We start from the raw sequence: 112615 nt of genomic DNA on the forward strand, positions 1-112615 counted from the left end.
GACAACCCGGCGAACGCCTGGAGCCCGTCGGAGTACGCCACCCGCATCTCCGTGGTGCACCCCTCGCACCGGGCGCACATCCGGATGGCCGAGGGCGTCGACTGGGAGCGGCTGGCCGCCACCCCCGAGCGGGACGTCAACTTCATGAAGATCAGCTACGCCCCGGGGGCCGCCGCCACGCCCGACGGCTCACTGATGATCCACGAGGGCTTCGAGTACGGGTACGTCATCTCCGGGGTGCTCGAGGTGACCATCGGCGACGAGGTCTTCGTGCTGCGCGAGGGCGAGTCGCTGGGCTTCGACTCCGCGATCCCGCACCTGCTGCGGAACGTGGGCACGGTGCCCTTCCACGGCATCTGGTTCGTGCACGGCAACTGCCACTGACCCGGCACCGGCACCGGCACGCACCACCCGTCGTCCCGTGAGCGGCCGGAGCGGCTGACGGGGCGCTCCGGCGAGAAGTCCGGCGCTGCCCCTTGCCAGGTGTTCACCGAGCTTTGTACAGTCACACTCAACAGTGACAGCCGCCACATCGACGTGGCGACGGCCGATTGAGGTGAGCTCGTCCATGGCCGAACGGACCCCGGCCCCGCTCCGCGGGGCGAAGGCGTTCACCGTCTCGAAGGGCCTGCTGACCGTCGGCTCCGCCACCGTCCTGCTCTTCGCGATCAGCGCCCTGCTCGCCCCCTCGAGCGTCTCGGGCACCTCCGTCCGCAGCATGCTGCAGATCGCCGCCGTCCTGGCGGTGGCAGGGCTGGGGCAGATGCTGGTCGTCCAGCAGTCCGGCATCGACCTGTCGGTGGCCGGGGGCATCTCGATGGCGGTCGTGCTGGCCACGCACGTCCCCGACGGCGACGACGGCCGGCTCCCGCTCGCCGTCGCGGTGGCGCTCGCCGTCGCCGTCCTCGCCGGGCTGCTCAACGGCGTGCTCATCGGCGTGCTGTCGCTCAACCCGATCATCGCCACGCTGGGCACCAACGCACTGCTGTACGGGGCCGTGCTCGCCGTCTCCGGTGGCCGGCCACGGATCACCACCGACCTGCTCGCCGGCCTCACCGGCGGGCGGACGGCGGGGGTGCCGCACGCGGTGCTGTTCGCCCTCGCCGCCCTGGCGGTGGTGAGCGTGCTGGTCAAGAAGACGGTGCCCGGCCGGCACTTCGAGGCCGTCGGGGCCAACCCGCGCGCCGCCCGGGCCGTGGGCCTGCGGGTGCGCGGGCACCAGATGTCGGCCTACGTCTGGGCGCAGCTGCTGTACTGCCTGGCCGGCGTGATGCTCGCCGGGATCACCGCCCAGCCCAGCGCCTTCGAGGGCGACAGCTTCCTGCTGATCTCGGTGGCCGTGGTGGTGCTCGGTGGCACGTCGCTGCTGGGTGGCCGCGGGTTCCCGCTGGCGACCGTGATCGCGGCGGTCTTCCTGCAGCAGCTCGTGCAGTTCGTGGTGGCCCTGGGCGTCTCCACCGCCGTCCAGACGATCGTCCAGGCCCTCGCGCTGGCGATCGGCGTCTCGCTCTACACCGTCGACTGGCGGGCGCTGCTCTCCCGGCGCCCGCGCCGTGCCCAGGCCGCAGCCGCGGCCTGACCGCTCGACCCGCGTCACCCGCTCCTCCCTGTCGTCAACGCTGCCGGCGCACGGCCAGATCGCCGTGCCCTCTGGAAGGAACACCGATGAACGTGCGTCACCTGCTCCCCGGGACGGCCCTGGCCGCCGTCGGCCTGCTCACCCTCACCGCCTGCGGCGGCAGCGACGGGGGAGGGGGCGGCGGGGGCGCCGCGGAGGGTGAGGTCACCCGGGTCGAGGGCGCCCCCGAGTGGTGCGGCACCAAGGAGATCTCCTTCGCCCTGCTCGACGGCTTCGGCGGCAACAGCTGGCGCCTGGTCACCACGGAGTCCGGCCGCGACGAGGCGGCCAAGTGCCCGAGCGTGACCAGCTTCGAGTACGCCGACGGCCAGGGCGACACCCAGAAGGCGATCTCGGACATCAAGAGCTTCGCGTCCAAGGGCGTCGACGCCATGGTCGTGTTCCCCGACGCCGGCAAGGCCGTGCTCCCGGCGCTCACCCAGGCCTACAAGGCCGGCGTCGTCACCGTGCCCTACCGGGTCGACCCCGGCGGCAAGGCGGGGGAGAACTACGACGCCTGGATCGGCTACGACTTCGCCGCCGATGCCCGCAACTGGGCGACCTGGATCGAGGCCAACGTCCCCGACGGCGGCAACATCCTGTTCCTGGGCGGGCCGGCCGGCAACAGCCAGAGCACCACCGAGTACGAGACGCTGCGCGCCGAGCTGCCCGAGACCTACCAGTTCGTCGGCGAGGTCCCGTTCACGGCCACCGACTGGGACCCCACGAAGACCCAGACGCTGCTGTCGGCGGCCATCTCCAAGAACCCCGACATCGACGTCATCGTCTCCGACTTCGGGCCGACCCTGGTCAGCTCGCTGGGGCTGTTCCCCGACAGCGGCCGGCCGATCCCAGCGCTGGTCACCACCGACGGCAACGCGCTGAGCTGCTTCTGGGCCGACCAGCAGGCCACCAACCCGTTCCCGATGACCACGGTGACCACCGGCAACGACAACGTCCGGCTGGCCGTGCAGGTCGCGATCGCCAAGGCCACCGGCGGGAAGGTGCCCACCGAGACCAGCTTCGAGGGCCCGGTGTTCGAGGACTCCGTCACCGGCACCCCCAACCCGGTCACCTGCCGACCGGAGCTGCCCGGCGACGTCTACCTGTCGGCCGAGCTGCCCGGGGAGAAGCAGGCGGAGCTCGGCTAGTGACCGAGCCCGACGCGACGACGGGGACGCCGGCCGGCGGCAGCACCGCGGCCGGCCGCCGTCCCCACCGCCACCCCACCGGCAGCACCGCCACCCGAGACCGTGAGGAGGACCAGGTGAGCTCCACCCCGACGATGACGCGCCCGGCGACGCTGGAGATGCAGGGCATCTCCAAGCACTTCGCCGGGGTGACCGCGCTGGCCGACGTGTCCGTGCAGGTGCTCCCCGGGGAGGTGCACGCCGTCCTGGGCGAGAACGGGGCCGGCAAGTCGACGCTGATGAACATCGCCACCGGCGTCCTGCAGCCGGACTCCGGGACGATCAGCGTGGCCGGCGACGACGTCGGCACGCTCACCCCGCGCAGCGCCGCCGCCCACGGCATCGCGATCGTGCACCAGCACCCGGCCGTGCTCCCGGACATGACCGTCCAGGAGAACCTGGAGGTGGCCCTGCCCCGCAGCGCGTTCGGCGCCGGCAGCCCGGCGCGGGCGTGCGCGGAGATCCTGCAGCGGGCCGGGCTGGACGTCGACCCCCGGGACCGGGTCGAGACGCTCACCGTGGCGCAGCGGCACCTGCTGGAGATCGCCAAGGCGTTCGCGGTGTCCCCGCGGCTGCTGATCCTCGACGAGCCGACCGCACCGCTGGGCGGCGAGGTCGTCGAGGCGTTCTTCGACCGGGTCCGCGAGCAGGTCGCCGCCGGGACGTCGGTCGTCTACATCACCCACCGCATGGCCGAGGTGCGCCAGCTCGCCGACCGGGTGACCGTGCTGCGCGACGGCCGGGTGCGCGGCACCGCCGTGGTCGACGAGATCACCGACGACGAGCTGCTGGCGCTGATCCTCGGCCGGCAGCTGGACTCCACGTTCCCGCCCAAGCAGCACGCCGGCGAGGAGCACCGGACCTCGCTGCAGCTCACCGGCCTGGCGGGCCCGGGGTTCACCGACGTCACCGCCTCGGCGCAGCGCGGGCAGATCCTGGGCATCGCCGGGGTGGTCGGCAACGGGCAGACCAACCTGCTGCGCGCCCTGGCCGGGCTGGAGCCCTTCGCCGGCGAGGTGTCCATCGGCGGTCGTCCGCTGTCGTCGGCGGACCTGCTGCACCGCGCCGCCTACATGCCGGCCGACCGGCACGCGGAGGGGCTGATGATGAGCCTCTCGGTGCGGGAGAACGCCGCGCTGTCGGCGCTGGGCGGCCTCACCCGCGGCCCGTTCCTCAGCCGGCGGCGGGAGGCCGCGGCGGTCGGCCGGTCGCTGGGCGAGCTGTCGGTCAAGGCACCCTCCACCGAGGCGCCGGTCTCGGCGCTGTCCGGCGGCAACCAGCAGAAGGTCGTCATCGCCCGCGCCCTGCTGTCCGACCCGGTCGTGCTGCTGGCCGACGAGCCTACCCAGGGCGTCGACGTCGGGGCCCGCGCGGAGATCTACGGCATCCTCCGGGCGGCCTCCTCGCGCGGGGTCCCGGTGGTCATCGCCTCCTCCGACGCCAAGGAGCTCGAGGGGCTGTGCGACGAGGTGCTCGTCATGTCCCGGGGGCACGTCGTGGCCACGCTGCGCGGGGACGACGTCACCGAGGAGCGGATGGTCGGCGCCGCGGTGGGCGCCCGCACCGAGTCGGTGAGCGTCCCCAAGGAGCTGCGGCAGGACCGGGTCAGCGGCCTGCGCCGGCTGCTGCGCAGCGACTACGCGCCCCCCGCGCTGGTCGCGGTCATCATCGCCGTGCTCACCGGGGTCCTGCTGGGCCACGACAGCGGCTACCTGTCCACCTTCAACATCGCCAACCTGCTCACCGCGGCCAGCGCGCTGGCCTTCATCGCCATGGGGCAGAACATCGCCCTGCTGACGGCGGGCATCGACCTGTCGGTGGGCCCGCTGGCCGGGTTCCTGGTGGTGGTGTCGTCGTTCTTCGTCAACGACGGCGAACCGCTGCCCACCGTGCTGCTGGGGATCGGGCTGATGCTCGCCGTCGCCCTGGGCACGGGCCTGGTCAACGGCTCGCTGATCCGGTTCGCCCACTTCACCCCGATCGCGGCCACCCTCACGCTCTACATCGCCTTCGGTGGGCTGGCGCTGCTGCTGCGCCCGGAGCAGGGCGGCTACATCAGCCTGCCGTTCCAGGAACTGGTCAACCGCAGCTTCGGGCCGCTGCCGCTGGTCTTCTGCGTCGCCGTCGTCCTGGCGGTCGCGCTCGAGTACGCGCTGCGCCGCACCCGGTGGGGTTGGAAGCTGCGGGCGGTCGGCTCCGACGAGGGCGCGGCCCGCAGCCTGGGGATCGACGTCGACCGCACGGTCGTCGCCGGCTACATGGCCAGCGGGGCGCTGGTCTTCCTCGGCGCCCTGGTCCTGATGGGCCAGTACGGCGTCGGCGACCCCTCGCAGGGGGCGAGCTTCACCCTGGCCAGCGTCACCGCCGTCGTCCTCGGTGGCACCAGCCTGCTGGGCGGCCGGGGCACCTTCGTCGGCCCGCTGCTGGGCGCTGTCCTGCTGCAGCAGACGCTGAATGCGACGGTGTTCCTCGGCCTGGACTCCGTCTACCAGTACTTCTTCCAGGGCGCGCTGATCCTCGCCGCCGCGGTGCTCTACACGGTGGGCACGCTCCGCCGCCGGCAGCGGGTCGTGACCGCGTGAGCGGCCCCTCCGCCGACGCCGGCCGGCTCGCCGACCGGGTCGTGGTGGTCACCGGGGGCGGGTCGGGCATCGGTGCCGCGATCGCCCGTGCCTGTGCCGCCCACGGGGCCCGGGTCGCGGTTGCCGACCGGGACGCCGACGCCGCGCGGGCCGTGGCCGGGGACGTCGGCGCCGCGGCGCTGCCGGTCGTCGCCGACGTCACCGACCGGGCGTCGGTGGCCCGCGGCCTGGACCTGGTGGTGGAGACGTTCGGCCGGCTCGACGTCGTCTTCAACAACGCCGGGGTCAACACCCCGATGCGCTTCCTCGACGTCACCGAGGAGAACTTCCGCCGGGTGCTGGAGGTCAACGCCCTCGGCGTGCTGATCGGCACCCAGGAGGCGGCCCGCCGGTTCCCGGCCCGGGGCCCCGGCGGGCGGGCGGTCCGCGGCAAGGTGGTCAACACCGCCTCCATCGCCGGGCGGACCGGGTTCCCCGACTTCGCGCCCTACAGCGCCTCGAAGGCCGCGGTCATCTCCCTCACCCAGTCCGCCGCCCGCGCCCTGGCCGCCGACGGCGTCACGGTCAACGCCTTCTCGCCCGGTGTCGTCGCCACCCCGCTGTGGCGACAGCTGGACGCCGACCTGACCGCCATCGGCGCCGCGGACGCCGGCTTCGACTCGATGGCCGGCGACATCCTGCTCGGCCGTCCCGCGGAACCGGCCGACATCGCCCCCACCGCCGTCTACCTGGCCTCGGCCGACTCGGACTACATGACCGGCCAGGTCGTCGCCATCGACGGCGGCATGGTCCTCGTCTGACCCGGCCCGCACCCACCCCGTACCGCCACAGAGAGGCCCCTTCATGACGAGCACCGCCACCTTCGGCACCAACGCCGTGGACTGGGAGGAGCGCATCCGCTTCGACCGGCTGCGCGAGGAGCGCCTCGCCCGGCTCAAGGCCGAGCTGGAGCGCTCGGACCTCGGTGCGCTGCTGGCCTTCGACTTCGCCAACATCCGCTACATGTCCGCCACCCACATCGGCACCTGGGCGATGGACAAGCTCATCCGCTTCGCCCTGGTCACCCGGGAGTCCGACCCGGTGGTGTGGGACTTCGGGTCGGCCGCCAAGCACCACCAGCTCTACAACCCCTGGCTGTCGACCACGACCGCCGAGGCCGACGCCGACCCGCACGCCCCGCACCACGACGCCGTCCGGCCCCGGAAGACCTCCGGTGCCCGGGCCGGGATCTCCACGCTGCGCGGGGCCTTCCACCCCGACGCGGGCATCGCCGAGGAGGTCGCGCGCAAGGTCCGGGACGAGCTGGCCGAGCACGGGCTGCTCGGGGAGCCGCTGGGCGTGGACGTCGTGGAGCTGCCGGTCCTGTTCGCCCTGCAGCAGGCCGGCGTCCAGGTCGTGGACGGCCAGCAGGTGTTCCTCGAGGCCCGCCGGGTCAAGACCCGCGACGAGGTCTCGCTGCTCACCCAGGCCGCCTCGATGGTCGACGCCGCCTACGACAAGCTCTACGAGTTCCTCCGGCCCGGGGTGCGCGAGAACGAGGCCGTGGGCCTGGTCGCCAAGACGCTCTACGACCTGGGCTCGGAGTACGTCGAGGGGGTCAACGCGATCTCCGGCGAGCGCTGCTCGCCGCACCCGCACGTCTACTCCGACCGGCTCATCCGCCCCGGCGACCCGGCGTTCTTCGACATCCTGCACAGCTACAACGGCTACCGGACCTGCTACTACCGCACCTTCGCCGTCGGGTCGGCCAGCCGGGCGCAGGCCGACGCCTACAAGCGGGCCCGGGAGTACATGGACCTGGCCATCGCGCGGGTGAAGCCCGGCGCCACCACCGCCGACGTCGTCGAGGTGTGGCCGACCGCCCAGGAGTTCGGCTTCCCCGACGAGGAGGCCGCGTTCGCGCTGCAGTACGGCCACGGCGTGGGGCTGTCGATCTGGGAGAAGCCGATCTTCTCCCGGCTGGTCTCCCTGGACCACCCCGAGGTGCTGGAGGAGGGCATGGTCTTCGCGCTGGAGACCTACTGGCCCGCCGCCGACGGGGTGGGGGCTGCCCGGATCGAGGAGGAGCTGGTGGTCACCGCCACCGGCTGCGAGGTCATCACCAAGTTCCCGGCCGAGGAGCTGCTGGTCGCCGGGCAGCGCTTCTACGGCCTGGGCGGGCAGCTGCCGCTGCTGCGCAGCCCGCAGTCGCACCTCAACACCCCCGAGGGCCGTGGCGAGGTCACCCCGTGAGGGCCGCGGTCTACCACGGCGCCCACGACGTCCGGATCGAGGAGCGGCCGGTCCCGGAGCCGGGCGCGGGGGAGGTGCTGCTGCGTGTGCTGCGCTCGGGCATGTGCGGCACCGACGCCACCGAGTGGAAGGCCGGGCCGCGCACCTTCCCGGTGGAGCGGGCCCACCCGGTCACCGGCCACTCCGGCCCGCTCGTGCCCGGCCACGAGTTCGTCGGCGAGGTCGTCGGGCACGGACCCGGGACGACGACGCCCGCGGGCGCGCTGGTGGCCAGCGGGGCCGGGGTCTCCTGCGGCAGCTGCGACCGCTGCCGGCAGGGGCGCACCAACCTGTGCCGCAGCTACCGCACGCTGGGCCTGAACACCGCCGGGGGCATGGCCGAGTACGTCGCCGTCCCCGAGTCGGTGCTCGCCCCGCTGCCCCCCGGGCTGTCGCTGGACGCCGCCGGGCTGGCCCAGCCGCTGGCCGTCGGGCTGCACGGTGCCCGCCGGTCCGGCGCCCGCGACGGCGACCGCGTGGTGCTCATCGGGGCCGGGGCGATCGGCAGCTTCCTGCTCACCGGGCTGCGCGCGCTGGCCGACGTCGACCTCACCGTCGTCGACTTCCCCGGCGCCCGGCTGGAGCGGGCGCTGCGGCTGGGCGCGACCCGGGTGGTCGAGGCCGGGCCGGACGTCGTCGACCGCGTGCTCGCCGGGCTGGGCCCGGTCGGCGCCGACGTGGTCGTCGAGGCCAGCGGCGCCCCCGGCCAGCTGGACGCCGCGACCCGGGTGGTGCGGCCCGGCGGCACGGTCCTGCAGGTCGGGCTGCCCGCCGGGCCCCAGCAGCTCGACGTCCACTCCCTCGTCATGCGCGAGGTGTCGATCGTGACCACGCTCGCGCACGTCTGCGCCGAGGACCTCGCCCCCGCGCTGGACCTCCTCGCCACGACCCCGCTCGCCGCCGAGCTGCTCGAGGGGGTGCACCCGCTGGGTGCCCTCGCCGACCAGCTCGAGCGCCTGGCCACCGGCCAGGTGGAGGGCAAGATCCTCATCGACCCCACGCTGGGAGGCTGAACGTGAAGGCAGCTGTCTTCTACGGAGACCACGACATCCGCGTCGAGCAGGTCGCCGACCCGGGCCCGCCCGGCCCCGGGCAGGTCCTGCTGCGCCCGCTGTGGTGCGGCATCTGCGGCACCGACCTGCACGAGTACGCGGTCGGCCCGATCGTGATCCCGGAGCAGCCGCACCGGCTCAACGGGGCGCAGCTGCCCCAGGTCCTCGGCCACGAGTTCAGCGGCGAGGTGCTCGAGGTGGGCGCGGGCGTCACCCACGTCCGGGCCGGCGACCGGGTGTCGGTCATGCCCCTGCTGTTCTGCGGCACCTGCTACTACTGCCGCCGCGGCCTCAACCACCTGTGCGTGTCCATGGCCTGCATCGGCCTGAGCTTCGAGTGGGGCGGCATCGCCGAGCGCGCCGTCGTCCCGGCCAGCCACGTCACCCCGCTGCCCGAGACCATGACCGACCTGCAGGGGGCGCTGGTCGAGCCGACCGCGGTCGCCGCCTACGGCGTCGACGTCGCCGGGGTGCGCCCCGGTGACCTCGTGCTGGTCACCGGGGCCGGCCCGATCGGCGCACTGGCCGCGCTCTACGCGGCCTCGCTCGGCGCCCGGGTGGTCGTGTCCGAGGTCAACCCGGTGCGCGCCGAGCTGGCCCGCAGCCTCGACGTCGGCGAGGTGCTCGACCCGCGTGAGGTCGACGTCGCCGCCTGGGTCCAGGACCAGAGCGAGGGCATCGGCGCCGATGCGGTCATCGAGTGCTCGGGCAACGAGCGGGCGCTGCAGACCGCCGTCGACGCCGTCCGCTCGGCCGGCCGGATCTCCCAGACCGGGCTGCACACGAAGGCCGCCTCGATCGAGCCGATGAAGCTCTCCGAGCACGACATCACCCTCACCGGCACGTGGTGCTACCCGGTCACCGACTGGCCGCGGATCGTCGACCTCATCGGCCGCCGCGGGCTGCCGGTGGAGCAGGTGGTCACCGCCCAGGTCCCGATGGACGACGTCGTGGCGAAGGGCTTCGAGGTGCTGCTGGACCCCGCCGGCGACCAGGTCAAGGTGCTCATCGACGCCGGAGCAGCGGAGTGAGGGCGCTGCAGTACACCGACCGGGGCCGGCCCGAGGTCGTCGAGCTCCCGGTCCCCGAGATCGGCGCGGACGACGTCCTGGTGGCCGCTCGGTCGGTCGGTGTCTGCCACTCCGACATCGACCTGCTCGAGGGCCGGTACATCATCCCGTTCGCCTACCCGCTGATCCCCGGGCACGAGTGGTCCGGGGAGGTGGTGGCCGTGGGCAGCGCGGTCACCGCGTTCGCCCCCGGTGACCGGGTGGTGGGGGAGTGCGTGATCGGTGCCGACCACTTCGGCTTCTCGATCAGCGGGGCCGCGGCGGAGTTCTTCACCGCCAAGGCGTCCTGGCTGCACCGGCTGCCCGACGAGCTGTCCTGGACGATGGGCGCCCTGGTCGAGCCGTTCAGCGTCGCCTACTACGCGCTGGTGCGGGCCGGCGGCGTCGACGCCAGCGACACCGTCGCGGTGCTGGGCGCCGGGCCGATCGGACTGGCGGTGACGGCGGCGGCCAGCGCCATGGGCGCGCGCACGGTGGTCGTGGAGCCCTCCCCGGAGCGCCGGGCGGTCGCCGAGCGGCTGGGCGCGGCGCACACCGTCGAGCCCGCGGGCGCCGAGGCGCTGCTGCGCGAGCTCACCGGCGGGCGGGGTGCCGACCTGGTGGCCGAGGCCAGCGGACGGCCGGCGGTCATGGCCTCGGCCCTGGAGCTGGTCGCCTTCCAGGGCCGGGTCGCCTACATCGGCATCGACGTGGGCCAGGAGGCGCCGGCCAAGCTCGGGCTCATCCAGTCCAAGGAGCTGCGGATCACCGGCACGATCGGCTCCCCGGGCATCTGGCCGGAGACGCTGCGCTTCCTCGCCGGCTCCGGCCTGGACCTCAGCTCGCTGGTCACCCAGCGGTTCCCGGTGGAGGAGGCGCTGGCCGCGCTGGACACCGCGCACCACCCGACGCCGACGACGGTCAAGGCGCACATCGAGTTCACCGCCACGCGCTGACCTCGCACCCGGCAGGAGGGGCGCCGCACCCGGCGCCCCTCCTGCCGTGCGTCCCGGTCAGGGGACGATGCGGGCCGCCCGGTACCGCTCGACGTAGCGGAAGAAGCTGTCCCGGCTGTCCCGGCTCTCGGTGAACCCGGCCTTGCGGGACTTGTTCATGTCGGTGAGCACCTCGATCTCCCGCCCCAGGTCGCTGTCGGTGTGCCACCAGGAGGCGATCCGGCCCAGGTCGGGTTCGACCAGGCCGTGCTCGGCGGCGATCTCGGCCCACACGCCCTCGGTGCCGGCCATGGACTCCGTCAGCGGACGGACCCGACCCGCGTAGCCCTCCCACTCGAGTCCGAAGTGGGCGGCGATCTGCGGCCACAGCCAGCGCCAGCGGAAGACGTCGCCGTTGGCGGTGTTGAAGGCCTGGTCGTGCCCGGCCTCCGAGGTGGCGGCCCAGATGATCTGGTCGGCGAGCAGGTCGGCGTCGGTGACGTCGGTGACGCTGTTCCACTGGGTCTCCGACCCGGGGAAGACGAACGGGCGCCCGGTCCTCGCGCAGATCGCCGCGTAGGCCGACAGCGTCAGCACCATGTTCATCGCGTTGCCGACGGCGAAGCCGAAGACGGTGTGCGAACGGTGCACGCTCCAGGTGAAGCCGGCGCGGGCAGCCGCGGCGAAGAGCTCGTCCTCCTGCGCGTAGTAGAAGTTCGGTGCGTCCAGCCGCGGCTCGTCCTCGTGGAACGGGGTGTCGCCCATCCGGCCCTGCGCATAGGCCTCAAACGGGCCGAGGTAGTGCTTGAGCCCGGTCATCAGCGCCACGTGCCGGACCGAGGCCGCCGGCTCGAGGGCGGCGAGCAGGTCGCGGACGGCCGCGCCGTTGACGGCGATGTTCTCGGCCTCGGTGGCCTGCCGGGTCCACGCGGTGATCGCGACGAGCTCCGGCGCCAGGCCGTCGAGGGCGGCGGCCAGCCCCGCAGGATCGGCGAGGTCGGCCTGCACCGGGTGGATGCCGGGACCGGGGGCGCGGCCGCTGCGGGAGAGCCCGTGGACCTCCCAGCCCGCGGCGACCAGCCGGGCGCCGAGGTTCTGCCCGACGATGCCGGTGGCGCCGACGACCAGGGCCCTGCGGGGGGTGGGGCTGCTCATGTCCTGCTCCTCGTGTCCTCGTGCTGCGGGTGCGGCCGCGCCCACCGGCCCGGGCGCGGTGCGGGCCGGTGCCGGGGTCGGTCCCGGTGACCGTCCGGCGGGGCCGGGACCGACGCCGCACGCGAGGTCCCCGGTGGCGCCGGACGGGCGGCCGCCGTCCTGCGATGCTCGGCGTTGCAGCGGACACTGTCAAGCAGCACTGAACACAGGCGCCCGGGCGTCCGCACGAGGCGACGGTGAGCCGTCCATCACAAAAGTGCACCCAGCTTGTAGACATTGCCCCCGCTCAGGCAGGATCGGGGTGTGGGCCGGGTTGTCTTGACGCGCGATCTCGCCGTCGACCACGCCGGCACCGCCAGCTGCCTCTGTCCCTGACGGCACGCAGCCCCGGACCGCTCCGCGCGGTCGGACGGCGTCCCCGGCACCCGCGCGGGTGCCGGCCCGAGCGACGACGTCCGCCTGACATCCCCAGTGCGAGGACACCCCAGCCCGTGATCGAACTGAACGACGTCCGCAAGGTCTTCCCCGTCCGGGGAGGGGGCCCCGAGGTCGTCGCCCTCGACGGCGTGACCGTCACCGTCGACGCCGGTGACTTCGCCGGTGTCGTCGGCCCCTCCGGCTCGGGCAAGAGCACCCTCATCCGGCTGGTCAACCTCCTGGAGCGGCCCACGTCGGGCTCGGTCACCGTCGACGGCCGGGTGCTCACCGACCTGTCCGCCGAGGAGGTGCGGCGGGCCCGCAGCTCGATCGGCATGGTGTTCCAGCACTTCGAGCTGATGGACTCCCGCACCGCGGCCGGCAACGTCGAGCACCCGCTGGAGCTGGCCGGGGTGGGCCGCGCCGAGCGGCGCCGGCGCTCGGCCGAGCTGCTGGACCTCGTCGGCCTGGCCGACCGCGCGCACGCCCGGCCGGCCCAGCTGTCCGGTGGCCAGAAGCAGCGGGTGGCGATCGCCCGCGCGCTGGCCGCCCGCCCCCGCGTCCTGCTCTGCGACGAGGCGACCTCGGCCCTGGACCAGGCCAGCACCACCGGCGTCCTGGAGCTGCTGCGCCGGGTCCGCGACGAGCTCGGCCTCACCGTCCTGCTGATCACCCACGAGATGGCCGTGGTCAAGGCCGTCTGCGACACCGCCGTGCTGCTGGAGGCCGGCCGGGTCGTCGACTCCGGCCGGCTGGACGACGTGCTGGCCCGCGGCGACTCCCCGCTGGCCGCGGCCCTGCTGCCCGCGCCGGTCGCCGACGACCGGGCCGGCGGCACGCTGCTGCGGGTCACCGTCACCGAGCGGGCGTCGGAGACCCGGGTCCTGCAGGCGCTGATCGGCCAGCTGGGGCTCGCGGTCGAGGTGGCCGGCGGCTCGGTGGAGACCGTCGCCGGCGGCCGGCACGGCCGGCTGCTGCTGCGGGTGACCGGGGAGGACCCCGGCCGGCTCGACACCGCGCTGACCGCCCTGCGCGGCGAGGGCGCCCTGGTCGAGCGCGTCGTCGCGGAGGTGGCCCGATGAGCGACTGGTCCCGGATCGGCCCGCAGCTGGCCGACGCCACCGGCGAGACCCTCTACATGGTGGCGGTCTCCACGGTGCTCACCGTGCTGCTCGGTGTCCCGCTGGGCATCCTGCTCACCGTCACCGGCCCGGGTGCCCTGGCCCCGCGCCGCTGGCTCCACCGCGTGCTCGGCCTGGTGGTCAACCTCGGCCGCTCGCTGCCGTTCATCATCCTGCTGGTCCTGGTGGCGCCGCTGACCCGCGGCATCGTCGGCACCACCATCGGCTCGACCGCCGCCATCGTGCCGCTCACCATCGGCGCGGTGCCGTTCCTGGCCCGGCTGGTCGAGACCAGCCTGCGCGAGGTCTCGCACGGCAAGGTCGAGGCGGCGCTGGCCATGGGCGCCCGGCGCCGCGACGTGGTGCGCACCGTGCTGCTGCCCGAGGCGCTGCCCTCCCTCGTCGCCGGGGTCACCGTCACCGTCGTGGCGCTGATCAGCTACTCGGCCATGGCCGGGGCGATCGGCGGCGGCGGGCTCGGCGACTTCGCCATCCGGTTCGGCTACCAGCAGTTCCGCACCGACATCACCCTGCTCACCGTCGTCCTGCTGCTCGTCGTCGTCCAGGCCCTGCAGTGGGCCGGCGACTCCTGGGCCCGCCGGCTCGCCCGCCGCTGAGCGGCCTCCCCGTCCACCCCCGACGGCCGGCCGGCCGTCGTCCGCACCACCCACAGGAGAGAACACCCATGCGCTCCCGGATCGCGCTGACCCTCACCACGCTCACCGCCACCGTGGTCCTGACCGCCTGCGGCGGTGGAGACGCCGAGCTGTCGGCGTCCGACGGGCCGCTCAAGGTCGGGGCCTCGCCGACGCCGCACGCCGAGATCCTGCGGTACATCGACGACAACCTCGCCGCCGGCGCGGGCATCGACCTCGACGTCGTCGAGTTCACCGACTACGTGCAGCCCAACGTCGCCCTCGACGACGGCTCGCTGGACGCCAACTACTTCCAGACCGTGCCCTACCTCGAGCAGCAGGAGACCAGTGCCGGCTACGACTTCACCGCGCTCGCGCCGGTGCACATCGAGCCGCTGGGCATCTACTCCTCCTCGCTGACCGACCTCGCCGGCCTCCCGGACGGCGCCACGGTGGCCATCCCGAACGACCCCACCAACGCCGCCCGGGCGCTGCGCCTGCTGGAGGCCAACGACCTGCTCACCCTGGCCGACACCGGCGACACCGCCCCGACGTCGCTGGACGTCGAGGACAACCCGCGCGACCTGCAGATCTCCGAGGTCGAGGCCGCGCAGCTGCCCCGCTCGCTGGCCGACGTCGACATCGCGGTGATCAACGGCAACTACGCCATCGAGGCCGACCTGTCCCCGGCCGACGACGCGCTCGCCCTGGAGGAGGCCGAGGGCAACCCCAACGCCAACCTGCTGGTCGTCCGCGCCGGCGACGAGTCCGACGAGCGGGTGCAGACCCTGGAGCGGCTGCTGCACTCCGACGAGGTCCGCAGCTTCATCGAGGACACCTACAGCGGGGCCGTCATCCCGGCGTTCTGAGCACCGCGCCGTCGGCCGGGGCCCCACGGCGGCCCCGGTCGACAGCGGCGCGCTGGGCTGCGCACACCTCCCGCACAGCATCGGGCGGCACGGTCGGGACACCGGCCGCCCCGGGCCGGTCCGGAGGAGGAGTGCACATGCGCAGGAAGCTGATCGTCGCCACGACCGCGGGGGTGCTGGCCCTCGGCGGCCTCGCCGTCGCCGTCCCGGCGCTGGCCGACACCGGCACCACCGGCCGGTCGGCCGTGGACCGCATCACCGAGGCGCTGTCCGGCCTGGTCTCGGACGGGTCGCTGACCCAGGAGCAGGCCGACGAGGTCGCCGCCACGCTCGACGAGGCCGGCGTCGCCGGTCACGGCGGCCCCGGTGGCCCGGGTGGCCCCGGGGGAGGGCGGCTGGACCTCACCGCCGCCGCCACCGCCCTGGGCATGACGGAGGAGGAGCTGCGCACCGCCCTGGACGTCGAGGGCACCAGCCTCGCCGACGTCGCCGGGCAGCAGGGCGTGGCCGTCGACGCGGTCGTCGACGCGCTGGTGGCCGCCGTGCAGGCCGACGTCGCCGAGCGCGTGCAGGACGGCGACCTCACCCAGGCTCAGGCCGACGAGCGGCTGGCCGACCTGGAGGCGCGGGTCACCGAGCGGGTCGAGAGCGACAGCTGGGCCGGCCCCGGCCGTGGGCCCGGCGGCCGCGGCGGCCCGGACGCCGACACGGCTCCCGAGGAGGACTGAGCCGGCGCCGCCGCGCGTGCCACCCGGTCCGGGTGCCCCGCGCGGCGGCCGGCGAGGGGGCACGACCACCATGGGCGGATGACTGCCCTCAGCTCGTTCGAGCACCGTCTCGTGGTGGTCACCTCACCGGAGGGCCGCCAGGTCCTCACCAGCCTGGCCCGCGGGCGGGACCGCGGGCACCAGCTCGTGTGCGGCACGTGCGACGGCGTCCTGGCCCTGGACCGCCGCCCGATGGCCGAGCCCGCGGACGTGATCCGGTGCGTGCCCTGCGGCTCGCTCAACGACCTGGGCAGGCAGCAGCCGCACCCGGCCTGAGGCCGCCCCCCGCAGGGACCCGGCTCAGCCGCAGGCGCGCAGCCGGGGGACCTCCGGCGTCCATCGCTCCTGCAGGGGCGGTGGCGTGGGGGTCTCCGGGAGCCCCGGGGACCCCCACGCGCGGGGTCAGGCGACGATCTTGGTGGTCATCTCGGCGAGGCGGCGGCCCTGGTAGCGGGCCGCCGCCAGCTCCTCCTCCGACGCGGTGGCCGACTGGCCGCCGGAGGCGGTGGACGAGCCGTAGGGGTTGCCGCCGGCGGCGAACAGCAGCGGGTCGGTGTACCCCGGCGGCACGATCACGGCGCCGAAGTGCGTGAAGATGTTGAAGAACGTCAGGATCGTGGACTCGTTGCCGCCGTGGGTGTTCTGCGCGCTGGTGAAGGCCGTGGCCCCCTTGTTCGCCAGCTTGCCGGTGAACCACAGCCCGCCGAGGGTGTCGATGAACTGCTTCATCTGCGCGGCCGGCGTGCCGAAACGGGTGGGGGAGCCCAGGGCGTAGCCGTCGGCCCACTCCATGTCGGCCGGGGTGGCCTCTTCGACCTCGCCGGCGGTGGCGTCCACGTGGGCCTGCCACAGCGGGTTGGAGGCGATGGCCCCGGCCGGGGCCGTCTCGGCCACCCGACGCAGCCGGACCTCGGCGCCGGCGGAGGCGGCGCCCTCCGCGACGGCGGCGGCGAGCTGGTGGACGTTGCCGGTGGACGAGTAGTAGATGACTGCGATCTTGGTGGGCACGCGCGTCTCCTCGAGGAGGTCTGCCGGGGGGTCGCCGGGCGGTTGGTCAACCGCTCAACCACCTCGGACGCTAGGGCCGCCGCCCCCTCCCGGCAAACGGAACAGGACCGGGCCGGGGACGTCGCGCGGGCGCCCGCCGCGCGCGGCCGGGCCGGGTGGCCCCCCGGCCGGCGCCCGGGCACTAACCTGACCGCCGGTGGCGACGGCGAGGGTGGGGATCCGATGACGAGGGCGGACGGTCGGGGTGCCGACCACCCGGGGCGCGTCGGCGACCCCGCGGGCAGCCCGGCGGTGACCAACCGCGACGACCTCAGCGACCGCGTGCTCACCTTGCCCAACCTGCTCTCGCTGGTCCGGCTGCTGGGCGTGCCGCTGTTCCTGTGGCTGCTGCTGGGCCCGCACGCCGACGGGTGGGCGATCGTCGTCCTGGCCCTGTCGGGCGTCACCGACTGGGCCGACGGCAAGCTCGCCCGGGCGCTGGGGCAGTCCAGCCGGCTCGGTGCCCTGCTCGACCCGGCGGCCGACCGGCTCTACATCGTCGCCACGCTCGTCGCCTTCGTCCTGCGCGACGTCGTCCCGCTGTGGGTCGTGGTGGTCCTGCTGGGCCGCGAGCTCGTGCTCGGGGTGACCCTGCTGCTGCTGCGGCGCGACGGATGGCCGCCGCTGCAGGTCCACTACCTGGGCAAGGCCGCGACCTTCCTGCTCCTCTACGCCTTCCCGCTGCTGCTGCTGGCCGACGGCGCCGGTACCGCCGCCGCGGTCGCCCGGCCGATCGCCTACGCGCTCACCGTCTGGGGTGCGGCGCTGTACGTGCTGGCCGGGGCCTTCTACGTCGTCCAGGCGGCGGGGCTGCTGGCCGCCGGACGCCGGACCCCGGTGTGAGCGCCCCGGCCCCGGGCCGGCAGCGGTCACTGGGCGCCTCGCTGCTGGACCAGGTGCTCGCCGAGACCCTCGACCCGGCGTACGCCCAGGCGGCCGCCGCCCGCGCCGAGCGGGACGCCGCGCCGGTCACCGGCGGGCCGCCCTCGTGGGTGCAGCGCCACCGCGGCCGGCTGCTGGTCGCGCTCACCCTGCTGCTGGCCGGGCTGCTCGCCTCGGTGACCTACCAGCAGGCCGCGGTCGGCGCGCAGGGGCGCGAGCAGACCCGGCAGGCGCTGCGCGACGACATCCGCGAGGAGTCCGAGGTCACCGACGACCTGGTCGCCCAGCTCGAGGAGCTCACCGCCCAGGTCGGCCGCACCCGCGACCAGGCGCTGGCCACCACCACCACCGGCCAGCGCGCGCTGGCCCGGCTGGCCACCGCCGAGCAGGCCGCCGCCGTGGTCGCCGTCTCCGGCCCGGGCATGCGGGTCACCCTGGACAACGCCCCACCGGCGGCCGACAGCGACCCCGTCGGCGGCGTCCCCGAGCGCAACGAGGCCGGCATCGTCCTGGACACCGACGTCCAGCTCGCGGTCAACGGGCTGTGGGCCGCCGGCGCGGAGGCGATCAGCATCAACGGCCAGCGGATCGGCGCCACCACCGCCATCCGCCAGGCCGGGGGCGCCGTCCTGGTCAACTTCCGGCCGGTGCCACCGCCCTACGACATCGAGGCGATCGGCGATTCCGAGGGCCTGGCGCGGGCCTTCCTCGCCAGCCCCGAGGCCGACACCCTGGCCCGGCTCACCATCGACTACGGCGTCGTGTTCGACTTCGCCCGGGTCGGCGACCTCGACCTGCCCGCCGGGTCCAGCGCCGAGCTGCGCTCCGCCGGCCCGCTGGACCCACCCGGTGCTCCCGGCACCGCCCCCGAACCCGACCCGACTCCCGACGGAGGCTGACCCGTGATCCCGATCCTCGGACTCGCGGTCGGCGTGGTCCTGGGCCTGCTGCTGGACCCCGACGTCCCGCTGTGGCTGCAGCCCTACCTGCCGATCGCGGTGGTCGCCGCCCTGGACGCCGTGTTCGGCGGCGTGCGGGCCCGCTTCGACCGCATCTTCGACGCCAAGGTCTTCGTCGTGTCCTTCGTGTCCAACGTGGTCGTGGCCGCCCTCATCGTGTTCCTCGGCGACCAGCTCGGCGTCGGTGCCCAGTTGTCCACCGCGGTCGTCGTCGTCCTGGGCATCCGCATCTTCGGCAACGCCGCGGCCATCCGGCGGCACCTGTTCCGGGCATGAGCGGGCAGCCCGTGCCCGGCGAGCAGCCGGCCCCCGACACCCCGGACGCGCCGACCTCCGACGCCCCGCCTGCCGACGTGCCGTCCGTCGACGCCCCGGTCCCGCCGTCGGCGGACGGGACGGCGTCCGGTGGGGCAGCGGCCGCCGCACCCCGGCCCCGCCGGCGCCGCGACCCGCTGGCCGCGACGCTCATCGGCGTGCTCACGCTGCTGCTGGGCTTCGCGTTCGCCGTCCAGGTGCGCAGCACCGACACCGACGCCCAGCTGGCCGGGGCCCGGGAGGAGGACCTCGTCCGCATCCTCGACGACGTCACCGCCCAGGAGGACCGGCTGCGGCAGCAGATCGCCGACCAGCGCGTGGCCCTGGACGCCCTGGGCGACTCCGACACCGTCGCCGCGGCCGCCCTCCAGGAGGCGCAGCAGCGCGCGGAGACCCTCGGCATCCTCAACGGCACCCTCCCCGCGCGCGGGCCCGGCCTGGAGCTGACCATCCGCGACCCGGCCGGCCTCGTCGACGTCGAGGTGCTGCTCAACACCGTCCAGGAGCTGCGCGGCGCCGGGGCCGAGACGATGCAGATCGACGACGTCCGGATCGGGGTCAGCAGCGCCATCACCGGCACCCGCGGGCAGCTGGCCATCGACGGCCGCCCGCTGGAGGCGCCCTACGAGGTGCGCGTCATCGGGTCCCCGCAGGACATGGCGACCGCCCTCAACATCCCCGGCGGGGTCGCCACCCGCGTCGGGGCGGCCGAGGGCAGCCTCGACGTCGTGCAGTCCGACGACGTCGTGGTGGACGCGTTGCGGCCGCTGGACGAGCCTCAATACGCTGAGCCCGCCGACGGCGGCGGCAACTGACGAAGGACCCGGGTGCAGGGCCCCACCCCCCGCTCCGCGCGCGGCGGGGCCCTGCACCGGGGCCGCCCACCCACCCGACCCACCACGCTTGGAGACGCCGCATGACCACGCCCGACGACCGCCGTTACACCGACCAGCACGAGTGGGCGCTGGTCCAGGGCGCCGCGGGCGCCGCGACGGTGGTCCGGGTCGGGATCACCGACCACGCCCAGGACGCCCTGGGCGACATCGTCTTCGTGCAGCTGCCCCAGGTCGGTGACGAGGTGGCCCCGGGCAACCCGATCGGCGAGGTCGAGTCGACCAAGTCCGTCTCCGACGTCTACTCGCCGGTGGCCGGGGTGGTGACCGCGGTCAACGACGCGCTGGGCGACGCCCCCGAGACGGTCAACAGCGACCCCTACGGCGCCGGCTGGCTGGTCGAGGTCGAGGTGACCGGCGTGGCCGGTGACCCGACCGCCGACCTGCTCGACGCCGCCGCCTACCAGGCCCTCGTCGACGCCGGCTGAGCCGGGCACACCGCCGGGACGGCAGGTCGCGCACCCGCCGTCCCGGTGCGGTGCCCGACGATCACTATCATCACTGCGAGGCCCGGCCCGTGAGCGCAGCGGGACACCCCGACCCTCACCCTGTACGTGTGGTTGACCCTCGGGTCAGCCAGTGATCCCATGACCCACGGCCCGCCGCGAACCCGCGGCGGCCGACCTGCGACGGGCCAGCCGGCCCGCCGTCCGCCGGCCGACCGCGGCCGTACCACCAGGCCCGCGGCGGTGCCGTCTGCACCGGAGGAGACCGACGTGCTCTGCACTCGATGTGGCCACCAGAACCCCGAGGGCAGCCGCTTCTGCGCGCAGTGCGGGGCGGCTCTGAGCCCGGAGCGGGTGGGCGAGTCGACCAGCATCATCCCCAAGGTCGGCGGTGAGGACTCCGGCGAGCAGTCGGAGGTCTCGGAGTCGACGGCCGACGCCCACGCCGGCGCCGTCGAGTCGCTGCCGCCGGGCTCGGCCCTGCTGGTCGTCAAGCGCGGCCCCAACGCCGGCAGCCGGTTCCTCCTCGACCAGGAGGTCACCACCGCCGGCCGGCACCCCGACAGCGACATCTTCCTCGACGACGTCACCGTCAGCCGCCGGCACGTGGAGTTCCACCGCGAGGGCGGCGGCTTCACCGTGCACGACGTGGGCAGCCTCAACGGCACCTACGTCAACCGCGAGCCCGTCGACGTGGCCTCCCTCGCCGGGGGCGACGAGGTCCAGATCGGCAAGTTCCGCCTGGTGTACCTGACCGGGCCGCGGACGGGCGAGCCGGCCGGCTCGTGACCGGGCGGGCGACGGCCGGGGCCGGAGCCCCGGCTGCCGGGCAGCGGGACCAGACCGGACACGGGTCGTGACGGCGGTGCCCCAGCCCGGAGCGAGCGCGGACCGGGACACCGACACCACGCCCCGCTACACGATCGGGGAGGTCCTCACCGCGCTGCGGGGGGACTTCCCCGACGTGACGATCAGCAAGATCCGGTACCTGGAGTCCGAGCAGCTGGTCCACCCGCAGCGGACGCCGTCGGGGTACCGGAAGTTCTCCCTGGCCGACGTCGCCCGGCTGCGCTACGTCCTGGCCGCCCAGCGCGACCAGTACCTGCCGCTGCGGGTGATCAAGGAGCAGCTCGACGCCCTCGACCGCGGTGCCGGCGCGCCCGGCACCGGCGCCGACGACGCCCCCGCGGCCGCGCTGCTGCCGGCCGAGGAGTTCGCCCGGGCCGCCGGGCTGTCGGCCGGCCAGCTGGCCGACTGCGTGGAGTTCGGCTTCGTCACCACCGACGCCCAGGGTCGCCACCGCGGCGCCGAGCTGCCCGTGGCGCGGGCCGTCGCCGGGCTCGCCCGGCACGGCATCGAGCCGCGGCACCTGCGCGTGCACCGCACGGCCGTGGAGCGGGAGGCCGCGCTGCTCGAGCAGGTCGTCACCCCGGCGCTGCGGGCGCGCTCGGAGGAGGGCCGCGCCCGCGCCGCCGAGCAGCTGGCGGAGCTGGCCCGGCTGTCGGCGCAGCTGCACTCGGCGCTGCTGGACGCACGCCTGCGCGAGGTCCTCGGCGACTGAGCGCTGGCGTACCGTTGCCCCCCTAGGGACAGCCGCGGACACGTGCCCCGGCGGTCCGCCGGATCGCCGCCCGTGGGGGCGCGACCGGCGGGCGAGGTCAGCGGAGGGGAGCCAGACGTGCAGGAGCTCAGAGTCGTCGGCGTCCGGGTCGAGCTGCCCGGCAACCAGCCCATCCTGCTGCTGAAGGAGACCCAGGGCGAGCGGTACCTGCCGATCTGGATCGGCGCGGTCGAGGCCGCGGCCATCGCCTACGAGCAGCAGGGCGTCCGGCCCGCGCGGCCGATGACCCACGACCTCCTCCGTGAGGTGGTCACCGCCCTGGGCGCGAGCCTGGAGGCCGTCCACATCACCGAGATGCGCGACGGCATCTACATCGCCGAGCTGCGCTTCGGCGACGAGCGCACCGTCAGCGCCCGCCCGTCGGACGCCGTCGCCCTCGCCGTCCGCACCGGCGCCCCGATCTACGGTGCCGAGTCGCTGCTCGACGAGGTGGGGATCGAGATCCCCGACGAGCAGGAGGACGAGGTGGAGAAGTTCCGCGAGTTCCTCGACAACATCAGCCCGGAGGACTTCGAGGCCGGCTCCGGCCCCGGTCCCGCCTGAACGGTCGTCCCGTCCTCCCGCACCTCGCCCCCGACCCCGCCCACCTGGTCGCGCGGGGTCGGTGGGGCGGGCGGGACGGCGGCGCTGGTGAGCCCGAGAGGGATCCGGGTGGGGAGCAGGCCCGCTGGACGGCCCTCGCAGGTGCGCCCGGGAGGTCCCCCGGAGGGGGTGGGTGGGCCGACACGCCCCCACCCGCGGTTGACCGGTTCCCGGGCCCGCTCTACGGTCAGCGAATCACGTGCGTGGAACTCGACGAGCGCCGTCACGTAAGGCGTCCCGGCGAGAGCGGGGAACGACCCGGGCGTGAGCCCCGGGTGCGGGACCTCGTCCCGGTCCACCCGGGCCGGCGCGCGAGTGGGGACGAGAGCACAGCAGGGCCGCGCACGCGGCCGACGAGCGCCAGCGAGGAGTGCCCGTGAGCGACCACGACAACGGTTCGCAGGGTCAGCTGTTCAGCGACGCGGCGGTGGGCGCCCCCTCCTACGACGAGATCGACACCGACGTCGTCGGTTACCGCGGCCCGACCGCCTGCTCGGCCGCCGGCATCACCTACCGGCAGCTCGACTACTGGGCCCGCACCGGCCTGGTCGCCCCCTCGGTGCGCACCGCCACCGGCTCGGGCACCCAGCGCCTCTACTCCTTCCGCGACATCCTCGTGCTCAAGGTCGTCAAGCGGCTGCTGGACACCGGTGTCTCGCTGCAGAACATCCGCAAGGCCGTCGACCACCTGCGCACCCGCGGGGTCAAGGAGCTGTCCCACATCACGCTCCTGTCCGACGGCGCCACGGTGTACGAGTGCACCTCCGCCGAGGAGGTCGTAGACCTGCTGGCCGGCGGCCAGGGCGTCTTCGGCATCGCCGTGTCCGGCGCGCTGCGCGAGCTGTCCGGCGAGCTCGCGGAGCTGCCCGCCGAGCGGCTCGACGGCAGCGGTCCGGTCAACGCCGACGACGAGCTCTCCGCCCGCCGTCGCCGCCGCGCCGCCTCGGCCTGACGGTCTCCGCACGGCCTCCGGGCCGGCCCGCGTGACCGGTACGACCGCCCCACCCCACGACCCCGTCGGGCCCTCCGGCGGGGTCGTTGCGCGCTGGTAGCGTCGGGCCAATGGTCGACCGTTCGTCCGAACTGGACGGAACCCCGCCCCGCACGATCCCGCCGCTGACCGGAGCGCTCCCGTCGCTGTCGGCGCTGTCCCCGCAGGGGGAGTTCGCGGCCCGGCACATCGGCCCGCGACCGGCCGACACCGCCGCGATGCTGGAGGTGGTCGGCCACCCGACGCTCGAGTCCCTCGCCGACGCCAGCGTCCCCGAGGGCGTGCGTGACCGCGCCCCGCTCGATCTGCCCGCCGCCGCCGACGAGGCCACCGTGCTCGCGCAGCTGCGGGAGCGCGCCGAGGCCAACGAGGTCTTCACCTCGATGATCGGACTGGGCTACAACGGCACCCTCACCCCGACGGTGATCCAGCGGACCATCCTGGAGAACCCGGCCTGGTACACCGCCTACACGCCCTACCAGCCCGAGATCAGCCAGGGCCGGCTCGAGGCGCTGATCAACTTCCAGACCATGGTCGCCGACCTGACCGGCCTCGACGTCGCCGGCGCCTCCATGCTCGACGAGGCGACCGCCGCGGCAGAGGCGATGACCCTGGTCCGCCGCGCCGGCCGGGCGAAGAGCGATGCCGTCTTCGTCGTCGACGCCGACACCCTGCCGCAGACCCTCGCCGTGCTGCGCACCCGGGCCGAGCCGCTGGGCATCGGCCTGCACGTGGCCGACCTGTCCGCCGGCTGGCCCACCGACCTGCCCGCCGCCGGGGCGTTCGGCGTCCTGCTGGCCTTCCCGGGCGCCAGCGGGGCGGTCCGCGACCACCGGGCGCTGGCCGAGGCCGCGCACGCCGCCGGGGCCTCCGTCGTGGTGGCCGCCGACCTGCTCGCGCTCACCCTGCTGGAGGCGCCGGGGGAGTGGGGCGCCGACGTCGCCTGCGGCACCACCCAGCGCTTCGGCGTCCCGATGGGCTACGGCGGCCCGCACGCCGGCTACCTCGCCGTCCGGCAGGGGCTGGCCCGCCAGCTGCCCGGCCGGCTGGTCGGGGTGTCGGTCGACGCCGACGGCGACGTCGCCTACCGGCTGGCGCTGCAGACCCGTGAGCAGCACATCCGCCGGGAGAAGGCCACCAGCAACATCTGCACCGCGCAGGTGCTGCTGGCCGTCATCGCCGGCGCCTACGCCGTCTACCACGGTCCCGAGGGCCTCACCGCGATCGCGGCCCGGGTGCACCGCAGCGCCCAGGCGCTGGCCGGCTGGCTGACCGCCGGCGGGATCGGGCTGGTGCACGAGCAGTACTTCGACACCCTCACCGTGTCCGTGCCCGGCCGGGCCGCCGACGTCGTGGCCGCGGCCGCCGCCCGGCGGGTGAACCTGCGCCTGGTCGACGCCGACACCGTGGCGGTGGCCTGCGACGAGACCACCACCCCCGCCGTCCTGGCGCTGGTGGCCGAGGCCTTCGGCGTCACGGCCGACCTCGCGGCCCTCGACGACGGCGGTGCGGACGCGCTGCCGGCGCAGCTGCGCCGGGCCACCCCGTTCCTCACCCACCCGGTCTTCTCCGCGCACCGCTCGGAGACCGCGATGCTGCGCTACCTGCGCACGCTCAGCGACAAGGACCTCGCGCTGGACCGCACGATGATCCCGCTGGGCTCGTGCACGATGAAGCTCAACGCCGCCACCGAGATGGCCGCCATCACCTGGCCGGAGTTCGCCGGGCTGCACCCCTTCGCCCCGGTCGAGCAGGCCACCGGGTACCGGCAGCTGATCTCCGAGCTGTGCGAGGGCCTGGCCGAGATCACCGGCTACGCCGCGGTCAGCGTGCAGCCCAACGCGGGCTCGCAGGGCGAGTTCGCCGGGCTGATGGCCATCCGGGCCTACCACGCCAGCCGGGACGACGCCGGCCGCGACGTCTGCCTCATCCCGTCCTCCGCGCACGGCACCAACGCCGCCAGCGCGGTCATGGCCGGCATGCGCGTGGTCGTCGTCGCCTGCGACGAGGCCGGCAACGTCGACCTGGCCGACCTGCGGGCCAAGGTGGCCCAGCACGCCGAGCGGCTGGCCGCGATCATGATCACCTACCCCTCCACCCACGGGGTGTTCGAGGTCGAGGTGCAGGAGATCTGCGCCGCCGTCCACGACGCCGGTGGCCAGGTCTACGTCGACGGCGCCAACCTCAACGCCCTGGTCGGCCTCGCCCGGCCCGGCCGGTTCGGCTCCGACGTCAGCCACCTGAACCTGCACAAGACCTTCTGCATCCCGCACGGCGGTGGCGGCCCCGGCGTCGGCCCGATCGGCGTCCGGGAGCACCTGGTGCCCTTCCTGCCCGGCCACCCGCTGGTGGAGACCGGCGGCGAGGGCGCGGTCGTCTCCGGGGCGCCGTTCGGCTCGGCCGGGATCCTGCCGATCTCCTGGGCCTACCTGCGGCTGATGGGCCCCGACGGGCTGCTGCGCGCCACCCAGCACGCGATCCTGGCGGCCAACTACGTCGCCGAGCGGCTGCGCCCGTACTACCCGGTGCTCTACACCGGCGCCGACGGCCTGGTGGCGCACGAGTGCATCCTGGACATCCGGCCGCTGACCAAGGCCACCGGCGTCACCAACGACGACATCGCCAAGCGGCTCATCGACTTCGGGTTCCACGCCCCAACCATGAGCTTCCCGGTCGCCGGGACGCTGATGGTCGAGCCGACCGAGAGCGAGGACAAGGCCGAGCTCGACCGCTTCGTCGAGGCGATGATCGCCATCCGCGGGGAGATCGAGAAGGTCGGCAACGGCGAGTACGACGCCGTCGACAACCCGCTGCGCAACGCCCCGCACACGCTGAAGATGCTGGCCGGGCCGTGGGAGCGGCCCTACCCGCGGGAGACCGCGGTCTACCCGGTGCGCGGCCTGGTCGGCCGCGGCTACCTGGCCCCGGTGCGGCGCATCGACGGTGCCTACGGCGACCGCAACCTGGTCTGCTCCTGCCCCTCGCCGGAGGCCTTCGAGGAGCCGCACGTGCCGCACGAGCCGGTCGCCACCGAGCCCACCCGGGCGCAGGGTGCCCCCGACGACCTGGGGACGACGGCCGACGTGGTGGGCGCACAGGCGTGAGGACCGCCGTCCGGCGGCCGGTGGACCGGCCGCCGGACGGTGCGTCTCCCGTCAGGCGGTGGGACGCACGAACGCCGCCGAGTCGTAGTAGGTGCGCACGCCGGTCACCTGCTCGCCGTCGGTGTCGATGACGGTCACCCCGCTGTAGGTCAGCTCCGCGCCGTCCTCGAGCGTGCTGCGCGAGACCCACTCCAGGGACGAGCCGCTCTCCCCGTCGAGGGTGGAGGTGAACTCGGTGGTGATGGTGCCGAACACCGAGCGGTAGTCGTCCCAGAAGACCCGGGCACCGTCGGGCCCGGTCTCCTCCTGGTGCCGGTCCAGTTTGCGCAGGACCGCGCCGGGCGCGGTCAGCTCGACCATCGGGCCGGTGTCGGCGTGCTCGTCGAGGTGGTGCAGGGCGGCCATGAAACGGTCGCTGACAGCGCTCATCGGGTCCTCCTCCGGTCGGGCGGTGCTGCCCGTCGACGGTGGCCTACCCGGTTGCGGCCCGCTGACCCCCTCGGTCCGTGCGCGGCTCCTCCGCAGGGCCTCGCCGGCCGCTCCGCAGCGCCCCGCCGGGAGACGAAGGACCCCGTCCTCCTCACCCCTCGCGAGCTCGGGGCGAGCCGCGGGACTGGGCCGGGGCGACGGGGTCCTCCTAGAGCTTGCGGAGCAGGACCCGCCGCACCGAGTGGTCGGCGGACTTCTGCAGCACCAGCTTCGCCCGGGACCGGGTCGGGGCGATGTTGCGGCGCAGGTTGGGCTCGTTGACCGCCGTCCAGATGCCCCGGGCGGTCGTGGTCGCCTCCTCGTCGGTGAGGTCGGCGAAGCGGTGGAAGTAGGCGCTGGTGTCCTGGAAGGCGGTGCGCCGCAGCGCCAGGAACCGCTCGACGTACCAGCGGGAGATGTCGGCCTCGGTGGCGTCGACGTAGACGGAGAAGTCGAAGAAGTCCGACAGGAACACCTCCGGCACCCGCCCGTCGCCGCTCCCACCGGCCTGCAGGACGTTGAGCCCCTCCAGCACGAGCACGTCGGGGCGGTCGACGACCTGGCGCTCCCCGGGCAGGACGTCGTAGGACTGGTGGGAGTACAGCGGCGCGCTGACCTCCGGGCGGCCGGACTTCACGTCGGCCAGGAAGCGCAGCAGCGACCGCCGGTCGTAGCTCTCGGGGAAGCCCTTGCGGCCCAGCAGCCCGCGTGACTCCAGTTCGGCGTTGGGCAGCAGGAACCCGTCGGTGGTGACCAGGTCGACCCGCGGGGTGTCGGGGGCGGCGGCCAGCAGGGCCTGCAGCAGCCGCGAGGTGGTGCTCTTGCCGACCGCGACGCTGCCGGCCACCCCGATCACGAAGGGCACCTTCTCGGTGCGGGCACCCAGGAACCGGGTCTGCTCGGCCCACAGCCGCCGGCTGGCGCTGACGTGCAGGTGCAGCAGCCGGGCCAGTGGCAGGTAGACCGTGGCCACCTCGTCGAGGTCGATCCGGTCGCCGAAGCTGGCCATCGCCCGGACGTCGGCGCTGCTCAGCGGCAGCTCGCCCCCCGCGGCCAGCGCCCGCCAGGACTCGCGGTCGAACGCGGTGAAGGGCGAGACCTGCGCTCGCGTTCCGGCCGTCACGGCGTTCATGGTGCCGTCTGCCCGCCGCCGGCCCCCCGACCGGGTGGTCCCGGGGCGGCTGACGGCCCACCTGGCGGGGAGGGGCGTCTAGGGTCCTGGGCGTGTCGTCGCCCCGGCTGCTCGACCGGATCGAGCGTTACTTCGCTCTCGCGCCGCTGCCGGAGGCCCAGGTGCACCGGGTCGGCGCCCTGGAGGTCCCGATCGGCCCGCCGGAGTGGCCCTTCCCGGCCCGCCCGGTCCCCGGCGCGGAGGGGGAGGTCACCCTGGCCGACGTCCGGGCCGCGGTCGAGCTGCAGGAGCGGGCCGGGCTGCCGGCGTCCCTGGAGTGGCTGGGTGACCGCTGCCGCGGGCTGGCCGGCGTCGCCCGCTCGGCGGGGCTGGCCGTCGACGAGCTGCCGCTGCTGGTCGCCGACGACCCGCTGAGCGTGCTGCTGCCCACCGGGGTCCGGCTCTACCTCGTCGGCGCCGACGACCCGAAGCTGGCGCTGTACCAGCGGCTGGCCGCGCTGGCCTTCGCCCACCCCGGGCCGGTCGCCGTCCCGGTCGGTGCCGAGCGGCGCACCGGGGTGCCCGACGTGGCCCTGGGCGACCCGGGCCCCGAGGAGGTGCCGCCCACCGAGGTGCTGCGCGAGCGCGTGGCGTCGGGCCGCACGGTGATGATGGTGGCGGTCGAGGACGGTCAGCCGGTCGCCATCGGCTCGCACCAGCCGGTCGACGTCGACGGCACCGAGATCAGCGAGGTCGTGGGCGTGGCCACCCTGCCGCGCTTCCGTGGCCGCGGCCTGGGCGCCGGGCTCACCTCGGCGCTGGTCGAGCACGCCCGGCAGACCGCGGACCTGGTGTTCCTCTCCGCCGGCGACGACGACGTGGCCCGGGTGTACGAGCGCGCCGGCTTCGCCCGGGTCGCCACCAGCTGCCTCGCCGAGCGCTGACCGGCCCGGCGGGGGAGGGGAGCACCCCGCCCCCGCCGGGTGGGCGTCAGTCGACCGAGAAGGTCGCGACGATGGTGGCGCGGGCCAGGGTGTGGCCGAAGAGGTTGAACCCCAGGTACGCGGGGGTCGCCTCGGCCGGCACGCCCAGGTCGTCGGTGTCCAGGGCGTGCACGACCACGTAGTAGCGGTGCGGACCGTGCCCGGCCGGCGGGGCCGCGCCCACGAAGCCGGCGAACCCGGCGTCGTTGCGCAACTGGACGGCGCCCTCGGGCAGCCCGCCCTGGGACGCGCCGCTGGGCAGCTCGGTGACCGAGACCGGGATGCCGGTCACCGCCCAGTGCCAGAAGCCGCTGGTGGTGGGGGCGTCGGGGTCGTAGACGGTGACGGCGAAGCCGCGGGTGCCCTCGGGGAACCCGGACCAGGACAGCTGCGGGGAGCGGTCCTCACCGCCGGGGACGCCCATCGCCCCGCTGGTGTGCGGCGCGGCGAGCACCTCGCCGTCGGTGATGTCGGCGCTGGTGAGCTGGAACGACGGCACCGGGGGGAGGAAGTCGTAGGGGTTGGGCGGGGTCGGTCGACCGGCCATGCCGGGTCCTCCTCGGGTCGGGTGGCCTCCCACCACGGACGGCGGGAGACGGCTGCCGCCGACCCTAGGCAGGTCGGCGGTGCCCCGCCCGGTCGCCCCCGGCCGGACGGCGGACCGCCGGCTCACCCCCCGAGGGCGACCGGCCGCACCACGGCGGCCCGGACCCCGCCGGTGGGGCCACCGCGACCGTTGCGCCGTTATCCCCAACACAGGCGCCGCGGCGCCCACCCGTCGTCCCCGACCCGGGGGAGACCCCGCGGGACCGGCCCGGGCGAGGGACCGCACCGACCGCGGGGGGCGGGGGTCCGGGAGCGGTGGGCCGGAGAGGACTGGACACGTGCCGGTCGAGCGCGCGCCGTACCGTGGCGCCCGTGCTGGGACTCCCCGAAGACATCCGGGCCTGCCTGTTCGACCTCGACGGGGTCCTGACCCAGACCGCGAAGGTGCACCAGGCTGCCTGGAAGCGCACCTTCGACGCGTTCCTCCGGGATCAGGACCCGTCGGCGGCCGAGTTCAGCGGCGACGACTACAACCGCTACGTCGACGGCAAGCCGCGCAAGGACGGCGTCCGCGACTTCCTGGCCAGCCGGGGCATCGTCCTGCCCGAGGGCAGTGACGACGACCCGGCCGACGCCGCGACCGTCGCCGGGGTGGCGACCCGCAAGAACCAGCAGGTCCTGGCCGAGCTCGAGGAGCACGGTGTCCAGGTCTACGAGGGCTCGATGCGCTACCTGCGCGCGGCCAAGGACGCGGGCCTGGCCACCGCGGTGGTGACCGCCTCGGCCAACGGCGAGCACGTCATCGGCGTCGCCGGGTTCGCCGACCTGATCGACGCCCGCGTCGACGGCCTGGTCGCCGCGGCGCAGGGGCTGCGCGGCAAGCCGGCGCCGGACCCGTTCCTGGCCGGGGCGCGGGCGCTGGGCATGGAGCCCGCGCAGTGCGCCGTGTACGAGGACGCGCTGTCCGGCGTCGAGGCCGGTCGGGCAGGGGACTTCGGCTTCGTCGTCGGGGTCGACCGGGTCGGCCAGGCCGAGGCGCTGCGCGAGCACGGCGCCGACGTCGTGGTCCAGGACCTGGACGAGCTGCTGGAGGACGGGCAGTGACCGAGGGGCGCGCACACTTCGTCGTCGAGCCCTGGTCGCTGACCGCGATCGGGCTGGACCTGGCCTCGCTGGGGGTCAACGAGTCGGTCTTCGCCCTGGCCAACGGGCACATCGGGATGCGCGGGACGTTCGAGGAGGGCGAGCCCACCGTCGTCCCGGGCACCTATCTCAACGGCTTCTTCGAGGAGCGGCCGCTGCCCTACGCCGAAGCCGGCTACGGCTTCCCGGAGCAGGGACAGACGGTCGTCAACGTCACCGACGGCAAGATCATCCGGCTGCTGGTCGGGGACTCGCCGCTGGACCTGCAGTACGGCGACCTGATCGACCACCGCCGCACCCTGGACCTGCGCGACGGCGTGCTGCGCCGCACCACCGAGTGGCGCTCGCCCAGCGGCCGGCAGGTGCGGATCACCAGTACCCGGCTGGTCTCGCTCACCCGCCGGTCGATCGCGGCCATCGAGTACCAGGTGGAGTGCACCGACGACGCCGGCGACCTCTACATCGCGCTGCAGTCGGACCTGCTGGCCAACGAGGCGGTCTCCACCACCCAGTCCGACGACCCGCGCGCGGCCTCGGCCATGGACCGGCCGCTGGAGTCCGAGCTGCACGTGGGCCGGGGCCGGCACGCCGTCCTGGTGCACCAGACCCGGCGCAGCCGGCTGCGCATGGCCGCCGGCATGGACCACGAGGTGCAGATCCCGGACTCCGCGTCGGAGGACCTGGAGATCAGCCCCGACCTGGCCCGCTACACCCTCGCCGCCCGGCTGCCGGCCGGGTCGAAGCTGCGGCTGGTCAAGTACCTGGCCTACGGCTGGTCCAGCCGGCGCTCGGCCGCCGCTGTGCGCGACCAGGTGGAGGGCTCGCTGGCGACGGCGAAGCTCGCCGGCTGGGACCGGCTGCTGCGCGAGCAGCGCGAGCTGCTGGACCAGCACTGGGACGAGGCCGACGTCGAGATCGAGGGCGACGCCGAGCTGCAGCAGGCCGTGCGGGTGGGCATGTTCCACGTCCTGCAGGCCGGGCTGCGCGCCGAGCGCCAGCCGATCCCGGCCAAGGGGCTCACCGGCGACGGGTACGACGGCCACACCTTCTGGGACACCGAGACCTACGTGCTGCCGGTGCTCACCTACACCGCACCGCAGGCGGTGCGCGACGCGCTGCTGTGGCGGCACTCCATCCTCGACCAGGCCCGCGACCGGGCCCGGGTGCTCGGTTTCGACGGCGCGGCCTTCCCGTGGCGCACCATCCGCGGCGAGGAGACCTCCGGGTACTGGCCGGCCGGGACGGCGGCGTTCCACATCAACGCCGACATCGCCGACGCCGTGGTCCGCTACACCGCGGCCACCCGCGACGAGGTCTTCGACCGCGACTACGGCACCGAGCTGCTCGTGGAGACCGCGCGGCTGTGGAGCTCGCTGGGGCACTTCGACGGCACGCAGAACTTCCGGATCGACGGCGTCACCGGGCCCGACGAGTACACCGCCGTGGTCGACAACAACGTCTACACCAACCTCATGGCGCAGCGGAACCTCCGTGAGGCCGTCGCCGCGGTGGGCCGCAACCCCGACACGGCGGTGCGGCTGCAGGTGGCCGACGACGAGGTCGACCGGTGGTCGCGCGCCGCGGAGGCCATGCGGGTGCCCTACAACGCCGAGCTGGGCGTGCACGAGCAGTCCGAGGGCTTCACCCACCACGAGGAGTGGGACTTCGCCGGCACCCGGCCCGAGCAGTACCCGCTGCTGCTCAACTTCCCCTACTTCGACATCTACCGGAAGCAGGTCGTCAAGCAGGCCGACCTGGTGATGGCCCTGCACCTGCGCGGGGACGCCTTCACCCTCGAGGAGAAGATCGCCGACTTCGCCTACTACGAGGCGCGCACCGTGCGCGACTCGTCGCTCTCGGCGGCGGTGCAGGCGGTCATGGCCGCCGAGACCGGCCACCTGCAGCTGGCCCACGACTACTGGGGCGAGGCGGCGCTGACCGACCTGCAGAACCTGCACGGCAACTCCGGGCACGGGCTGCACATCGCCTCGCTGGCCGGTGGCTGGATGGTCGCCGTCGGCGGCTTCGGCGGCATGCGCGACCACGGGGGTGCGCTGACCTTCGCCCCGCGGCTGCCCCCGCGGATCTCCCGGCTGCGGTTCCGGGTGGTCTTCCAGGGCCGCTGCCTGTCGGTGACGGTCACCCCCGAGCAGGCCCGGTACCGGCTGGTCTACGGCGACGAGCCGCTGACCATCCACCACCACGGCCAGGAGGTCGAGGTGGCCCAGGACGGCGTCGAGCTGGTCATCCCGCCCGCACCCGAGGTGGCCCCGGTGCACCAACCGCCCAACGCCGCCCCGCGCCGCCGCAACCGCCCCACCAGCGACTGAGGGAGGACCCCCTCGCCCCCTGCGCCGACGAGATCGCGGATCTCGCGGCGGGGGTGGCGTGGGTGCCTGCACGCCCGCTGTCCGGGCTCGCCGCCCCGGCCAGCGGCCACGACGGCGCCCCGCGCCGCGCGGCGTTCGTGCCGCTGCCGCTGCGCTGAGCGGGCGCTGCGCGGTCAGTCGGCCTGACCGCGCAGCCCGGCGCGGATGAGCGGGATCGGGAACTGCGCGGCGCGCATCGGGTCGAGGGTGGCGTCGGTGATGCCGGCGGTGAACCGGTCGAAGTCGAACACCCGGAACAGCGCCTCGCGGCCGAACTTGGAGCTGTCGGCGACGAAGAACGCCTCGCTGGCGATCGACAGCATCTTGCGCTTGAGCTCGATCTCGTAGCTGGAGGAGGCGTAGATGCCGTCGTCCATCACCGTCCCGGCGCCGAAGACCGCGACGTTGACCCGCATGTGCTCCAACTGCTGGATCGACGTGGGCCCCCACATCGCGTAGCCGGTGGGCAGCAGCTCGCCGCCGATGAAGACCAGGTTGATGCGCGGCTTGCGCGCCACCTCCAGCCCGATGCACAGGTCGTGGGTGACCACGGTCAGCCGGGTGTGCCGCAGGTGCCGCGCGACCGCCAGGGTCGTGGTGCCGCCGTCGAGCAGGATGGTCTGCCCCTCGAGGATCCGCTCGGCCATCGCCGCGCCGATCGCGTCCTTCTCCGCGCGGTGCGAGTCGTCGGTGCCGCGCACCGGTACGTCGTCCCCGCCCCGGACGGCGGAGGCGCCGCCGCGGCTGCGCTGCACCAGGCCGTCGGCCTCGAGCTTCTCCAGGTCGCGTCGGATGGTCGAGCTGTCCACGTCGAAGCGGCGGGACAGCTCGCCCACCCGCTGGAACCCGCTGTCGAGCAGCAGTTCGACGATGTCCTCCCGTCGACCCATGACCACGTCTCTCCCTCGGCTGTGAGCCCGCAGGCTATCAGTGCCAACGGCACCGGTCCGTGCAGAACTCCACCCGGATCGCGCATGACCGCGCAGCATGTTGCGCGGTGTTTGCCCGAGTGGTGCTCGACACACGCTCGCAACAGGGCTACGTTCAGGCAGCCGCCGGACAGAGCTGTCCGGCGCGCGGGCGCCACGCGCACCCGCGGTCGACACGAAGGAGTGGCAATGACGCGCAGGGGAACGGCAGGGGTCCTGGCCTCGGGCCTGGCGGTCGCACTGCTGGCCGGGTGCAGCTCGGTCGGCGGCGGCAGCACCGGCACCGCGGCCGAGGGCGGCAGCACCGCACCGGAGGACCTCACGATGGTCACGGTGGTCAAGCTGACCGGCATCGCGTGGTTCGACCGGATGGCCGAGGGTGTGGACACCTACGCCGAGCGCACCGGGATCGACGCCCGCGTCGAGGGCGGTGACGACGTCAGCCCGGAGAAGCAGATCCAGATCATCCAGGACCTCATCGCCCAGCGGCCCTCGGCGATCACCGTCGTCCCGAACTCGCCGGAGGCGCTGAGCAACGTGCTCGCCTCCGCGCGCAGCCAGGGCATCAAGGTCGTCTCGCACGAGGCCACCGGCATCGAGAACGTCGACGTCGACATCGAGGCGTTCGACAACGCCGTCTACGGCACCCAGATCATGGACGACCTCGGCGCCTGCATGGGCGGGGAGGGCAAGTACGTGCAGTTCGTGGGCGGCCTGACCGCCAAGACGCACATGGAGTGGGTCGGCGCCGCCGAGGAGCACCAGAAGACGACGTTCCCGAACATGACGCGGGTCGAGGACCCGATCGAGAGCACCGACAACGAGAACGCCGCCTACGAGCGGGCCAAGGAGGTTTTGGCCAAGTACCCGGACATCAAGGGCTTCCAGGGCTCGGCCGGCAACGACGTCCCCGGCATCGCGCGCGCGATCGAGGAGGCCGGCCTGGAGGACCAGGTGTGCGTCATGGGCACCTCGATCCCCTCGGCGGCCAAGAAGTACCTCGACACCGGCTCGATCGACAAGATCTACTTCTGGGACCCGGCCCTGGCCGGTGAGGCCCAGCTGGAGATCGCCCGCATCCTCGCCACCGGCGGGACGATCGAGGAGGGCACCGACCTGGGGATCGAGGGCTACGACAGCCTGAAGAAGCTCGAGGGGTACGACAACGTCTTCTACGGCGACGCGTCGGTCTCCGTCGACGCCAGCACCGCGTCCCAGTACGACTTCTGACCCCGTCCCGCGACTCCCCGGTGCCCGGCGGGCGGGACGACCCGCCGCCGTGCACCGGGCACCGGAAGGTGCCCCATGACAACCCCTCCTGCTCCACGCGAGTCGGTGCCGGTCCTGCAGGTGCGCGACATCGTGAAGACCTACGGCGGCGTGACCGCCCTGAACGGCGTCTCCCTGGACCTGTTCCCCGGTGAGGTGCTCTGCCTGGCCGGGGAGAACGGCTGCGGCAAGTCCACCCTCATCAAGGTCATCTCCGGGGTCGAGCGGCCGGACTCCGGCGAGATCGTCATCGACGGGGTCAGCCACCCCGCGATGCAGCCGGCCCAGGCCATCAAGGCCGGCATCCAGGTCATCTACCAGGACTTCTCGCTGTTCCCGAACCTCACGGTCGCCGAGAACATCGTCCTGACCTCCGCCGTCGCCGACCGGCGGCGGCTGTACTCACCGGCCGGCGCCCGGCCCGCCGCGCAGGCCATCGTCGACGAGCTGGGTCTGGACCTGGACCTCGACGCCGACGTGGAGTCCCTGTCGGTGGCCGACAAGCAGCTCACCGCCATCTGCCGGGCGCTGGTCAGCGACGCCCGGGTCATCGTCATGGACGAGCCCACCACCGCCCTCACGCACACCGAGGTCGAGCGGCTCTTCGCCCTCGTCCAGCGGCTGCGCGACCGCGGGGTGGCGCTGGTGTTCGTCTCTCACAAGCTCGACGAGGTCCTCCAGGTGTCCCAGCGGGTCACCGTGCTCCGCTCGGGCCGGCACGTCGTCACCGCCGACGCCGCCACCCTCGACCCGCGCTCCATCGCCCGGCACATGACCGGGCGGGACGTCGACGACTCCCGCTCGGTCGGGCTCGTACCGGTCGAGGGGCCGCCGGTCCTGGAGGTGGTCGACCTGGGGCTGACCGGTGCCTACGAGGGCATCAGCTTCACCCTGCGCAAGGGCGAGGTCCTCGGGGTCACCGGGCTGCTGGGCTCGGGCCGCACCGAGATCGCCGAGTCCCTGTTCGGCGTCCTGCCCGCCGAGCGCGGCAGGGTGCGGGTCGACGGCCGGGAGGTGCGGCTGCACACCATCCGGGACGCCGTCCGCGCCGGGATCGGCTACGTGCCCGAGGACCGGCTGTCCCAGGGGTTGTTCATGGACCGCTCCATCGCCGACAACATGATCGCCGGCTCCCTGGACGCCCACCGGACCCGCTGGCGCACCCTGGACCGGGCCGGCACCCGCTCCACCATCCGCGGGCTGTTCGACCGGCTGCGGATCAAGGCCCCCAACGTCGCCGCACCCGTGCGGTCGCTGTCCGGGGGCAACGCCCAGCGCGTGGTGCTGGCCAAGTGGCTGGCCACCAAGCCGAAGGTGCTGATGCTCAACGGCCCCACCGTCGGCGTCGACGTCGGCTCCAAGGAGGAAATCCTGGCCATCCTGCGGGCCGAGGCCGCCAACGGCATGGGGGTCATCGTCATCTCCGACGACGCCCCCGAGCTCGTCGCCAGCTGCCACCGCGTCCTGGTCATCCGCCAGGGCCGCCTGGCCGCCACCCTCGAGGGCGACGGCATCAGCGTCGACACGATCCGCGAGCGGGTGGCGGCGTGAGCGGCACCTCGTCCCACGGGCGGCCCGGCGGGCCGGGCACCGGTGGGCTGGCCCGCTTCCGCGGCCGCAACAACGAGGGCGTCCTGGCCGTCGTCCTGCTGCTGCTGGTGGTCGGGATGTCGATCGCCAACCCGGCGTTCTTCAGCCTGTCGACCGGCTTCAGCATCCTGCGCGGCTCGATCGTCCCGCTGGTGTTCGCCCTCGGCGTCCTGCTGGTGATCATCTCCGGCGGCATCGACGTCTCCTTCGCCGCGATCGCCGTCTTCGCCGCCTACACGACGGTGAAGGTCGCCGGCAGCACCGCGCTGCCGCTGGGGGTGCTCGGCGCCTTCGGGCTCGCCCTGGTCATCGGCGCGCTGCTCGGGCTGGTCAACGGCCTGGTCATCGCCCGGTTCCGGCTGCCCACGCTGATCGTCACCCTGGGCACGCAGGGCATCTTCAAGGGCGTCCTGCTCACCTACGTCGGCGCCCGGTTCATCGCCGACCTGCCCGACTCCATGGCCGGGCTGTCGACGACCAACCTGCTGGTCATCGGCTCCGGGCAGGGCCGCGCGCAGCTGCACGTGCTGGTGCTGCCGGCGATCGCGCTGGCGCTGCTGCTGGCCTGGGTGCTGCGCCGGACCATGTTCGGCCGCAGCATCTACGCCATCGGCGGGGACCGGGAGGCCGCCCGCCGGGCCGGCATCCGGGTGATGCGCACCCAGGTCTGGGTGTTCGTCCTCGTCGGCATGATGGCCGCGGCCGCCGGCATGTTCCACATGATCATGGGCCGCAGCGCCAACCCGCAGGACCTCGTCGGCGGGGAGCTGGACATCATCGCCGCCGTCGTCCTGGGCGGTGCGTCCATCTTCGGCGGCCGCGGCTCGGTGCTGGGCACGGTGCTCGGCGTCCTGCTGGTCCAGGTGATCAACAACAGCCTGATCCTGGCCGGGGTCCCCAGCGCCTGGCAGCGCACCGCCGTCGGTGTGCTGCTGATCGTCGGCGTCGGGGTGCAGGCGCTGGCGGCCCGGCGCTCGGCCCGCAAGGTCCACGCCAACGTCATCGACCACCAGGAGGTGGCGGCATGAGCCGCACCGACCAGGCACCCGGTGGGGCCACCGCCGCCACCACCACCGACCCGGGACGCGGGCCGGGCTCCTGGCTGGGCCGGCTGCAGGCCGACCGCAGCGTCACCCGCATGGTCGTGCTGGTGGTGGTGGCCTTCGCCTTCTTCGCCGTGCTCAACCCGCGGGTGTTCCTGTCCTCGATCAACCTGCAGAACATCGCCATCTCCTCCCCGGAGATCGGGGTGCTGGCGCTGGCGATGATGCTGGCGATGCTCACCGGCGGCATCGACCTGTCGCTGGTGTCGATCGCCAACCTCTCGGCGATCACCATCTCCACCCTGTTCACCGCGGTGGGGGCGAACGACCCGGCCCTGGCCCAGAGCCTGGCCCCGCTGTTCGTCCTCGCCGGCATCGGCGTCGGGCTGCTCGGCGGCCTGGTCAACGGGTTCCTGGTGTCCCGGGTCGGCATCACCCCGATCCTGGCCACGCTGGGCACGATGCAGGCCCTCAACGGCATCGCCGTGGTCTGGACCGGCGGCACGGTGCTCTACGGGGCGCCGGACTCCCTCACCTCGCTGGGCCAGACCGCCATCGCCGGCGTGCCGGTGCTCTTCATCGTGCTGCTGGTGACCGGGGCCGTGGTCGCGGTGATCGTCAACCGGACGCCGATCGGCCGCAAGGTGCAGCTGCAGGGCGCCAACCCGGTCGCGGCCCGCTACTCGGGCATCGACAGCAAGCAGGTGCTGATGCGCACCTACCTGGTCTCCGGGGCCCTCGGCGGACTGGCCGGCGTGCTGTTCCTGTCCCGCAACCCCACCGCCTCGGCCGACTACGGCGCGTCCTACGTGCTGCTGGTCATCGTCATCGCGGTGCTCGGCGGCACCAACCCCAACGGTGGCTTCGCCACCGTGACCGGTGTGGTCCTGGCGACCCTCACGCTGCAGATCGTGGCCAGCGGGTTCACCGCCATCCGGCTGTCGTCCTACCAGTACGCCATCGCGCAGGGGGCGATCCTCATCGCCGTCATGGTCATCGACCAGGTGCGCTGGCGACGCCGTCCCCCCGGGCGCAGAGCCGGGACGACGCAGGCCACCACCCCGGCCTGACGCCGTCCCCGCCGCCCCCTCCACCCGACCTCCTGAAGGAAGTGACCACCGACGTGAAGAAGATCATCAACACCCCCGAGGCGTTCGTCGACGAGATGATCGAGGGCATCCTGCTCGCCCACCCCGACCAGGTGCGCACCCCCGGCGACGACCTGCGCGTGCTGGTGCGCGCCGACGCCGGCGCCCCCGGCCGGGTCGGCATCGTCACCGGCGGCGGCTCCGGCCACCTGCCGCTGTTCAAGGGCTACGTGGGCACGGGGCTGTGCTCGGGCGTGGCCATCGGCAACGTGTTCAGCTCCCCGAGCTCCCAGCAGGTGTTCGAGGCGACCAAGGCCGTCGACGGCGGCGCCGGCGTCCTCTACCTGTACGGCAACTACGGCGGCGACGTCTTCAACTTCGACCTCGCCGCCGACCTCTCCGAGCTCGAGGACATCACCACCCGCACCGTGGTCGGCCGCGACGACGTCGCCAGCCAGCCGAAGGAGCGCAAGGCCGACCGGCGCGGCGTGGCCGGCATCCTCTTCGCCTACAAGGCCGCCGGCGCCGCCGCCGAGCGCGGCGACGACCTCGACACGGTCGCCGCGATCGCCGAGGACGTGGTGGAGCACACCGCCACCATGGGCATCGGGCTGTCCCCGACGATCCTGCCCACCACCGCCCAGCCCAGCTTCACCCTCGACGAGGGGGAGATGGAGATCGGCATCGGCATCCACGGCGAGCCCGGCATCCACCGCGGCGCGCTGGAGACCGCCGACCAGATCGCCGACCGCATCGTCGGCGCGCTCGTCGCCGACCTGGGGCTCACCGCCGGCGCCCGCGTCGCGGTCCTGGTCAACGGCATGGGCGCCACCCCGCTGGAGGAGCTGTACGTGCTCTTCCGCCGGGTGCACCAGGTGCTCACCGGCCTGGACGTCACCATCGCCAAGAGCTACGTGGGGGAGTACGCGACCAGCCTGGAGATGGCCGGCGCCTCGATCTCGCTGCTCGCCCTGGACGACGCCCGGCTCGACCTGCTGAACGCCCCCGCCCGCTCGCCGTTCTTCCAGGAGGTCTGACCGTGCTGGCTCCCGAGCTCAACGAGTCCATCCGCCGCAGCCTGACCGAGCTGGTCCGCTACGCCGACGAGCTGCGCGACCTCGACCAGGCCCTCGGCGACGGCGACCTGGGCATCACCGTCTCCCTCGGCGCCACCGCGGTCATCGCCGCGCTGGAGGAGCTGCCCGACGAGGCGACCCCGGCCGAGATCGCCAAGGCCTGCGCCAAGGCCTTCGCCAACGCCAACCCCTCGACCATGGCGGCGCTGGTCGCCGGCGGGCTGCTGGCCGGGTCCAAGACCTGGGCCGACACCACCGAGGTCGACGTGGCCGCGGCCGCCCGGTTCATCCGGGCCGGCGGGGCCAACATCGGCCAGCGGGGCAAGACCGAGCTGGGCGACAAGACCATCCTGGACGCGATCATGCCCGCCGCCGACGCCCTGGATGTCGGAGGCGAGGCCGGGGCCGCCCTGGACGCCGCGATCGAGGGCGCCGAGCGCGCGGTCGTGGAGACCCGGGACCTGCAGTCGCGCCGGGGGCGCGCCTCCTGGTTGCAGGAACGCAGCATCGGGCTGCAGGACCCGGGCGCGACCGCGTTCTGGCGCTACCTGCAGTCCTGGCGTGCGGCCAACGTGGCCGGCGCGACATCGATGAGCGGAGACCACGCATGACCAGCATCGCCTTCCTCGGCCTGGGCACCATGGGCCGCGGCATGGTCGGAAACCTCGTCCAGGCCGGCCACGACGTGACCGTCTGGAACCGCAACCCCGAGCGGGCCGCGGACCTCGACGGGGTGACGGTCGCCGGCAGCATCGCCGAGGCCGTGGCCGGCCGGGACGTCGTCCTGTACTGCCTCGCCGACGACGCCGCGGTCGAGGCCGTGGTCTTCGCCCCCGGTGGGGTCCTGGAGAGCGTGGGCACCGACACCGTCGTCGCCGACCTCTCCACGATCAGCGTCGGGCTCTCGGACCGGGAGACCGCCGCCTTCGCCGAGCGCGGCGTCCCCTTCCTCGACGCCCCGGTGTTCGGCTCCAAGGGCGAGGCCGCCGCCGGTGGCCTGTGGATCGTCGTCGGCGGTGAGGCCGCCGTGCTCGACCGCGTCCGGCCCGTGCTCGAGGCGCTCAGCGAGACCGTGCACCACCTGGGCGCCGGCGGCTCGGGGGCGCGGATGAAGCTGGTCGGCAACCTGCTCGTCGCCGCGCAGCTGCAGGCCCTCGGCGACGCCCTCACCCTGGCCCGGGCCGCGGGCCTGGACCTGGCCCGGGTGCTCGACGTCGTGTCGGTGACCGACTTCCGGTCCCCGATCTTCGACGGCGTCGGGGCCTCGGTGCTGGTCGGTGACTACTCGCCGTCCTTCGCGCTGGACCTGATGCTCAAGGACGCCCGGCTCATCCAGGACCTCGCCTCGACCGTCGGCGCCCCGGTGCCGGCGACCGACCTGGTCGAGGAGACGCTGGTGACCGCCGTCGAGCGCGGCTACGGCAACGAGAACGCCTCCGCGCTGATCAAGGTCATCGCCGAGCGGGCCGGCGTCGAGCTGCCGACCGCGTAGGAACGCGTCCGGGCCGCCGTCCCGTCGGGGGCGGCGGCCCGGACCGTCCGCCGGGCTCCCGGGCCCGCCGGCCGGGGGACACGGACGCCGCGGCGGACGCCGGCCGGCAGGCCACGGGTCAGGCGACCAGCCAGGCCGTCCCGAGGACGAGCGCACCGCCGTCCACCAGCAGGAACAGGCCCACCCAGACCAGCCCGGGCAGCCGGGTGAGCCGGGCGAGCTGGTCGGCGTCGGAGTCCCGCGCGGTGCCGCGCCGACGGGAGCGCTGCAGCTCCAGCACGGTGCGCGGGGCGGCCAGCAGCAGGAACCAGGTCACGACGTGCGCGAACGCGGCCTGCAGCATCGGCGGCGCCCACCACGTCGCGGCGAACACCAGCGCGCCGGTGACCAGCACCGACCACAGCCCGTACCAGTTGCGGATCTGCACCAGCAGCAGCGCCAGCAGGGCGAGCAGCGCCCACAGCAGCCCGACGGCGTACCCGGCGGCCAGCAGCGCCGCCGCACCCAGCCCGAACAGCCCCGGGCCGGTGTAGCCCGCCGCCGCGGTGAGCACCATCCCCGGACCGGTGGGCCGCCCCGAGGACACGGTCACCCCGGAGGTGTCCGAGTGCAGCCGGATGCCCGCCAGCCGGCGCCCGGTCACCAGCGCGGCGAGGCCGTGCGCGCCCTCGTGGGCGATCGTGACCGCGTGCCGGGCCGACCGCCACAGGGTCGGCGACAGCACCAGCAGCGCCGCCAGCGCCGCCGACAGCCCCAGCGCCCAGCCCGCCGGTGGGGGAGAGGTGGCGCTGACCTGGGTCCAGAACCGGTCGAGAGGCGCCATGTGCCCGATCATGACCAGACCGCCGTGTGCCGGCCCGGCGGCGCGCGGGGGCCCGCGCGCTGCGTCCCATCCAGTGGACGCGATGCTGTGCCCCATGGAGAGTGCTGCACCGGCACCCGCAGTACCGGAGACCCCGGAACTGCCGGTGACCGTCTCGTTCACGCGGCGCGCCGACCCGGCGCACGCGGTGGAGATGACCGCCTGGATCCGGGCGGGGCTGACGATGGCCGAGGGTTTCCCCGGCTTCCTGGGGGGCGGCTGGGTCCGTCCCCGGCACGGCGCGGACGAGTGGCACATGCTGTGCCGCTTCTCCTCGCCGGCCACGCTCGCCGCCTGGGAGGCGAGCTCCGAGCGCCGCTGGTGGCTCGGCTCGGCCCAGGGGCTGGCGGAGGTGACCCGCACCGAGCGGCGCACCGGCATCGAGGGCTGGTTCGACGCCCCGGCCGACGCCGCGACCGAGCTGCCGGCGCCACCGGCCGCCCCACCGCGGTGGAAGCAGGCCGTCACCATCTGGCTGGTCTTCTTCCCGCTCAACCTGCTGGCCACGGTCACCCTGGGCGCGCTGCTCGCCGAGACCGACGTCGTCCTGCGGGTGGCGGTCATGACGCTGACCCTCACGCCGGTGATGACCTACCTGCTGCTGCCGTGGATGACCCGGCGGCTGAGCTGGTGGCTCCAGGGCCGCCGCTGGCGCGACCGCCGGCTCTAGCCGGACGCGGGGCCGCGCCGTCCGTGGCGGCTCCGCACGTCCGTCCACCGTCCGTTATCCCCAATAGCCGCACCGCCGGACGAGGAAGGGAAGAAACAGCACCGAGGGGGAGGGGAGGCCCCTTCCTGCGGCCCGGTGCCGTCTTCAGACCAGGTCGGCGTCGTGCACGAGCAGGGCGACCTGCACCCGGTTGGCCAGGTCCAGCTTGACCATCAGCCGGGACACGTGCGCCTTGACCGTCGCCACGCTCAGGTACAGCTCCGCGCCGATCTGGGCGTTCGACAGCCCGCGCCCCACGGCCAGGGCGACCTCCCGCTCGCGCTCGCTCAGCCCGGCCAGCCGGGCGCGGGCCCGGTGCTCCCGCCCCTCACCCGGGAGCACCGGGGCCGCCGCCGAGACGTGCGCGATCAGCCGGCGGGTCACGGTCGGCGACAGCATCGGCTCCCCGTCGGCGACCCGCCGGACGGCGTCCACGATCGCCGCCGGCGGGGTGTCCTTGAGCAGGAACCCGCTGGCGCCCGCGCGCAGGGCCCGCAGCACCTGGTCGTCGGCGTCGAAGGTGGTCAGCACGATCACCGCCGGGGCGTCCGGGGAGCCCATCAGCTCCTCGGTGGCGGTCAGCCCGTCGGTGCGCGGCATCCGGATGTCCATCAGGACGACGTCGGGCCGGGTGCGCTGCACCGCCGCGGGCACCTCGGCGCCGTCGGCGGCCTCACCGACCAGCTCCAGGCCCGCCGCACCGCCGAGGACCATGCCCAGCGCCGAGCGCACCAGGGCGTCGTCGTCGACCACGAGCACCCGCACCGGACCGGTCACGCCGGTCACGCCGGCCACGGCAGGGTCGCGGTCAGCCGGAACTCCCCGTCCGTCGTCCAGCCGTGCGCGAGCCCGCCGCCGGCCAGGGTGACCCGCTCCAGCAGCCCGACCAGGCCCGTGCCGGCCCCGGGCAGGACGTCGCGGTGCGCCCCGCCGGCGGGGGCGGGGTTGCGGACGTCGACGGTCAGTCCGGCGCCCGGGCCGCCGGTCAGCTCGACGGTGGCCACCGTGCCGGGCGCGTGCTTGCGGACGTTGGTCAGCGCCTCCTGCACCACCCGGTAGGCGGTCCGGCCGGTCACCGACGGGGCGGCGGCGAGTTCGGCCACCCCGTACCCGGCCCGCACCCGCAGCCCGGCCGCCCGGCTCTCCTCGACCAGGGCAGGGACGTCGGCCAGCCCGGGCTGCGGGCGGGTCTGCCCGTCCTCGTCGGGGGACTCGCGGAGCACCCCGATCACCTCCCGCAGGTCCTCCAGCGCCTGCCGGGCGCTGGCCCGCACCACGCCGGCGGCCGCGGCGACCTCGGCGGGTGGGGCGTCGGGCCGGAACTCCAGCGCCCCGGCGTGCATGCTCAGCAGCGAGAGCCGGTGGGCCAGCACGTCGTGCATCTCCCGGGCGATCCGGGTGCGCTCGGTGTGCCGGGCCTGCTCGACCCGCAGCACCTGCTCGGTCTCGGCCCGCACCGCCCGCTCCCGCAGCGACACCACCAGCTCCCGCCGGGCCCGGGTGAACATGCCCCAGGCCACGACGGCCGCCGTCACGAGCAGGCCGAAGGCGGTGACCCAGACGAAGGAGAGGTCCTCGACGGGCCGCAGCACCGCGAAGACCGCGCTGCCGACCAGGTTGACGGCGGCGACGGCCAGCACGACGGGCATCCTGCGGTGCACCGCGACGGAGAACAGGGCGATCAGGGCGGCGGGGGCGACCATCTCGGAGAAGCAGCCGACCAGCGCCAGCAGCAGGGCCACCCCCACCGGCCACTCCCGGCGCCACCACAGCGCCAGGCTGGCGGCGCCGCCGAACACGACGTCGGCGAACACCAGCGGCGCCGGCGGCGGGTCCGGCTCGCTCACCGTGACGCCCACCAGGACCATAGGGGGTCGCGCCGACTCCCGGCCCACGCGCCGTCGACCGAGGTGACCCGCGGCGGCGACCCCTGGGCGATGTGCGGGGCCACGCCCGGCGGCCAGGCTCGTCGGCATGATCAGCATCGAGCACCTGACCAAGCGCTACGGGACCCGGACCGTCGTCTCCGACGTCTCCTTCAGCTGCCCGCCGGGCACCGTGACCGGCTTCCTCGGCCCCAACGGGGCGGGCAAGTCCACGACCCTGCGGTCCCTGGTCGGGCTGACCCGGCCCACCAGCGGGACGGCGACCATCGGCGGCCGCGCCGTCCGCGACCTGCCCAGTCCCGGCCGGCAGGTGGGCGTCCTGCTCGACGCCGGTGCGCAGCACTCCGGCCGCACCGGACGGGAGGTGCTGACCCTCGGCGCGCTGGTGCTCGGCGTGGACGCCGGCCGGGTCGACGAGGCGCTGGGCCAGGTCGGGCTGGCCGGGCGCCCGGCCGGTACCCGGGTCGGCAGCTACTCCCTCGGCATGCGCCAGCGCCTGGGCCTGGCCGCAGCACTGCTCGGCGACCCGGAGGTGCTGGTCCTCGACGAGCCGGCCAACGGGCTGGACCCCGAGGGCATCTGGTGGATGCGCGGGCTGCTGCGTGGCTTCGCCGACCGCGGCGGCACCGTGCTGCTGAGCTCCCACCTGCTGCGCGAGGTCGAGGCGGTGGCCGACCAGCTGGTCGTCATCGCCGGCGGCCGGATCGCAGCGCAGGGCAGCAAGGTCGAGCTGCTGGGCCGGCGCGGGACCGTCGTCCGCGGCCCGGACCGGGCGGTGCTCGAACGTGCCCTGCGGACGGCGGCGATCGCCGTGTCACCGGGGGACGACGACGCGCTGGTCGCCGACGCCGACCCGCTGGCCGTCGGGCAGGCCGCGGCCGCCGCGGGCGCGGTGCTGACCGAGCTGCGGCCGGCCGGAGGAGAGGGCCTCGAGGAGCTCTTCCGCGCGCTGACCGGTTCCCCCGACGGCGCCACCCTGCAGGCGGTGGCGGCATGAGCGCCGTGACGACCGCTGACCGCCCCACCACCCGCCCCGGGGGCCCGCCCGCACCGCTCGAGCCGCCGTCGCTGCTCCGGCTCACCCGGGTCGAGCTGCGCAAGTCCTGCGACACCCGGGCCGGCCGCTGGCTGCTGGCGGTCATCGCGCTGGCCGTGGTGGCCGTGGTCGCGCTGGTGCTGCTGCTCGGTGACGGGCCCACCAGTCTGTCGCACCACCTGGCGATGGCCCAGCTGCCGATCGCCGTCCTCCTGCCGGTGCTCGGGATCCTGCTGGTGACCAGCGAGTGGTCGCAGCGGACGGCGATGACCACCTTCACGCTGGTGCCGCGGCGCTCCCGGGTCCTGACCGCCAAGGTGCTGGCAGCCTCCGCGCTCGCCGTCCTGGGGGTGGTCGCGACGTCCGCCGTCTCGGTCGTGGCCGTCCTGCTCACCCCGCTGGCCACCGACGCCGGGGCGGACTGGAGCGTGAGCGCGGCCCAGGTCGGCCAGGTCGCGCTGTTCCAGGTCGTGTCGGTGCTGTCCGGGGTGGCGTTCGGCATGCTGCTGCTGAGCTCGCCGCTGGCCATCGTCCTGTACTTCGTGCTGCCGACGGTCTTCACGATCGTGGTCAGCACGGTGGGGGCGCTGCGCTGGGTGGCCGACTGGCTGGACCTCTCCACGGCCACGGCCCCGATGTTCGACGGTGCGCTGGACGCCCAGGGCTGGCTGCAGCTGGCCACCTCGACCGCGCTGTGGCTGGCCCTCCCGATGGTGCTCGGCTGGCTCCGCATCCGGCGCGCGGAGATCTCCTGACGTCACCGACACTCCCGGGGTCGGCCGACGTCGCCGGCCGACCCCGGGAGCTCGTCCTGTGGTCGTCCGTTATCCCCAACAGCCGGGTCGCTCTTCGTGCAACGGAAGACGCAGCACCGATCGGGGGAGCGGGGACGTCGGCGAGCGGGTCGGCCGGACCGCGGGGTGCTGCGCTCGGCGGAGCCCCCGCGGTCCGATGGTCGTTCCGTCACAGGGACGACGTCCTCGGGCTACGGCGCGGGACGGGTCGTCGGTGCGCCGGGGGAGCGAGGAGTCGACGTGGCAGTCGGCCGGGCGGTCAGCCGAGCGGCCCGGCCGACCGCAGCGCCTGACCGGAGGGGTGCCCGGGGTGCACGCATCCCGGGCACCCTCAGCAGCCGGTGTGCGGCCCGGTGTGTGCACCGGAGCTGGTACGTCAGCGTCGACCGCAGGCCTGCCGATGTCCTGAGTGGGGCCGGCTCCTGCTCACGTCCGTTATCCCCAACAAAAAACATCCTCGAACAACACAGGAAGGCCAGCGCCAACAACCAGGGGGCGACCGGCGGGTGGTCGTCCCCTGGTCGGGCTCAGCCGGTGGTCCGGGTGACGGCCCGCGAGTAGAGCGCCGCCCAGCTGTCCAGCAGCTCCAGCAGCTCAGGCGGGCACTGCACGGTGAACTCGTGCCCGAGGGAGCCCAGGGCCATGGCCGGCCAGCTCAGGTCGTCCGCGGTCATCTCGAGCCGGCAGTCGGTGGGGGAGAGCGCGGTGACGGTGCCCCAGCGGCCCACGCGGGCGACGACCTCGGCGGCGGGCGCGGCCACGAGCACCTGCACCCGGTACGGGTCGCGCCGACCCTCCAGGCCGGCCAGGACGAAGGTGGCGGCGTCGGCTGCGGGCAGCCGGCGCGGTGCGAAGTGCTGACCGGTGCCTGCGGCCGACGCCAGGCGGTCGAGCCGGAAGGTGCGCCAGTCGCCGCGCCCGAGGTCGTAGGCGACCAGGTACCACCGCTGCCCGACGGGCACCAGCCGGTAGGGCTCGACGTGCCGGTCACTGGGTGCGCCGTCGGAGGCGACGTAGTCGAAGGTGAGCCGCTCGGCGTCCCGGCAGCACTGGGCGACGCTGGTGAGCGCCAGCGGGTCGACCGGCTCGGTGCCGGCTTCGCCCCAGGCGGCCGGGACGGTGACGGCCTGTAACGCCTCCACCCGCCGGCGCAGCCGCTGGGGCATGACCTGGACGACCTTGGTCAACGCCTGCACCGATGCCTCCGCCATGCCGGTCACCGACGAGTGCGTCGCCGACCGCAGACCCACGGCCAGGGCGACCGCCTCGTCGTCGTCGAGCACCAGCGGCGGCAGCGAGACGCCATGGGTGAGCTGGTAGCCGCCGTCGACCCCACGGCTGGCCGCCACCGGGTAGCCGAGCTCCCGCAGCCGCTCGATGTCGCGGCGCAGCGTGCGCCCGGAGACGCCCAGGCGCTCGGCCAGCTCGGCTCCGGGCCAGTACCGCTGGCTCTGCAACAGGGACAGCAGCCGGAGCGTCCGGGAACTGGTGTTGGCCACGTGGCCAGTCTGCCGCATGTACAGGACAGGAAATGACCGCAATGGCCCCTACGGTCATTGGTACCGATGGAGAGGTGGTCCCCATGACCAGCACCGAGAGCCACGACGTCACCACGACCGCGGACGCCGCACCGCGGGACCGGGAGCGCGCCGACCTGCTGGACAGCCTGGCCCGGCACCGGTTCTTCCTCCGCTACACCGTCCAAGGGCTGACCGACGAGCAGGCGAGGCTGCGGCCCACGGTCAGCGAGCTGTGCCTCGGCGGCATCGTCAAGCACGTGTCCGCGACCGAGGCGGCCTGGGCCGACTTCATGGTCCGGGGCGCCGCCGCCTTCCCGACGGCCGACTGGACCGATCCGCAGATGGCCGAGCGCTGGGCCGACGAGCACCACCTGCTGCCCGAGGAGACCCTCGCCGGCGTCCTCGACGAGTACGCCGCGGTCGCCGCCCGGACCGACGAGCTGGTGCGCACCCTGCCCAGCCTGGACGTCGACCACCTGCTGCCCGAGGCGCCCTGGTTCACCCCCGGCGCCCGCCAGTCGGCGCGTCGGACCCTGCTGCACGTGATCGCCGAGACCGCCCAGCACGCCGGCCACGCCGACGTCCTCCGCGAGACCCTCGACGGCCAGAAGACGATGGGCTGACCGGAGAGCGTGACGCAGTGTGACCACGAAGGGCGCGCCGGGCGGGAGGGGAGGGATCGACGTCCGGCGGGGACGTCCGGAGCGGCCGAGACCGCTCGGATCCGTCGGTGGGCGGCAGTAACGTCACGGACGTCGTCCCGGCCCGTCCGACCAGCAGGGGAGTCGCCATGACCACGCTGACCGATCGTCCGAACACCGCCCTCGTCGTCGTCGACGTCCAGCAGGGCGTGGTCGGCGACGCGCACCAGCGCGACACCGTCGTCGCCCACATCAGCGCCCTGGTCGACCGGGCCCGCGAAACGGGGACGCCGGTCGTGTGGGTGGCGCACTCCGACGAGGAACTGCCGCGGGGCAGCGACGCGTGGCAGTACGTGCCCGAGCTGGTGCGCCGGGAGTCCGAGCCGCTGGTGCACAAGTCCTACGGCGACTCGTTCGAGGGCACCGACCTCGAGGACGTGCTGGCCGCGGCCGGCGTCGGGCACCTGGTGGTCGCCGGCGCCGAGTCCGACGCCTGCATCCGGTCGACCATCCACGGCGGCTTCACCCGGGGCTACGACGTGACCCTGGTCGGCGACGCGCACACCGCCGGTGACAAGTCCGCATGGGGCGCTCCGCCGGTCGACCAGGTCATCGCGCACACCAACCTGTACTGGCGCTTCCAGGCCGCACCCGGACGCACGGCGGGCGTCGTCGGGACGAAGGACGTGACGTTCACCGGATGACCCGGGGAGGGCGCCGCGAGCGGTCCCTCTCACCGCTACTTGACATAATGTCGATTATCGGCGCACCGGACGGGGCTGACCGGAGGGGTCGATCGGGGTCATCGCCGGCCGTGTCGGACGACCGGGTGCGGTGCGGTCATGGCGTCGCCGACGACCGACAGCTCGACACGTCGACATGGCGCCCGGTCGGTCGTCCTGATGTACGCGTCGTCGACCGATGTCGCGCGACGCGCGCCACCTGGTGCCCGACCCGGCGGGCGCGCTCGATCAACCGGGTCGGTTCCGGACGTCGGGTCGTCACCGGGCCACCACTGGGTCATCACCGGTCCTGACGGCCTCGCGCCGAGATGATCGACGACGGCCCGGACCGTGTCGGTCCGACCTGCCGGATGTCGCTGGCCCGACCCGGCGGACCGCCCGGGACGTCCGTGACCACCCCACCCCCGCTCCACCGACAACCACCCAGTTACGTCACTCTGACGTAATGGCCGGGTAATCGGTGCTCTCAGGGAGCGCGGACGGCCAACCCTTCGTAGGGTCGGGTCATGAACATCCGACGCCCGGTGGCAGCCCTGTTCGTCGCGCTGGCTCTGGTCGGTGGACCGGCCACGATGACCGCCTGCAGTCCAGCCGGTGGTGGCACGGAGCGCAACGACGGCGACAGCAGCGACAACGAGACCGCCAACACCGGAGGCAGTGACCCGGCCGGAACCTCGCAGGGCGGCGTTCCTCGCAACAACGACAGCGAGAACGGCGACGAGAACGAGTCCGGCAACGACGACGGCAACAACGGCGGGGACAACAGCTCGGACGGCTGATCCGGAGGGGCGGTCCTGCCGCCCCTCCCCCTGCGGGTCCGCCCTCACCTGACTCATTACGTCAGGTGACGGATGGACCTGCTCAGCCGGCGGACCTGCCGTTCAGCCAGAGCCGGTCGAGCCGCCCGGTCGACCGGACCAGCTCGTTCAGCGACTTCTCCAGCTCGGCCTTGGTCGGCTTCTCCGACAGCACGGTCTGCACGTCCTCGATGGCGCAGCGCAGCTGGTACAGCCTGTCCTGCAGGCCGTCGAGCTCGGCGCGGGTCACCAGCACCACGTCGTCGGACAACCCTGCCTTCGCCGTCGCCGACCGCTGCTCGTACGCCCGCTGACGGCACGCCTGTCCGCAGTACAGCCGCGGGCGGCCGACCGATTCCTGGGCGGGCAGGACACTGCGGCACCAGCCACAGCGGCGCTCCTCGCCCTGGGTGCGTCGGGTCCGGGCGGCCGGGCGGGCCTCGGCCTCGTGCTCTACAGCCACGGCAGCGACGGTAGACGCCCGGTACGACAGGAACGGAACGGACACGCCACAGCCCCCGGCGGACCCGGCTGTGAGCACCCGTTCCGCCCGGACGATCGCCCGGCACTAGCGTGGTGGTGTGCCGGGCCCGCGTTACGCATTCCTCGACGGCCCGACCCCGGTGGCGATGGCGCACCGCGGTGGGGCCATCGAGCACCTGGAGAACACCCTGCCGGCGTTCGAGGCGTGCGTCGCCCTCGGCTACCGGTACCTGGAGACCGACGTCCGGGTGACCTCCGACGGCGAGCTCGTGGTGTTCCACGACGCCACGCTGGACCGGGTCACCGACCGCACCGGCCGGGTCGAGTCGATGCCGTGGCGGGAACTGCAGACGGCGCTGATCGGCGGCCGCGAGCCGATCATCCGGCTGGAGGACCTGTTCGGTGCCTGGCCGGACGTGCGGTTCAACCTCGACATCAAGGCCGCCGGGGTGCTCGCGCCGCTGGTGCGCACCGTGCGCCGGCTGCGGGTCGAGGACCGGATCTGCCTGGGCTCGTTCTCCGATGCCCGCATCGCCGCGGCCCGCCGGGTCTTCGGCCCCGACGTCTGCACCTCGCTGGGCCCCAAGGGGGTGGCGGCGCTGCGGCTGTCCTCCTACTCCCCCCGCGCGGCCGGGCTGGTGCGCATCCAGGCCGGCTGCGCGCAGGTGCCGCTGGCCCTGGGTGGCCGGCCGCTGGTCGACGAGCGGTTCATCGCCGCCGCGCACGCCCGCAGCCTGCAGGTGCACGTCTGGACCGTCGACAGCGAGGCCGAGGCCACCGAGATGCTCGACCTGGGCGTCGACGGGGTGATGACCGACCGGCCGGCGATGCTGCGCGACCTCCTGGTGTCCCGCGGCCAGTGGACCGGCGCGTGAGCGCCGCCGCGCCCACGGGAGCAGCGACCACAGGAGCGGCGACCACGGGAGCAGGGCCCACGGCAGCACGGACGACGGACGCGCGGACGACGGGGCTGGTCGGCCGGCTGCGCGCCTGGCGGCCCCCGGCCCCGCCGCTGCCGCCGGAGCTGGCCGACCGCGTGGGCCCCGCGGACCCGGAGTGGTTCGCCCGGGAGCTCGCGGTGGCCGTGGCGCCGACGTGGTGGTTCTGGCGGTTCGCGCTGGGCCGGCTGGCGTGGGTCCCGCTGGCGTTCGGCCGGCTGCAAGTCACCGGGGGCGTCCCGGCCGAGCTGCGCGACGGTCCGCTGCTGCTGGCGGTCAACCACGTCGGCGACTTCGACCCGTTCCTCGTCGGTGTCGCGCTGTACCGGGCCGGGGTGCGTCCGCGGTTCCTGGTCAAGAGCGGCGTCATGGCCTTCCCCGTCGTCGGGGCGCTGCTCGAGCGCAGCGGGTGCATCCGGGTCGAGCGGGGCACCGAGCTCGCCGGGCACGCCGTCCTGGTCACCGAGGTGGCCCTGGCCGCCGGCGGGCACGTGGTCGCCTACCCCGAGGGGCGGGTCGGGCTGACCGGCGACGGGTGGCCCGAGCGCGGCCGCACCGGGATGGCCCGGATGGCGCTGGCCGCCGGCGTCCCGGTGGTCCCGGTGAGCCAGTGGGGCGCCCACGAGGTCGTGCAGTACGGGTTGGGGTGGGGCAAGGTCCGCACCCTGCTCACCGCGCTGTGGCGGCAGCCGGCGCTGCGGGTGCACATCGGCCCGCCGGTCGACTTCTCCGACCTGCGGCCGGGCCGGCTCGGCGACGCCAACCGGGCCCGCATCCGCATCGACGCCGCGCTCACCCGCGGGCTGGCCCCGCTGCGGGCCGGTGAGCCCACCGACCGGATCGCCCACGCCGACCCCACCCGGCCCACGACCGCGCGGGCGGCGTTCCCGGGAGGCGTCGTCCCGCCGGAGGTGCCGTGACGGCCGGTGCCGTGACCGCGTGGTGCTGGACCGGGGTGCCGACGACTGAGACGCTGCGCCGGTGAGCGCCGTCCCTCAGGTCGAGTCCGTCCCCCAGCCCGACCGCGCACTGCGCCGGGAACGGGCCGGCTGGTACTCCTACGACTGGGCCATGTCGGCCTTCAACACCACGGTCATCAGCGTCTTCCTGGCCCCCTACCTCACCTCGGTGGCCGAGGCGGCCGCCGACGAGCAGGGCCGGATCCACCCGCTGGGCATCGGCATGCCGCCGGGCAGCCTGTTCGGGTACGTGGTGTCGCTGTCGGTGGTGCTGCAGGTGGTCGTCCTGCCGCTGACCGGCGCCGTGGCCGACCGGTCGGGCAACAAGCGCCAGCTGCTGGCCGCCGCCACCCTCGCCGGGTCGCTGTGCACGATGGCGCTGTTCTTCGTCTCCGGCAGCGGCTACCTGCTGGGGTCGGCGCTGTTCATCGTGGCCAACATCGCCTTCGGCGCCGCCACGGTCGTCTACTACTCCTGGTTGCCCGACCTCGCCGGCCCCGACGAGCGGGACGCCGTGTCCAGCCGGGGCTGGGCGCTGGGCTACCTGGGCGGTGCGCTGCTGCTGGCCGCCAACCTGGCCCTGTTCACCCAGCACGACGCGCTCGGGCTCACCGAGGCCGAGTCGGTGCGCATCTGCCTGGCCTCGGCGGGCGTGTGGTGGGCCGGGTTCGCCGTGGTCAGCATCGCGCTGCTGCGCAACCGGCGGCCGGTCGGCGCCTCCGCCGCGGCGCCGTCCACCGGGCGGGCGTTCCGGGCCAGCATCGGGCAGCTGCGCGCCACCCTGCGCGACATGCGCCGGTACCGGCTCACGCTGTGGTTCCTGGGCGCGTACCTGCTGTTCAACGACGGCGTCCAGACCGTCATCACCGTCTCGGCGCAGTTCGGCTCCGAGCAGCTCGAGCTGTCCCAGACGACGCTGGTGTCGGCGATCCTGCTGGTGCAGGTGGTGGCCTTCGTCGGGGCGCGCGGCATGGGCCGGATCGCCGAGTCCGCCGGCGCCAAGCGCACCGTGCTGTGGTCGCTGCTGGTGTGGGTCGGGGTGCTGGTCGCGGCCTGCTTCCTGACCCCCGGCGCCGCGCTGCAGTTCTACCTGCTGGCCGTGGTGATCGGGTTCGTGCTGGGCGGCACGCAGGCGCTGTCGCGCTCGCTGTTCAGCCAGCTGATCCCGCCGGGCAAGGAGGCGGAGTACTTCGGCTTCTACACGATCTCCGACCGTGGGACGAGCTGGCTGGGCACCTTCCTGTTCGCCCTGACCTACCAGCTGACCGACTCCTACCGGTACGCGATCATCAGTCTCGTCGTGTTCTTCGTCGTGGGTGGGGTCCTGCTCGCCCGGCTGGACATGCGCCGGGCCATCGTCGAGGCCGGCAACACACCCCCGGAGCGTCTGTGACACCCGTACTCCCCGACTCCCCGCCCGCCGGGCCCTCCGTCGTCCCGGCCTCCGGGGACCGCCGGCGGCACCCGGCGCCGGCCCACCTGGTGTTCTTCCACGGGCCGATGGACTGCGGGAAGTCCACGCTGGCCCTGCAGGTCGACCACAACCACACCCGTCAGGGCCGGCACGGGCTGCTGCTGACCCAGGGCGACCGCTCCGGCAGCCCGCAGATCAGCTCCCGGGTGGGGCTGCGGCGGGACGCGGTGGAGCTCGACGGCGACACCGACCTGCGGCTGCTGGTGCGCGACCGGTGGGCGGCCGGGCACCGGGTCGACTACCTGATCGTCGACGAGGCGCAGTTCCTCACCGGCGCCCAGGTCGAGCAGCTCGCCGAGCTCGTGGACACCTCGCACGTCGACGTGTACGCCTTCGGGCTGACCACGGACTTCCGCACGCGGAAGTATCCCCGTTGTACGTTGCCGGTATGCCTCCCCGCCGTGTCGCCGCCTACCTGCGCATCTCGAAGAACGACCCCGCATCGCGGTCGATCGAGAAGCAACGCGCCAACATCAACAGGTTGGTCACGACGCGCTATCCCGGCGCGACCGTCGTTGAGTTCGTTGACCGGGGAGTGTCAGCGTCGAAGACGAAGATCCGTCCGCAGTTCGCGGCGCTCTCCGGTCAGCTTGCTAAGTACGACGTCGTCGTCTTCGACACGCAGGACCGGGTAGCGCGCAAGCCGCTCGACTTCTGGACCTTCGCCGCTGCTGCTGAGAGCGCCGGAACCCTGATCGTCGGTGCCTCCGAAGACCTCGACCTCTCGACCGCCGAGGGAGAGCTGACGGCAGGCATCCGGCTGACCATCGCGCAGCACGAGGCGCGGCGTACTGGCGCGCGGGTCAAGGCGACGAACGCCTACCGCAAAGAACAGGGTCTCCGCGCCCTCGGCGGCCCTCCGGTGTTCGGCCTCAAGCGCGACGGCGACGGCTTCGTGCCCGACCCTGAGCGCGCGCCGATCCTGCTCGACGCGATCGACCGCGTCATCACCGGAGAGCTGTCGATCCGGGGCATGGCGGAAGAGTTCACGACGCGCGGCATCCCGACCGCACGCGGCGGGGAGACGTGGTCGCACCGTGCGGTGTCGAAGATCCTCCGCTCCCCCGCCCTCGCCGGGATGACGCCGGTCAGCACTCCCGAGAAAGATGATCAGGGCAAGCTCACTGGGCGACGCGTACCTGACGTCATGCGCAGCTTCGACGGCCTGCCCGTCGTCAGCCCCGGTGAGCACCTGCTGACCGTCGGACGCTGGGAGGCGCTCCAGGCGGCGTTGGCGGCGCGCTCGGTGTCACGTGCGCCGCTCAAGCCGAAGCAGCCTCGCCCGCTGCTGCACGGCCTCGTCGTTGACGACGCCGGGCACCCGCTGTACCGGCACAACCCAACGGGCCGCGTCGCCCGGTACAACTGCCGACAGACCGGCTGCCCGACGAAGACCTCGATCACTCTGGGTGCTCTCGACGCGCACGTTGCCGACGTCTTCCTCAGCACCGTCGGCGATGAGGGTGAGAGCATCGCCGAGGTAGTGATCCCCGGGCGCGACGTCCCCCGCCTCAAGGCGGTACGGGCAGAGATCCACCGGACAACGGCAGCCCTGGGTAGTGCTCTCGACGGCGAGGAGATAGCCCGCCTTGCCGTCCGCCTGACCGCCCAGCGTGCCGCCGAGGCAGAACTAGAGGCCGGGGCCGCACACGGTGACGTGTACGGCTTCGTCGCTACTGGACGCACGCTAGGCGACGCCTACCGCGCCGCTGTCACCGACGCCGACCGCGCCGAGATCCTCGCCCGCAGGATCGACGCTGTCGTCGTGCACCCGAGTACACGCGGCGGCGGCGGTCGCCCGATCTCTGAGCGCGTCGAGGTGCGCTGGCTCGACTGACCACCCCTTCACCTACGAAGCCCCGACGACCTACTAGGTCATCGGGGCTTCGTCATGTTCAAAGACTTAGGAGCGCCGTGCTCAAGCCATGCGTCGAGTGCGGTGAGCTGAGCGACGAGAGCCGCTGTGAGGACCACCGCAAGCGCGACCGCACTAACGACGGTCACGCGCTCTCTGCCTCACGTCGTGGCTACGACGTCCATTGGCGTCGACTGCGAGCGAGAGCAATCCGCTTACAACCGTGGTGCTCTGACTGCGGAACGTCGGAAGACTTGACCGGCGATCACCTCACCTTTCCCGCGCGCACTCTCGATGACGTTGACGTTTGCTGTCGCAGTTGTAATTCGAAACGCGCGCCGATTCGCGGAAAGAATGGCGTCGGCTCGCGCGAGCGACCAGGCGGTGCAGCCCTCCGCGACGCCCTAGGGACCGGGGGAGGGAGGACCAATCCTCCACTCTCCTGAGGCGCATAGGCCCACGGACCCGCGACATGGCGTCTCTACGGGCCTGGGACCCCCTCTCCGGTACCCGTACACCCCCCGCCATTCCACGCTGTCCTAGACGCCCCCTGGAGTACCTAAAATGCCCGCATACAAGCCGGGGCCTAAGGCCCCGATCACCGCCCCGCCACTCGATCTGAGCAAGCTTCCGCCGCGAGGATGGAAGCGCATCGAGGCGTTTACACGCGAATACGTCAAGGTCCCTAAGGGCGCCGGTGCCGGTGAGGCGTTCCGCTTCCGCAAGTGGCAGCTCGACATCGTCAAGGGCCTCTACCCGCAGGCCGTCGCTAAGCGGCCCCGTCAAGGGTTGCTCTCGCTTCCCCGAGGCAACGGTAAGACCGCTCTCGCCGCCGTCCTCGCTCTGTACGCGATGTTCGCGGACGATGTTGCGTCGGCGCAGATCCTCGTCGTGGCTAGCGATGAGCGACAGGCCGGGCACGTCATGCGCGCCGTTCTACAGATGATCGAACTCGACCCCCGACTTGACGAGCAGGTCCACGTCTACGGCGACCGCATCGTCGTCCCGAACACCGGCGCGGAACTCCGCACCCTGCCCGCCGATGTCGGCGCGCTACAGGGTTGGGACCCCACTCTGATGCTGGTCGATGAGTTGCACGTCGTCACCGAAGATGTATGGGAGGCAGTGTCCTCCGCGACCGGTAAGCGCGAGACCTCGCTCACCCTCGCAATCTCCACGCCGTCTGACTCCGTCGAGTCGATCATGTGGAAGCTGGTCGAGTATGGCCGCAAGGGCACCGACCCCGGCTTTTACTTTAAGGAATACGCAGCCCCCGAGGGCTGCGACCTGGACGACGAAGCGGCGTGGAAGATCGCTAACCCCGCGCTCGGTGACTTCCTCTTCATCGACGCGATGCGCGCTCAGCGCCACACAATGCGCGAGCCCGCTTTCCGCCGATACAAGCTCGGTCAGTGGGTAGGCAGCGAAGACACCTGGCTCAAGTTCGGCGTGTGGGACGCTCTCGCAGACCCCGACCGCGAAGTGCCGCACGGAACGAAGATCACGCTCGGTTTCGACGGCTCCGTTTCCGGCGACTCGACGGCGCTAGTCGCCGCCACGGTGGAGACCAATCCTCACCTGTTCGTCATCGGCACATGGAACAGTGCCGGGCAGGCCGCCGACTGGAAGGTGCCTCGTGACGAGGTCGCCGCCGCCGTAGCCCGCGCATTCCGCGATTACGACGTTGTAGAGCTAGCCGCCGATCCGTGGGGCTGGCAGAGCGAGTTGCAGAGCTGGGCAAAGCTCTACGGCGAGAAGCGCGTCATCGAGTTCAATACCGGCTACCGCAAGCGAATGGCCCCGGCAACGGACCTGCTATTCCAGGCGATTGCCGACGAGCGGGTGAGCCATGACGGCGACCGCGTTCTGTCCGCTCATGCGAATAACGCGCAGGCGCAGACAACTCCGCAGGGCGACGTCCTCGTGAAGGACGAGCGCAAGCGGAAGCGCCGCATCGACTCAGTGATCGCAGCCGTCGTCGCACACGACCGGGCGGCGCATCACTTCCGTTCTCGTCCCCGAAAGAAGGCACGTTCCTGGTGAGCATCACCGACCTTGCACTTGAGTTCTCCCGCGCTATTGACGCCGAGGCGTCGGACCTCGACATCCTCGACAGCTACCTCGCCGGTAATCAGCCCGCCGCATTCCTCTCGGCGGAGAGCCGTAAGGCTCTGGGCGACCGTTTCCGCGCGCTCTCCGTCAACTTCCCGCGTCTCGCTTGCAGCTCGATCAGCGAGCGCATGCGGCTGGAGGGTTTCCGCACCGCCGACCCCGCCGTCGGCGAGAACCTGTTTCGCATCATGAAGCGCAACAAGATGGTTGACGGCGCAAGCGCGGCGCACTTTGAGGCGCTGGCGCTCGGCCGCGCTTTCGTCATCGTGTGGGCCGGGCGCACCGCCGACACTCCGCTTGTCACCGTCGAGTCTGCCCGTCAGGTCACGGTGCGTGTAAACCCCGCGACCGGCGAGGTCATGTCCGGCGCGAAGCGGTGGGTGCTCGGTGACCGCGCTTACATGACGATCTTTGAGCCGTCGCGGATCACGCGCCTTGTCTCCAAGGACACGATCAGCGCGGGGCAGCCGATGCCTACTGAGTGGGTTGTGCGCGAGACGCTCAAGAACCCGCTCGGCGTCGTCCCCATTGTCCGTTTCACGAACGCTGGCCGTCTCGGTGACGTGCTGGGCCGCTCTGAGGCGACCGACATTCTCGGCCTGACTGACGCCGTGAACAAGCTTGTGAGCGACATGCTCGTGACCTCCGAGTATTACGCCCGTCCGCGCCGCTGGGCGACCGGCCTTGAGGTGCAGGAGGACGAGGACGGCGAGGCGATCAACCCCTTTGAGGAGGGCCCTGCGCGGGTCTGGCAGAGTGAAGATCCCGAGACGAAGTTTGGTCAGTTCGACCAGGCAAAGCTCGACGGATACGCCGACGCTCTCGCCACCCTCACGCAGTCGATCGGTGCGCTTTCCGGATTGCCTCCGCATTACCTGGGTCTCCACGGTGATCAGCCCGCTAGCGCCGACGCGATCCGTTCAGCGGAAGCGTCGCTAGTGAGCACTGCCCGCGCCCGTATGCGGACGTTCGGGGATGCGTGGGCCGAGGTCGCTCAGCTCATTCTCGCCGTTCTCACCGGCGCGGACCCGGCGACCTTTGAGGTCGAAGCTATCTGGGGGGACCCGGAGACGCGAACGCCCGCTCAGGCCGCCGACGCCGCCGCGAAGCTGCGCGGCATCGGCGTCGCTCTCTCCACGGTGCAGGGCCTCACGCTGGGCTGGACGCCGGAGCAGATCGCCGCTGATCGGATTGCACGCCGGGCTGAGGCGCTCGACTCCTCGATGACGGAGCTGACCGCCATTCTCCCGACGCCCCGTCAGCCCGCTGAGACGCCGGAGGGCGTGACCGCATGAGCCAAGAGACCGCGCTCTACGACGCCTTCATGGGCTACTCAGAGAGCGTCGGTGAGCGGCTGGTGCAACTGCACGCCGCCTTTCTCGACGGCAGGCTCGACGTGGACGACTTCATCGACCGCGCGAGCCTGCTAGTCGGGCAGGCGCAGGCACGCATGTACGCCCTTGCCGACGCTTCCCTCTCGGCGTTCATCACCGTGGAGACCGCCACCGCCGTGCCGACGCTCGGCATCGTCGCGCCGGACGAGTCTGGGCGGCTCAGGGACGGCCTGCGGACGCTGCTCGCCGTCGTGGACCCGGAGGCCCCCGCCCTCCGCGTAGCTCGCTACGGGCGCTCTGAGGCGGCTGGTGCGTTCCAGGACGGCTACTCGACGGCGATGCGGGAGCGGCCCGAGGTCGGCGGCTACCGGCGCGTTCTCAACACGAGCGCCTGCGAGCTGTGCGTGTGGCTCTGGCGCGGCGGCTACGTGTACCCGTCCGGCAAGAGCTTTCACCGCCATACCGGGTGTGGCTGTCACCCGGAGCCGGTGCTCCGGTGACGCGGCGTAGCGGTGCGGCGACGCGCTGTAGCTAAGACGGCGCAGGGGCGCGGTGCGTGGCCTTTTAGACCTCTCTAGAACGGAGTTGTACGGGTCTCACTGTCAGACCTTCTATAGCGCTTAGCTCTATAAAGCGTCTGACAGTAAGACCCGTACAACGTCGTCCTAGAGAGGTCTCCCTGCGACCCCTCCGCACGGCCCTTCCGCGACCCTTTCTAGCTCTGTGATGCGGATCACAAAACTAGTTAGTCCGCAAAGGCCCAAAAAGGGCCTGGTGTCACTACTCCCCGTCGACTTACCTTGTAGGGACACCTTGCGAACGTTGTGCCCATGAGTCAGACGGTCACAGTCTTTACTTGTAGGGGCGCAACGGCTCCAAGGCCCCACTCCCCGACGACTTCATCTGTAGAGGCACCTTGCCAACGTTGCCCCGTTGTAAGTGACCCCCGAAGACTTCAACTGTAGGGGGCGCACACGCCTCCGCACACACTTCTAGCCCCCAACCAGAAAGGCAACCCTGACGGTGCCTTACATCTCCGACCCCGACGAGGACACGATCCGGCAGGTCCGCAACGACCTCCTGACTATCGCCCTCCGACACAGTGACACCGGCGACGACGCCTTTATCCGCGTGCCTCGCTCGACGCTCTACACGATGACCGGCAGCACGGTCCGGCGTGAGGACTGGAACGAGTCCATCCGCCGTCTGACCGAAGAGACCGACGCCGTGCGAGAGGCGACCGGCACCGGCCGCCGCGCCGACGTGATCCTCGACAAGATTGTCGATGAGGTCGGCGCTTGGGAAGACGTACTTATCGACGACTTCCCGGACAGCGAGCCTGAGCCGGAGGACGTGACCGCCCTTCTCGGCGTCGATGTCTCCGAGCCGATCCCGACCGATGTCCTGATTCGCCGCAAGCCGCGCACGCCGCTTGCCCATGATCCCGTCGCACCGCGCAAGTGCGCTAAGTGCGGCGAAGTGAAAGAGCCTAAGGAGTTCGGACGGCGCTCCGCCGATCCTGACCTTCCCGGCTACTCGCAGTTCCAGAGCTACTGCCGCGCCTGCTCGACCGCCCGACACCGCGACGCGGGATACGGCGACGATCGCAAGCAGCGACGCGAGCGCTGGACTGAGGACGCACGACGTAGCCGACCGGGCGGACGGCATGAGAACTCCGTCGCTCTTGGCTACTACACCAACCCCCGCTGAACCCTCCTCCCCAAAGGATGAACGCCCCCATGAACGGTTCCCTCGCCCTCTTCCTGTTCGCCGTCTCTCAGCGCCCCAACGAGCGCGGCGACTTCCTCACGCGCATCTGGCAGCGTGACCTTCATCAGCTCGCCGGAATGGAGTTCGGCACGCCGAGCGCGTTCTACGCCGCTCTCCGTGAGTTCGCCGCCGAGTTCCCGACCGCCGTCTCCGTCGACCCCGGCCGCATCGGCGCTAACCTCTCCTACTACCTCACCGCCGACGCCGCCGTTTGGCTCCGCGACGTGTTCCCGGACTCCACCGAAGACGACGTGTACGACGCCGTTGACGACGCCGGATACGAGATCGTTTCCGCTCTGCCCGCCACGATGGCTAAGGCCCTCCCGTCGCGTATGTACGTGTCCGCATGAGCGCCGCACGCATTCCCTACGGCCTGCCGACCCTGCCCGTTCCGCGCCGCACCGTTGACGAGCGTCTCGACGCTATCGAGTCCGACGTTGCCGTGATCGTCAAGGGCATTGAGTCGATCCTCGCTGAGATTGTCGCGCTGCGTGCCCGCTGGGACGCCGACGCATGAAGTCTCCCGGTGCTGACCCCCGTCGCCTCGATGAACTAGAGCGCGAGAACCGCCGACTGCGTGACCTGCTCACGGCTAACGGCATCGACCCGAACCCTGCTCCCTTTGTTCCCGGCACGCGCCCGATGCGCGTTTTCCGAAACGGATACTGACATGCCTGACGAGATTGTTCCCGTGACCCCCGAGACGCCGCCTGTAACGCCGGAGACGCCGCCCGAGGGCGACACCTTCCCGCGCGCTTACGTTGAGACGCTGCGCCGGGAGAACGCCGACTACCGGACCCGCGCTAAGCGCGCCGACGACCTGAGCGAGCGCGTTCTGCGCCTTGAGGTCGCCGCTACCGGGAAGCTGGCGGACCCCGCCGATCTTCCTTTCGACGCCGCGCTGGTCGATGACCCGGCTGCACTCGCCGCCGCCATTGACGCGCTTGTCGCCGCTAAGCCTCACCTCGCATCGCGCATTCCTCGTGGCGATGTCGATCAGGGCGTGCGTGAGACCCCGGCGACCACCGCCGGTTGGGGTTCCCTGTTCGGGTGACCCCCTAAGACCGCCCGTCGCAGTCAGCTTGGGGGCGCTGCGACGGGCCTTAATCCTCTTCGTCATGAGAGGTCGCACGACCCGATGAGCGGCGGCAGGTGAATCGAAGACACCTGCCGCTCGCTCTCGGCCTTTCCCCCCAATCCGCCGCTCTCGGCCGCGCAGCTACGCGCGCCGGTTGAGCGGCACCCGCCGAAGTTGAGACGCCGCCCGTTCCCGGCGTCTCCTTCGGCGGGACTACCTCCTGTCTGCGTGCGCTGGCCGCCGCTTACAGATCGCCCGGTCGTCCTGGTGACGAGCTGAGGGCACGCACTATCCCCCTCCCCTCAATGCTCACAAAGGAGCAACCCATAATGGCTCTCTACGAGGCCAACGTCCCCGCCGGTGTTCTGCCCACCGACTACCACGATCTAATCCTGCTCGGTCTCCAGACCGAGTCCGTCGCTGCCGCCTCCGGCGTCGCCGTGGCGAACACTTCTAACGCCTCTCTGCATATCCCGCGCATCACCGCCGACACCACGGCGCGTTGGGCGCTTGAGGGCGACGACCTGCTCACCGTGAACCCGGTGCTCGATGAGATCACCAGCACCCCGCGCAAGGTGGGCGGGGTCCTGAAGGTTTCGCGCGAGCTGGCGCAGGACTCCTCGCCCGCTGCGACGAAGATCGTCGGCGACTCGCTGACCCGCGCGATTGCCGTCGCTCTGGATCAGGCATTCTTCACGAACGCCGGTACTCAGATCGCCAAGGCCCCGGTCGGCCTGCCCGGCGTTACCGGCTTCACGCCGGTTTCTGGCTCGGCTACCAACTTCGACGCTTTCGTTGAGGCGCAGGTCAAGGCGCTCGGCAACCGCACTCAGGTCCGCGCCTGGTACATGAATGCCTCGACCTATTTGCGCTTCGCTGGGATCAAGCAGGGCACCGGCTCGAATGCTGCGCTGCTGGAGACCGGCTTCAACATCAACGGCGTGCCGGTCTACATCACCGAGCTGCTGGCGAACAACGTTGTTTACGGCCTCGACACCGCGCAGGCGCTCCTCGTTGTCCGGGATCGCGCCAAGGTGGAGGTGTCCAACGACGCCTACTTCTCGACCGACGAGATCGCAGTCAGGGTCACAATGCGACTTGATTTCGCTTTCCCCGCCGTCAAGGCGGTCACGAAGATCACCGTCGCCGTCTGATCCTCCGTCAACGCCCTAGCCCTGCTCTCACCGGAGTAGGGCTAGGGCCTTGCGTCCGTTTACACGACCCTTAGAGGCATTCATGACTTCACCTGTTACTACACCATTCCCCGTGACCGGCGGCACTATCGCTGCGTTCATGGGCCGATCTACCGACCTGGCCCTAGTGCAGCTTGCCGGGGAGCACGTTGTCGTCATTGCCGAGACGGTCAACGCTTACGTTCGCGGGCACGGCCCGACGCGTGTCGGCGTCGGCCTCGGTGAGCTGGTGTTTCCCGCAGACCTTCGGGCCGTGGTCATCACGGCTACCGCGCGCCTGCTGAACAACCCCGCGCAGCTTGAGAGCGAGGCCGCTGACGGCTACGCCGCCCGAGGTCGCTTCACTAGCTTCTCTCTCGCTGAGCAGGCGATCCTTCACCGCTACCGGCGACGTGCGGCGTGAACTTCCCCGACCGCTTCCGCTTCGTAGTCCGTGAGGTCGTCACGACATCGACCCGCACGTCTACGACGGTGACGACCTGGACGGCTCAGCCCGCAGTGACGACCTGGCGGACCGTCGACTCCCCGGCCCTGATCAACCTGATCGACTCCAGGGCACTGCCCGACTACGGCAGCGCCGTCGATCTCCAGACGATCTCTGTTCGCTGGCCGTTCCCCGGCATCGAGCCGAAGACGCAGACGAGCACGACCACCTACACCTACCCGCCCGGGCAGACCGCCACGACGGCGCTGACCCGGTACAACACGATCTCTACCGTGTGGGTGCAGGTGACCACGCCGAAGACGATCGGCGGCAGCGGCGTCGAGGGTCGAGGGATCTACACGGCTCCCTCGGCGTCTCGCCCTAACCGGCATCACTCCCGGTTCTTCGCCAAGAGCGCGACCAGCACGGTGCCGACGGACTTCCCGCCCGACCCCGTCTGACGTACAACGCGGGAACAGTTGCACCCGGCTGTTCCCCGGCACCCAGCGGCTGTTCGAGCTGGCCGACGACGTGCAGCGGGTGCAGGTCGAGGTGTTGTGCTGGTGCGGGCTGCCCGGGCTGCTCAACGCCCGGGTCGTCGACGGCGCGATGGTCCGCGAGGGCGCCACCGTGGTCGTCGCCGACACCGCCCCGGCGCCGCTGACCGGTGCGGACGCCGCGGTCGCGGAGTCCGCCGTCCGGTACCAGGTGCTGTGCCGAGGCCACTACGTCCGCGGCCAGCTGGCGCCCACGCCGACCGGTCCCGGGCAGCTGTCGCTGCGCTGAGCCTCCCTCCGAGGGGTGGTTGAGCGCTGGAACACCACTCCATGCGATGATTGACCGCTGACGACACGGAATCCAATTCCGTCATCTGTCGTTGATCCCTGCGACACCCGCACCGCACGCGTGAGCATGCGGTGGCCCGGGCAGTCCTAGACCGACCCACTTCAGCACGAGAGGACGGTGTGCCATGGGCGAGCGATCCCTGCGCGGGAGCCGACTGGGCAGCGTGAGCTACGAGACCGAGCGCAACACCGCGCCCATCGAGCGGCAGTACGCCGAGTACCGGTGCGCTCAGGGGCACCTCGTCACGGTGCCCTTCGCCGATGACGCCGAGCTCCCCGACACCTGGGAGTGCAAGTACGACGGATCGGCCGCCAAGCTCGTCGGTGGCGCCGAGCCGGCCCCCAAGAAGGTCAAGCCCCCGCGCACGCACTGGGACATGCTCCTGGAGCGTCGTTCGGTGGACGACCTCGAGGAGGTCCTGGCCGAGCGCCTCGAAGTGCTCCGCGGGCGCCGCACCCGCGCCAGCTGACAGCTCCGACGGAACGGCCCCGGTGGGATCTCCCACCGGGGCCGTTCTGCGTCGCGGGGTCCTTCCTCAGGGAGCGACCTCGCCCTCGATGACCCGGGTGGCCGGGCCGGCACGGAAGGGCTCGGCCGGGCCGGCGACGGTCTCGGTGCGCACCGAGCGCACGTGCACCGGGCCGCGCAGCCGGTCGGGCAGGTTGCGCAGCAGCAGCCGGGCGGCGAGCGCCCGCGGCAGGGCCCGGGTGAACGGCAGCAGGCACAGCAGCCCGAGCAGGTCGCCGACGAAGCCGGGCAGCACCATCAGCAGCCCGCCGGCCGCGACGAGCCCGGCATCGCCGAGCGCCCGGCCAGGTGCCCGGTGCTCCTGGGCGCGCAACCGCAGCTCCCCCAGCGCCGCTCGGCCCTGCCGGGCCAGCAGCAGGGCGCCCAGGGCGCTGGTGGCCACGGTCGCGAGCAGCGTCCAGCCCAGCCCGATCCAGGAGGCGACGAGGACGTAGACGACGAGCTCGGCGAGGGCGCCGAGGCCGATCACCGTCCGCAGCCGGGACGGCCGGCGCCCGACCGTGGTGGAGCTGGTGGCCATGGGTGTTCCTCCTCCGCCCGCCGGGTGCAGACGATCTGCTCCAGGTCCGGGTTCGACACCCGGTGCAACGCACGAGGTGGCGTTCGTGCTCCCGGCGTCCGCCGCAGCGGTGTCCGGGCTCAGGCCGCCGGAGCGCGCCGGCGGCGCAACACCGCGGCCGCCCCCGCGCCCAGGCCCAGGGCGACGAGCAGCCACTCCGGGGTCGCCCCCAGCCGCTCGGAGACGGTGCGCTGGTCGCGCTGGGCGATCGGCTCGACGAAGGTGTCAGCGGTGTACAGCGCCGAGGAGTGCACGACGGTGCCGTCGGGCGCCACGATCGCGCTGATCCCGCTGGTGGCGGCCACGACCACGGTGCGCCCGTACTCGACCGCGCGCAGCCGGCTCATCGCCAGCTGCTGGGCGCTCTCGTCGGTGTACCCGAAGGTGGCGTTGTTGGTCTGCACCACGAGCATCCCGGCGCCGGCGTCCACGACGTCGGAGACCAGCCCGTCGTAGGCGACCTCGAAGCAGATGACGTCACCGACCCGGGCGCCGCCGACGTCCAGCGTGCCCACGCCGGTGCCGTGGGCGAAGTCGCGCCGCACCAGGTCGACCTTCTCGCTGAAGAACCGGAAGAAGGACCGGTAGGGCACGTACTCGGCCAGCGGCACGGGATGCCGCTTGACGTAGGTGTCGCCGGGACCGGTGACCGGGTCCCAGACGATGCCGGTGTTGGACAGCTCCTCACCGGGCCCGTCGACCACCGCGCCGACCAGGATCGGCACCCCGATGGCCCGGGCCGCACCGCTGATCACGCCGGCGGCGTCGGCGTTGCGGTAGGGGTCGATGTCGGAGCTGTTCTCCGGCCAGATGACCAGGTCGGGCTGGGCGGCCTCCCCGCGGGCGACGGCGTCGGCCAGCGCCACGGTCTGGCCGGCGTGGTTGTCCAGCACGGCCCGTCGCTGGGCGTTGAAGTCCAGCCCGATGCGGGGCACGTTGCCCTGGATCACGGCCACGGTGCGGGTCGGCCCGCCCGCGGTGAGCGAGGAGCCGGCCAGCGGCAGCGCGGCGGCCCACCCGACCAGCGGCACGGCGAGCACGCCGACGAGCGCGAGCACCGCCGTCCGGCGTCCCGGGCGCCGCCGGGTGAGGGCCGGCACGGCCGCGGCGAGCAGGGTGCCGGTGAGGGCGACCGCGAAGCTGACCAGCGGGACGCCGCCGTAGGCGGCGAACGCGGTGAACGGCCCCTCGGCCTGGCTGAACCCCAGCCGGCCCCAGGGGAACCCGCCGAACGGGGCGCGGCCGCGCAGCGCCTCGTCGGCCACCCACAGCGCGGCGGCCCACAGCGGCCAGGCCGGCAGCCGGGACACCGCGGCCGCGGCGCCGCCGAGGAGGGCGAAGTACAGCGCCTCGAAGACCGCCAGCGCCAGCCACGGGAAGGAGCCGACGAAGATGCCGGTCCAGGACAGCAGCGGCACCAGGAACACCAGGCCGAGCACCAGGCCCAGCCAGGCGCCGCTGCGCACCCGCTGCCCGCGCACCGCCAGGGCCAGCGCCGCCGGGCCGAGCACGGCCAGCAGCGACAGGTCGTGGCCGGGGAAGGCCAGGTAGAGCGCCAGGCCACCGGCTGCGGCCAGGGCGGTGCGCCACGGCCACCGGGAGCGCCGCCGCTGCTCGGGGACGGCGGGGGTGCCCGCGTCGACCGTGCCGGCCGAGACCGCTGACGCCACGCCCACCTCCTGCTCGCCCGGGCCGCCCTGCTGGGACCCGGCCGCCGTCCAGCATCCCACTCCCGGCCGGGTCCTCCCGCGTGCCCGGGACGGTGTCAGGGCAGCAGCGGCTCCCCGGCGACGAGCAGCTGGCGGCAGGCCGGCCGCTCCCGTCCGGCCAGGACGCCGGACAGCGTCGCCGCGGTGGCCCACAGCGCGAGGTCCGCCGGGGCGCCGACGGCGAGCGGGCCCTGGGGGTGCGCGGCCCGGGCGGCGACCCACCCGCCGTGCGTGGCGGCGTCGAAGGCGTCGAAGGGCCGCATGCCCGAGCTGCGCGTGGTGTGGTCGACGGCGGCGTGCACCCCGCCCCAGGGGTCCAGCGGGGTCACCGGGGCGTCGCTGCCCAGGGCGACGGCCACGTCGGCGTCCACGAGGTCGGCCAGCGGGTTGGTCCCGGCCGCGCGCTCGGCGCCCAGCCGCTCGGCGTACATCCGGGACGGCCCGCCCCAGGTGGCGTCGAACGCCGGCTGGACGCTGGCCACCATCCCGAACCGGCGCATCCGGTCGATGGCGGCCTCGCCGACCATCTCCACGTGCTCGAGCCGGTGCCGGCAGGCCCGGACGGCGTCGCGGCCCAGCTCCTCGGCGACGGTGGCGACCGCGGCCAGCACCTGGTCGACGGCGGCGTCGCCGATGCAGTGGAAACCGGCCTGCAGCCCGGCCACGGTGCAGGCCCGCACGTGCTCGACCAGCGACCCCAGCTCGAAGCGCAGCGACCCGGAGGTCTCCGGCCGGTCGGCGTAGGGCTGGGACAGCGCGGCGGTGTGCGAGCCGAGCGCCCCGTCGCAGAACAGGTCACCGCCGGCGCCGGCCAGCCCGAGCTCACGGACGACGTCGAGACCACCGCGCTCGGACAGCTCGCCCCAGTAGCCGACCACCCGCGGGCCCGGGACGCCGGAGGTGAGCGCCAGCAGCTCGGCGAGGTCGACGGCGCTGGACACCTCCGGACCGGCCATCTCGTGCACGGTGCCGATCCCCAGCGCCGTGGCGGCGGCCAGGGTGGCCCGCTGGGCGGTGCGCCGCTGGTCGGCCGGCACCGAGCCGTAGGCGGCGTTGCGGGCCGCGGAGTGGGCGTCGAGCCGCAGCCGCCCGTCGGGGCTGTAGCCGGCCAGCGCGGTGACCCCGGGGACCCGGTCCAGCAGCGCGGTGGAGACGGTGGCCGAGTGGACGTCGACCCGGGCCAGGTAGGCGGGCCGGTCGCCCACCACGGCGTCGAGGTCGGCGCGGGTCAGGCCGCGGCCCTCGGGCCAGTCGGTCTCGTCCCAGCCGGTGCCCAGCACGGTGCCGGTGGGCGCGGCCGCGGTCTGGGCGGCCAGCAGGGCCACCGCCTCGCGCAGGCTCGCCGCGGGGTGCAGGTCCAGGCCGGTGAGCGCCAGGCCGGTGGCGGTGGCGTGCACGTGGGCGTCGACGAACGCCGGAGTGAGCAGCGCGCCGGCGCCGTCCAGCACCCGGTCGGCGGGCGGGGCGTCGGCCGCCGCACCCAGCCAGCTGATCCGGCCCGCCTCGACGAGCGCCGCCCGGCCGGGGCGGTCACCCACCGTGACGTCGGTGACCAGCAGTCCGCTCACCGGTCCACCCGCGCGTCGATCATCGCCCGCACGCCCGGCGTCCGCCGGTACAGGTCCAGGGCCAGGGCCGCGTGCCCCGGCGTGTAGCCGTTGCCCACCAGCATCGTCACGTCCGTCGCCATCCCCTCGGCTGCTCCGGCCGCCGCCTGACTGGCGGGAGCCGGGGAGAAGAAGACCACGGTGCCCCCGTCGGCCGTCGCGAGGACCGCGGCCTGCTCGGCACCCGGGGCGTCGACGCAGACCACGGTGACGTCGACCGGCTCCGCCACGGCCGCCGCGACCGCCAGCGGGTCGGTCGTGTCGGCCACCACCACGGCGTCGGCGAGCCGGGCCGCGCGCAGCTCGGCGGCGTGCTCCTCGGTGCCCACGACGCCCACCAGCCGGCCGGCGCGCGCGTCCCGGGCGGCCGCCAGGCTCAGGCACCCCGACCGGCCGGCCGCGCCGAGGACGGCGACCGAGGGGCGGTGCCCGGAGCGGTGCACGGCCCGCTCGGTGGCCGCCGGGGCGCCGCAGACCTCGAGCACCGTGAGCGCCACGTCCTGGGGCAGGTCCTCGGGCAGGACCGCGGCGATCGAGCGGGCGAACAGCACCGCCGTCCCGGCGGCGGGGACGTGCCGGCCGGCGCCGTCCCAGGACGCCAGGCCGTCGGTGACGCGCAGCGGAACTCCGGCCAGCGGCACCAGCGTGGCGACCGGCTGACCGGCCTCCAGGCCCAGCGGGGAGTCCAGGCCCGTCTCGTCCACGACGCCCACGAGCATCCCGCGGGGACCCACGTCCAGCCGGCCGCTGGCCTCGATGCCGGCCAGCACCGCAGCACGCACCGCGTCGCCGTCCCGGCCGTGGTCCTCCGGCCGCCAGGACGCGGCGTCGAGGACGATGCCCTGCACGGCGACCCGCACCTCGTCCGGGGCCAGCCGGGGATCGGGGTCCAGGCGCCGGGCCGCGGCGGGCAGCACCCCGACCGGGTCGAGCGTCCGGTGCACACCCAGGCTGCGGTGCAGCACGCTGTCGAGCACGTGGAGTCCCTCCGTCGTCCCGGGCCGGTGCCCGGGGTGCCCATCGTCCCCGAGCGCGGGTTTCCCCGCGGCCGGACGGCGGTAGCTCTCCCGGGTGGAGCTGCTGTGCACCGACCGGCTGCGGCTGCGGGCGTGGACGACCGCGCCCGCCGACCTCGCACGCCTGGCCGACGTCTACGGCCGCGACGAGGTCACCCGCTGGCTCGGCGGTCCGCCCACCGTGCCGCCCGCCGAGCTGGTCGAGCGCTGGCGGCTGGTGCACGAGCTGAACCCGGTGCACGGCTGCTGGGCGGTCGACCGGCTCGACGGCGGGCCACCGGCCGGAACCGTGCTGCTCAAGCCGCTGCCCAACGGGGTCGGGGAGGTCGAGGTCGGCTGGCACCTGCACCCGGACAGCTGGGGGCACGGCTACGCCACCGAGGCCGCGCGGGCGGTCGTGGACCGGGCCTTCGACGAGGGGCTGCTGGAGGTCTACGCCGTCGTCCGGCCAGGCAACGAGCCCTCGCTGGCGGTGTGCCGGCGGCTGGGGATGCAGCCGCTGGGGCGCACGTCGCACTGGTACGGCACCGAGCTCGAGTCCTTCCGGCTCGAGGCGCCGGCGGTCTGAGGAGGGCGCCGTGGACTGGTTCTCCGATCCGGGGGCCTGGGCCGGCCGGCTGCTGTTCACCCGCGGCCTGGCGCTGGTCTACCTGCTGGCCTTCGTCGCCGCGCTGCGGCAGGCGCCGGCGCTCATCGGCACCGCCGGGCTCACCCCGGTGCCCCGCTTCCTGCGCGCCACGTCCTGGCGCACCGCGCCGAGCCTGTTCCGCCTGCGGTTCTCCGACCGACTGCTGCGCGGGGTGTGCTGGACCGGGATCGTGCTGTCGGCCGCGGCGCTGGCCGGGCTGGCCGACCGGCTGCCGATCGCCGGGTGGATGGCGCTGTGGGCGGTGCTCTGGGCGCTGTACCTGTCGATCGTGAACGTCGGGCAGATCTGGTACGGCTTCGGCTGGGAGTCGCTGCTGCTCGAGGCCGGGTTCCTCGCCGTCTTCCTGGGGCCCGCGCACGTCGCCCCACCGACGCTGGGCATCTGGCTGCTGCGCTGGCTGCTGTTCCGGCTCGAGTTCGGCGCCGGGCTGATCAAGATGCGCGGCGACCGGTGCTGGCGCGACCTGACCTGCCTGGCCTACCACCACGAGACCCAGCCGATGCCCAACCCGCTGAGCTGGTGGTTCCACCGGCTCAGCCTGCGGCTGCACCAGGTGGAGACGCTGGCCAACCACGGCACCCAGCTGGTGGTCGTGTGGGGCCTGCTGCTGCCCCAGCCGTTCTGCGGGATCGCCGCCGCCGTCATGGTGGTCACCCAGGGCTACCTGCTGATCAGCGGCAACTTCGCCTGGCTCAACGCGCTCACCCTGGTGCTGGGCCTGTCGCTGCTCGACGGGCGGTGGCTGCCGTTCGACCGGCCCGCGGAGCTGTCCTCGCCCACCTGGTTCACCGTGCTCGGCATCGTGGTCGCCGCCGGGGTGGCGGTGCTCAGCATCGGGCCGGTGCGCAACCTGCTCTCGCCGCAGCAGCAGATGAACACCAGCTTCGACCCGTTCCGGCTGGTCAACAGCTACGGGGCGTTCGGCTCGGTCACCAAGGTGCGGCGCGAGCTGGTCGTGGAGGCCACCGACTCCCTCGACCCCGACGCGGTGTGGCGGGAGTACGAGTTCCGCGGCAAGCCCGGCGACGTGCACCGCCGCCCGCCGCAGTGGGCGCCCTACCACCTGCGGCTGGACTGGCTGATGTGGTTCGTGGCCCTGTCACCGGTCTACGGCCGCGCCTGGCTGATGCCGTTCCTGGGCCGGCTGCTGGCGGCCGACCCGGCCACGCTGCGGTTGCTGCGGTCCGCGCCGTTCAGCAGCGCCCGCCCGGCCGCCGTCCGGGTGCTGGTGTACCGCTACCGGTTCACCACCCGTGCCGAGCGCCGGGCCACCGGGGCGTTCTGGCACCGCACCTACGAGCGGGAGCTCGTCGCCCCGCTCACCGCGGACGACGTCGCCCAGCGGGTGCGCTGAGCGCCCTCAGCGCCGGGTGAGCCGCGCCCGGACCCGGGCCAGCCGGCTCACCTTGGGGACGACGACCTTGCGGCCGGCGGCGTTCTCGTCGTCCAGCACGGCCGCCAGCTCCGGAGTGGGCGCGGTGCCGCCCAGGTGGGCCGGCAGCCACCAGCGGTCGTCGTCGCCGGCGGGCTGGTCGGGGTAGGTGCGCTGGGCCTCCTCCACCAGGGCCTCGATGGCGGCCTTGGTGCGGCGCAGCAGCGACTGGACCTTCTCCCCCGGCTCGGGCACCAGCGGCTCGCCGATGATCACGGTGATCGGGACGTCGCGGCGGAACACCACCTTCTGCCGCTTGGTGGCGATCCGCTGACCGCCCCAGACGGCCGCGGGCAGGATCGGCACACCGGCGTCGACGGCCATCCGGGCGGCGCCGGCCTTGAGCTGCTTCACGACGAACGAGCTGCTGATCGTGGCCTCGGGGAACACCCCGATCACGTTGCCGTCCTTCAGCGACTTCACCGCCGCCTCGAAGGCCGCGGTGCCCGCGGCGCGGTCGACGGGGATGTGCTGCATGGCGCGCATGAACGGGCCAGAGAACCAGTGGCCGAAGACCGAGGCCTTGGCCATGAAGCGCACCAGCCGGTGCTGGGGCAGCGCGGCCAGCCCGAGGAAGGTGAAGTCCAGGAAGCTGACGTGGTTGCTGCAGATGATCGCGCCCCCGCTGGCCGGCACGTGCTCCTGCCCGCGGACGTCGAACCGGAAGCGGAAGAGCCGGAAGACGATCAGCGCGATCCGGATGACGAAGCGGTACGGGCGGTCCCGCGGGTCCGGGCGCGCGCCGAACAGGTCGCGGCGGACGACGTCACCCCAGCTGGCCGAGTACATGTCCGGACCCTAGCCAACGTCCCGCGGTCACGGCCCGACGTCCCGACCGCAGCACGCGAGCGGCCCCTCTCCTGGTTGTTGATCGCTTTTTGCACTTGTTTTTGATTGTGTCTGGTTTGTTGGGCATAACGGTTCATGTCACCGGATCACCGCGCGACTGGGCGCCTGCGTCCACCAGGACATCGGCAGCCCAGCGGCTCGGTCGTCCCTGTCCGGGGCCGTGCGGGATGGAGGTCCGCGCGACCCCGCCACGGACCTGGATGCAGCCGGACGACCGGGGCGACGCTGGCGCGCACAGCGGCCTTCCGCCGCCCGTGCAGCGGCCGCTGCGTCGTCGGGTCCTCCCGGCCCGAGCCACGGGCACCGCAGAGCTCAGGACCTCTCGGGGCGGACCGGACCCGAGTGCTCCCGGTGCCGTGCCCTCCCCGGCCGGCGACCGGCTGCGGCCATCGAGCGGAGTCGGCGACGCGTCGTGCGGCCCCGGCGGTTGCTGCGTCGGCGCCCGGAGGGTGCCGCTCGGTCACGGGGCGCCGCGGTGTTGGGTAAGCGGCTTGTTGTGGATAACGGTCGACAGGACGTGGTCCGAGACCCGCCTGCCGCGCCGGCCACGGTCGGACTGCTGCACCGGCCACCCGTCGGGCGCCGCAGGGAACTGGTCCTCGGCCCGCCCGGCTCACCCGTCGCCGGCTCTGCTGCGGTACCCCGCTCCGTCCATCGCGCTCTCTCACGGCCAGCCGTCCGACCAGCCCCCTCCCCTGCTGCTGTTTCGAGTTCCCGGGGACGGCGGCGCGATTGTTGGGGATAACGGTGATCGGAGCATCTCGCTCTCCGTCCACCTCTTCATCGCCTGTCGGCCCGCCCCTCGAGTCGGGCGGGACCTGGGTGCACGCCCCAGCCCTCCGTCCCGGCCCGACCTCCCGGTGGTCCGTGCCGGCGTCGCTGGCGACCCGCACACCTCCCGTAGCAGCGCGTCGAGCGTTGCCCCTCCCCCGTGGCCACCCGGCGCGCGGGGTCGGTGAGCGAGCCCGTGGATGGGGATAACGGTACGATGGTGAGGTGACCGAGGGTTTCCATCCCGCGCTGCCGGACATGCCGTCACCCCCGGCGGTCCGCGGCTGGAGCAGGCTCCGCGCGCCGCTGGGCTACCAGGACCAGTGGCGGCGGCTGATGGAGGCCGCACTCGAGCTCGACCTGGGGCCCGACGACCTCGCGCACGCCGGCCTGGACCCGATCGCCGCCGTCCGCGACTGGAAGCCGGCCACCGTGGCGCTCTACACGAAGGTCGCCCGCTACGGCGGCCTGCAGATGCCCCAGCCGCGCACCCCGGAGCCCGATCCGGTGACGCTCGACCTGCGGGAGCTGACCCGCGTGCGGGGCGAGGCCCCCGAGCACCTGCGCACCGTCGCCTGGTGCGCGATCGCGCTGGGCTGGCCCGGCACGGTGGGCCAGTTCCGCTCGCTGCGCCGGGAGCAGGTCCAGGCCACCACGCGCCGGCTGCTGGTGTCCACGGAGGACGGCGACTGGGCCGTCCCCGGTGCACTCACCGCCTGGCACGCCTGGGAGGAGGTGCGCAACCGCTTCCCCGCCCTGGAGGCGAGCCCGTGGGTGCTGCCGGCGCTGCGCCGCGGACCGGGCCCGACCTCCCACGTCGGCGGGCAGCTGTCCACCCAGGCGCTGCAGGTCACCTTCACCAAGCACGCCGTCCGGACCGCCCTCCAGCTGCAGGCCTCGGCCGCTCCGTCGCAGGCCGCCACCGCCGAGACGCTGGCCACCCACTACGCGCGGCTGTCCTACGACTCCTACCGTCGGCTGGTGCTCAGCAGCGGCGTGGAGCCGGTGGCGCCCCGCGGGGCCGTACGGGCCGAGCGCGCCGTGCGCCGGGCCGCCCGGCAACGCGACTGAGGCCTCAGCACAGCGAGAGCTGCTCCGGCTCCTCCCGGGCGACCGGGGTCGTCGGGGTCCGGTCGGGGAGGCTGCCGGCCGGGAAGGACGCCGCGGAGTCGCCCGGCAGGCCGAGCGAGCCGTCGATGCCGCGCGCCGCTCCCCCGCCGGCCCGGTCCAGGCCGTGCTCGGCCAGCAGCGGGGCGACCCGCCCGGCGAGCCAGCCGCGGTACTCGGCGGGGACGTACGCGCCCCGCCCGTAGAGCTGCCGGTACCGGCCGACCAGCCCGGGGTGCTCCCGCGCCAGCCAGCTGGTGAACCACTCCCGGGCGCCCGGGCGCAGGTGCAGCGGGACGACGGTGACCCCGGTGGCGCCGGCCGCCGCGATGGCCCCGATCGCGGTGGCCAGGTGCTCCCGCGAGTCGGTGAGCCCGGGCAGGACCGGGGCCAGGAACACCCCGCACGGCAGGCCGGCGTCGGTGATGGCCCGCACCAGGTCCAGCCGCGCCCGCGGGGTGGGCACGCCGGGCTCGAGAGCCGTGTGCAGGCCGTCGTCCCAGATGGCCAGCGACACCCCCATGCCGATCGGCACGTCGCGGGAGGCGGCGGCCAGCAGGGGAACGTCGCGGCGGGCCAGCGTGCCCTTGGTCAGGATCGAGAAGGGCGTGCCGGAGCGGGCGAGCGCGTCGACGACCCCGGGCATCAGGCGGTACCGCCCCTCGGCGCGCTGGTAGGGGTCGGTGTTGGTGCCCAGCGCGACGTGCTCCCGCTTCCAGGACGGGCGGGCCAGCTCGCGGCGGAGCACGTCGACGAGGTTGGTCTTGACCACGATCTGCTGGTCGAAGTCGGCGCCGCTGTCGAGCTCCAGCCACTCGTGGGTGCCGCGAGCGAAGCAGTACACACACGCATGCGAGCAGCCCCGGTACGGGTTGATCGTGTGACCGAACGGCATCGCCGAGTCCTTCGGGACGGCGTTGAGCGCGCTCTTGGCCCGCACCTCGTGGAACGTCAGCCCGGGGAACTCCGGCACCTGCACGCTGCGCAGCAGGCCGCGGACGTCGGGCAGCCCGGGCAGCGTCGTGGGCTCGTCGAGGTCGAGCCGTTGGGCATCCCAGCGCATGACGCCCATCCGAACACATGTTCGACGCGACGTCCACCGGCCCCCTCGCAGGTCCCGCCACGAGCTGGCGAGTGGTGGGGGGCGAGGGGGTCCTTCCTCAGACGGGCGGCCGGTTCTCGTAGGCGGTCGAGAGCACCACCGTCGTCCGGGTGCTCACGTTGGCCACCGCGCGGATCTCGTGCAGCAGCGCCTCGAGGGCGTCGGGGCCGGCCACGCGCACCTTGAGGATGTAGCTCTCCACCCCGGCGACGGCGTGGCAGGCCTCGACGGCGGTCAGGTGCGCCAGCAGGGCCGGCGCGTCGTCGGGGTGCCCCACGTCGATGGGCGTGATGGAGACGAAGGCGGTCAGTGGCAGCCCCAGCGCCCGGGCGTCGACCTGGGCGGCGTACCCGGTGATCAGCCCGCGCTGCTCCAACCGGCGCACCCGCTGGTGCACCGCGGACACCGACAGCCCGACCAGCTCCGCCAGCTCGGTGTAGCTGGCCCGCCCGTCCCGGGAAAGCGCGGCGAGCAGCGCCTGGTCGACGTCGGAGACGGCGGACTGGCCGCCGGTCTCAGCCGGGGAGCTCGACGAGCCCACGGGGACCGTTGTTCAGGACGCGGACGCCGTCGTCGGTGCAGACCACGATGTCCTCGATCCGGGCGCCGTAACGCCCCTCCAGGTAGATGCCGGGCTCGACGGAGAAGGCCATGCCCGGCTCCAGCGGCAGGTCGTTGCCGGCCACGATGTAGGGCGCCTCGTGGGTGTCGAGCCCGATGCCGTGGCCGGTGCGGTGGACGAAGTGCTCCCCGTACCCGGCGGCGGTGATGAGGTCGCGGGCCACGGCGTCGACCTGCTCGCAGGTCACGCCCGGGCGGACGGCGGCGACCGCGGCCGCCTGGGCCCGCTCGAGGACGCTGTACCACTCCTTGAGCCCCCGCGCGGCCATCCCGCCGACGATGTACGTGCGGGTGCAGTCGGAGCGGTAGCCGGACGCGGTGCGGCCGCCGATGTCGACCACCACCAGGTCACCGGCCTCGACGACCCGGTCGGAGAGCTCGTGGTGCGGGCTGGCGCCGTTCGGGCCCGAGGCGATGATCGTGAAGTCGACGGCGACGTGGCCCTCGGCGAGGATCGCGGCGGCGACGTCCGCGCCGACCTCGGCCTCGGTGCGCCCGACCCGCAGCCACTCCCCCATCCGGGCGTGCACCCGGTCGATGGCGGCACCGGCGGCGGCCAGCTCCTCGACCTCGGCGGGGGTCTTGACCGTGCGGAGCCGGTCGATGACCGGGCCGGCGAGCTCCAGGACCGAGCCGGGCAGCGCGCGCTGCACGCCCAGCGCGTGCTCGGCCCAGGTGCGGGAGCCGACGGCGACCCGGGTGGGCGCGGCCCCCAGCCGGGCGGTGACGGCGGCGGCGAGGACGGCGAACGCGTCGTCGGTCTCGTCCCAGGCCAGCACCTCCAGGCCGAGCGCGCCGGCGGGTGAGGCGCCGACCATCGGCGCCTCGAGCCGGGGCACGACCAGCAGCGGCTCGCCGCGGCGCGGGACGACCAGCGCGGTGAGGCGCTCCATGGCGTGGGCGTCGTAGCCGCAGAGGTAGCGCAGGTCGGCGCCGGGGGTGACGACGAGGACGTCGATGCCGAGCTCACCGGCCACGGCGCGGGCGGCGTGCACCCGGTCGGGCGACGCCAGGGGGGACGAGGGAGCGGGGGTGGCGGCCACGTCGGCAGAGTAGCCAGCGGGGACGACGATCCCGCTCACCGTGTTCGTCCCGTTACCGTCCCCGCGTGACCACGATGCTGCTGGACGCGGCGAGCCTCTACTACCGCGCCTTCTACGGGGTGCCCACCACCGTCACCGGCCCGCACGGGCGCCCGGTGAACGCCGTCCGCGGGTTCCTGGACATGACCGCACGGCTGGTCGTGGCGCACGCACCCCAGCGGCTGGTCGCCTGCTGGGACGACGACTGGCGGCCGGCGTTCCGGGTCGCGGCGCTGCCCACGTACAAGGCGCACCGCGTCGCCCCGGAGGGCGGTGAGGAGACCCCCGACGAGCTGGCGCCGCAGGTGCCCGTGCTGGTCGACGTGCTCGCCGCCGCGGGGCTGGCCCGGGTCGGTGCCCCCGGCTTCGAGGCCGACGACGTGATCGGCACGCTGGCCACCCGCGCCCGCGGCCCGGTCGACGTCGTCACCGGCGACCGCGACCTCTTCCAGCTGGTGGACGACGAGCGCGGCGTCCGGGTCCTCTACACCGCCCGCGGGGTCAACGACCTCGAGTTCGTCGACGAGGCCTCGGTCGCCGCCCGGTACGGCATCCCCGGCCGCAGCTACGCCGACTTCGCCGTCCTGCGGGGCGACCCCAGCGACGGCCTGCCCGGGGTGACCGGGGTGGGCGCCAAGACGGCGGCCGCGCTGGTCAACGAGTTCGGCTCGCTGGCCGGCATCCGCGCGGCCGTGGCCCGGACCGTGGTGCCGAAGGCGCCGCTCACCGCCGCGGTGCTCAAGAAGCTGCAGGCGGCCGGCGACTACCTGGACGCCGCACCGGAGGTGGTCGCCGTGGTCACCGGCATCGACCTGCCCCCGGTGGACGGCGCCCTGCCCCGGCGGCCCGCCGACCCCGACGCGCTGGCCGCGCTGGCGGCCGAGCACGGCCTGGAGTCCTCGGTGCGCCGGCTGGGCGCGGCGCTGGACTGGCCGCAGGACTGACCCGGACGGGCCCTCAGCGGTCGGCCCAGGTGTAGGCGCCCTCGTCGTCGGTGAGGGTGATCGTGACGGTGACCGGCTCGTCGTCGGCGGTGCGGCCCTCGCACCGGTAGCTGCGGCCGGCCTCGACGGTCATGTCCTGGTCGCAGGTCAGGTCCAGGGCCACGCCGGTGGCCTCCTCGAACTGCTCGGCGACGTCCCGCTGCACGGCGTCGGGGTCCAATTGGGTGCCGCCCAGCCCCTGGCCCTGGCCGACCGCGGCCGCCACGAGGACGACGAGCGCGACGATCGCGAGCAACAGCCCCAGCCGGCGCGGCCGGCGGCGGACGGGCTGCGGGGGCTGCCCCCAGCCGGCGGGGGCCTGCCCGGGGAACGGGCCGTACGGCTGCTGGCCGTGGTGGTGCTGCCCGTGGGGCTGCTGGCCGTACTGCTGGGGCGGGTACTGCTGCGGGTGCCCGTACTGCGGCTGCCCGTACTGGGGCGACGGGTACTGGGCAGGCGGGTACGGGTGCGGCTGCCCGTACTGGGGCTGCCCGTAATGGGGCTGCCCGTACTGCGGTTGCCCGTACTGGCCGTACGGGGGCTGCTGACCGTGCTGGCCGTACGGGGGCTGCCCGTACGGACCGTGCTGCTGCCCGTGGCCGGGCGAGGGCGGCCCCCACCCCGGGCGGGCTTCCTGGCCCGCGCGCTCCTGGCCCGCCTGCTGCTCGGGCGACCGGTCCCCCGGCTCGTCGGGCTCACGGCTCCACGGCGTCCAGTCGGGCCGGTCCCGGTCCTGCGGCGGCTGGCTCATCGTCGCTCCTCGTCCTGGACCCGCTGCGGGCCGCGCGCGGCGATCGTGCCCTACCCGGTGACCGAGGCCGACACGACCCCGCGGCGCACCCGGCCCACCGCCGAGCGGGCGACGCCGGCCAGCGGCTCGTCGGCGACCTTGGCCAGCTGGTCGAGCAGGTCGATGAGCTGACGGGCCCAGCGGACGAAGTCACCGCCGGACAGCTCGGTGCCGGCCTGCTCGGCGCCGGCGAGGACCCGGTCCAGGGTCTGCCCGTCGGCCCAGCGGTAGGCCGCCCAGACGAAGCCCGGGTCCAGGTCGCGGGTGACCGGCACGCCGTGGTCGCGCTCGACGTCGGCGAGCCGCTCGTGCACCCGGCGCATCTCGGCCAGCGCCCCGGTGACCTTGCCGGCCGGCACGGACGGCTGGGCCACGGTGTCGCGGCGGGCCTCGAACACCAGCGCGGAGACCACTCCGGCGAGCTCGGCCGGGGTGAGCCCGCGGAACACCCCGGCGCGCAGGCACTCGGCGGTGAGCAGGTCGGTCTCGGACCAGATGCGGCCCAGCTTCCGCCCGGCGTCGGTCACCAGCGCCGCGTCGGCGTCGGCCGGCTCGGGGGTCAGGTAGCCCCGCTCGGTGAGGACGTCGCAGGTGCGGTCGAACTGGGCGGTGAGCGAGCCGGTGCGGTCGGCGATCTGGCGGCGCAGCTGCTCGGCCTCGCGCAGCACCCGCAGCCAGCGGTCGGCGGCGCGCACCCGCTCCTCGCGGTCGGGCAGCGCGTGCACCGGGTGGGCGCGCATGGCGTGCCGCAGGTCGGTCAGCACCGGGTCGTCGTCCGCTCCGGACCGGCCGCGCACCCGGCGGGCGCCCAGGTCGTTCTCGGTGCGGGCGTTGCGCAGGGTGGAGGCGAGGTCGCGGCGGGCGTGCGGGCTGCGGTGGTTGAAGTTCTTGGGCACCCGCACCCGGGTCAGCGCGGTCACCGGGGTCGGGAAGTCGACCGAGCCGAGCCGGCCGGCCCACTTGTCCTCCGTCAGCACCAGCGGGTGCGGGTCGGCCAGCTCGGTCAGGCCCGGGTCGAGCACGACCGCCAGGCCCTGCCGGCGACCGCTGGGCACCCGGATGACGTCGCCGGCGCGCAGCGCGGCCAGCGACTCGGCGGCGTCGGCCCGGCGCTTGGCCTGGGAGTCGCGGGACAGCGTCTTCTCCCGCTGGGAGATCTCGCTGCGCAGCTTCGCGTACCCGGCGACGTCGAACACCGCGTCGGCCAGCCCGCCCCGCACCTCGGCCTCCAGCCGGGCGGCGTCCTCCTCGTGCCGGGCCGCCGACCGGGCCAGCCCGACCACCGAGCGGTCGGCCTGGAACTGGGCGAAGGAGGAGGCGAGCAGCTCGCGGGCGCGCTCCCGGCCGAAGGCGCCGACCAGGTTGACGGCCATGTTGTAGCTGGGCCGGAACGACGAGCGCAGCGGGTAGGTGCGGGTGCTGGCCAGCCCGGCCACGACGGCCGGGTCGACCCCGGGGGCCCAGACGACGACGGCGTGCCCCTCGACGTCGATGCCGCGGCGGCCGGCCCGGCCGGTGAGCTGGGTGTACTCCCCCGGCGTCACGTCGGCGTGGGCCTCGCCGTTCCACTTCACCAGCCGCTCGAGGACGACGGTGCGCGCCGGCATGTTGATGCCCAGGGCCAGGGTCTCGGTGGCGAACACCGCCTTGACCAGACCGCGGACGAAGCACTCCTCGACGGTCTCCTTGAACGCGGGCACCAGGCCGGCGTGGTGGGCCGCGAAGCCGGCGAGCAGGCCCTCGCGCCACTCCCAGAAACCGAGCACGTGCAGGTCCTCGTCGGGCAGCGCACCGGTGCGCCGGTCGATGATCTCGGCGATGGCGGCGCGCTCGCTCTCGTCGGTGAGCCGCAGCCCCGAGGCCAGGCACTGGTGCACGGCGGCGTCGCAGCCGTTGCGGCTGAACACGAAGGTGATCGCCGGCAGCAGCCCGGCCCGGTCCAGCCGCTCGATGACGTCGGGCCGCGACGGCGGGGAGTAGCGCGGCTTGGACCCGAACCCGTTGCGGCCGCCGCCCCCGCCGCCGTGCCAGGAGTCGAAGCGCCGCTCCTGCTCGTGCACGTAGCGCACCAGCTCCGGGTCGACGACCGCGCGGCCACGCTCGCGGGTCGACAGCCCGCGGGGGGTCTGCTCCCACTCGCCGGCGTGTGCCGCCGGGCGCAGGGCGAACAGGTCGAAGACCCGCCCGCCGACCAGCATGTGCTGCCACAGCGGGATGGGCCGGACCTCGCTGACCACCACCCGGGTGTCGCCGCGCACGGTGACCAGCCAGTCGGCGAACTCCTCGGCGTTGCTCACCGTGGCCGACAGCGACACCAGCCGCACGTGCTCGGGCAGGTGGATGATCACCTCCTCCCAGACCGCGCCGCGGAACCGGTCGGCGAGGTAGTGCACCTCGTCCATGACCACGTAGCCGAGGTCGGTCAGCGCCGGGGAGTCGACGTAGAGCATGTTGCGCAGCACCTCGGTGGTCATCACGACCACGGGGGCGTCGCCGTTGATGGCGTTGTCGCCGGTCAGCAGGCCGACCTTGTCCGCCCCGTACCGGTCGCAGAGGTCGCTGTACTTCTGGTTGGACAGCGCCTTGATCGGCGTCGTGTAGAAGGCCTTGCGGCCCTCCTGGAGCGCCTTGTGCACGGCGAACTCGCCGACGACGGTCTTGCCGGCGCCGGTGGGGGCGCACACGAGCACGCCGGACCCCTCCTCCAGCGCCTCGCAGGCCTCGACCTGGAAGGGGTCCAGCTCGAAGCCGAGCTCGGCGGTGAAGTCCGACAGGGTGGGGTGCGCGGAACGGCGACGGGCAGCCGCGTACCGCTCAGCCGGGCTGGACATGCCCCCACGTTAGGCGCTCCGCGCCTGCGCCACCCGTCCACCCCGGACAGCGGCGACGGGTGGCGGACGCGGCTCGTGCAGGCGTGCCGAGGGCCGTCAGGGCTGGGTGTGCCCGTGGTCGTCGAGGGGGCTGGGCCGGACGCTGCCCGGTGCCTCCTGCGGGCTCGGGGCGACCCGGCCGGGGGCGTCCAGGGCGCTGGGGACGACGCGGTCGGGGGCGTCCAGCCGGCTCGGGGTGACCGGGGCGGGTGCCTCCAGCGCAGCGGCGTCCAGCGGGGTGGCGGCCGCGATCGCCGGGGACGCCTCGTCGTCGTCCAGGCCGGCCAGGCCGTCGGCGGCCGACCGCTTGGCCCGCCGCTTGTCCACGAAGCGGGCGACCTGGATCGCGAGCTCGAACAGCACGCACATCGGCGCGGCCATCAGCAGCATCGTGAACGGGTCCTGCGTGGGGGTGATGAACGCGGCGAAGACGATGGTGAGGAAGTACAGCCAGCGGCGGCTCTTGGCCAGCACCCCGTAGGACAGGACGCCGATCAGGTTGAGCCCCACCGCGATCAGCGGCAGCTCGAAGCTCACGCCGAAGGCGAGCAGCAGGGAGATGACGAAGCCGATGTACTCCTGCGCCGTCAGCAGCGCGGTCACGCCGTCACCGGCCAGGGTGAGCAGCAGCTCCAGGCCCTTGTCCAGCGAGATGTAGGCCATCGCCGCGCCGAGGGCGAACAGCGTGGAGGAGGCGGTGACGAAGCCGACCCCGTAGCGCTTCTCGTTCTTCTTCAGCCCCGGGGTGAGGAACGCCCACAGCTGGTACAGCCAGAACGGCGCGGACAGGACGATCCCGACGATGAAGCTGATCTTCAGGCGGATGAGCGCACCGTCGAGGACACCGGTGATCACCAGGTCGCAGTCGCCGTCGGCCTGGCCGGGCAGCCCGCGCAGATCGGGTTCGAGCCCGCAGTAGGGCGCCCGGATGAACGCCCCCAGCCCGTGGTCGTACCACCAGAACGCGACCGCGGTGCCGATCAGCACGAACAGCAGCGCGATGCCGATGCGGTTGCGCAGCTCGCGGAGGTGGCCGATCAGGCTCATCGTCGCCGCGGCGTCCCTCTCGGGACGCCGCGGGCGGCGATCGCGGGTGCGCCCTGCCAGGGTCACGGGCGGCGGGTGGTGCTGCGGGTCAGCGGGCGCTGTCGGCGGAGGCCGCCGACGTGCGGGCGCGCTCTGCCGCGGCGCGGGCGGCGACCGCGCGGGCCTCGGCGGCAGCGGCCTCGGCCTCCAGGTCGCTCACCGCGGCGGTGGGGACCGGGGAGGGGGCGACGATCTGGCCGGTCACCGGGGTGGTGCGGGCCTCGTCCTTGGCGCGGACGTCGTCGTCCTTCATGCCCTTCATCTCGCTCTTGAAGATGCGCATCGAGCGCCCCATCGAGCGGGAGGCGTCGGGCAGCTTCTTGTAACCGAAGAGCAGCAGGACGGCCAGGATGATGAGGCCGATCTCCATCGGGCCGAGGTTCATCGGGTCCTCCGAGTCGTGGGGGGCGAGCGGGGCCGACTCTACGCCGGGACCCTGTGCGGTCCAGGCCTCGCCGCAGCTGTACGCACGGCGTCCACCTGTGGTTCAGGAGGACGACGCCACGGGGTTCGCGACCGGACCGCCCGGGGGTTCAGTCCGACGCGGCCGGGCGCTCGGCCCGGGCCGCGGCCGCGCGGGCGGCGGTGGCCTGTGCCTCGGCCAGCAGCGGGGCCGCCTCGCGCTCCAGCGCCCGCAGCTCCCGGCCCAGCCGCCCGGCCGCACCCAGCACGTTGTAGGCCAGGGTGCCCAGCACTAGCAGCACCAGGACGGCGACGGCGATCCACACGATCAGCAACACGGGACCGACCCTAACGGCCGGGGGCGCCGGCGGCGCTCAGTCGGCATAGCGGGCCAGCGCGGCGCGGGCCTCGCCGGCGACCTGGGCGGCCAGCTCGGCCGGGGAGTCGACCAGCGCCGCGCCGCCGAGGGAGGCGACCAGCCGGCGGGCCCAGGACAGGTCCGACGTCCGCACCGCCACGGCCAGGCCGCCGGGCGGGTCGGCGACCTCCTCGACATCCTCGACGGGGTAGTAGTCGGCGACCCAGCGGGCGGTGCGGGCCAGCCGCAGGCGCACCAGCGGCGCCTCGGCGCCGGGCTGGTAGAGCCCCTCGTCGAGGTCGCGCTCGGTGGCCTCCTCCGGCGGGGCAGCGGGGTCGTCCAGGACGGTGACCTCGTCGATCCGGTCGAGCCGGAACAGCCGGGTGCCCTCGACGTTGCGGCACCAGGCCTCCAGGTACCAGCGGCCGTCGACCAGCAGCAGCCGCATCGGGTCGACGGTGCGCTCGGTGCGCTCGTCCCGGCTGGGGACGTAGTAGTGCAGGTGCAGCGCCCGGCCGCGCTCGAGCCCGTCGCGGACGACGGCCAGGGACTGCTCGGCGGCGCCGATGCTCACCGCCACGGGTGCGCGGACCTCCCCGGGGTGCCCGGCGGCGGCCGAGACCTTGGCCAGCGCGCGGCTGACCGCCTCCCCCTCGGCCAGGCCGGGCATCTCCAGCAGGGTGCGCAGCGCGACGATCAGCGCCACCGCCTCGTCGGTGCTCAGCCGCAGCGGCCGCACCATGCCCGCGGTGAAGGTCACCCGCACCCGGTCGCCCTCGAAGGCCAGGTCGATGAGGTCGCCGGGCCCGTGGCCGGGCAGCCCGCACACCCACAGCAGGTCCAGGTCGCGGCGCAGCTGGGCCTCGCTGACGCCGAAGTCGCCGGCCGCGTCGGCCAGCCGGACGCCGTCCGGGCGGGCCTGCAGGTACGGGACCAGGGTCAGCAGCCGGGTCATCCGCTCGGCCGTGCTCGGCGCGGTCACGCCGTCTCCTCCAGCGCGGCGAGCCGGCCCAGGCGCTCGACCACGGCCGCGCGCACCGCCTGCGGGGCCTCGACCAGGACGTCGGCGCCGTAGGCGGCCAGGGTGTCGGCCAGCTTCTCGGGATCGGTGGTGCGCAGCTGCAGGCGGTCGTCGCCGTCCTCGGCGGCCCCCAGCGGCTGGGCGGTGCGGCGCAGCCCGATCGCCGTCCCGGGGCGCGCGCGGACGACGACCAGCTGCTCGGCGCGGGACTCCTGCCGGGCCACCACCGCGGCCAGGTCGAGGTCCGGCGGCGGGGAGAAGGCGCCGGCCGGCCCGCTGGCCCTCGGCGTCCCGGTGACCCGGGAGAGCCGGAAGACCCGGGGGGCGGCCCGGTCGAGGTCGTGGCCGACCAGGTACCAGTGGCCGTGCCAGGCGACGACGCCCCAGGGCTGCACCCGGCGGCGGTGCGGGGACTCCTCGTCGGGACGGCGGTAGTCGAAGGTGAGCACCCGGCGGTCGCGGGCGGCGGCGTAGCAGGGCTCGAACGCGGGTTCGCCGGCGTCCAGGCGGGGCTGGATGGGCACGCCGCGGCCGCTGTCGACCTCCACCCCGGCGGCGCGCAGCTTCACCAGCGCGCTCTGCGCGGCCCCGGCCAGCTGGGCCGACTGCCACAGCCGCAGCGCCAGCCCCACGGCCGCGGCCTCCTGTCCGGTGAGGGTGATCTCGGGCAGCTCGTAGTCGGCGCGGGCGATCCGGTAGCCGTCCTCGGTGTCGAAGGCGCTGGTGCGGCCGGTCTCCAGCGGGACGCCGATCTCGCGCAGCTCGGCCTTGTCGCGCTCGAACATCCGCTTGAACGCCTCGTCGGCGCGCTCGGTGCCGTCGTCGGGCTCGTAGCCGGGGACGATGGTGCGGATCTTGGCCGCCGAGACGTACTGCCGGGTGCCGAGCAGGGCGATGACCAGGTTCACCAGTCGTTCCGCCCGCTTGGCTGCCACGCGCACAGGCTAGTGCCCTGCGCGGGTCGGGCTCCTCCTGAGGCGGGCGCCCAGCTCACCTACTCTGCTCCGGTGACCGACGCCCCCTCCCCCGCCCCCGGCTCGCGGATCCGCTGGCGCCGCGGCGAGGTGACCGAGCTCGGCCGGTCCTGGCACGACGCCCGGGAACTGACCGTGGCGGTGCCCGGCGACGGCGCGGTGCCCGCGCTGGCGCACCCGTCGGTGGTCGGCTCCCCGCAGGTCGGCGACACGGTGCTGCTGAACACCACCGCGTGGGCGCAGCACCTGGGCACCGGCGGGTACGCGCTGGTGGTCGCCGTCCCCGACCGGCTGCCACTGGACCCGGCGGGCCCCGGCCACCTGGTGAAGGGCCGGTACGGCCCGCTGCAGGTGACGGTGCCCGGTGTCGACGAGCCGGGGACCGACCACCACGCCACGATCGCCGAGGCCGAGGACCTCGACGGCATGCCGGTGGTGGTGGCCGACCTGCACTCGGCGCTGCCGGCGATCGTGGCCGGGGCGCACGTCACCGACCCGGCGCTGCGGATCGCCTATGTGATGACCGACGGCGGGGCGCTGCCGGCGGCGTTCAGCCGGACCCTCGACGCGCTGGCCGGTTCGCTGGCCGGTGTGGTGACCGTCGGGCAGGCCTTCGGCGGCGACCTGGAGGCGGTCACCGTGCACACCGGGCTGCTGGCGGCCCGGCACGTGCTGCACGCCGACATCACCGTCGTCACCCAGGGCCCGGGCAACCTGGGCACCGGGACGCCGTGGGGCTTCTCGGGGGTGGCCGCCGGCGACGCCTGCAACGCCGTCGCCGTCCTGGGCGGGCGCACCATCGGGGCGCTGCGGATCTCCGACGCCGACCCCCGGCCCCGCCACCGCGGGGTCTCGCACCACTCGCTGACCGCCTTCGGCCGGGTGGCGCTGGCCGGGGTGACCCTCGTGGCGCCGCGCGGGCTGGGGTCGGAGCTGGGCAGCCAGGTCGAGGAGGACCTGGCCGGGCAGCCCGAGCGCAACCCCGTGGAGTGGGTGGACAGCGAGGGGCTGGACGACGCGCTCGCCGCCTCCCCCGCGCAGCTGTCGACGATGGGCCGCGGGCTGGCCGAGGACCGCCCCTACTTCCTGTCGGCCGCGGCGGCCGGCCGGTACGCCGCGCAGATCACGCTCTTCGGCCCGCCTCCGGCCTGACCCCGGCGTCGCTCGCGTCCTGCCCGCTCTGCTCGTGCTGCAGCGCGGGTGACGTGCACGGACGGCGTGCGACGCGGGTCAGGCCCAGCGGGGGAAGCCGCCCTCGGCGTCGATGGTCTCGCCGGTAACGCCCGCCACGGCCACCGGTTCCCCGGACCCTCACATGCTGGAGATCAGCTTCTCCACGCGCTCGTCGACGGACTTGAACGGGTCCTTGCACAGCACGGTGCGCTGCGCCTGGTCGTTGAGCTTCAGGTGCACCCAGTCGACGGTGAAGTCGCGCCGCTTCTCCTGGGCCCGGCGGATGAAGTCGCCACGCAGCTTGGCCCGGGTGGTCTGCGGGGGCACGTTCTTGGCCTCGAAGATCGCCGGGTCGTGGGCGACCCGCTCGACCTGGCCGGCGTTCTGCAGCAGGTAGTACAGGCCGCGGTCGCGCCGGATGTCGTGGTAGGCGAGGTCGAGCTGGGCGACCCGCGGGCTGGACAGCGGCAGGTCCCGCTTGGCCCGGTAGCGCTCGATCAGCGAGTGCTTGATGGCCCAGTCGACCTCGCGGTCGATGAGCGAGAGGTCGCCGGTGTCGACGGCCTTGAGGGTGCGGCCCCACAGCTCGAGCATCTGCCGGTGCACCGGGCCGTAGCCCTCGCGGTCGACGAACTCCACCGCCCGGTCGTGGTACTCCTGCTGGATCTCCAGCGCCGACATCTCCCGGCCGTTGGCCAGCCGCACCTTGCGCCGTCCGGTGAGGTCGTGGCTGATCTCGCGGATGGCCCGGATCGGGTTCTCCAGGGTCATGTCGCGCACGGGCAGGCCCTGCTCGATCATCCGCAGCACCAGGTCGGTGATGGTGACCTTGAGCAGGGTGGTCGTCTCGCTCATGTTCGAGTCACCGACGATCACGTGCAGCCGGCGGTAGCGCTCGGCGTCGGCGTGCGGCTCGTCGCGGGTGTTGATGATCGGCCGGGAGCGGGTGGTGGCGCTGGAGACGCCCTCCCAGATGTGCTCGGCGCGCTGGCTGACGCAGTAGACGGCGCCGCGCGGGGTCTGCAGCACCTTGCCCGCGCCGACGACGATCTGCCGGCTGACCAGGAACGGGATGAGGACGTCGGCGAGCCGGCTGAACTCGCCCTGCCGGCCCACCAGGTAGTTCTCGTGGCAGCCGTAGCTGTTGCCCGCGGAGTCGGTGTTGTTCTTGAACAGGTAGATGTCGCCGGACACGCCCTCCTCGTTGAGGCGCTGCTCGGCGTCGATCAGCAGACCCTCGAGGATCCGCTCGCCGGCCTTGTCGTGGACGACGAGCTCGGTGACGTCGTCACACTCGGCGGTGGCGTACTCGGGGTGGCTGCCGACGTCGAGGTAGAGCCGGGAGCCGTTCCGCAGGAAGACGTTGGAGCTGCGCCCCCAGGAGACGACGCGGCGGAAGAGGTAGCGGGCCACCTCGTCCGGGGAGAGCCGGCGCTGGCCACCGAAGGTGCACGTGACGCCGTACTCGGTCTCGATGCCGAAGATCCGTCGTTCCACCCCACCGAGCCTAGGCGTCCGCGGCGCGCTCGGCTCGGGTGCCGGGCGCGCCGCGCCGCTCACTGCTGCGGGGTGCCGTCGTCCTGCTGCCCGGGCGCCGGGTCGCCGCCGGCGGTGTCGACCGCCGTCGGGTCGCCGAGGCCGGGCGGGGTGCCCGGGGCCGGTGCGCTGGGCGCGTGGGTGGCCTCGGCGGTGGCCGGGTCGGCGGGCGCGGGCTGGTCGGTCAGCAGCCCGGTGAGGGCGGCGCCGACGACCCGGCGGAAGGTGCGCTTGGGGCGGCGCCGGTCGAGGACGGCGACCTCGAGCTGCTCGGCGGGCAGCTGCTCGTGGCCACCGCCGTTGGCCGCGGTGACCGGGCTGACCGCCGACAGCGCCCGGACGCCGACCTGCAACGCCTGGGCGAGGCCCATGCCGGGGGTGAAGTGCTGGCGCAGGTGGCCGGTGACCGCCTCGGCCTGCCCGCCCATGACCACGAACTGCGGCTCGTCGACGATCGAGCCGTCGAAGGTGAGCCGGTAGAGCTGGTCGGCCGCGGGGGTGTCGCCGACCTCGGCGACGCAGAGCTCGACCTCGTAGGGCTTCATCTGCTCGGTGAAGACCGCACCGAGGGTCTGCGCATAGGCGTTGGCGATGACCCGGCCGGTGACGTCGCGCCGGTTGTAGGAGTAGCCGCGGACGTCGGCCAGCCGGATGCCGGCCACACGCAGGCTCTCGAACTCCGAGTACCGGCCGACGGCGGCGAAGCCGATCCGGTCGTAGAGCTCGCTGACCTTGTGCAGGGTGGAGCTGGGGTTCTCGGCGATGAACAGGACACCGTCGGCGTAGGTGAGGACGGCGACGCTGCGGCCCCGGGAGATGCCCTTGCGGGCGTACTCGGAGCGGTCACGCATGACCTGCTCGGCGGAGGCGTAGTACGGCATGGTCATGGGTCAGCCCTCCCGGCTCTGGCTGGCGGACCGCTCGGCGATGACCGCGTCGGCGACGGCGGCGACCTGGTCGTCGGTCAGCCGGACGGCGCCCTCGGCGTCGACGCGGTAGACGATCGGGTACAGCCGGCGCACCGGGTCGGGGCCGCCGGTGGCGGAGTCGTCGTCGGCGGCGTCGTAAAGGGACTCGACGACCGTGCGGGTGGCGGCGTCGGCGTCCAGGCCCGGGCGCCAGGTCTTCTTCAGCGAGTTCTTCGCGAACAGCGAGCCGGAGCCGACCGAGGCGTAGCCGCGCTCCTCGTAGTTCCCGCCGGTGACGTCGTAGCTGAAGATGCGGCCCGGGCTGGTGCCCTCGGCGGCGTCCAGGTCGTAGCCGGCGAACAGCGGGACGACGGCCAGGCCCTGCATGGCCGCACCCAGGTTGCCCCGGATCATCGCGGCGAGGCGGTTGGCCTTGCCGTCGAGGGACATGGTCATCCCCTCGATCTTCTCGTAGTGCTCGAGCTCCACCTGGTACAGCCGGACCATCTCGATGGCGATGCCGGCGGCCCCGGCGATGCCGATGACCGACCAGGAGTCGGCGGCGTAGACCTTCTCGATGTCGCGGCTGGAGATCAGGTTGCCCATGGTCGCCCGCCGGTCACCGCCCATCAGGACGCCGCCGGCGAAGGTGGCGGCGACGATGGTGGTGGCGTGCGGGGCGAGCTCGCCGACCGGGACAGCGGGCAGCGCGCGGCGCCCGGGCAGGAGGTCGGGGGCACTGGAGCCCAGGAAGTCGGTGAACGAGGAGCCCACCCGGTCCAGATAGGCGGGCGTGAAGCCGCTCCGGCCCGTTGACGCGTCGGTCACCCATCCACCTCTCTCGCCGCCAGGAGTGCACGGCCTCGACTGCACAGGCTCGCCCGGCGGAGCACCGCCGGACGTCGATGCGACCCTACCGGCGTGCCGTACGGGCGCACGTCCACCACAGGGCGTTTGAGCCGGCAGGCTCACCGCCCGGGGCGCGCCCAGCCCACCGCTCACCCGAGCCTGAACAGAGCCCGTCCACGAGCCATCGCCGGACTCTCCGGTCGAGGACGGGCCGGGCCGCGGACACGCCGCCCCGCCGCCGATCCGGGACCGGTGGCCGCGGCGACGAGGGCGTCCTCGCGGTGGTCGTCGACGTAGTCCGCCGCAGCCCGGAGGAACGCCGAGTCGTCCCGGAAGAGACCCAGCCCGTGGTTGCAGCGCTGGCACAACAGCGCGCGGACACGTCCGGTGTCGTGGTCGTGGTCGAGATGCTCGGGACTGGAGCCCCGCAGATGGCGCACGCATCGCCCTGCGCGTCGCGCATCACGGCGACCTCTGCCCGGGTCAGGCCGTACCGCCGCTTCCAGTACGCCTCGTTGCCGGCCTCGCGATGGCACCGGAGGCAGGCACTCCCGAAACCGGAGGACGACGAGCCGTTCCGGGAGAAGTCATCGTGCGCGACGGCCTGGCGGCATCGCGGGCACCAGCGGAACCCGTCCGGGATCCACGAGTGGTCGCGGACCGCCTTGCCCATCGCTGCTCGGGACCGGCGGTACCACTCGCTGTTGCGTCGCCGGTTGCAGTCCAGGCAGTAGGACGAGAGCCCGTCCGGCAGGGCCTTGTCCCTGCCGAACGCCTCGACTGGCTGCTCGACGTCACATTCGGGACAGCGCTTCACGTGACTACGCTGCGCAGTCAGGCGGTCACTCTCCGCCCTTCTGCACGTACGATTTCACGAACTCCTCTGCATTCTCCTCCAGCACCCCGTCGATCTCGTCGAGAAGTGAGTCGACGTCGTCGGTCACTTCCTTGGTGCGCTCGGAGACCTCGGTGTCGACCGAGGCCTCCACCTCCTCGGTCTCCTCGCGCGAACGCGTGGACCGCTGCTGCCCGCCGGTGTCCCTCGTGGCCATCTCACCCTCCGGTGTCTGGTGTGGGTCCCTCTCGAGGCGAAGCTACCCGCGGCATGTGACAGTCCGCTGCGGTTCCATGGACGGCTCCCACCCCCACGGTCCTGGTACTCCACCGCCCAGCGGCCGCCCGGTCCCCACCCCCGAGCCCGGCACCGGGTCGGCGACTCCCCGCAGGGCTCCCGACCGCCCTGCGGCGACGCCTTCCCAGTGGTGGTCCGCACCTCGGCGTCGGGCACGACCGTCCCCACCGGCCCTGGAGGACGTCGAGTGCGCGGTCAGCTCCGGGCTCCCCCTCAGCGGGACGGCACCGCGGTCGCACTGCCGGTGCAGGTCCACGCGGACGACTGCCGGACGCCCCCGGTGTCGTCCCCCCTCGATCGGTGCTTGGTCTTCCTTCCTGCCATCGGCGGTCCGTGTTGGGCATAACGGTCGGTCAGCGCTCGAGGCGATGAGATCCTGCACCGAGCGCCGTCCTCCCCATGACGGCCCGACCCCGACGAGAGGCACCCGATGACCGAGCTCGACGTCCAGCCCTGGGTGGCGCGCACCTACGACGGCCTCGCCGACCTGCTGGCCGCCGGGCCCGCCGCGACCTGGAACGCCACCACGCTCTGCACCGGTTGGCAGGTGCGGCACCTCGTGGCGCACGTGACCATGCCCGCCCGCCTGTCCCCCGAGCAGTTCGGCGCCGAGATGGCTGCCGCCCGCGGGGACTTCGGCGTCCTGTCGAACACGGTGGCCGCCCGGGACGGCGACCTGCCCGCGCCCGGCCTGCTGGCCGCGCTCCGCTCACCGCAGCTGCACGGCTGGCTGCCCCCGGGCGGTGGCGCGACCGGGGCACTCACCCACGCCGTCGTCCACTCCCTGGACGTCACCGTCGCCCTCGACGCGCCGCCGACCGCACCGGCTGCGGCGGTGGCCGCCGTCCTCGACCTGCTGGTCGACGGCCGCGTCTTCGGTGTCGACCCCACCGGTGTCCGGCTGGAGGCCACCGACACCGGCTGGGCCGCCGGCGAGGGCGAGCCCGTCCGGGCCGGCAGCGGCCGGCTGGTCGCGCTGCTGGCCGGGCGCACGCTCCCCGACGGCCGGGCCCTCCCCCGGCTCAGCGCCCGGTGATCGTGTCCACGAGCTCGGCGGCGGTGGAGGTGGCGTCGAACAGGGCGCCCACGTGCTCCCGGGTGCCGCGCAGCGGCTCCATGGTCGGGATGCGCACCAGCGCGTCACGGCCGACGTCGAACACGACCGAGTCCCACGACGCCGCGGCCACCTGCGCCGGGTAGCGCCGCAGGCACTCGCCGCGGAAGAAGGCGCGGGTGTCCGACGGCGGGGTGGTCATCGCCGCGGTGACCTCCTCGTCGGTGAGCAGCCGCTGCATCGACCCGCGCGCCACCAGCCGGTGGTACAGCCCCTTCTCCGGCCGCACGTCGGAGTACTGCAGGTCGACCAGCTTCAGCCGGGCATCGCCCCAGCTCAGCCCGTCGCGCTGCCGGTAGCCCTCGAGCAGCCGGAGCTTGGCCGGCCAGTCCAGCCGGTCGGCCAGCCGCATCGGGTCGATCGCCAGCTCGTCGAGCACCTCGCCCCAGCGGGCCAGGACGTCGGCGGTCATCGGGTCGTCGTCGCCGCGGGCGGCCACGAACGCCCGGGCCTGCGCCAGGTACTCCTGCTGCACCTCCAGCGCGGTGAGCCGGCGGCCGTCCCGCAGCCGCACCCGGTGGGTCAGCGTGGGGTCGTGGCTGGTCGCCTGCAGCGCCTCGACCGGCTGCTCGATGGTCAGGTCCTGCGTCAGGGCCCGCGCCTCGATCATCGCCAGCACGAGCGCCGTCGTCCCGACCTTGAGGTAGGTGGACAGCTCGGCCAGGTTGGCGTCGCCGATGATCACGTGCAGCCGGCGGTACTCGTCGGGGTTGGCGTGCGGCTCGTCGCGGGTGTTGATGATTGGCCGCTTGAGGGTGGTCTCCAGGCCCACCTCGACCTCGAAGAAGTCGGCGCGCTGCGAGAGCTGGAACCCGTCGACCCGACCCTCGGTGCCGATGCCGACCCGGCCCGCGCCGGCGAACACCTGGCGGGTCACGAAGAACGGGATCAGCCCGCGGATGATGTCGATGAACGGCGTCCGCCGGCTCATCAGGTAGTTCTCGTGCGCGCCGTAGGAGGCGCCCTTGCCGTCGGTGTTGTTCTTGTACAGCTGGATGGGCTGGCTGCCGGGCACCCGCGCCGCCCGGCGGGCCGCCTCGGCCATCACCAGCTCCCCGGCCTTGTCCCACAGCACGATGTCGCGCGGGTTGGTGCACTCCGGCGTCGAGTACTCCGGGTGGGCGTGGTCGACGTACAGCCGGGCGCCGTTGGTGAGGATGACGTTGGCCATCCCGGCGTCGTCCTCGATGTCGTTGTGGTCCAGCGCGGTGGCCGGCGACAGGTCGAAGCCGCGGGCGTCGCGCAGCGGCGACTCCTCCTCGAAGTCCCACCGGGGCCGGCGCCGGGTCGGGGCGCCGGCCACGGCCCAGGCGTTCACCACCTGGCTGGACAGGTTCGTCGGGTTCGCCCCCGGCTGGCCCGGCACGGAGATCCCGTACTCGAGCTCGGTGCCCATCACCCGTCGCACGCTCATGCGGCTCAGGTTAGGCGGGCCCGGTGGCGGCCCGGTGGACGGACGACGACCGGCCCTCCCCCTGCAGCAACGACTGTCCCCCTGCACCAACACTGCTGAGGGAGGACAGACGGTGATCAGGTCACCTGATCACCGTCTGCGGGCGCCGGGCGCCGGGCCCCGGGCACCGGGCACCGGGCACCGGGCGACGGACGGCGGCCGGCCCCTGCCGCGGGTGCAGCAGGGGCCGGCCGGCGGGACGGCGCGCGTCGCTACAGGTACTGCCCGGTGTTGGTCGCGGTGTCGATGGCGCGGCCGCTCTCGGCGCCCTTGCCGCTGATGAGCGTGCGGATGTAGACGATCCGCTCGCCCTTCTTGCCCGAGATCCGCGCCCAGTCGTCGGGGTTGGTGGTGTTCGGGAGGTCCTCGTTCTCCTTGAACTCATCGACGCAGGCGGCCATCAGGTGCCCGACCCGCAGCCCACCCACCCCGGTCTCCAGGCGGTCCTTGATCGCCATCTTCTTCGCCCGGTCGACGATGTTCTGCAGCATGGCGCCGGAGTTGAAGTCCTTGAAGTACAGGACCTCCTTGTCACCGTTGGCGTAGGTGACCTCCAGGAAGCGGTTCTCCTCCGACTCGGTGTACATCCGCTCGACCGTGCTCTGGATCATCCCGGCGATGGTCGCCTCGCGGCTGCCGCCGTGCTCGGCCAGGTCGTCGGAGTGGATGGGCAGCGTCGTCGTCAGGTACTTGCTGAAGATGTCCCGCGCCGCCTCGGCGTCGGGCCGCTCGATCTTGATCTTCACGTCGAGCCGGCCCGGGCGCAGGATCGCCGGGTCGATCATGTCCTCGCGGTTGGAGGCGCCGATGACGATGACGTTCTCCAGCCCCTCCACGCCGTCGATCTCGCTGAGCAGCTGGGGCACGATCGTGCTCTCCACGTCGGAGGAGACGCCGGACCCGCGGGTGCGGAAGATCGAGTCCATCTCGTCGAAGAAGACGATGACCGGCGTGCCCTCGCTGGCCTTCTCCCGTGCCCGCTGGAAGACCAGGCGGATGTGCCGCTCGGTCTCGCCCACGTACTTGTTGAGCAGCTCGGGGCCCTTGATGTTGAGGAAGAACGACTTCCCCTGGCTGCGGTCGGAGTCGCCGTTGAGCTCGGCGACCTTCTTGGCCAGCGAGTTGGCCACCGCCTTGGCGATCAGCGTCTTCCCGCAGCCGGGCGGGCCGTACAGCAGGATGCCCTTGGGCGGGCGCAGCTCGTACTCGCGGAACAGGTCCGCGTGCAGGAACGGCAGCTCCACGGCGTCCCGGATCTGCTCGATCTGCCGGGACAGGCCCCCGATGTCGGTGTAGTCGATGTCGGGGACCTCTTCGAGGACCAGCTCCTCGACCTCGCTCTTGGGGATCCGCTCGTACACGTAGCCCGAACGGGACTCCAGCAGCAGCGAGTCGCCGCTGCGCAGCGGCTGGCCCTCCAGGGAGTCGGCCAGCCAGACCACGCGCTCCTCGTCGGTGTGGCCGATGACCAGCGCGCGCCGCGGGATGCCCGGCACCGGCTCGAGCAGCTCCTTGAGCAGCACGACGTCACCGGCCCGCTCGAAGCCGCGGGCGGCCACGACGTTCATCGCCTCGTTGAGCACGACCTCCTGGCCGTGCTGCAGCTCGTCGACCGCGACCTCCGGGGAGACCGCGACCCGCAGCTTGCGACCGCCGGTGAACACGTCGACCGTGCCGTCGTCGCAGCGGTCGAGGAAGACGCCGTAGCCCGACGGCGGCTGGGCCAGCCGCTCGACCTCCTCCTTCAGCGACACCAGCTGGTCGCGCGCCTCGCGCAGCGTGCCGGCCAGCTTGTCGTTGCGCTCGGAGAGGAAGGCCGCGCGGGCCTCCGCCTCGGCCAGCCGCTCCTCCAGCGCGCGCACCTGGCGCGGGCTGTCGGACACCTTGCGCCGCAGCAGGCCGATCTCCTCCTCGAGGTAGGAGATCTGGCTGACCAGTGATGCGACGTCACGCTCACGCCGCGCACGGAACTCGTCGGGACCCAGGGCCATGGCGCACCTCCACACACATCGGGGGGAGCATCGGAGCAAGCTCTGCGGCCAATCTATACACGCCGGGACCGACCGTGCCGCCGTTGGAGAACAGCCGCGCGCGGCGGGTCCCGGCGTCGTCCACCGGACACGTGCGGGCGCTCCCGCCGGGGTCAGGGGAGCTTCTTGCGGCGCTGCCGCATGGGCGCCACGGCCCCCTCGGCGAGCCGCCGGGCGGTGACCAGGAAGGCGGTGTGGGCGACCATCCGGTGCTCCGGGCGCACCGAGAGGCCCTCGCTGTGCCAGGGGCGCAGCAGCGTCTCCCAGGCGTAGGGCTCGGTCCACAGCCCCTGGGCGCGCAGCGCCTCGACGTAGACCGACAGCTGGGTGGTGGTGGCCACGTACCCGACCAGGACGCCGCCGGGCCGCAGCGCGGCGGCCACGGTGGGCAGGACCGCCCACGGCTCGAGCATGTCCAGCACGACGCGGTCGACGGTCTCGGTGGCCGGGTGCTGGTCCAGGTCGCCCAGCCGCAGCGACCAGTTGGCCGGCACCTCGCCGAAGAAGGCGCCGACGTTGCCGCGGGCGACGTCGGCGAAGTCCTCCCGGCGCTCGTAGCTGGTGAGGGTGCCGTGCTCGCCGACCGCGCGCAGCAGCGAGCAGCTCAGCGCGCCGGAGCCCGCGCCGGCCTCGAGCACCCGCATGCCGGGGCCGATGTCGCCGAAGCCGACGATCTGGGCGGCGTCCTTGGGGTAGATGACCTGCGCGCCGCGCGGCATGGAGAGCACGAAGTCGGCCAGCAGCGGGCGCAGCGCGAGGTAGCCGGTGTTGGCCGTGGAGTGCACGACCGAGCCCTCGGGCGCGCCGATGAGGTCGTCGTGGGCGATGGCGCCGCGGTGGGTGTGGAACTCCTTGCCCGGCTCCAGGACGACGGTGTGGTGCCGGCCCTTGGGGTCGGTGAGCTGCACGCGGTCACCGACGACGAACGCGCCCTCGACCGGCTCGGCCGGGGTGGCGGGCACCGGGTCGCCCTCGACGACCACCGGCTCCAGCGGGACGTCGGCCAGCACCTCGCTCGTGGTCGGGGTCCGGTCGGGGGTGTCCTGCGGGTGCTCGGTCTCGTCGCTCACGTACGAGGAGGGTACGGACGACGAAACGCCGGGCCGCCGGGGCGGACACGCGGAACTGTCGGCCCCCCGACCTAACCTCGGACCCATGACGGCGACCCTGGCGACCGACCAGTCCCTGGAGACCCTCCCGGCGGGGGCGACGGCGGCGAGCGCGGACGCGCGCGCGACGGCTGCCGACACCGCCCCGCGGCGTCCCTCGCTGTCGCCCTCCCGCGCCGCGGACTTCAAGTCCTGCCCGCTGCTCTACCGCTTCCGCACCATCGACCGGCTGCCGGAGAAGAAGTCCCGGGCCGCCGTGCGCGGCACCCTGGTGCACGCGGTGCTGGAGAAGCTCTACGACCTCCCGCCGGCCGAGCGCACCGTCGCCGCGGCGCAGACGCTGGTCGAGCCGGCCTGGGCCGAGCTGCGCGAGGAGCCCGGCGTCGCCGAGATGTTCGCGCTGCCCGAGGGCGCCGAGCCGCCCAAGGAGAAGGACACCCTCGAGGCGTGGCTGGCCTCGGCCGGGGAGCTGGTCGAGACCTACTTCCGCCTGGAGGACCCGACCCGCATCCAGCCCGCGGGCCGGGAGGAGCTGGTCGAGGTCACCCTGCCCGACGGGCTGTTGCTGCGCGGGTACGTCGACCGGCTCGACGTCGCGCCCACCGGCGCGCTGCGGGTGGTCGACTACAAGACCGGCGGCATGCCGCGCGAGGCATTCGAGGGCAAGGCGCTGTTCCAGATGAAGTTCTACGCCCTGGTGCTGTGGCGCACCCGGGGCGTGGTCGCCGCCCAGCTCAAGCTGCTCTACCTCAAGGACGGCGACGCGCTGACCTACTCCCCCGACGAGGCGGAGCTGCTGCGCTTCGAGCGCACGCTGCAGGCGATCTGGTCGGCGATCGAGCGGGCCGTGGCCACCGGCGACTTCCGGGCCAACAAGAGCAAGCTGTGCAGCTGGTGCGACCACCAGGCGCTGTGCCCGGCGTTCGGCGGCACGCCGCCGCCGTTCCCCGCCGAGGCCGCCGCAGCCGCCGGCTGGCGCACCACCCTGGCCGTCACGCCCGTCTGAGGTCCGGCGGCGGGGCCGCCGGCGCTCAGTCCTGCGGTCCCGCGTCCGGACCGAGGTCGTGCAGGAGGACGGTGACGAAGCCCAGCTCCCGCCGCCAGCCCCGCACCCAGGCCTCGCGGTGGTCACGGGCGGCCGCCAGCGCCTCGTCCCGCTCCGGACCGGGGCCGGTGTCCTGCAGCGCCCAGGCGACGAGGGAGCCGGTCCAGGAGAACTCGTACTCGTCCCACTCCCCCAGCGTGCTGACGTGCCCGTAGCCGGGCTCGAACCCGTATGCGCGGGCACGGTCGAGGAACCCGGGCAGGTCCGTCAGCCCGCCCGGCCAGTCGCCGAGCACCTCCTGGGCCGCCGCGGAGGGCGGGCCCTCCCAGATGCCGTCGCCCAGGAGCAGCTGGCCGCCCAGGCGCAGGTGCCGGCGGGCCGCGGTCAACGTGCCGTCCAGCCCGCCGAAGGCGTGGGTGGCGCCGACGCACAGCACGACGTCGAACGTGCCGCCGGTCCAGCCGGTCGCGTCGGCCTGCTCCCAGCGCACCCGCCCGCCCAGGCCCCGGGCGGCCGCGGCCACGCCGGCGTCGTCCGGCAGGTCCAGGTCGACGCCCACACCGGTGGTCGAGGGACGTCGGGCGAGCAGCTCGGTCAGCCACACCCCGTGACCACAGCCCAGGTCGACCACCCGGCCACCGGGGGGCACGGTGACCCGGTCGAGCAGCGCCCGCAGGCTCTCCGGGGACACCGGCGCGGCGATGGGGTGGTGCGCGTGGGTGATCGCGGAACGGTCCATGCCCCCACGCTGTCAGCCGGGCCGGCCGCGGGCGACCGGGTTCCGGTGCCCGACGGGCGCGGAGGCGCAGCGCCCTCCCCACCGGGCCGGCGCCACCGTCGCGGTCAGGAGCTGGCGACCATCGCGTCCAGGTCCTCGACGGTCAGGCCCTGCAGCGACGGGCGCAGGGTCAGTCCGGGCTGTGGTTGCAGTCGCTGTACCAACGGCACGCCGAGGACGGCGACCCCGGCGGCCAGGCCGGCCGTCGTCCCGACCTCGGAGTCCTCGACCACGAGGCTCGACCCGGGGTCGACCCCCAGGTCGGCCATGGCCTTCAGATAGGGCGCGGGGTCCGGCTTGCGCAACCCGGCCTCGTCGCCGCAGACGGTGACGTCGAAGAGGTCCTCGCCCAGCTCGGCGGCGATCCGATCGAGCACGAGGGTGGCCACCCGCCGGGGCGTGGTCGTCACCAGCGCGCTGCGCAGCCCGGCGGCACGGACGGCGACGAGCAGGTCGCGGGCGCCGGGCCGCCACGGCATGCCCCGGCTGGTCATCAGCGCGGCGGTCTCGTCCTCGATCCAGCGGGCGTCCGCGTCGATGTCCTGCGCGGCCGGGTCCAGCCCCAGGTCGGCGTAGATGATCTGCATGCTTGCGAGCATCGACGTCCCGGCGGTGCGTTCCCGGGCCTCGGCGGACAGCGTGCCGCCCCGTCGTGCGGCCAGGGCGTACATCGCCTCGCCCCAGAGGTCCTCGGTCTCCACCAGCGTCCCGTCCATGTCGAACAGCACCGCTTGCAGTCGCTGTAACGAATCAGACGGGGCAGCGGCGGAGGTCGACGTCACGCTGGGCAGTCTAGGGACCGGCCACCCGGCGTCCCGCCGGTCGACTCAGGCCGCGCGGGTGCCGGTCATCGTCGCGAACACGATGACGTTGTCCTCGTAGCTGCGGGCCGCCGAGTCGAAGGCACCACCGCAGGTGATCAGGCGGAGCTGGGCATCGGGGGTGTTGCCGTAGACCTCGATGGTCGGGAAGTCGTCCTTGGGGTGGACCTCGACGCGGTCGACGGCGAAGACGGCGACCGTCCCGTCGGCGCGGGTCACCTCGACCTCGTCCCCGGCCTGCACCGCACCGAGCTCGAAGAAGACGCCCGGTCCGGCCGCGGCCGAGTCGACGTGCCCGAGCAGCAGGGCCGGGCCGACGGCGCCGGGTGCGGGGCCGCGCTCGTACCAGCCGACCTGGTCGTCGGGCCCCAGCGGCGGCACCTGGACGGTCCCGTCGTCGTTGAGGCCCAGCCGCAGCAGGTCGCTGGTCACCCCGATGGCCGGCACGCTCACCGACACCGGCTGGGCGACCTGCTCGACCGGGGCCGTGGTGGCCTCGGCCGGCGGAGCAGCCGGGGCGACCGGGGACGGCGCCGCGGACGACGGTGCCGGCGCCGACGACGTCACGCCCGGGTCGGCGCTCACCGCGGGCTGGGGTGCCTTCTGCTGCCCGGTGACCACGATGACCACGGCGACGAGGGCCACGACGGCCAGCGCCACCGCCAGCAGCGTCCACGTACGGGAACTCGGCCGGCGGCCGGTCTGCTCGCTCACGGTGGTCCTCCTGGGTGGGGGGGGTCGGGCTGGATCGTGCGGAGAAGAGGGAGACGGGCCGCGCGGGGAGGTCTCCCCGCGCGGCCCGAGCCGGACCAGGCCTGGTCGGCCTGGTCCGAACCGGATCAGGCCTGGTCGGCCTGACGACGGCGGTAGGCGACGGCACCGGCGGCGACGGCACCGACGGCGGCCAGGGCACCGACGCCCACGGCCGTGGTGTTCTCGGTGCCGGCGGTGGCACCGGCACCGGTCTCCGCGCCACCGACCGGCGCGGCACCCATCTGGGCGACCTCCAGACCGCCACAGGCGACGGGGATGGTGGCCTCCATGGGCAGCGACGGGTCGAGGTCGCTCTTGACGTCACCGTCGTAGGTGCCGGAGCTGTCCTTGTCCGCACCATGCAGGACCAGCACGGCGGTGCCGTCCTCGAACGCCTTGTGGACGTCGTCGGTGACCTCGAAGGTGCGCTCGTAGCTGATCGTGCCGTTGTCGGCGGTCGGGAAGCGGTCGACGGCCAGGCCGCTCTCCGGGCTGGTGTCACCCGAGGTGGTCAGCGAGGTGCCGATGGCGCCGTAGTACTTGGCGGCCTCGGTGACGCTGACGAAGCCGTCCTTGTCCGCGTCGTCGGCGAGGTCGTTGGTGGGGCAGGTGCCCATGGCGCCGATGTGGAAGTGCTGGGCGTGCGGCGCGCCGGCCGTGAGGCCCTTGGCCTCGATCATCACCGTCGCGGAGTTGCCGTCGAGGGTGACCATGCCGGTGCCGGTGACGCCGGAGGTGTTCACCGAGCCGAGGCTGGCCTGGTAGCTGTGCGCGCCCTCGTGGGCAGAGGCGGCGGTCATGGTCAGCAGCGGGAACGCCGCGGCGATCGCCAGGGTCGGGAGTGCGTATGCCTTGCGCATGGTGTGCTCCTCGTTCTCGGAGTGCTGCCACGCCCTCCCGGGCGGTGCAGCGGACGGCGGGTGGTCGCCGCTCGCCCTCATCGTCGGTGGGCGCGCCGGTGCGCCCGCCGTGGAACTGGTCCGGTCGTCCGGACCGCCGACAGGTCCCCCCAGCGGATCTCCCGCTGCCGCGCCGACTGCACCGTCTTCGCAGCGAGGTGGTGGATCGGTTCAGTGCTGACTGAGATCGCGCTGTGCGACCCCCGCCGAGGACCCCGGCCGAACCGGAAGTCCGGTCGTCTACGAACACCTGCCATGACCACCCCGCGAGCGCTGCCGCCCCGTCGCCGGACCCCCGCCGGCCCGCGCCGGTGGCAGTCGTTGCTGGTCGTCGTGCTGGCCGCGGCGTTCGTCGGTGCCGGCACCTTCCCGGCCCAGGCGCACGACGGGCTGGTCGGCACCGTCCCGCTCAACACCGAGCTCCTGACCACCGCCCCGGCGACGGTGGAACTGGACTTCACCGCGGAGCAACTGCCGCTGGGCACCGAGGTCCTCGTGACCGGCCCGGACGGCGCCCCGGTGTCCACCGGCCCCGCCGAGATCCGCGGCACGACCGTCGTCCAGGCGCTCGCGGCGTCGCTGCCGGCCGGTGAGTACGGCGTCGAGTGGCGCAGCACCTCCTCCGACGGGCACGCGCTCACCGGCAGCTTCGTCTTCACCGTCGCGGCCGCCGACCCGGCCGCCGCCGCGCCCACGACACCTGCCGCGAGGGCCGACCCCGGGACGGCGATCGCGGGTGACCCGCAGCCGGCGTCGGCCGACCGGCCCGCGGACGGCGGTCTGCCCACCGGCTGGCTGGTGGCCGCGGTCCTGGCGCTGGCCGGCATCGGTGCGCTCGTCGCCGTCCGGCTGCGCAGGCGGGCATGAGCACCACCGCGCCGGCCTCGCCGCTGCGCCAGGCGCAGCCGCCTGCGCCGGTGACCGACCGGACCACCCGTCGGACCGTCGCCTGGCTCGCCGCCGGGGCCGCCCTCGTGCTCGTGCTGCTCGGCGGCCTGGCCGTGGGCGGCGCCGACGAGGCCGTGCCCGACGGGCTCAGCGACGCCGGCCCGCTGGTCGAGCAGGGCGCCGCCGTCGTCACGCTCATCGGCCGGATCGCCGCGATCGGCACCATCGGTGCGCTGCTCTTCGCCGCCGTCCTGCTGCCCGGCCGGGCGGGTGCGCTGGCGCCGGCTGCGCGCCGGGCCGTGCGTGCTGCGTCGGCCTGGGCGCTGCTGTGGGCGGCCGCGACCGCGCTGGGCGCGTTCCTCACCGTCTGCCGGCTGGTCGGGCGCTCACCGGCATCGGTGCCGTGGTCCGCGGTCCGGGTCTTCGCGCTGGACACCGGCGCGGGGCACGCCGTCCTGATCGTCGCGGCGCTGACCGTCGCCGTCGCCGCGGGGGCGCGTCGCTGCTGCGGCGTGCTCGGCGCCGGTGCGCTGCTGGTCGGCGCGCTCGCCGCGGTGGTGGTGCCGGCCGTGCTCACCGGGCACTCCTCGGCCGCCGAGGACCACCTGCTCGCCGTCACGACCCTGGCCGTGCACGTCGTCGGGGCGAGCCTGTGGATCGGCGGCCTCGTCGCCCTGCTGGTGTTCGGCCGCCACGACGAGCAGCTGACCACCGCGGCGGGCCGGTTCAGCCGCCTGGCGCTGCTGTGCCTGCTGGCCACCGGGCTCACCGGGCTGGTCGCCGCCTCGGTGGTCCTCGGTGGTCCCGGCGCCGTGGTCGACGCCCTGGGCACCGGCTACGGCTGGCTGCTGCTGGGCAAGACGCTCGGTCTCGCCGTCCTCACTGTCCTGGGCTGGCAACACCGCCGGCGCACCGTGCCGCAGCTGCGGGCCGGGCGGCCCGGCGCCTTCCGTCGCTTCGCCGTCGTCGAGGTGTTCGTCATGCTGGGCACCGTCGCCCTGGCCGTGGCGCTGAGCTCGTCCCCTCCCCCGGCCGCCGCGCCGCCGACCGCGGCCACCGTGCCGGCCGACGCGGCCCCGGGCGCCCCGGCGGGCACCGCGACCCCGGCGACCGCCCCGGACCCGATGGCCGGTCACGACCACGGCCCGCTCACCGTCGGCGTGCTCGTGGACGACACCCGCTTCCACGTCGCCCACCCGGTCGCGGCCGGGTCGCGGGTCACCGTGTTCAACGGCAGCGACCGGGAGGTCAGCCTCACCGCCGACGACGGCTCCTTCGACGTCACCGTCCCCGCCGGCTCGCTGATGACCTTCCCGGCTCCCGCCCAGCCCGGCGAGCACCCGTTCACCAGCCGCCACTCGACGTCCTACGCAGACGTCCTCGTCGTCGAGTAGCGACCGGGTCCCGGGAGAGCACAGGCCACCCTCCAGCGTGCCGATCATGGTCGTGACGCTGCGACCACGGACGACCTGGAGGTCCTGTTCCGCATCGCCGCAGAGCTGGAGACCTGGGAGGAACGGACTGCCGGGGTCCCGGCCCCGCTGACCCGGGAGCGGTTCGAGGCGCGGCTGGCCCGGACCGCCGACGGCGACCCCGCCGAGAGCGGCACCACCTTCGCGGTCGACGTCGACGGTGCAGCGGTCGGCAGCGCGGCACTGTCCGGGCTCGACGGGTACGCCCGCCACGCCGAGGTGGGGATCAGCCTGCTGCCCGAGGCCCGGGGCCGCGGCATCGGGGCCTCGGCCATCAACCAGCTCGTGGAGTTCGGCTTCCGGCGGTGGGACCTGCGCCGGGTGCACCTGCAGGCGATCGCGTCGAACACCGGCGCGATCCGCGCCGACGAGAAGGTCGGGTTCGTGGTCGGGGGCCGGCTCCGTGAGCACGCCTTAGTCCGGGGTGCCTACGAGGACGTCGTGCTGATGGGGCTCCTCCGCTCCGACTCCGTCCCCGGCGCGTGACCCGCCCGGCCCCGGTGCAGGGCCCCGCCGCGAGCTTGCTCGTGGTAGGGGGCACCGGGGTCCTTCATTCGTCCTCGGTGCGGTAGCCCAGGTTGGGTGACAGCCAGCGCTCGGCCTCGGCGACGGTCCAGCCCTTGCGGCGGGCGTAGTCCTCGACCTGGTCGCGGCCGACCCGGCCCAGGACGAAGTACCGGGACTGCGGGTGGGAGAAGTACAGGCCGCTGACCGCGGCACCCGGCCACATGGCCATGCTCTCGGTCAGCTCGATCCCCGTGTTGTCCTGGACGTCGAGCAGGTCCCAGATCGTCTGCTTCTCGGTGTGCTCGGGGCAGGCCGGGTAGCCCGGCGCGGGCCGGATGCCGGCGTACCTCTCCGCGATCAGCCCGTCGGCGTCCAGCTCCTCGTCGGGGGCGTAGCCCCAGAACTCGGTGCGCACCCGCTCGTGCATCCGTTCGGCGAAGGCCTCGGCCAGCCGGTCGGCCAGCGACTCCAGCAGGATCGCGTCGTAGTCGTCGTTGTCCTTCTTGTACTGCGCCACCCGCTCGGCCGAGCCGAGGCCGGCGGTGACGGCGAAGGCGCCGACGTGGTCGGGCAGCCCGGTCTCCCGGGGCGCGACGAAGTCGGCCAGCGACTTGCGGGGTGAGCCGTCGCGGCCCTCGGTCTGCTGGCGCAGCTGGTGCAGCGTGGCGCGCACCGCGGTGCGGGTCTCGTCGGTGTAGACCTCGATGTCGTCGGAGCCGACCTGGTTGGCCGGGAACAGCCCGAACACCCCCGACGCGCGCAGCCACCGCTCGGCGATGAGCTGGTCGAGCATCGCCTGCGCGTCGGCGTAGAGCCGGCGGGCGGCCTCGCCGGTGGTCGGGTTGTGCAGGATGTCGGGGAACCGGCCGCGCATCTCCCAGGCGTTGAAGAACGGCTGCCAGTCGATGTACTCCCGCAGCTCGGCCAGCGGGTAGTCGGCGAAGGTCTTCACGAACTGGGTGGCGTGCCCGGCCGGGTGGTCGCAGACCGGCCCGGCGCACACGTCGCGGCTCTGCTGCAGCAGCATCCGCGGGCGCGGCGGCCGGTAGTCGGTCCAGTCCAGCGGGGTCGCCGCGGCACGGGCCTCGGCCAGCGGCAGCAGCTTGCGGGTGTCGGTGCGGGCCGCGTGCCGCTCCCGCAGCGTGGCGTACTCGGCGTCGGTGGCGGCCAGCAGGCCCGGGCGCTGCTCGTCCGAGAGCAGCGCGGCGACGACCGGCACCGAGCGGGAGGCGTCCTTGACCCAGATGACCGGGCCGGAGTACTTCTGGGCGACCTTGACCGCGGTGTGCGCGCGCGAGGTGGTCGCCCCGCCGATGAGCAGCGGGATGGTGAAGCCCTGCCGCTCCATCTCCGAGGCGAGGTTGACCATCTCGTCCAGCGACGGGGTGATCAGCCCGGACAGCCCGATGACGTCGGCGCCCTCGGCCTTGGCGGCGTCGAGGATCTTCTGCGCCGGCACCATCACGCCCAGGTCGACGACGTCGTAGTTGTTGCACTGCAGGACGACGCCGACGATGTTCTTGCCGATGTCGTGGACGTCGCCCTTCACGGTGGCCATGACGACCTTGCCGTTGCTGCGCTCGGCGTCCCCGGGCTGCTTCTCCGCCTCGATGTAGGGGATCAGGTGCGCGACGGCCTTCTTCATCACCCGGGCGCTCTTGACCACCTGGGGCAGGAACATCTTGCCGGCGCCGAACAGGTCACCGACCACGTTCATCCCGGCCATCAGCGGGCCCTCGATGACCTCGATGGGCCGGCCGCCGCGCGCGCTGATGTCCTGGCGCAGCTCCTCGGTGTCGGTCTCCACGAACTCGTCGATGCCCTTGACCAGGGCGTGGGTGATGCGCTCGCCGACCGGCAGCGACCGCCACTCCTCGGTGGCCACCTCGCGGGCGGCGCCGTCGCCGGCGAAGTCCCCGGCGATCTCCAGCAGCCGCTCGGTGGAGTCCGGGCGCCGGTTCAGGACGACGTCCTCGATGCGCTCGCGCAGCAGCTCCGGGACCTCGTCGTAGACCTCCAGGGCGCCGGCGTTGACGATGCCCATGTCCATCCCGGCCGCGATGGCGTGGAACAGGAAGACCGCGTGGATCGCCTCGCGCACCTTGTTGTTGCCGCGGAAGGAGAACGAGACGTTGGAGACGCCACCGGAGACCAGCGCGCCGGGCAGGTTCGCCTTGATCCAGCGGGTGGCCTCGATGAAGTCCAGCCCGTAGGTCGCGTGCTCCTCGATGCCGGTGGCCACGGCGAAGACGTTGGGGTCGAAGATGACGTCCTCGGCCGGGAAGCCGACCTGCTCGGTGAGGATGTCGTAGGCCCGCCGGCAGATCTGCGTGCGCCGCTGCAGCGAGTCGGCCTGGCCGTCCTCGTCGAAGGCCATGACCACGACCGCGGCGCCGTACTTGCGGCACAGCCGGGCCTGGGCGACGAACTCCTCCTCGCCGTTCTTCAGCGAGATCGAGTTGACGATCGCCTTGCCCTGCACGCACTTGAGGCCGGCCTCGATGACCTCCCACTTGGAGGAGTCGATCATCGTGGGGACCCGGCAGATGTCGGGCTCGGTGGCGATGAGCTTGGTGAAGCGGTCCATGGCCGCGACCCCGTCGATCATCCCCTCGTCCATGTTGACGTCGATGACCTGCGCGCCGGCCTCGACCTGCTGGCGGGCCACCGCGAGGGCCGCCGGGTAGTCGCCGGCCTTGATCAGGTTGCGGAAGCGCGCCGAGCCGGTGATGTTCGTGCGCTCGCCGACGTTGACGAACAGCGAGTCCTCGGTGACGGTCAGCGGCTCCAGGCCCGACAGCCGCAGCGCCGGGGCGACCTGTGCGGGCGTGCGCGGGGCGGTGCCGGCCACGGCGGCGGCGATCGCCGCGATGTGCGCCGGCGTCGTGCCGCAGCAGCCGCCGACGAGGTTGACGAACCCGGACGCGGCGAACTCGCCGATGATCGCGGCGGTCTCCTCCGGCGACTCGTCGTACTCACCGAAGGCGTTGGGCAGCCCGGCGTTGGGGTAGCAGGACACGAACGTGTCGGCGACCCGCGCCAGCTCGGCGATGTAGGGCCGCATCTCCTTGGCGCCCAGGGCGCAGTTGAGCCCGACCAGCAGCGGGCGCACGTGCCGCACCGAGTGCCAGAACGCCTCGGTGACCTGCCCCGACAGCGTGCGGCCCGACGCGTCGGTGATGGTGCCGGAGATCATCACCGGCCAGCGGCGGCCGCGCTCCTCGAACAGCGTCTCCAGCGCGAAGATCGCGGCCTTGGCGTTGAGGGTGTCGAAGATCGTCTCGACCAGCAGCACGTCGGACCCGCCGTCGACCAGGCCGTTGGCCTGCTCCAGGTAGGCCTCGACGAGCTCGTCGTAGGTGACGTTGCGGGCGCCGGGGTCGTTGACGTCGGGCGAGATGGACGCCGTCCGGCTGGTCGGGCCGATCGCGCCGACGACGTAGCGCGGCTTCTCCGGCGTGCTGGCCGCGTCGGCCGCGGCGCGGGCGAGCCGGGCCGAGGCCAGGTTCAGCTCGTAGGCCAGCTCCGCCATCCCGTAGTCGGCCAGCGAGATGCGGGTGGCGTTGAAGGTGTTGGTCTCCAGCAGGTCCGCGCCGGCGTCGAGGTACTCGCGGTGGATGCCGCTGATGACCTGCGGGGCGGTGATGCTGAGCAGGTCGTTGTTGCCCTGGACGTCGCTGGGCCAGTCGGCGAACCGCTCGCCGCGGTAGCCGGCCTCGTCGGGCCGGTCGCGCTGGATCGCCGTGCCCATCGCGCCGTCGAGGACCAGGACCCGCTCGCGCATGGCGGCGGTCAGCGCCGCGGTGGCGTCGGGTCGCAGCTCGGCGGGGGTGGGCGCGGGGAACTGGGGCACGGGTGCGTCCTCGGGTCGTCGATCGGGCACGGGATCACGGGCGTCCGGCGCCAGGGCCCTGGCAACGCCGACGGGCAGCAGCGCCGCGTCGTCCTCGAACAACTCCCCGATCGTCCCACTTCCGTCCAGCCCGTTGCCGGACGACGTCCCGGTGTCCCTGGCCGGGCCGCCGGGAGCCGGACCCGGTGGCGGGATCGACGTAGGCTCGACAGGTGATCGATCCGAAGTCCGACGCAGACGACCTGCCCGAGCTGGACGACCCCGTGGTCGTGGTGGCGTTCGAGGGGTGGAACGACGCCGGGGACGCCGCCACGGGTGCCGTGGAGCACCTGGAGCTCATCTGGGACGCCACCCCGCTCGCCGCGCTGGACCCCGAGGACTACTACGACTTCCAGGTCAACCGGCCCACCGTCTCCCTCGTCGACGGCGTCACCCGCCGCCTCGAGTGGCCGACCACCCGCATCTCGGTCGCCAAGCCCCCGGGCAGCGACCGGCACGTCGTCCTCATCCGCGGCATCGAGCCGAACATGCGCTGGCGCAGCTTCTGCGACGAGCTGATCGAACTGTGCCAGGAGCTGGGCGTCACGACCGTCGTCGCCCTCGGGGCGCTGCTGGCCGACACCCCGCACACCCGCCCGACACCGGTCAGCGGCTCGGCCTACGACGCCGAGTCCGCCCGCAAGTGGGGCGTGGAGACCTCCCGCTACGAGGGGCCCACCGGCATCCTCGGCGTCTTCGCCGACGCGTGCGTGCAGTCGGGCCTGCCGTCGGTGAGCTTCTGGGCCGCGGTGCCGCACTACGTCTCCCAGCCGCCCTCGCCGCGGGCCACCATCGCCCTGCTGACCCGGGTCGAGGAGGTCCTGGAGCTCACCGTGCCGCTGGGCGCGCTGCCGCAGCAGGCCGACGAGTGGGTGACCACGGTCGACGAGATGGCCCAGGAGGACGACGAGGTCGTGGAGTACGTGCGCTCGCTGGAGGAGCGCGCCACCGCCACCGACCTCTCCCAGGCCAACGGCGACCAGATCGCCCGCGAGTTCGAGCGGTACCTGCGCCGCCGCGGCAGCACCGGCGGCGCCAGCTAGCCGATTGCGGGCCCGACGGGCTGGTGGTGGTCGTCCTGGGGGACGGCCGCCACCAGCCCGTTCCCGTCTGCAGCCTCTGCCGCCTCAGCGGCCGGGCAGGGTGGCCAACGACTGCGAGCGGCGGGCGACGAGGTCGGCGTAGGTGCCGTCGCGCTCGGCGAAGCGGTGCATGCGCACGCCCTCGACGAGCACCTCCTGCGGTGTCGGGTCCTCCGCCAGCAGGGCCATCACCTCGTCGAGGTAGCCGGCCAGCGGCAGGGCCGCGGGGTTGACCCGCTCCTGCCCGGCGGTGGCGACGGCGGGCGGCACGATCTCGGCCACCTCCACGCCGGTGCCGGCCAGCTGGGCCCGCAGCGCCTCGGTGTAGGCGTGCACCCCGGCCTTGGACGCCGCGTAGCTGGGCATCAGCGGGAAGGGCAGGAACGCGATCCCGGAGCTGACGGTGAGCACCGTCCCGGCGCCGCGGGCCAGCAGGTGCGGGGTGAAGGCGTCCACGACCCGGATGGTGCCGAGCAGGTTCGTGGCGATCGTCGTCTCGGTGGCGGTGATGTGCGCGGGGTCCCGGAGGTCCTCGGTGAGCATGACACCGGACATCGTGACGACGACGTCGAGGTCGGGGTGCGCGGCGAGCACCTCGTCGCGGGCACGGAGCACCGAGGCGGGGTCGGTGACGTCGACGGCGACGGTGTCCATCCCCTCCACCGGCTGCGGGTGCCTGCCCCCGACGACGACGGTGCTGCCGGCGTCGGCGAACCGCTGGGCCAGGCCCCGCCCGATCCCGGACGTGCCGCCGACGACGAGCACGGTGCGCTGGCTGATCTGCATGGTGACCTCCTCACGGTCCCCGGGAGGTCCGGGGCACCGCCGACCACGCTGTCCCCGGCTGCCCGGCGGTGGAGATGCCCGGCGGGTCCGGGGAGTGGCAGGACCCCCTCTCCCCCACCGGCCCGGGGCTACGGTCGCGGCGATGGACCGCGACGAGGACAGCAACCGGCTGGGCGCCTACCTGACCGCCCGGCGCGCCCTGGTCACCCCCGAGCAGGCCGGCATCCCGCCGGGCCTGCACCGCCGGGTGGCCGGGCTGCGGCGGGAGGAGGTCGCGCTGCTGGCCGGGATCAGCGCCGACTACTACCTGCGGCTGGAGCGCGGGCGGGACCGCAACCCCTCCGAGCAGGTGCTCACCGCGCTCGCCCGCGTGCCGCAGCTGGACGAGGTCGAGCACCGCTACCTGCTCGAGCTCGCCGGGCCGCGGCGCCGGACCCGCCCGCGCCGGAGAGCCGAGACTGTCCCGGCACGGCTCACCCACCTGCTGGCCGCCGTCGACGTCCCGGCGTTCGTCGAGGGGCGGGCGTTCGACGTGCTGGCGGCCAACCCGCTCGCGACGGCGCTCAACCCCCGGGTGCGGCCGGGTGAGAACCGGCTGCGCTCGCTGTTGCTGGACCCCGGCGAGCGCGACTTCCACACCGACTGGGAGACGGCCACCGCGGAGTTCGTCGGGTCGTTCCGCCGCTCGGTCGACGACGCCGTGGACGACCCGCGGGTCGTGGAGCTGGTCGGTGAGCTGTCCCTGGCCAGCGCCCGCTTCCGCGGTCTGTGGGCGCGGCACGACGTCTCCCGGCTGCGCGGCGGCACCACCGACGTCCACCACCCGGTGGTCGGGGCGCTGCACCTGCACCGGGACAAGCTGCCCGTCGAGGACGTGACGCTGGTCCTCTACTACGCCGACACCGGCAGCGAGAGCGCGGAGAAGCTGCAGCTGCTGGCCGCGCTCACCACGCCGTCCGGGGACCACCTCGGGCTGGACGGTGCCTCCGAGCGGGGGTGACATCGGTGCACCCGATCTCGGTGACCGGCCGACCCGGCTCGGCGGCCGGGCTCAGGGGGTGACGAGCAGCGGGCGCATCCGGACCGAGGCGGTGTCGTCGAAGAGCCGGTCGTGGGTGGCCAGGGCGAACCGGTCGGTCATGCCGGTGACGTGGTCGACGACCTGGGTGAGCAGGTCGGCCTCGGTGTCCCGGTAGGTCGCCGGGATCAGCTCGGGGTGGGCCAGGTGGTGGTCGACCAGCCGGCGGATGACGCCGATCGCCATCTGCTTCTGCCCCGCAGCGGTCTCGGACTCGTAGACGTGCTCGAACATGAAGGCCCGCAGCTCGGCCATCGCCGCCAGCGCCTCCGGTGCCATGACCACCGCGCCGGTGGTGTTGTCCGGGGACAGGCTGCCCTCGACGACCGCGGAGATCATCGCCCCGACCATCGCGCTGCCCGGTGCACCGAAGACCCGGCGGGTGCTGGCCGGCAGGTCACCGACGGACAGCACCCCGGCGCGGACGGCGTCCAGCGCGTCGTGGGAGAGGTAGCCGATCCGGTCGGCGAACCGCACGCACTGCGCCTCCCGGGTCGTCGGCGGCGGGGTGATCTTCCAGCTGTGCGCCCGGATCCCGTCGCGGACCTCCCAGGTGAGGTTGAGGTCCTCAAGCACCTCCACGATGCGCACGCCCTGCGCGGCGTGGTGCCAGCCGCCGGCGACGTAGGGCTCCAGCGCGGCCTCGCCGATGTGCCCGAACGGCGAGTGGCCCAGGTCGTGGCCCAGCGCGATCGCCTCGGCCAGCGTCTCGTTCAGCGACAGCGCCGCGGC

General features: G+C 73.6%; 108 protein-coding genes and 2 pseudogenes (2 of these 110 running past the window's edge). 69 read left to right on the top strand and 41 right to left on the bottom strand.

Annotation, left to right across the window (positions count from 1 at the left end):
• The 9 genes from ACGBYP_RS11330 to ACGBYP_RS11370 form a co-directional block, all read left to right on the top strand.
• Window positions 1–384: the final stretch of a helix-turn-helix domain-containing protein gene (locus ACGBYP_RS11330; protein WP_411584074.1), read on the top strand. It extends 420 nt beyond the left edge of the window; only the last 384 of its 804 coding nucleotides appear in the window; its start codon lies off the left edge, out of view; its stop codon occupies window positions 382–384.
• A 184-nt stretch (window positions 385–568) separates the two neighbouring features.
• Window positions 569–1579 (top strand): ABC transporter permease, encoded by a 1011-nt coding sequence (locus tag ACGBYP_RS11335; protein ID WP_411584076.1) that lies wholly within the window; start codon window positions 569–571, stop codon window positions 1577–1579.
• An 86-nt stretch (window positions 1580–1665) separates the two neighbouring features.
• On the top strand, window positions 1666–2769 hold the full coding sequence (locus tag ACGBYP_RS11340) for a substrate-binding domain-containing protein (RefSeq protein WP_411584078.1): 1104 nt from the start codon (window positions 1666–1668) through the stop codon (window positions 2767–2769).
• On the top strand, window positions 2769–5390 hold the full coding sequence (locus ACGBYP_RS11345) for an ATP-binding cassette domain-containing protein (RefSeq protein WP_411584080.1): 2622 nt from the start codon (window positions 2769–2771) through the stop codon (window positions 5388–5390). The genes ACGBYP_RS11340 and ACGBYP_RS11345 overlap by 1 nt, the downstream gene beginning before the upstream one ends.
• The gene (locus ACGBYP_RS11350; protein ID WP_411584082.1) at window positions 5387–6190 is read left to right on the top strand and encodes a glucose 1-dehydrogenase; all 804 of its coding nucleotides are present in this window, start codon (window positions 5387–5389) and stop codon (window positions 6188–6190) included. The genes ACGBYP_RS11345 and ACGBYP_RS11350 overlap by 4 nt, the downstream gene beginning before the upstream one ends.
• A 43-nt stretch (window positions 6191–6233) precedes the next feature.
• On the top strand, window positions 6234–7622 hold the full coding sequence (locus ACGBYP_RS11355) for a M24 family metallopeptidase (protein ID WP_411584084.1): 1389 nt from the start codon (window positions 6234–6236) through the stop codon (window positions 7620–7622).
• Window positions 7619–8674, top strand: a complete 1056-nt coding sequence (locus ACGBYP_RS11360; RefSeq protein WP_411584086.1) for a zinc-dependent alcohol dehydrogenase — start codon at window positions 7619–7621, stop codon at window positions 8672–8674. Before ACGBYP_RS11355 ends, ACGBYP_RS11360 begins: the two co-directional genes overlap by 4 nt.
• Before the next feature lie 2 nt (window positions 8675–8676).
• Window positions 8677–9744 (top strand): 2,3-butanediol dehydrogenase, encoded by a 1068-nt coding sequence (locus tag ACGBYP_RS11365; RefSeq protein ID WP_411584088.1) that lies wholly within the window; start codon window positions 8677–8679, stop codon window positions 9742–9744.
• A complete protein-coding gene (locus ACGBYP_RS11370; RefSeq protein ID WP_411584090.1) occupies window positions 9741–10718 on the top strand; it encodes a zinc-dependent alcohol dehydrogenase in 978 nt (325 codons plus the stop codon). The genes ACGBYP_RS11365 and ACGBYP_RS11370 overlap by 4 nt, the downstream gene beginning before the upstream one ends.
• A 57-nt stretch (window positions 10719–10775) precedes the next feature.
• Here the strand turns inward: ACGBYP_RS11370 and ACGBYP_RS11375 are convergent, their stop codons facing one another.
• Complete coding sequence (locus ACGBYP_RS11375; RefSeq protein WP_411584092.1) at window positions 10776–11852, bottom strand: SDR family oxidoreductase; 1077 nt, start codon at window positions 11850–11852, stop codon at window positions 10776–10778.
• A 491-nt stretch (window positions 11853–12343) separates the two neighbouring features.
• On the opposite strand from ACGBYP_RS11375, the gene ACGBYP_RS11380 reads away from it, so the two are divergent.
• The 5 genes from ACGBYP_RS11380 to ACGBYP_RS11400 all read left to right on the top strand — a co-directional run bounded on the left by ACGBYP_RS11380 (window position 12344) and on the right by ACGBYP_RS11400 (window position 15937).
• The gene (locus ACGBYP_RS11380; protein ID WP_411584094.1) at window positions 12344–13351 is read left to right on the top strand and encodes a methionine ABC transporter ATP-binding protein; all 1008 of its coding nucleotides are present in this window, start codon (window positions 12344–12346) and stop codon (window positions 13349–13351) included.
• Window positions 13348–14007: a methionine ABC transporter permease gene (locus ACGBYP_RS11385; RefSeq protein WP_411584096.1), complete on the top strand. Its 660-nt coding sequence runs from the start codon at window positions 13348–13350 to the stop codon at window positions 14005–14007. The genes ACGBYP_RS11380 and ACGBYP_RS11385 overlap by 4 nt, the downstream gene beginning before the upstream one ends.
• A gap of 68 nt (window positions 14008–14075) precedes the next feature.
• Window positions 14076–14894, top strand: coding sequence for a MetQ/NlpA family ABC transporter substrate-binding protein (locus ACGBYP_RS11390; protein WP_411584098.1), 819 nt, complete (start codon window positions 14076–14078; stop codon window positions 14892–14894).
• Between the two features lie 137 nt (window positions 14895–15031).
• Complete coding sequence (locus ACGBYP_RS11395; protein ID WP_411584100.1) at window positions 15032–15622, top strand: hypothetical protein; 591 nt, start codon at window positions 15032–15034, stop codon at window positions 15620–15622.
• A 78-nt stretch (window positions 15623–15700) separates the two neighbouring features.
• On the top strand, window positions 15701–15937 hold the full coding sequence (locus tag ACGBYP_RS11400; protein WP_411584102.1) for a hypothetical protein: 237 nt from the start codon (window positions 15701–15703) through the stop codon (window positions 15935–15937).
• Window positions 15938–16063: 126 nt separating this feature from the next.
• On the opposite strand, the gene wrbA is transcribed toward ACGBYP_RS11400, so the two are convergent.
• Window positions 16064–16669 (bottom strand): NAD(P)H:quinone oxidoreductase, encoded by a 606-nt coding sequence (gene wrbA / locus ACGBYP_RS11405; RefSeq protein ID WP_411584104.1) that lies wholly within the window; start codon window positions 16667–16669, stop codon window positions 16064–16066.
• Between the two features lie 222 nt (window positions 16670–16891).
• Here wrbA and ACGBYP_RS11410 point away from each other — a divergent pair, with 222 nt between their 5' ends.
• The 10 genes from ACGBYP_RS11410 (at window position 16892) to gcvP (ending at window position 26501) form a co-directional block, all read left to right on the top strand.
• Window positions 16892–17551, top strand: a complete 660-nt coding sequence (locus tag ACGBYP_RS11410) for a CDP-alcohol phosphatidyltransferase family protein (protein WP_411584106.1) — start codon at window positions 16892–16894, stop codon at window positions 17549–17551.
• A complete protein-coding gene (locus tag ACGBYP_RS11415) occupies window positions 17548–18489 on the top strand; it encodes a DUF881 domain-containing protein (protein WP_411584107.1) in 942 nt (313 codons plus the stop codon). Before ACGBYP_RS11410 ends, ACGBYP_RS11415 begins: the two co-directional genes overlap by 4 nt.
• A gap of 3 nt (window positions 18490–18492) precedes the next feature.
• Entirely contained in the window at window positions 18493–18825 is a 333-nt protein-coding gene (locus ACGBYP_RS11420; protein WP_411584109.1) for a small basic family protein, read from the top strand.
• The gene (locus tag ACGBYP_RS11425) at window positions 18822–19679 is read left to right on the top strand and encodes a DUF881 domain-containing protein (RefSeq protein ID WP_411584111.1); all 858 of its coding nucleotides are present in this window, start codon (window positions 18822–18824) and stop codon (window positions 19677–19679) included. Before ACGBYP_RS11420 ends, ACGBYP_RS11425 begins: the two co-directional genes overlap by 4 nt.
• 101 nt (window positions 19680–19780) lie before the next feature.
• Window positions 19781–20185: a glycine cleavage system protein GcvH gene (gcvH, locus tag ACGBYP_RS11430; protein WP_411584113.1), complete on the top strand. Its 405-nt coding sequence runs from the start codon at window positions 19781–19783 to the stop codon at window positions 20183–20185.
• A gap of 288 nt (window positions 20186–20473) precedes the next feature.
• Window positions 20474–20992 (top strand): FHA domain-containing protein, encoded by a 519-nt coding sequence (locus ACGBYP_RS11435; protein WP_411584115.1) that lies wholly within the window; start codon window positions 20474–20476, stop codon window positions 20990–20992.
• 76 nt (window positions 20993–21068) lie between these two features.
• Window positions 21069–21764 carry a MerR family transcriptional regulator gene (locus tag ACGBYP_RS11440; RefSeq protein ID WP_411584117.1) on the top strand — a complete coding sequence of 232 codons (696 nt, stop codon included), beginning with the start codon at window positions 21069–21071 and terminating at the stop codon, window positions 21762–21764.
• Window positions 21765–21881: 117 nt separating this feature from the next.
• Window positions 21882–22367 carry a bifunctional nuclease family protein gene (locus ACGBYP_RS11445; protein WP_411584119.1) on the top strand — a complete coding sequence of 162 codons (486 nt, stop codon included), beginning with the start codon at window positions 21882–21884 and terminating at the stop codon, window positions 22365–22367.
• Window positions 22368–22815: 448 nt separating this feature from the next.
• On the top strand, window positions 22816–23358 hold the full coding sequence (locus ACGBYP_RS11450; RefSeq protein ID WP_411585222.1) for a MerR family transcriptional regulator: 543 nt from the start codon (window positions 22816–22818) through the stop codon (window positions 23356–23358).
• 110 nt (window positions 23359–23468) lie between these two features.
• Window positions 23469–26501, top strand: a complete 3033-nt coding sequence (gene gcvP / locus ACGBYP_RS11455) for an aminomethyl-transferring glycine dehydrogenase (RefSeq protein WP_411584121.1) — start codon at window positions 23469–23471, stop codon at window positions 26499–26501.
• Between the two features lie 51 nt (window positions 26502–26552).
• Here gcvP and ACGBYP_RS11460 read toward each other — a convergent pair whose 3' ends face one another.
• Both ACGBYP_RS11460 and coaA read right to left on the bottom strand, forming a co-directional pair.
• Window positions 26553–26930: a hypothetical protein gene (locus ACGBYP_RS11460; RefSeq protein ID WP_411584123.1), complete on the bottom strand. Its 378-nt coding sequence runs from the start codon at window positions 26928–26930 to the stop codon at window positions 26553–26555.
• Between the two features lie 208 nt (window positions 26931–27138).
• Window positions 27139–28101: a type I pantothenate kinase gene (gene coaA, locus ACGBYP_RS11465; RefSeq protein WP_411584125.1), complete on the bottom strand. Its 963-nt coding sequence runs from the start codon at window positions 28099–28101 to the stop codon at window positions 27139–27141.
• A 92-nt stretch (window positions 28102–28193) separates the two neighbouring features.
• Here coaA and ACGBYP_RS11470 point away from each other — a divergent pair, with 92 nt between their 5' ends.
• The gene (locus tag ACGBYP_RS11470) at window positions 28194–29024 is read left to right on the top strand and encodes a GNAT family N-acetyltransferase (protein WP_411584127.1); all 831 of its coding nucleotides are present in this window, start codon (window positions 28194–28196) and stop codon (window positions 29022–29024) included.
• Between the two features lie 46 nt (window positions 29025–29070).
• On the opposite strand, the gene ACGBYP_RS11475 is transcribed toward ACGBYP_RS11470, so the two are convergent.
• Window positions 29071–29610, bottom strand: coding sequence for a YbhB/YbcL family Raf kinase inhibitor-like protein (locus ACGBYP_RS11475; RefSeq protein ID WP_411584129.1), 540 nt, complete (start codon window positions 29608–29610; stop codon window positions 29071–29073).
• Window positions 29611–29981: 371 nt separating this feature from the next.
• Between ACGBYP_RS11475 and ACGBYP_RS11480 the strand changes: the two genes are divergently transcribed.
• Window positions 29982–30713: an HAD family hydrolase gene (locus ACGBYP_RS11480; RefSeq protein WP_411584131.1), complete on the top strand. Its 732-nt coding sequence runs from the start codon at window positions 29982–29984 to the stop codon at window positions 30711–30713.
• On the top strand, window positions 30710–33082 hold the full coding sequence (locus tag ACGBYP_RS11485; RefSeq protein ID WP_411584133.1) for a glycoside hydrolase family 65 protein: 2373 nt from the start codon (window positions 30710–30712) through the stop codon (window positions 33080–33082). The genes ACGBYP_RS11480 and ACGBYP_RS11485 overlap by 4 nt, the downstream gene beginning before the upstream one ends.
• 173 nt (window positions 33083–33255) lie before the next feature.
• On the opposite strand, the gene ACGBYP_RS11490 is transcribed toward ACGBYP_RS11485, so the two are convergent.
• Window positions 33256–34011: a DeoR/GlpR family DNA-binding transcription regulator gene (locus tag ACGBYP_RS11490; RefSeq protein WP_411584135.1), complete on the bottom strand. Its 756-nt coding sequence runs from the start codon at window positions 34009–34011 to the stop codon at window positions 33256–33258.
• A 228-nt stretch (window positions 34012–34239) separates the two neighbouring features.
• Between ACGBYP_RS11490 and ACGBYP_RS11495 the strand changes: the two genes are divergently transcribed.
• The 7 genes from ACGBYP_RS11495 to ACGBYP_RS11525 all read left to right on the top strand — a co-directional run bounded on the left by ACGBYP_RS11495 (window position 34240) and on the right by ACGBYP_RS11525 (window position 41608).
• Window positions 34240–35280 (top strand): autoinducer 2 ABC transporter substrate-binding protein, encoded by a 1041-nt coding sequence (locus ACGBYP_RS11495; RefSeq protein ID WP_411584136.1) that lies wholly within the window; start codon window positions 34240–34242, stop codon window positions 35278–35280.
• A gap of 75 nt (window positions 35281–35355) precedes the next feature.
• Window positions 35356–36870 carry a sugar ABC transporter ATP-binding protein gene (locus ACGBYP_RS11500; protein WP_411584137.1) on the top strand — a complete coding sequence of 505 codons (1515 nt, stop codon included), beginning with the start codon at window positions 35356–35358 and terminating at the stop codon, window positions 36868–36870.
• A complete protein-coding gene (locus tag ACGBYP_RS11505) occupies window positions 36867–37937 on the top strand; it encodes an ABC transporter permease (RefSeq protein ID WP_411584139.1) in 1071 nt (356 codons plus the stop codon). Before ACGBYP_RS11500 ends, ACGBYP_RS11505 begins: the two co-directional genes overlap by 4 nt.
• Window positions 37934–39022 carry an ABC transporter permease gene (locus tag ACGBYP_RS11510; protein WP_411584141.1) on the top strand — a complete coding sequence of 363 codons (1089 nt, stop codon included), beginning with the start codon at window positions 37934–37936 and terminating at the stop codon, window positions 39020–39022. Before ACGBYP_RS11505 ends, ACGBYP_RS11510 begins: the two co-directional genes overlap by 4 nt.
• 41 nt (window positions 39023–39063) lie before the next feature.
• Window positions 39064–40077, top strand: a complete 1014-nt coding sequence (locus ACGBYP_RS11515; protein ID WP_411584143.1) for a dihydroxyacetone kinase subunit DhaK — start codon at window positions 39064–39066, stop codon at window positions 40075–40077.
• Window positions 40078–40079: 2 nt separating this feature from the next.
• Complete coding sequence (locus ACGBYP_RS11520; RefSeq protein ID WP_411584145.1) at window positions 40080–40727, top strand: DAK2 domain-containing protein; 648 nt, start codon at window positions 40080–40082, stop codon at window positions 40725–40727.
• Window positions 40724–41608: an NAD(P)-dependent oxidoreductase gene (locus ACGBYP_RS11525; protein WP_411584147.1), complete on the top strand. Its 885-nt coding sequence runs from the start codon at window positions 40724–40726 to the stop codon at window positions 41606–41608. The genes ACGBYP_RS11520 and ACGBYP_RS11525 overlap by 4 nt, the downstream gene beginning before the upstream one ends.
• Before the next feature lie 118 nt (window positions 41609–41726).
• Here the strand turns inward: ACGBYP_RS11525 and ACGBYP_RS11530 are convergent, their stop codons facing one another.
• Window positions 41727–42431, bottom strand: coding sequence for a M50 family metallopeptidase (locus ACGBYP_RS11530; protein ID WP_411584149.1), 705 nt, complete (start codon window positions 42429–42431; stop codon window positions 41727–41729).
• Between the two features lie 145 nt (window positions 42432–42576).
• On the opposite strand from ACGBYP_RS11530, the gene ACGBYP_RS11535 reads away from it, so the two are divergent.
• Window positions 42577–43140, top strand: a complete 564-nt coding sequence (locus ACGBYP_RS11535; RefSeq protein WP_411584151.1) for an antibiotic biosynthesis monooxygenase — start codon at window positions 42577–42579, stop codon at window positions 43138–43140.
• A gap of 144 nt (window positions 43141–43284) precedes the next feature.
• On the opposite strand, the gene ACGBYP_RS11540 is transcribed toward ACGBYP_RS11535, so the two are convergent.
• The gene (locus ACGBYP_RS11540; RefSeq protein ID WP_411585223.1) at window positions 43285–43956 is read right to left on the bottom strand and encodes a response regulator transcription factor; all 672 of its coding nucleotides are present in this window, start codon (window positions 43954–43956) and stop codon (window positions 43285–43287) included.
• Between the two features lie 5 nt (window positions 43957–43961).
• Window positions 43962–45026: a sensor histidine kinase gene (locus ACGBYP_RS11545; protein WP_411584152.1), complete on the bottom strand. Its 1065-nt coding sequence runs from the start codon at window positions 45024–45026 to the stop codon at window positions 43962–43964.
• A 127-nt stretch (window positions 45027–45153) separates the two neighbouring features.
• On the opposite strand from ACGBYP_RS11545, the gene ACGBYP_RS11550 reads away from it, so the two are divergent.
• Window positions 45154–46062 carry an ABC transporter ATP-binding protein gene (locus ACGBYP_RS11550; protein ID WP_411584154.1) on the top strand — a complete coding sequence of 303 codons (909 nt, stop codon included), beginning with the start codon at window positions 45154–45156 and terminating at the stop codon, window positions 46060–46062.
• Window positions 46059–46856: a hypothetical protein gene (locus ACGBYP_RS11555; RefSeq protein ID WP_411584156.1), complete on the top strand. Its 798-nt coding sequence runs from the start codon at window positions 46059–46061 to the stop codon at window positions 46854–46856. The genes ACGBYP_RS11550 and ACGBYP_RS11555 overlap by 4 nt, the downstream gene beginning before the upstream one ends.
• A gap of 566 nt (window positions 46857–47422) precedes the next feature.
• Here the strand turns inward: ACGBYP_RS11555 and ACGBYP_RS11560 are convergent.
• Window positions 47423–48394, bottom strand: a complete 972-nt coding sequence (locus ACGBYP_RS11560; protein ID WP_411584158.1) for a helix-turn-helix transcriptional regulator — start codon at window positions 48392–48394, stop codon at window positions 47423–47425.
• Window positions 48395–48477: 83 nt separating this feature from the next.
• Between ACGBYP_RS11560 and ACGBYP_RS11565 the strand changes: the two genes are divergently transcribed.
• The 3 genes from ACGBYP_RS11565 (at window position 48478) to ACGBYP_RS11575 (ending at window position 50578) form a co-directional block, all read left to right on the top strand.
• Window positions 48478–49038 (top strand): DinB family protein, encoded by a 561-nt coding sequence (locus tag ACGBYP_RS11565; protein ID WP_411584160.1) that lies wholly within the window; start codon window positions 48478–48480, stop codon window positions 49036–49038.
• A 167-nt stretch (window positions 49039–49205) separates the two neighbouring features.
• Entirely contained in the window at window positions 49206–49760 is a 555-nt protein-coding gene (locus ACGBYP_RS11570; protein ID WP_411584162.1) for an isochorismatase family protein, read from the top strand.
• Window positions 49761–50305: 545 nt separating this feature from the next.
• Entirely contained in the window at window positions 50306–50578 is a 273-nt protein-coding gene (locus ACGBYP_RS11575; RefSeq protein ID WP_411584164.1) for a hypothetical protein, read from the top strand.
• Window positions 50579–50660: 82 nt separating this feature from the next.
• Here ACGBYP_RS11575 and ACGBYP_RS11580 read toward each other — a convergent pair whose 3' ends face one another.
• Entirely contained in the window at window positions 50661–51059 is a 399-nt protein-coding gene (locus ACGBYP_RS11580; protein ID WP_411584166.1) for a hypothetical protein, read from the bottom strand.
• A gap of 118 nt (window positions 51060–51177) precedes the next feature.
• Between ACGBYP_RS11580 and ACGBYP_RS11585 the strand changes: the two genes are divergently transcribed.
• The 17 genes and pseudogenes from ACGBYP_RS11585 to ACGBYP_RS11665 all read left to right on the top strand — a co-directional run bounded on the left by ACGBYP_RS11585 (window position 51178) and on the right by ACGBYP_RS11665 (window position 65531).
• Window positions 51178–51954, top strand: a complete 777-nt coding sequence (locus ACGBYP_RS11585) for a glycerophosphodiester phosphodiesterase (RefSeq protein ID WP_411584168.1) — start codon at window positions 51178–51180, stop codon at window positions 51952–51954.
• Entirely contained in the window at window positions 51951–52937 is a 987-nt protein-coding gene (locus tag ACGBYP_RS11590) for a lysophospholipid acyltransferase family protein (protein WP_411584170.1), read from the top strand. Before ACGBYP_RS11585 ends, ACGBYP_RS11590 begins: the two co-directional genes overlap by 4 nt.
• A gap of 61 nt (window positions 52938–52998) precedes the next feature.
• Window positions 52999–54369, top strand: coding sequence for an MFS transporter (locus tag ACGBYP_RS11595; protein WP_411584172.1), 1371 nt, complete (start codon window positions 52999–53001; stop codon window positions 54367–54369).
• A gap of 89 nt (window positions 54370–54458) precedes the next feature.
• Window positions 54459–54806: pseudogene (locus tag ACGBYP_RS11600) on the top strand (AAA family ATPase); the annotation flags it as partial.
• A gap of 32 nt (window positions 54807–54838) precedes the next feature.
• Window positions 54839–56287, top strand: coding sequence for a recombinase family protein (locus tag ACGBYP_RS11605; RefSeq protein WP_411584174.1), 1449 nt, complete (start codon window positions 54839–54841; stop codon window positions 56285–56287).
• 582 nt (window positions 56288–56869) lie between these two features.
• Window positions 56870–58348 carry a terminase TerL endonuclease subunit gene (locus ACGBYP_RS11610; RefSeq protein ID WP_411584176.1) on the top strand — a complete coding sequence of 493 codons (1479 nt, stop codon included), beginning with the start codon at window positions 56870–56872 and terminating at the stop codon, window positions 58346–58348.
• Window positions 58345–59712 (top strand): phage portal protein, encoded by a 1368-nt coding sequence (locus ACGBYP_RS11615; RefSeq protein WP_411584178.1) that lies wholly within the window; start codon window positions 58345–58347, stop codon window positions 59710–59712. Before ACGBYP_RS11610 ends, ACGBYP_RS11615 begins: the two co-directional genes overlap by 4 nt.
• The gene (locus tag ACGBYP_RS11620) at window positions 59709–60251 is read left to right on the top strand and encodes a hypothetical protein (protein WP_411584180.1); all 543 of its coding nucleotides are present in this window, start codon (window positions 59709–59711) and stop codon (window positions 60249–60251) included. The genes ACGBYP_RS11615 and ACGBYP_RS11620 overlap by 4 nt, the downstream gene beginning before the upstream one ends.
• A 523-nt stretch (window positions 60252–60774) precedes the next feature.
• The gene (locus ACGBYP_RS11625; protein WP_411584182.1) at window positions 60775–61461 is read left to right on the top strand and encodes a hypothetical protein; all 687 of its coding nucleotides are present in this window, start codon (window positions 60775–60777) and stop codon (window positions 61459–61461) included.
• A 29-nt stretch (window positions 61462–61490) separates the two neighbouring features.
• The gene (locus tag ACGBYP_RS11630; RefSeq protein WP_411584184.1) at window positions 61491–61871 is read left to right on the top strand and encodes a hypothetical protein; all 381 of its coding nucleotides are present in this window, start codon (window positions 61491–61493) and stop codon (window positions 61869–61871) included.
• Window positions 61868–62038: a hypothetical protein gene (locus ACGBYP_RS11635; protein ID WP_411584186.1), complete on the top strand. Its 171-nt coding sequence runs from the start codon at window positions 61868–61870 to the stop codon at window positions 62036–62038. The genes ACGBYP_RS11630 and ACGBYP_RS11635 overlap by 4 nt, the downstream gene beginning before the upstream one ends.
• Window positions 62039–62191: 153 nt before the next feature.
• The gene (locus tag ACGBYP_RS11640; RefSeq protein ID WP_411584188.1) at window positions 62192–62575 is read left to right on the top strand and encodes a hypothetical protein; all 384 of its coding nucleotides are present in this window, start codon (window positions 62192–62194) and stop codon (window positions 62573–62575) included.
• A gap of 353 nt (window positions 62576–62928) precedes the next feature.
• Window positions 62929–63753 carry a phage major capsid protein gene (locus ACGBYP_RS11645; RefSeq protein ID WP_411584189.1) on the top strand — a complete coding sequence of 275 codons (825 nt, stop codon included), beginning with the start codon at window positions 62929–62931 and terminating at the stop codon, window positions 63751–63753.
• Between the two features lie 112 nt (window positions 63754–63865).
• Window positions 63866–64195: a hypothetical protein gene (locus ACGBYP_RS11650; RefSeq protein WP_411584191.1), complete on the top strand. Its 330-nt coding sequence runs from the start codon at window positions 63866–63868 to the stop codon at window positions 64193–64195.
• A 95-nt stretch (window positions 64196–64290) separates the two neighbouring features.
• Window positions 64291–64677 carry a hypothetical protein gene (locus tag ACGBYP_RS11655; RefSeq protein WP_411584193.1) on the top strand — a complete coding sequence of 129 codons (387 nt, stop codon included), beginning with the start codon at window positions 64291–64293 and terminating at the stop codon, window positions 64675–64677.
• A gap of 70 nt (window positions 64678–64747) precedes the next feature.
• Window positions 64748–65002, top strand: coding sequence for a hypothetical protein (locus ACGBYP_RS11660; protein ID WP_411584195.1), 255 nt, complete (start codon window positions 64748–64750; stop codon window positions 65000–65002).
• 184 nt (window positions 65003–65186) lie between these two features.
• Entirely contained in the window at window positions 65187–65531 is a 345-nt protein-coding gene (locus ACGBYP_RS11665; protein WP_036332628.1) for an RNA polymerase-binding protein RbpA, read from the top strand.
• A 66-nt stretch (window positions 65532–65597) separates the two neighbouring features.
• Here ACGBYP_RS11665 and ACGBYP_RS11670 read toward each other — a convergent pair whose 3' ends face one another.
• The 4 genes from ACGBYP_RS11670 to ACGBYP_RS11685 all read right to left on the bottom strand — a co-directional run bounded on the left by ACGBYP_RS11670 (window position 65598) and on the right by ACGBYP_RS11685 (window position 70442).
• On the bottom strand, window positions 65598–66110 hold the full coding sequence (locus tag ACGBYP_RS11670) for an FxsA family protein (RefSeq protein WP_411584197.1): 513 nt from the start codon (window positions 66108–66110) through the stop codon (window positions 65598–65600).
• Window positions 66111–66229: 119 nt separating this feature from the next.
• On the bottom strand, window positions 66230–67819 hold the full coding sequence (gene lnt, locus ACGBYP_RS11675; protein WP_411584199.1) for an apolipoprotein N-acyltransferase: 1590 nt from the start codon (window positions 67817–67819) through the stop codon (window positions 66230–66232).
• Window positions 67820–67914: 95 nt separating this feature from the next.
• Window positions 67915–69426: an amidohydrolase gene (locus tag ACGBYP_RS11680; protein WP_411584201.1), complete on the bottom strand. Its 1512-nt coding sequence runs from the start codon at window positions 69424–69426 to the stop codon at window positions 67915–67917.
• Window positions 69423–70442: an L-erythro-3,5-diaminohexanoate dehydrogenase gene (locus ACGBYP_RS11685; protein WP_411584202.1), complete on the bottom strand. Its 1020-nt coding sequence runs from the start codon at window positions 70440–70442 to the stop codon at window positions 69423–69425. Before ACGBYP_RS11685 ends, ACGBYP_RS11680 begins: the two co-directional genes overlap by 4 nt.
• A 94-nt stretch (window positions 70443–70536) precedes the next feature.
• Between ACGBYP_RS11685 and ACGBYP_RS11690 the strand changes: the two genes are divergently transcribed.
• Both ACGBYP_RS11690 and ACGBYP_RS11695 read left to right on the top strand, forming a co-directional pair.
• Window positions 70537–71049 carry a GNAT family N-acetyltransferase gene (locus ACGBYP_RS11690; protein WP_411584204.1) on the top strand — a complete coding sequence of 171 codons (513 nt, stop codon included), beginning with the start codon at window positions 70537–70539 and terminating at the stop codon, window positions 71047–71049.
• Window positions 71050–71059: 10 nt separating this feature from the next.
• Entirely contained in the window at window positions 71060–72484 is a 1425-nt protein-coding gene (locus ACGBYP_RS11695) for a lipase maturation factor family protein (RefSeq protein WP_411584205.1), read from the top strand.
• Between the two features lie 6 nt (window positions 72485–72490).
• On the opposite strand, the gene ACGBYP_RS11700 is transcribed toward ACGBYP_RS11695, so the two are convergent.
• On the bottom strand, window positions 72491–73351 hold the full coding sequence (locus tag ACGBYP_RS11700; RefSeq protein WP_411584207.1) for a lysophospholipid acyltransferase family protein: 861 nt from the start codon (window positions 73349–73351) through the stop codon (window positions 72491–72493).
• A 1056-nt stretch (window positions 73352–74407) separates the two neighbouring features.
• On the opposite strand from ACGBYP_RS11700, the gene ACGBYP_RS11705 reads away from it, so the two are divergent.
• The gene (locus ACGBYP_RS11705; protein ID WP_411584209.1) at window positions 74408–75253 is read left to right on the top strand and encodes a hypothetical protein; all 846 of its coding nucleotides are present in this window, start codon (window positions 74408–74410) and stop codon (window positions 75251–75253) included.
• 4 nt (window positions 75254–75257) lie between these two features.
• On the opposite strand, the gene ACGBYP_RS11710 is transcribed toward ACGBYP_RS11705, so the two are convergent.
• The 3 genes from ACGBYP_RS11710 to ACGBYP_RS11720 form a co-directional block, all read right to left on the bottom strand.
• On the bottom strand, window positions 75258–76352 hold the full coding sequence (locus ACGBYP_RS11710; RefSeq protein ID WP_411584211.1) for an Rv2578c family radical SAM protein: 1095 nt from the start codon (window positions 76350–76352) through the stop codon (window positions 75258–75260).
• Between the two features lie 97 nt (window positions 76353–76449).
• Window positions 76450–76932, bottom strand: a complete 483-nt coding sequence (locus tag ACGBYP_RS11715) for an Lrp/AsnC family transcriptional regulator (RefSeq protein WP_411584213.1) — start codon at window positions 76930–76932, stop codon at window positions 76450–76452.
• The gene (locus tag ACGBYP_RS11720) at window positions 76907–78055 is read right to left on the bottom strand and encodes a M24 family metallopeptidase (protein WP_411584215.1); all 1149 of its coding nucleotides are present in this window, start codon (window positions 78053–78055) and stop codon (window positions 76907–76909) included. The genes ACGBYP_RS11715 and ACGBYP_RS11720 overlap by 26 nt, the downstream gene beginning before the upstream one ends.
• A 74-nt stretch (window positions 78056–78129) precedes the next feature.
• On the opposite strand from ACGBYP_RS11720, the gene ACGBYP_RS11725 reads away from it, so the two are divergent.
• Window positions 78130–79038 carry a 5'-3' exonuclease H3TH domain-containing protein gene (locus ACGBYP_RS11725; protein ID WP_411585224.1) on the top strand — a complete coding sequence of 303 codons (909 nt, stop codon included), beginning with the start codon at window positions 78130–78132 and terminating at the stop codon, window positions 79036–79038.
• A 13-nt stretch (window positions 79039–79051) separates the two neighbouring features.
• Here ACGBYP_RS11725 and ACGBYP_RS11730 read toward each other — a convergent pair whose 3' ends face one another.
• The 7 genes from ACGBYP_RS11730 to ACGBYP_RS11760 form a co-directional block, all read right to left on the bottom strand.
• Window positions 79052–79828, bottom strand: coding sequence for a DUF4333 domain-containing protein (locus ACGBYP_RS11730; protein ID WP_411584217.1), 777 nt, complete (start codon window positions 79826–79828; stop codon window positions 79052–79054).
• A 50-nt stretch (window positions 79829–79878) separates the two neighbouring features.
• Window positions 79879–82698, bottom strand: coding sequence for a DEAD/DEAH box helicase (locus ACGBYP_RS11735; protein WP_411584219.1), 2820 nt, complete (start codon window positions 82696–82698; stop codon window positions 79879–79881).
• Between the two features lie 96 nt (window positions 82699–82794).
• The gene (gene tatC / locus ACGBYP_RS11740; RefSeq protein WP_411584221.1) at window positions 82795–83850 is read right to left on the bottom strand and encodes a twin-arginine translocase subunit TatC; all 1056 of its coding nucleotides are present in this window, start codon (window positions 83848–83850) and stop codon (window positions 82795–82797) included.
• A 22-nt stretch (window positions 83851–83872) separates the two neighbouring features.
• Window positions 83873–84208: a Sec-independent protein translocase subunit TatA gene (tatA, locus tag ACGBYP_RS11745; RefSeq protein WP_411584223.1), complete on the bottom strand. Its 336-nt coding sequence runs from the start codon at window positions 84206–84208 to the stop codon at window positions 83873–83875.
• Between the two features lie 148 nt (window positions 84209–84356).
• Window positions 84357–84563, bottom strand: coding sequence for a hypothetical protein (locus tag ACGBYP_RS11750; protein WP_411584224.1), 207 nt, complete (start codon window positions 84561–84563; stop codon window positions 84357–84359).
• Between the two features lie 36 nt (window positions 84564–84599).
• Window positions 84600–85565, bottom strand: a complete 966-nt coding sequence (locus tag ACGBYP_RS11755; protein WP_411584226.1) for a helix-turn-helix transcriptional regulator — start codon at window positions 85563–85565, stop codon at window positions 84600–84602.
• Window positions 85562–86539, bottom strand: coding sequence for a helix-turn-helix transcriptional regulator (locus ACGBYP_RS11760; protein WP_411584228.1), 978 nt, complete (start codon window positions 86537–86539; stop codon window positions 85562–85564). The genes ACGBYP_RS11755 and ACGBYP_RS11760 overlap by 4 nt, the downstream gene beginning before the upstream one ends.
• 72 nt (window positions 86540–86611) lie before the next feature.
• Here ACGBYP_RS11760 and ACGBYP_RS11765 point away from each other — a divergent pair, with 72 nt between their 5' ends.
• On the top strand, window positions 86612–87730 hold the full coding sequence (locus ACGBYP_RS11765) for a DUF3866 family protein (RefSeq protein ID WP_411584230.1): 1119 nt from the start codon (window positions 86612–86614) through the stop codon (window positions 87728–87730).
• A 159-nt stretch (window positions 87731–87889) separates the two neighbouring features.
• On the opposite strand, the gene pafA is transcribed toward ACGBYP_RS11765, so the two are convergent.
• The 5 genes from pafA to ACGBYP_RS11790 form a co-directional block, all read right to left on the bottom strand.
• Window positions 87890–89248 carry a Pup--protein ligase gene (gene pafA, locus ACGBYP_RS11770; protein ID WP_411584232.1) on the bottom strand — a complete coding sequence of 453 codons (1359 nt, stop codon included), beginning with the start codon at window positions 89246–89248 and terminating at the stop codon, window positions 87890–87892.
• A 59-nt stretch (window positions 89249–89307) separates the two neighbouring features.
• The gene (prcA, locus tag ACGBYP_RS11775; protein WP_411584234.1) at window positions 89308–90174 is read right to left on the bottom strand and encodes a proteasome subunit alpha; all 867 of its coding nucleotides are present in this window, start codon (window positions 90172–90174) and stop codon (window positions 89308–89310) included.
• Between the two features lie 3 nt (window positions 90175–90177).
• On the bottom strand, window positions 90178–91023 hold the full coding sequence (gene prcB / locus ACGBYP_RS11780; RefSeq protein ID WP_411584235.1) for a proteasome subunit beta: 846 nt from the start codon (window positions 91021–91023) through the stop codon (window positions 90178–90180).
• Between the two features lie 170 nt (window positions 91024–91193).
• Window positions 91194–91580 carry an endonuclease domain-containing protein gene (locus tag ACGBYP_RS11785; protein WP_411584237.1) on the bottom strand — a complete coding sequence of 129 codons (387 nt, stop codon included), beginning with the start codon at window positions 91578–91580 and terminating at the stop codon, window positions 91194–91196.
• A 306-nt stretch (window positions 91581–91886) separates the two neighbouring features.
• The gene (locus tag ACGBYP_RS11790; RefSeq protein ID WP_411584239.1) at window positions 91887–92096 is read right to left on the bottom strand and encodes a ubiquitin-like protein Pup; all 210 of its coding nucleotides are present in this window, start codon (window positions 92094–92096) and stop codon (window positions 91887–91889) included.
• Window positions 92097–92606: 510 nt separating this feature from the next.
• On the opposite strand from ACGBYP_RS11790, the gene ACGBYP_RS11795 reads away from it, so the two are divergent.
• The gene (locus ACGBYP_RS11795) at window positions 92607–93212 is read left to right on the top strand and encodes a maleylpyruvate isomerase family mycothiol-dependent enzyme (protein WP_411584241.1); all 606 of its coding nucleotides are present in this window, start codon (window positions 92607–92609) and stop codon (window positions 93210–93212) included.
• On the opposite strand, the gene dop is transcribed toward ACGBYP_RS11795, so the two are convergent.
• The 3 genes from dop to ACGBYP_RS11810 all read right to left on the bottom strand — a co-directional run bounded on the left by dop (window position 93199) and on the right by ACGBYP_RS11810 (window position 97756).
• Window positions 93199–94704: a depupylase/deamidase Dop gene (dop, locus tag ACGBYP_RS11800; RefSeq protein WP_411584243.1), complete on the bottom strand. Its 1506-nt coding sequence runs from the start codon at window positions 94702–94704 to the stop codon at window positions 93199–93201. The two genes, ACGBYP_RS11795 and dop, sit on opposite strands and share 14 nt — an antisense overlap.
• 251 nt (window positions 94705–94955) lie before the next feature.
• Window positions 94956–96734, bottom strand: coding sequence for a proteasome ATPase (gene arc, locus ACGBYP_RS11805; protein ID WP_411584244.1), 1779 nt, complete (start codon window positions 96732–96734; stop codon window positions 94956–94958).
• Window positions 96735–96886: 152 nt separating this feature from the next.
• Entirely contained in the window at window positions 96887–97756 is an 870-nt protein-coding gene (locus ACGBYP_RS11810; RefSeq protein WP_411585225.1) for a tRNA (adenine-N1)-methyltransferase, read from the bottom strand.
• 172 nt (window positions 97757–97928) lie between these two features.
• Here ACGBYP_RS11810 and ACGBYP_RS11815 point away from each other — a divergent pair, with 172 nt between their 5' ends.
• On the top strand, window positions 97929–98888 hold the full coding sequence (locus ACGBYP_RS11815; protein ID WP_411584246.1) for a RecB family exonuclease: 960 nt from the start codon (window positions 97929–97931) through the stop codon (window positions 98886–98888).
• Window positions 98889–98913: 25 nt separating this feature from the next.
• Here ACGBYP_RS11815 and ACGBYP_RS11820 read toward each other — a convergent pair whose 3' ends face one another.
• The 4 genes from ACGBYP_RS11820 to ACGBYP_RS11835 all read right to left on the bottom strand — a co-directional run bounded on the left by ACGBYP_RS11820 (window position 98914) and on the right by ACGBYP_RS11835 (window position 102139).
• Window positions 98914–99666, bottom strand: coding sequence for an SAM-dependent methyltransferase (locus ACGBYP_RS11820; RefSeq protein WP_411584248.1), 753 nt, complete (start codon window positions 99664–99666; stop codon window positions 98914–98916).
• A gap of 104 nt (window positions 99667–99770) precedes the next feature.
• Window positions 99771–100487, bottom strand: a complete 717-nt coding sequence (locus ACGBYP_RS11825) for an HAD family hydrolase (RefSeq protein WP_411584250.1) — start codon at window positions 100485–100487, stop codon at window positions 99771–99773.
• Between the two features lie 45 nt (window positions 100488–100532).
• Window positions 100533–101240 carry a class F sortase gene (locus ACGBYP_RS11830; RefSeq protein ID WP_411584252.1) on the bottom strand — a complete coding sequence of 236 codons (708 nt, stop codon included), beginning with the start codon at window positions 101238–101240 and terminating at the stop codon, window positions 100533–100535.
• A 125-nt stretch (window positions 101241–101365) separates the two neighbouring features.
• On the bottom strand, window positions 101366–102139 hold the full coding sequence (locus ACGBYP_RS11835; protein ID WP_411584254.1) for a hypothetical protein: 774 nt from the start codon (window positions 102137–102139) through the stop codon (window positions 101366–101368).
• A 294-nt stretch (window positions 102140–102433) separates the two neighbouring features.
• Between ACGBYP_RS11835 and ACGBYP_RS11840 the strand changes: the two genes are divergently transcribed.
• From ACGBYP_RS11840 to ACGBYP_RS11850, 3 genes and pseudogenes are all read left to right on the top strand, one after another.
• Entirely contained in the window at window positions 102434–103045 is a 612-nt protein-coding gene (locus ACGBYP_RS11840; protein WP_411584256.1) for a copper resistance protein CopC, read from the top strand.
• Window positions 103042–104460 carry a copper resistance D family protein gene (locus ACGBYP_RS11845; RefSeq protein WP_411584258.1) on the top strand — a complete coding sequence of 473 codons (1419 nt, stop codon included), beginning with the start codon at window positions 103042–103044 and terminating at the stop codon, window positions 104458–104460. Before ACGBYP_RS11840 ends, ACGBYP_RS11845 begins: the two co-directional genes overlap by 4 nt.
• A gap of 72 nt (window positions 104461–104532) precedes the next feature.
• Window positions 104533–105024, top strand: a pseudogene (locus tag ACGBYP_RS11850) (GNAT family N-acetyltransferase); the annotation flags it as partial.
• Between the two features lie 64 nt (window positions 105025–105088).
• On the opposite strand, the gene metH reads toward ACGBYP_RS11850, so the two are convergent.
• The gene (metH, locus tag ACGBYP_RS11855; RefSeq protein ID WP_411584260.1) at window positions 105089–108898 is read right to left on the bottom strand and encodes a methionine synthase; all 3810 of its coding nucleotides are present in this window, start codon (window positions 108896–108898) and stop codon (window positions 105089–105091) included.
• 212 nt (window positions 108899–109110) lie between these two features.
• On the opposite strand from metH, the gene ACGBYP_RS11860 reads away from it, so the two are divergent.
• Window positions 109111–109980 (top strand): PAC2 family protein, encoded by an 870-nt coding sequence (locus ACGBYP_RS11860; protein ID WP_411584262.1) that lies wholly within the window; start codon window positions 109111–109113, stop codon window positions 109978–109980.
• 84 nt (window positions 109981–110064) lie between these two features.
• Here the strand turns inward: ACGBYP_RS11860 and ACGBYP_RS11865 are convergent, their stop codons facing one another.
• Window positions 110065–110805, bottom strand: coding sequence for an SDR family oxidoreductase (locus ACGBYP_RS11865; RefSeq protein ID WP_411584264.1), 741 nt, complete (start codon window positions 110803–110805; stop codon window positions 110065–110067).
• A gap of 142 nt (window positions 110806–110947) precedes the next feature.
• On the opposite strand from ACGBYP_RS11865, the gene ACGBYP_RS11870 reads away from it, so the two are divergent.
• The gene (locus ACGBYP_RS11870) at window positions 110948–111805 is read left to right on the top strand and encodes a helix-turn-helix domain-containing protein (RefSeq protein WP_411584266.1); all 858 of its coding nucleotides are present in this window, start codon (window positions 110948–110950) and stop codon (window positions 111803–111805) included.
• A gap of 51 nt (window positions 111806–111856) precedes the next feature.
• On the opposite strand, the gene ACGBYP_RS11875 is transcribed toward ACGBYP_RS11870, so the two are convergent.
• Window positions 111857–112615 carry the 3' portion of an HD domain-containing protein gene (locus ACGBYP_RS11875; RefSeq protein ID WP_411584268.1) on the bottom strand. Its footprint extends 291 nt past the window's final position, so the window shows 759 of its 1050 coding nt (coding positions 292–1050); its start codon lies off the right edge, out of view — the gene reads right to left on this strand; its stop codon occupies window positions 111857–111859.

The sequence above is a fragment of the Modestobacter sp. SSW1-42 genome, assembly GCF_046635825.1.
GTDB lineage: Bacteria > Actinomycetota > Actinomycetes > Mycobacteriales > Geodermatophilaceae > Modestobacter.

Coding starts and splice junctions, on each gene's coding strand:
- ACGBYP_RS11335 (WP_411584076.1), top strand. CDS start 569: ATGGCCGAACGGACCCCGGCCCCGCTCCGCGGGGCGAAGGCGTTCACC.
- ACGBYP_RS11340 (WP_411584078.1), top strand. CDS start 1,666: ATGAACGTGCGTCACCTGCTCCCCGGGACGGCCCTGGCCGCCGTCGGC.
- ACGBYP_RS11355 (WP_411584084.1), top strand. CDS start 6,234: ATGACGAGCACCGCCACCTTCGGCACCAACGCCGTGGACTGGGAGGAG.
- ACGBYP_RS11375 (WP_411584092.1), bottom strand. CDS start 11,852: ATGAGCAGCCCCACCCCCCGCAGGGCCCTGGTCGTCGGCGCCACCGGC.
- ACGBYP_RS11385 (WP_411584096.1), top strand. CDS start 13,348: ATGAGCGACTGGTCCCGGATCGGCCCGCAGCTGGCCGACGCCACCGGC.
- ACGBYP_RS11390 (WP_411584098.1), top strand. CDS start 14,076: ATGCGCTCCCGGATCGCGCTGACCCTCACCACGCTCACCGCCACCGTG.
- ACGBYP_RS11395 (WP_411584100.1), top strand. CDS start 15,032: ATGCGCAGGAAGCTGATCGTCGCCACGACCGCGGGGGTGCTGGCCCTC.
- ACGBYP_RS11400 (WP_411584102.1), top strand. CDS start 15,701: ATGACTGCCCTCAGCTCGTTCGAGCACCGTCTCGTGGTGGTCACCTCA.
- ACGBYP_RS11410 (WP_411584106.1), top strand. CDS start 16,892: ATGACGAGGGCGGACGGTCGGGGTGCCGACCACCCGGGGCGCGTCGGC.
- ACGBYP_RS11425 (WP_411584111.1), top strand. CDS start 18,822: ATGAGCGGGCAGCCCGTGCCCGGCGAGCAGCCGGCCCCCGACACCCCG.
- gcvH (WP_411584113.1), top strand. CDS start 19,781: ATGACCACGCCCGACGACCGCCGTTACACCGACCAGCACGAGTGGGCG.
- gcvP (WP_411584121.1), top strand. CDS start 23,469: ATGGTCGACCGTTCGTCCGAACTGGACGGAACCCCGCCCCGCACGATC.
- ACGBYP_RS11460 (WP_411584123.1), bottom strand. CDS start 26,930: ATGAGCGCTGTCAGCGACCGTTTCATGGCCGCCCTGCACCACCTCGAC.
- coaA (WP_411584125.1), bottom strand. CDS start 28,101: ATGAACGCCGTGACGGCCGGAACGCGAGCGCAGGTCTCGCCCTTCACC.
- ACGBYP_RS11475 (WP_411584129.1), bottom strand. CDS start 29,610: ATGGCCGGTCGACCGACCCCGCCCAACCCCTACGACTTCCTCCCCCCG.
- ACGBYP_RS11490 (WP_411584135.1), bottom strand. CDS start 34,011: ATGGGTCGACGGGAGGACATCGTCGAACTGCTGCTCGACAGCGGGTTC.
- ACGBYP_RS11495 (WP_411584136.1), top strand. CDS start 34,240: ATGACGCGCAGGGGAACGGCAGGGGTCCTGGCCTCGGGCCTGGCGGTC.
- ACGBYP_RS11500 (WP_411584137.1), top strand. CDS start 35,356: ATGACAACCCCTCCTGCTCCACGCGAGTCGGTGCCGGTCCTGCAGGTG.
- ACGBYP_RS11510 (WP_411584141.1), top strand. CDS start 37,934: ATGAGCCGCACCGACCAGGCACCCGGTGGGGCCACCGCCGCCACCACC.
- ACGBYP_RS11525 (WP_411584147.1), top strand. CDS start 40,724: ATGACCAGCATCGCCTTCCTCGGCCTGGGCACCATGGGCCGCGGCATG.
- ACGBYP_RS11530 (WP_411584149.1), bottom strand. CDS start 42,431: ATGGCGCCTCTCGACCGGTTCTGGACCCAGGTCAGCGCCACCTCTCCC.
- ACGBYP_RS11550 (WP_411584154.1), top strand. CDS start 45,154: ATGATCAGCATCGAGCACCTGACCAAGCGCTACGGGACCCGGACCGTC.
- ACGBYP_RS11555 (WP_411584156.1), top strand. CDS start 46,059: ATGAGCGCCGTGACGACCGCTGACCGCCCCACCACCCGCCCCGGGGGC.
- ACGBYP_RS11565 (WP_411584160.1), top strand. CDS start 48,478: ATGACCAGCACCGAGAGCCACGACGTCACCACGACCGCGGACGCCGCA.
- ACGBYP_RS11570 (WP_411584162.1), top strand. CDS start 49,206: ATGACCACGCTGACCGATCGTCCGAACACCGCCCTCGTCGTCGTCGAC.
- ACGBYP_RS11575 (WP_411584164.1), top strand. CDS start 50,306: ATGAACATCCGACGCCCGGTGGCAGCCCTGTTCGTCGCGCTGGCTCTG.
- ACGBYP_RS11605 (WP_411584174.1), top strand. CDS start 54,839: ATGCCTCCCCGCCGTGTCGCCGCCTACCTGCGCATCTCGAAGAACGAC.
- ACGBYP_RS11610 (WP_411584176.1), top strand. CDS start 56,870: ATGCCCGCATACAAGCCGGGGCCTAAGGCCCCGATCACCGCCCCGCCA.
- ACGBYP_RS11620 (WP_411584180.1), top strand. CDS start 59,709: ATGAGCCAAGAGACCGCGCTCTACGACGCCTTCATGGGCTACTCAGAG.
- ACGBYP_RS11630 (WP_411584184.1), top strand. CDS start 61,491: ATGAACGGTTCCCTCGCCCTCTTCCTGTTCGCCGTCTCTCAGCGCCCC.
- ACGBYP_RS11635 (WP_411584186.1), top strand. CDS start 61,868: ATGAGCGCCGCACGCATTCCCTACGGCCTGCCGACCCTGCCCGTTCCG.
- ACGBYP_RS11640 (WP_411584188.1), top strand. CDS start 62,192: ATGCCTGACGAGATTGTTCCCGTGACCCCCGAGACGCCGCCTGTAACG.
- ACGBYP_RS11645 (WP_411584189.1), top strand. CDS start 62,929: ATGGCTCTCTACGAGGCCAACGTCCCCGCCGGTGTTCTGCCCACCGAC.
- ACGBYP_RS11665 (WP_036332628.1), top strand. CDS start 65,187: ATGGGCGAGCGATCCCTGCGCGGGAGCCGACTGGGCAGCGTGAGCTAC.
- ACGBYP_RS11670 (WP_411584197.1), bottom strand. CDS start 66,110: ATGGCCACCAGCTCCACCACGGTCGGGCGCCGGCCGTCCCGGCTGCGG.
- ACGBYP_RS11700 (WP_411584207.1), bottom strand. CDS start 73,351: ATGTACTCGGCCAGCTGGGGTGACGTCGTCCGCCGCGACCTGTTCGGC.
- ACGBYP_RS11710 (WP_411584211.1), bottom strand. CDS start 76,352: ATGCGCTGGGATGCCCAACGGCTCGACCTCGACGAGCCCACGACGCTG.
- ACGBYP_RS11725 (WP_411585224.1), top strand. CDS start 78,130: ATGCTGCTGGACGCGGCGAGCCTCTACTACCGCGCCTTCTACGGGGTG.
- ACGBYP_RS11730 (WP_411584217.1), bottom strand. CDS start 79,828: ATGAGCCAGCCGCCGCAGGACCGGGACCGGCCCGACTGGACGCCGTGG.
- ACGBYP_RS11735 (WP_411584219.1), bottom strand. CDS start 82,698: ATGTCCAGCCCGGCTGAGCGGTACGCGGCTGCCCGTCGCCGTTCCGCG.
- tatA (WP_411584223.1), bottom strand. CDS start 84,208: ATGAACCTCGGCCCGATGGAGATCGGCCTCATCATCCTGGCCGTCCTG.
- prcA (WP_411584234.1), bottom strand. CDS start 90,174: ATGACCATGCCGTACTACGCCTCCGCCGAGCAGGTCATGCGTGACCGC.
- ACGBYP_RS11790 (WP_411584239.1), bottom strand. CDS start 92,096: ATGGCCACGAGGGACACCGGCGGGCAGCAGCGGTCCACGCGTTCGCGC.
- ACGBYP_RS11795 (WP_411584241.1), top strand. CDS start 92,607: ATGACCGAGCTCGACGTCCAGCCCTGGGTGGCGCGCACCTACGACGGC.
- dop (WP_411584243.1), bottom strand. CDS start 94,704: ATGAGCGTGCGACGGGTGATGGGCACCGAGCTCGAGTACGGGATCTCC.
- arc (WP_411584244.1), bottom strand. CDS start 96,734: ATGGCCCTGGGTCCCGACGAGTTCCGTGCGCGGCGTGAGCGTGACGTC.
- ACGBYP_RS11815 (WP_411584246.1), top strand. CDS start 97,929: ATGACGGCGACCCTGGCGACCGACCAGTCCCTGGAGACCCTCCCGGCG.
- ACGBYP_RS11820 (WP_411584248.1), bottom strand. CDS start 99,666: ATGGACCGTTCCGCGATCACCCACGCGCACCACCCCATCGCCGCGCCG.
- ACGBYP_RS11835 (WP_411584254.1), bottom strand. CDS start 102,139: ATGCGCAAGGCATACGCACTCCCGACCCTGGCGATCGCCGCGGCGTTC.
- ACGBYP_RS11840 (WP_411584256.1), top strand. CDS start 102,434: ATGACCACCCCGCGAGCGCTGCCGCCCCGTCGCCGGACCCCCGCCGGC.
- ACGBYP_RS11845 (WP_411584258.1), top strand. CDS start 103,042: ATGAGCACCACCGCGCCGGCCTCGCCGCTGCGCCAGGCGCAGCCGCCT.
- ACGBYP_RS11865 (WP_411584264.1), bottom strand. CDS start 110,805: ATGCAGATCAGCCAGCGCACCGTGCTCGTCGTCGGCGGCACGTCCGGG.
- ACGBYP_RS11870 (WP_411584266.1), top strand. CDS start 110,948: ATGGACCGCGACGAGGACAGCAACCGGCTGGGCGCCTACCTGACCGCC.